The organism is Roseibium sp. TrichSKD4 (genome assembly GCF_000148725.1).
GTDB lineage: Bacteria > Pseudomonadota > Alphaproteobacteria > Rhizobiales > Stappiaceae > Roseibium.
The window spans coordinates 57,672-158,118 of record NZ_GL476310.1; the positions used below are offsets into that span (position 1 = coordinate 57,672).

Genomic DNA, 100,447 nt, shown 5'->3' on the forward strand with positions numbered 1-100,447 from the left:
GGAACTGGAAATTCTGGAAAGCGTTCGCGAACTGGTGCCTGCAGAGGTTTTCAGCGAACCTTATCAGAACCCCGTTGGCGGTGATCCGCAAAAAATGCGCGCCAATCTGCGTGAAGCCTTGAAGCTCTTCAAGGAAGCGGGGTTTCGCCTAGAGAATCGAAAACTGGTCGATGCCAATGACACGCCTTTTACGATTGAGTTCATCGCGCAAAGCCCGACCGCTGAACGATACGTGCTTCCTTATGCCAACAATCTACGCTTGATTGGCATTGACCTTGAGCTGCGCATTCTGGACACCCCTCAATACATCAATCGGATACGCAGCCGAGATTTTGATATGGCCACCTTGGTCTGGGCTCAGTCCTTATCACCGGGCAATGAGCAGCGAAACTACTGGGGCTCAGAGGCCGCAGACCAGCAACAGTCCCAGAACTATGCAGGCATCAAGGACGCCGGTGTTGATGCGTTGATTGAGAAGGTGATCTTTGCAAAGAACCGGGAAGAGCTTGTTGCTGCGACCCGGGCTCTGGATCGGGTGCTGCTGGCCCATAATTTTGTGATCCCGCAATGGTTTTTGGATTACGAGCGCACTGCCCGCTGGAACCGCTTTGCCCACCCGCAAAACATGCCCGAGTTTTCTATCGGGTTCCCAACAATCTGGTGGTACGACGCTGAACTTGCCGCTCAAACAGATGCAAAGAAGTGAGGTGAAGAATGACAACGACGCGCCGCACTTTTCTAAAATTGGCCGGGGCCGCTGCAACACTTCCTTTGCTGCCGACATCTGGACAGGCCGCGGGCAGTGGCCCGTTGCACGGCCTGTCTGTTTTTGGCGAATTGAAATACGGACCGGATTTCAGTCACTTCGGCTATGTTGATCCGGATGCACCGAAAGGCGGAAAGTTCTCCTTTCGCGTGCCTTACTGGTACTACAATCAAAATGTTCAGACCTACAATTCCTTCAACAGCTTCATATTGAAGGGTGACGCTCCACCGCGAATGGAGCTGTGTTTTGACAGTCTCATGGTGCGGGCTTGGGATGAGCCGGACGCAATCTACGGCTTGGTTGCCGAAACTGTCGAAATTTCTGCAGACGGCAACACCTATATTTTCAACCTACGACCAGAAGCCCGATTCCACGACGGATCAAAACTAACCGCAGCTGATGTAGCCTTTTCCCTGAACTTGCTGAAAGCCGACGGTCATCCTTTGATCAGTCAGACCATTCAGGAAATGAAGGAAGCCGAGGCGCTGGAAGAGTATCGTGTTGCGGTTCATTTCACCGGCCAGCACACAAAACAATTGCCTTTGGAAGTCGCTCAGCTGCCCATCTTCTCAAAGCGCTACTACACCACCTACGACTTCAAACAGACTACACTGACGCCGCCTTTGTCCTCCGGCCCGTTCAAGGTTGGTAAGCACGCTGTCGGGCGGTTCATCCAGTACAATCGGTTCAAGGACTATTGGGGCAAGAACCTGCCGGTCACGGCTGGGCACTACAATTTCGATATCATCCGGGTCGATCTTTTCCGCGACAATCAGGTGGCCTTTGAAGCGTTCAAGAAGGGGAACGTTACCTATCAGGAGGAGTTTAGCTCCAAGATCTGGTCGACGGAGTATAATTTCCCGGCCATCGAAGATGGCCGCGTTGTCCGCACCACCTTTCCCGATGGTCGCCCGTCAGGCGCGCAAGGCTGGTTCTTCAACACACGGCGCAAGAAATTCGCCGATCCACGTGTGCGTGAGGCAATTGGTTACGCCTTCGATTTTGAATGGTCCAATGAAGCCTTGTTTTATGGCCTTTACAAACGCACACAATCCTTCTTTGAAAATTCGGATATGAAGGCAACTGGCTTGCCTGACAAGGACGAGTTGGCCCTTCTTGAACCCTTCCGTAATCAAGTTGCAGAAGAGGTTTTCGGCGTGCCTTATAGCCCGCCCGTTTCCAACGGATCCGGGTTTGATCGCTCTATGCTGGCCGCGGCCAACAAGCTTTTGCGCGAGGCAGGGTATACCCGCAAGGACGGCAAGCTGGTGGACCCGGACGGTGAGCCGCTGTCGATCGAGTTCCTCAACAATTCCCCGGCCTTTGAGCGAATCACTCTGCCATTTGTGAAAAATCTCGAACGCCTCGGCGTTGAGGCAACCTTCCGGGTGGTTGATCCAGCGCAGTATCAATCCAGGTTGAACGATTTTGATTTTGATGTGTGCACCCGCAGGTATTCCCTCACATCTACCCTGACAGATTCCGTTCGATCCTATTGGACATCTGCCTCAGCGGATGTGCCGGGAAGTCAAAATCTGGCGGGAATTGCAGACCCGGTTGTGGATGTGCTGATTGAAAAAGCGCTGACCGCGGACAATAGGCCGGACATGGTCACGGCAGCTCGCGCCCTTGACCGGGTACTGCGCGCTGGGCGCTATTGGGTGCCTCAGTGGTACAGCGGGACGCACCGGATCGCCAAGTGGGACATGTTCGGGGCACCAAAGGAAAAACCGGATTACTTCTTCCCGGTCGAATCCACGTGGTGGTTTGATCAGGAAAAAGCAGAAAAGATCGGCAAGGCCGGATAACGGACCGACAACAGGACGGAAACGACACCTAGATGGGCGCCTATATTCTCCGCCGCTTGCTTTTGATGATCCCGACACTCGTTGGCATCATGGCAATCAATTTCGTGATCATCCAGTTTGCACCGGGCGGACCCGTAGAGCGGGTGATCGCCCAGTTGTCTGGAAATGATGTGTCTGCAACTGCTCGCGTCTCCGGCGGAGGTGGAGATCTTGGCGGCGACACTGGCGATGTGAGCGGCGGCGGACTTGGGGCGGATGCTGGATCGTCGAAATATCGCGGCGCGCAAGGTCTGGACCCGGAGTTCATCAAGGAGCTGGAAGCGCAGTTCGGTTTTGACAAGCCGCCGCTTGAGCGCTTTTTGACCATGTTGTGGGATTACGCCCGGTTTGATTTCGGGGAAAGCTATTTCCGAGATATCCGAATACTGGATTTGATTGCCGAAAAACTGCCTGTATCCATATCACTCGGGCTTTGGATGACGCTGATTTCCTACGCGGTTTCGATCCCGCTTGGAATACGAAAGGCGGTGAGTGACGGATCGCGGTTTGATGTCTGGACGTCCGGGGTCATCGTCGTGGCCTATGCCATTCCCGGCTTTCTCTTTGCTGTCCTTCTGATTGTCCTTTTCGCAGGCGGATCATTCTGGGATATTTTCCCCTTACGCGGGCTGGTGTCTGAAAACTGGGAAACATTGTCCTGGCCTGAGCGCATTCTTGACTACTTCTGGCATTTGGCCCTGCCGCTGACCGCCATGGTCTTGTCCGCTTTTGCCACAACGACGCTTTTGACCAAGAACTCCTTTCTTGATGAAATCCGTAAGCAATATGTCATCACGGCCCGGTCGAAGGGACTGACGGAGTCTCAGGTGCTTTACGGGCATGTGTTCCGAAACGCGATGTTGATTGTGGTGGCAGGCTTTCCCGGCGCGTTCATCTCGTCGTTCTTTGCCGGGTCGCTCTTGATTGAAACGATTTTCTCTCTCGACGGTCTCGGACTGCTGGGCTTTGAATCGGTCATCAACCGCGACTATGCCGTCGTTTTCGCAACGCTTTACATCTTTTCCCTGATGGGTCTGCTGGTGAACCTGATTTCCGATTTGACCTACACCTGGATCGATCCACGGATCGATTTCGAGACACGGGAGGTTTGAGCTGATGAGCGTATCTGCAACCGACCTGCCAGCGTCCTCCGCCTCTTCCACAAAAAGGCCATGGCTCACACCGATTAACCAGCGCCGCCTGCAAAACTTCAAGGCGAACCGGCGGGGCTTTTGGTCCCTCTGGGTTTTCCTGGTCCTGTTTGTGCTGGCTATGGGGGCTGAGTTCATCACCAACGACAAGCCGATCCTCGTCAACTATAATGGCGAGTGGCTTACCCCTGTGTTTGTCGATTATCCGGAAGAAAAGTTCGGCGGTTTTCTGGCGGTCACGGATTACCGAGACCCCTTTATCCAGGAAGAGATCAACGCAAACGGATGGATGTTGTGGCCGCCTGTTCGTTATTCCTACCGTACTGTGAATAGCGAAATTCCGGTTCCGGCCCCTGCGCCGCCATCTTGGACATTGGACGAAGAACAGCGTTGCTCCAGATATCCGCTCGGCGCTGAAGACCCGAATTGCGTTTTGGGCAATTGGAACTGGCTTGGAACGGACGATCAGGGCCGGGATGTGCTCGCGCGGCTGATCTACGGTTTCCGCATCTCGGTTCTGTTTGGCTTGGCCTTGACGCTGGCGTCGTCAGTCATCGGCATCGCAGCCGGGGCAGTTCAAGGCTATTATGGCGGATGGGTTGACCTCATTTTCCAGCGCTTTATCGAAATCTGGACGGCGATCCCGACGCTTTATCTCATTTTGATCGTGTCGTCGGTTCTGGCGCCCGGCTTCTGGACCTTGTTCACGATCCTGCTCGCCTTTTCATGGGTGGCGCTTGTCGGCGTGGTGCGGGCTGAATTTCTGCGCGGCAGGAACTTTGAATATATTTCTGCGGCACGGGCGTTGGGCGTTTCCAACGGTGTCATCATGTGGCGGCATCTTTTGCCCAACGCGATGGTGGCCACACTGACCTTCATGCCCTTTATCTTGAACGGATCGATCTCCACTTTGACGGCACTGGACTTCCTCGGCTTTGGCCTGCCGCCGGGATCGGCTTCGCTCGGAGAATTGCTGGCCCAGGGCAAGAACAACCTTCAGGCCCCGTGGTTGGGCATCACGGGATTCATCGTCATCTCCCTGATGTTGAGCTTGCTGATCTTTATCGGCGAAGCTGTGCGTGATGCGTTTGATCCGCGCAAGAGTCTGGCGTGAGGATGCTCCAATGACACAAGACCCACTCCTCACCGTCAAGGACCTGTCCGTTGCCTTCACGCAAGGGGGCAACACGAACACTGCGGTCAACAAGGTGTCTTTTGACATCAACAAGGGCGAGACCGTCGCTCTTGTTGGCGAAAGCGGTTCCGGTAAATCAGTTTCCGCGCTGTCTGTGCTGAAGCTGCTCCCCTATCCGGCAGCGTCTCATCCATCCGGCGAAATTCTGTTTCGGGGGCAGGATATCCTGCATGCCACCGACAAGGAGATGCGCAAGGTGCGCGGCAATGAGATCTCCATGATCTTTCAGGAGCCGATGACCTCGCTGAACCCGCTGCACACTGTCGAACGGCAGATTTCGGAAATTCTGAAAATTCACCGGGGCATGAGTGACACGGCAGCACGCGCCCGCGTACTGGAACTTATGACGCAAGTGGGCATTCGGGAGCCTGAAACGCGGTTAAACTCCTACCCGCACCAGCTATCCGGTGGTCAGCGTCAGCGCGTCATGATTGCCATGACATTGGCTAACGAGCCGGAGCTTTTGATCGCCGATGAGCCGACAACTGCGCTGGATGTGACCGTTCAGGCGCAGATTTTGAAGCTCCTGAAAGACCTTCAGTCCGAGCGCGGCATGGCGATGCTGTTCATCACCCATGACTTGGGCATTGTTGAAAAGTTTGCCGATAGAGTCTGTGTGATGACAAACGGCGAAATCGTGGAGCAGGGGCCGGTTCGCGAGATTTTTGACAATCCGCAACACGCTTATACCAAGCACCTTCTCGCCGCAGAGCCAAAGGGCAGCCCTCCGCAGCAAGACGACAGCAAGCCGGTTGTCATTGAAGCAGATGACTTGAAGGTCTGGTTTCCGATCAAGCGCGGCTTCATGCGCAAGACGGTGGGACATGTGAAGGCGGTGGATGGAATTGATGTGCGCGTTCGCGAAGGTCAGACGCTTGGTATCGTTGGAGAAAGTGGGTCAGGCAAAACCACGTTGGGATTGGCGCTGTTGCGCATGATCTCCTCAACCGGGCGTATTTCCTTCAAAGGGCAGGATATTCAGGAAAACTCCTGGAAGGAAATGCGCCCCCTGCGCCGGGATATCCAGATCGTCTTCCAAGACCCGTTTGGGGCATTTAGCCCTCGCATGTCCGTTGCCGATATCGTTGGAGAAGGGTTGCAGGTTCATTTCCCGAATCTCACAGCCGAAGAGCGGGACACTAAGGTCGCCAAAGCTTTGGAGGAAGTGGGCCTTAACGCAGAAACCCGCCATCGATATCCGCACGAGTTTTCCGGCGGTCAGCGGCAGCGGATCTCAATTGCTCGGGCGATGGTGCTGGAGCCGAAATTCGTCATGCTAGATGAGCCGACATCTGCTCTCGACATGAGCGTTCAGGCACAGGTGGTTGACCTGTTACGGGATTTGCAAAAGGCTCACGGCCTTGCTTACCTCTTCATTTCGCACGATCTGAAAGTCGTGCGCGCTCTTGCCAATGAAGTGGTCGTCATGCGGCAGGGCAAGGTTGTCGAAAGCGGAGACGCCGAAGAGATCTTTGACCGCCCGAAGACCGACTACACCAAAGCCCTCATGGCCGCCGCCTTCCGGCTGGAAACAGCTGAAGAGGGTGTGGTGAGCGACTAGCCGATCAACCAATCGTCTCATACGCTTGGCTGACTGGCGGTTGATTTCAACAAGAGAACCGCCAGGAAAACCAACCCGATCGCGATGCAAAGCGGGCTGAAGTAAAGCCGATCCAAGGTCCGAAAAGGTTCTTCAGCGTGAAGCCGCCCGAAGTAGGGCGTGAAGCCGACTACACCGCGCAGAAGAAAGACACCTGTCAGGCCCATCATGCCGGTTAAGACCAACAGTTGTGGAATGGGTAAAGGGAAAATTCCAACCCAAACCAACGGCGCGACCGCAGCTGCAAAAATCAAAGCGGCCACCACCAAGGTCATCCATGTTGGCGGCATCTGTGTGATGCCCTTTGCACCAATCACTGTTTTGGGTAGGTCTTCAAGACTGACCGCAGGCCAAAAGCCACCGAAGGCCCAGTAGACATGCAATCCAGCCGTAATAGAAAGAACCAGAAAAAGCAGGAATGCGAGAGTTGTTTGGATCATGTTGTCCTCCATACGGAACCGTATGTAATCACATTGCTTTCCGTCGTCAATACGGGGGCGTATGGTTGAAATATGGGCGACAAAGATCGGTTATCAAAATTAGACTGGATCAAGGCGGGTTATCGGGGCCTCGCCAAAGGCGGTGCTGGTGCACTTCGTGCCGAGGCCTTGGCGCGGGATCTGAAGGTGAGTAAAGGATCGTTCTATTGGCATTTCAAGGACGTTCCGGCTTTCAAAACCGGGGTGTTGTCGCATTGGGAGGTCGCTGCTACCGACGAAATTATAGAAGCACTCGAAGCGCAGGCCATGCCGGCGTTTGATACGTTGTGCTTATTGATAGAGCACGCCGTGGAGATGCCTGATGGCGAATACGGTGGCCCGCAGGTGCTTGCGGCAATCCGCGAGTGGGCGCGGTATGACAATCAAGCAGCAGAAGTCGTCAAATCAGCCGAGAAACGACGCATTGCCTATGTTACCGACCTCTTCAAGAGAGCTGGCCAGACCGCTGAAATGGCGGAAGTGAACGCCCGCCTACTCTATGCAGGTTTGTTAGGTCTGGAGCACTTGGCCTTGATGGGCCATGCTGACCTCAAGGCCGACATGATGGTGTTGCTGAAACGCCTGATAGCCGTGCCATAAACTTAGCAATCAGACATGGAAGGGTGATCAGCCTTTTGCCGCGCCACAGCTTCGCTGATATCGAAATAGCGTAGCAACGTAACGAACCCATCAAGTTCGACAGTTTTGATAAAAGTTGAGACCCTAACCGGGCCTTTCGAAATCGGCTTAACTTCGCAGCCTCGAACACTGACGGAGAGGCTTCCCTCGGTTGTGTCGCCTTTGGTCTCTTTTAGAGTTTTCACCCGCTGTTGAAACGCGCGCATATATGCGATGTCCGCTTTAGAAAATTGATAGACCTCAAGCCGCTTTCCAGATGTAAGTTTTGAGGCAAGTTCGGCTTTTTCCGCCGAGGTTCCACCTTTTACAAGATAGATGGTTTCTTCCATCAGATTGGTTTGTGTTGCGGCGTCACGAACGGATAATTCAAGTTTGGCGCCATCTTCTGGAATGCGAATGCTGTCGGGATAGAGCACAGCCACACGCAAGGCGGCAGGATCGGTTTCAAATAGATCAAGTTTTGCGAGTTTTGGAATGCTGGCGATCGGAACATGGCCGCAAGCGGCGAGAAACAAAACAACTACAAGGACTGTTGCAGCCGCGATTGCCGAACGATTAGAGGAACAGGTTTGCGCAAAAGACAATTATCTCTCCAAGACAAAAAAATATTGTAAAACATTAATTCCTGGAGGTGTATGGCGAAATTGGGGCAGGTTCTTCTTCCGTGCCAAGATAGCCGTGGTTAGTGCCAGGAACAATTAGCTCTCAGCTTCGTTGTCAACCAATCCAGCAGGTGGCAAAAAAGCCGCCAGCTTCCTGATCCTTGCCAATAGAGCGGCGGGTTTTGTAGCCGATCAGGCCGTCGGCTCCGCCGACGTCATGCCCCTTGGCTTCCAGCTTTTGTTGAAGCGTGCGCACAGCTCCGCGCGTGGTGGCTTTCGTCGGCTTCCATGTCGCGACAAACGGTTTGTTGCTGCCGTATCGGTCGGCAAGATGCCCAACAAAGAGCGCATAAGCATCTGATTCGTTGTATTTTTTGATGACGTAGAAGTTTTCTGTGGCAATGAAAGCGGGTCCATATCGGCCTGCTGGCAGAAGGATATTGCCCGGTTGGTTCACTTCATGCGCGGGAAAAGGCCGTCCGCTAACCCGCGTGACGCCCTCACGCACAAAAGCAGCGATGGGTTGTTGGTTATCCGGGCCTTCACGCGTGCAAGACACTGTGTCGGGAAGGCGAATTTCATAACCCCAGTCACGCCCCTTTACCCAGCTGTGTTTAGCCAGATAGTTGGCGATTGAGGCCATGGTGTCGATGTCTGAACGCCAGATATCCCGCTTGCCATCACCTTCGAAATCAGCAGCGTATTTCAGAAAACTGGAGGGCATGAATTGCGGTTGCCCCATCGCCCCGCCCCAAGAGCTTTTCATGGCTGAACGAGAAATATGGCCTTCCTGCAGAATTTTCAGAGCACTGATAAGCTCCTGTTTGAAGAAGTCACGCCGCTGGCCCATGAACGCCCGCGTTGCCAACACCTGAACGGCATCATGAGGAATTTTTGCCCCGCCATAACCGGATTCCCGCGCCCAGATGGCCAAGACAATACGACCGGGCACGCCAAATCGGCTTTCGATTTTGGCCAGTGTGGTGCGATGCTTCTTCATTAATCGGCGGCCCGGCCCAACAAGCCCGTTAAAGCTGCTTTCCTTGAAATAGTTGGCTGGGGCACGGAACTCCGCCTGAAAATTCACCTTTGGTGGTTTGCCCTTTCCGTAAGGGCCAACAAGGCCGGGAAGTTTGGTGTTCGGCGTCAGGCCTTTTAGCTCGCGGGTCAGGATGCGTGAAGTGACACCTTGGCGCTTGGCCTCCGGTATGACGTCCGCCTCCAGAAATCGACGGAACTCAGCATCATGGGGTCCGGCAAGCGCCAGACCGGGCAGTACGGAGAGGCCAAAGCAAAGGAAAAGGCGGCGGATCATGGGGGCTCCAATGGTCAGCACTGAAAACGGAATGTTCGCAGCCTAACACGGCGTCAAAATGACAACAGAACCATTGAGTGAATACTCACAAGCGGTTCCAATCCGGCGCTCTCGCACTTTGTGTGGTGAGGGCGCTCTTTTCAAAAAGGTAGTAATGCCCGCCACCTTGCTGGTCATGCTTACGAGAAATGGGAACGCCCATCAGGTGACATTTCAAAAGTGTACCGACACCGCATGGCCACTGAAGAGAATAGGATCGCTGTCTGGTGTGGTGAGAACAACCGCTTTCAACGCACGGACTATGCGGGTTTGAGCGTCTTTCGCCCGTTCCCAACCGCGAATGGATTGCTCAGGATTGGCGAAAAACTGATCCGCAGTTGCTTCGAACTCTGGCGGCGGCAAGAACCCGGTCGCGGACCTATCATTTTCATGAAAGGCGGCAACAGTTTCTACAGGTAGGTCAAAAGGTTCAGCGAAGATTTCAGCTGTTTCGACAGCCTTTCTCTCTTCACTGGCTATGATCCGCCGGATTTTAGCCGCCCAATCCAGTTTCCGTGCATTTGCTGCCCGGTCTCTTCCGATTTGAGAAAGCCCCCAATCCGGAACCGGGACAGCCGGGTCAATTTGCACTTCAGGGTGCGTGAGATAAACGCAGAACGTCATTTTTAAATTCTGTTCTCCAGCCATCCCATGATCAGCTCATGAGCGATCGAAATGGACGGTGGGATGATGTGGCCTTCCGGGTGAGTGCCGTCGGCCATCTGACGCACCTCATCCCGGTCACACCACTTGCAGGCCTCCAGCTCGTCATCTTCAATGTGAATGTCGAACGAGAGCGCGTCGCCGACGCAGCCGATCATCAAATTGCTTGGAAACGGCCAAGGCTGATTGGAGATGAGCCGAACGTCACCCACCTTGATACCCGATTCTTCCAGTGTTTCCCGGCGGACGGCTTGCTCCACCGTTTCGCCCGGCTCCATGAAACCGGCTAGTGTGGTATAGACCCCTTCCATCAAACGGGGTGGGCGTCCCAAAAGCGCGCGATCCCCATCGGTTATGAGCATGATGACGCAGGCATCGGTGCGCGGAAAATGCTGTGCCTCGCAAGACGGGCAGTCTCGGCGATATCCGCCCTCCACCATTTGCGAGGGGTGCCCGCAACGCGAGCAGAACCGATGCGTTCGATGCCAATGGATCAACGCGCGGGCCTGAGACAACATGCTGAGTTCGTCTGCGGGAAGCTCTGGCCCAAGCGCCAGCGTGCGCAAATCGGTGACCTTAAAGCCATCCAGAATGGCAACGTCATCCTCTTCCAGTTCCACCGTTGTCGCGAAATAGGAACGTTCTGTCTCCGGGTCTTGCCCCAAAAACACCATTTCTTTCCGTTCTGCGCCAAGGGCAAGGGCTGTTTCCAGCGTATGCCCGACCGTTTCACCTTCTTCTGCAGGCAGCAGCAAATTGGTGGCGGTTGAGAGCACGATCCGTGTGGACGGGGCGTTCAATAGAGTGTCCAGAAACCCGGTGTCTGTCCGTTTGGTCGCGCGCCGGTCCAGTCGGTTGTCGACAAAACTCATGACTGAAGCGTTTGCAGTTTCAAGAGCAGACATCATGGGGTCCTTGAACGGGAAAGCTGGAATTGTTGGAGCTGAAGCAGGCAGAGGGAAAAGAAAAGCACTTATGCGGTCGAGAATGCCTGCCTGAGTTTGGCAATCAAATGCTCCGCAGCTTTGTCCTTATAGGGCTTGGCAGGAACAGCACCCCATATTGGCCCGGGCCAGGCAGCATCTGTTTGAAAACGGGCAATGACATGCACATGAAGCTGGGATACCTGATTTCCGAGCGCCCCGACATTGAGTTTCTCGCAGTTCGTTACAGTCTGCAGAGCTTTGCTGGCTGCGGCAATCTCGTCCATAAGCAGGTGTCGGTCGGCAGGGCTAAGGTCGATCAACTCGATGAGATCATTTTGCCGCGGGACGAGCAGAAGCCAAGGGTAACTGGCGTCTTTCATCAGCCGAACGGTGCACAGCGCGAGGTCTGTAATGAACAGGCTATCGCCTTCCAGGCGAGCGTTGAGTTGAAAAGCGGACATGAAATCTCCCAGAAGCAAGGCACCGGACGTTACACTGCACTTTGACCAATTGGCCAGTTTGTCATGGTCACTTTGGGTATCAGTTTGAAACCGGCAAAGAAACTTGGTTTCCCCTCTTGCCAAAACCCTCCCTTGTTCTGATATAAGGCGCTCGGGAGGTTGGTGGTGGACGAGCCACTCGCCAACCGGGTCAGATCCGGAAGGAAGCAGCCCTAACGAGTCCCGGCACGGGTCATCGTGCCAGCCTCCCACCCTTTCTCTTCACTTTTTTGATTGTCTTGTTGGCTGCCCTGTTCACAGCGGGGACAAGGATGCACTGATCCGATTTGGTGCACAAAATTTTCCATTTCACACGGGACATTGGCTTTCACTTCAAGCTAATGTGCAGCCCATGGATGAGATGGCCTTTCCGCAAGAAACACAATCGCAGAAATCCGAAACGGATGGCGCGTATCGCGTTTTGGCGCGCAAGTACCGCCCTAGCACCTTTGAGGATCTGGTCGGGCAGGAGCCTATGGTTCAAACGCTGGAAAATGCGTTTGAAACCGGACGGATTGCCCAAGCCTGGATGCTGACCGGCGTTCGCGGCGTCGGCAAGACGACCACGGCTCGCATTCTGGCCCGTGGGTTGAACTATGAGGTGCCCGGCGAGGTCGACCGGCCAACGGTCCAACTAACGCAAGAAGGCACCCATTGCCGCGCGATCATGGGAGGGCGGCACGTCGATGTCATCGAAATGGATGCGGCTTCTCACACCGGCATTGGCGATATCCGGGAAATCATCGATGCCTCGCGCTATCGCCCGGCGACGGCGCGCTACAAGGTCTACATTATCGATGAAGTCCACATGCTCTCCAATGCGGCCTTTAACGGGCTGCTGAAGACGCTGGAAGAACCGCCGGAGCATGTGAAGTTCATCTTTGCAACGACCGAAATTCGCAAAGTCCCGATCACGGTTCTATCCCGGTGTCAGCGATTTGATCTGCGGCGGATCGATCAGGCAAAACTGGTCGGATTACTGCGCAGAATATCGGACGCGGAAGAAATCCAGATCTCAGATGAAGCGCTGCTTTTGATTGCACGTGCGGGCGAAGGCTCTGCGCGCGATTCTCTTTCCTTGCTTGATCAGGCAATGGCGCGGGCGTCCGGCCCCATGGAAGCTGATGACCTGCGGCAAATGCTCGGCCTTGCCGACCGCGCAAGGGTGATTGATCTGTTTGAACATGTCATGGCGGGCCGAGTAGCTGAGGCCATGGACGAGCTGCAGGCGCAGTATGAAGTTGGGGCTGATCCCGCAATTGTTCTCACGGACCTTGCCGACTTCACGCACCTGGTCACACGGGTCAAGGTTGCGCCAAAGGCAGCCGATGAGGCGTCTGTCACCGAAGTCGAGCGCACGCGTGGACGTGAGTTTGCCGAAAAACTCTCTATTCGCATTCTTTCCCGTGCCTGGCAGATCCTTCTAAAAGGTGTTCAGGAGGTGCAGGCAGCGCCCAAGCCTCTGGCTGCTGCCGATATGGTGCTTGTGCGTCTTGCCTATGCAGCCGACTTGCCGGACCCCGGTGATGCCTTGGCCATGCTCCGACAAGGTGGCGCTGCACCTGCGGGCGGCGGTGCGCCAGTTCAAGGTGGATCATCATCAGGCAGGCCATCATTAGGCGGGCCTGTAGCAATGGCGGCTGGCGGCGGTGGGCGTCCAGCGCTCAAGGCCATTTCTGGCGGTGTACCTCAAGTCCAGGCAGTCCCGCAGGCGGTGGCGCAATCAGCACCAGACCCAACTCCAGCCCCTGTGCCCAAGGTTGCCCTTCATTCCTTGCAGGATTGTGCAGCCCTTGCGTCTGAAAACCGCGATATCCCGATGAAGGTCGCGATTGAGCGGCAAATGCGGCTGGTGAAATTCGAAGTTGGGCGAATTGAAATCCAGCCCACCGAGGATGCGCCAGCTGATATTTCCGGAGAATTTGGCCGGAAACTGACAGAGTGGACGGGCATCCGCTGGATTGTTTCTGTTGCCAAAACAGGTGGCCGGCCCACCATCCATGAAGAGCGGGAAGCCAATCAGGCACAGCTGGTCTCAGATGCCAAGTCCCATCCGACGGTTGCTGCGCTGTTAAGCCAGTTTCCCGGTGCCAAAGTGGTGGATGTTCGGGTTCAGGCCAGCGAGGAAGATGATGACCCGTTGCTCCATGAAGCTGTCGGCGACGATGACGGGGACGACGATTGATCGTTTCACCCTTTAAAACGCGTGCATCGTCTTGCTGTTTTGAACGGAAACCCGATATGTAAGCGCAAATTTGCACAATTGAGTGCATTCACGCTTTCAGTTTTAGGAGACAGACCCCATGGACTTCATGAAAATGATGAAGCAGGCCAAGCAAATGCAGGAACAAATGGGTTCCCTGCAAGAGCAGATCACGGAAATTGAAGCTGAAGGCACTTCCGGCGGTGGACTGGTCAAGGTGACGCTTAACGGTAAGGGTGAATTGAAAAGCCTGAAAATCGACCCGTCGCTGTTCAAGGAAGATGACGTCGAAATCCTCGAAGACCTGATCATTGCAGCCCATACCGATGGCCGGGTGAAGATCGATGCGGGCATTCAGGAAAAGACACAGGACATGATGGGCGGCCTAGGCCTTCCAGCAGGCATGAAACTGCCGTTCTGAGTTTAGGCAAACTGGTGATCCGAACCCCTCATCCGCTCCTTCGGACCACCTTCTCCCATTGGGAGAAGGAACAATCATTACCAACCCAAAATTTGGGGTGATTGTTCTCAAAAGCACCAGCTCACCTCTCCCATTGGGAGAGGTCGGGCTTTGGCCCGGTTGAGGGGGAGATGCCGGATTAATCGCGAGGAATTATGGCGCAAAAACGGGTAGCAGGACCGGAGATTGAGCGGCTGATCCAGCTTCTGGCAAAGCTGCCGGGGCTTGGCCCACGCTCAGCGCGCCGTGCTGCTCTGCACCTCATCAAGAAGAAGGACCAACTGCTGGTTCCGCTTGCCGAGGCCATGGGCATTGCCGTTGACAAGATCGGCATTTGTTCAAAATGCGGGACCGTGGATACGAGCGATCCCTGCGCCATCTGTTCTGATCCGCGCCGGGATCCCAAACTTCTGGTTGTTGTGGAGGATGTGGCAGATCTCTGGGCATTGGAGCGGGCAGGGGCCATCAACGCTTGTTACCATGTTTTGGGCGGCACCTTGTCACCGCTCGATGGTATCGGACCAGAAGATCTCAATCTTGCGTCCTTGGTGACACGCTGCGAAGACCCAGAGCTTGAAGAGGTGATCCTTGCGATCAACGCCACAGTGGAAGGGCAAACCACCGCGCACTACGTGATGGACCAATTGGCGCACCTGAGTGTGAATGTCACTCGGCTGGCCCACGGTGTTCCCGTTGGCGGCGAGTTGGATTATCTCGACGAAGGCACACTGGCACAGGCCCTGCGCGCCCGGACACAGTTTTGAAGCGACCTTAGTCTCACTTTTTTAAATGATAGGTCAGTGCTGCCTTGATGAGCAGTCTAACCTTGTCAATCGGAATGCTCTCTTCGGCCCTAAAGTGAATGGCCCGGTTTCCTTCAAAGACAAAGTCGTCTGGAAACAGAGCCTGAAAATCGGAAATAAGCGTCGTCTGGCAATGGGTGTAAAGGCCATAACCTCCGGTTTTGGGAAGGCCCAGTCGAATGGTGGAGCCAGACTTCGTGTCTGGTGTCAGATAGGCAGGTTGGCCCCATTTCAGCGCTTCCAGAATGCTCCCAACCTCTTTCGTTTCGGCAGCACAGTCGAAGATGAGATCACGCAAAATCAAAAGCCCGACCTGTTCCTTCGGCGGAAAGGCCTCAAAAGCCCGTTCAACGGATGTGTCTGAAAATGGGTATTTCAATTGCATGCGCCTGTTTTGAAGGTGCACGGAGAGTAGCAACAACATCAATTAAGTGCGAGGGGGCGGTCCATCTCTCCTGACAGGTTGAAATTCCACCAGTCTTTTATTCTTGGAGAATGAACCGGTTGCGAACAGACGGGTTCAAACTTATCTCCCTTGCAGATTGAGTTGAAAAAGGGTGCTCATGCTTTCCTCCGCCTCCCGTACGTTCCGTCAGGTTTTTGAACCCGCTTTTCGGGCTGTCTTCTGGAAGATGCTGGGCTTCACGCTTGCTGTCTTGTTGATGATCTGGATTGCGCTGCAGGGTCTTATCGCTGGCTTTGTGGCGCTGCCATACCCTTGGTTGGAAACGGCGCTCTCCATTCTGACAGGCATTGGCGCTGTGATTGGACTGGGCTTTTTGATCGCCCCAGTATCAGCTTTGTTCGCAGGCCTCTTTCAGGACCAGATTGCTGATATCGTGGAAGCTGAAGATTATCCCGGTGATCGTCCCGGAAAGGCTCTGCCCTTGGCGCAGTCTGTCGGTCAGGCGATCAAGTTTGCAGGCGTGGTTATCCTCGGCAACCTGTTCGCTCTTTTTCTGCTGCTCATTCCTGGGATCAATCTGATCGCCTTCTTCGTGGTCAACGGTTATCTGCTCGGCCGCGAGTTCTTTGAATTTGCAGCCATGCGGTTCATGTCGCCGCAAGAAGCGCGGCGGTTGAGAAAAGCGCGCGCTGGAACCGTGTTTATGGGTGGTTTGGTCATTGCAGGTGTTCTTGCGGTGCCGATCCTCAACTTGATCACACCAATTTTTGCAACGATTTTCATGATGCATGTGTTTAAGCGACTTGAATCAGGTCGCCCGATGTGACGTTCTTGCTGCCCTAAGGAAAGGGTGTCAGCTGGTAGCGCGCCCGAGACGCAATCGGAGTTGGCCAGCGTGCAAGAGATACTTGATGACATCGCCCGGTCCCCGAAGGCCACCTCAGATGTTGGCAAGGTCGCCGACTATATTCCGGAATTGGCGAAGGTCGACCCAAGACAATTTGCGATCAGTGTGGCAACGGCGGATGGCAAGCTGTTTTGCGCTGGCGATTGCGATACGCCCTTTTCGATACAATCGGTTTCAAAGGTCTTCGTTCTCGCATTGGCGCTGGGCAAGGCGGGAGACAGTCTATGGAAACGCGTTGGGCGTGAACCATCCGGGCTGTCGTTTGATTCCATCCTGCTGCTGGAGCGGGAGCACGGTGTGCCTCGAAACCCCTTCATCAACGCAGGTGCATTGGTGACAACCGACAGCTTTCTCGATGGCTCAACCCCGCGGGAAGCGTTGGGGGCCTTGTTGCGGTTTGTGCGCGCAGCATCAGATAGGGAAGACATTCATATTGACGAGAATGTTGCGCAATCCGAACTGGACACTGCCCATCGCAATTTCGCTCTGGCGCATTACCTGAAGTCTCACGGGAATTTGGTGAACACGCCGGAAAAGGTCCTTGGCACTTATTGTCACCAATGCGCAATTGAGATGACCACCAGTCAATTGGCCTTGGCCGGGCGCATCTTGATTGATGCACCTGATATGCCCAACCTTTTGTCGAGGCAAAGAAAGCGGCGGATCAACACCCTGATGATGACCTGCGGCCACTATGACGGCTCAGGTGACTTTGCCTTCCAGGTTGGCTTGCCCGGCAAAAGTGGTGTTGGCGGGGGCATCTTGGTGATTGCACCCGGGCGGGCCTCCATTGCGGTCTGGTCTCCGGGGTTGAACGATTATGGAAATTCAAAACTCGGCACCGAAGCAATGGCACAATTTGCAAACAAGACCGGATGGTCCGCGTTCGGTTAGACTGCGCGTTTGAGTTCAATTTTAGACGTTACGTTAAGTGCTGATTCCGAACTCTGTGGTGAACCCTGCGCATTGCAATAAATCGCAGCGGAAAATGATACTCAAAAGCCTGTTTCAGTCCTTTTCAATCATTGGTCTCGGAGCTGTTGGCCGGACCCTGATGCTCGCTTTTCGGCTCTTCCTTATTGTTTGGGTGATCAGTGCGATCTTTATGGCGTATCGCGACTCAGATGCCCTGACTTGGGAGACATTGCCGAGTTTCATTTTCTTCCTGTTCTTTCAGTTGTGGCTGGGTTTCATGGAAGTGTTCGTCTCCGGATTGATGTCTGGCTACGCACTTCTGCCCCTGTCCATGCTCTTTTCGATCTTTTTCTCCGCCAAAATAGCCGGGGCTTTTGCGCAAAAATACTACCCGAGCATGGCAGGGCACCGGCCATTGAAGCGCAGGCCGGTTCTAGGCATTGCGCTTTGGGCTGGCGTCATGCCTATCTTGCTCGCTCTGGCTGGAACCTTCATCACACTTTTCGGGGGTGTTGTCTTGGGCATCGCCGGGTTCATTTTTCTGAATGGCCGCGTTCTTGGCAAGGAAGCTTTTCGCGCAGTGGCTGATCGGTTTCATGGCCCGAGCGAGACCGACGCGATCTACGCCATTCACTCTAGGAAAATTCATCTTTATGGGGCTCTGGCCGCCAGCTTGATGTTTGTGCCATGGCTGGGACTATTCGCAGGGGTCTATGCCATCAATTTGATGACCCACTTTTATCAGCGGTTGGCCAGTCAGGCGCGACAAGCTAAGGAAGGCGCGATCAGGATCGAGAGCAAGTTGGCGCAAGAGCGCGCAGAAGCGGCGCGTGAGACCGAACTTGTTATGCGGGATTGGGAGCCGGGACCTTGGGATCAAGCGCGGATTTGAACCTTAATTTCCAATCACGCCAATAGGAAACGAGCGAGAGGCATGCCACTCGCTCGTTCTTGATCAGAGATTATTCGTCGCCTGCGTCCAAAAGCGCCCCTTTGCGAAAAAGGACACCCGCAAATGCAGCCCCGATGACAGGTGCAACAATGAACAGCCAAACCTGCGCAAGCGCGCCGGGGTTAGAAGCAGCGCCAACAATAGCCGGTCCGAGAGAGCGGGCAGGGTTTACGGAAACGCCGGTCACATTGATCCCGACGATGTGAATGACAACCAATGTCAAGCCAATTGCCAGTCCGGCCAAATGCGCGGGTGCTCCGTTTTGCGTCACACCTAAAATGCAGACGAGAAACAGGAATGTGGCGACGACTTCAAAAACCAGCGCTGCGGTCATGTCATATTCGCCAAGATAGTCAGTTCCCCATCCGTTCTGTCCAAGGCCACCATCCCAGCCGGACGCCTTGCCGCTCAATATGAGGTAAAGCACGGCAGCTCCAGCCAGTGCACCCAGGACTTGGGCAATGACATAGGTAATCAGGTCGCTTGCCGACATACGGCCCGCCATGAAAACACCGACACTAACGGCTGGATTGATGTGGCATCCGGATATTTTTCCAATACCGTAGGCCATGGCAACGATTGATAAGCCAAAGGCGAAAGAGATCCCGAGGACATCAATGGATGTGGCGCCGGTTCCCATTCCGGCGATAACGGCTGCACCGCACCCGAAAAGGACAAGGGTAAATGTGCCGATAAATTCTGCGGCTGCTTTTTTCATGAGACAAGCTCCGTATGTGTTTCACTTGATCGAAGCTGCCCGCCAGAACTCTCGTCGATCAGCGCAATTACCTAAGGGAAATAAAGGCGGAAATCAGGCGAATTAGCGACGAGCGTAAGTGCGAAAATGCAACCAAATACGAAATATGCCTTGCCTTAATTCGCAATTGGGAAAGGAAACCAACCATTTTCCTATACTAAGTGCTTTGACGAAGGCAGTGGTTAGCGCTAGAACGCATCTAGATAACGCCTTAAGCTTCTTACCATTACGTAAACGGAAGTAGGCGTCGCACGGGAGAGAACATCCATGTCGAACGCGGACTCGCGGGGTAACCGCCCGCTCTCGCCTCACCTGCAAATTTACAAGCCGATCCTGACCATGGTCATGTCGATTTTGCACCGCATTACAGGCGCGGCGTTATATTTTGGCACAGTGCTTTTGGCCTGGTGGTTGATCGCTGCGGCGGCTGGCCCGACCTATTTTGAGTTTGTCAACGAGATCTACAGCTCTTTCATTGGGCGATTGATTCTCTTCGGCTTCACCTGGGCACTGGTTCACCACATGTTGGGCGGTCTTCGTCACTTCATCTGGGATATGGGCGCAGGCTTTGGACGTGAAGCACGCGAGTGGCTTGCTCGGGCCACCATCATCGGATCTGTCGGCTTGACGATCCTCCTGTGGATCATCGGCTACGCCGTACGCTAAGGGAGACGACCATGAAAGACATGCGCACCCCCCTTGCCAAGGTTCGCGGCCTTGGTTCTGCAAAAGACGGAACGGAACATTTTTGGCGTCAGCGTGTCACTGCCGTAGCAAATGTGTTCCTAATTTCATTCTTTGTGATCCTTGTCATTTCGATGCAAGGCAGCAGTTATGAAGATATGATCGCAACCCTGCAAAATCCGCTTGTCGCGATCCTGATGCTTATGGTCATCCTGTCGGGTGTCTATCACATGAAGCTCGGCATGCAGGTGATCATTGAAGATTACATTCATTCAGAGGGCGTGAAGGTCCTTGCCGTTTTGGGCAATACATTCTTCAGCGCGCTCATTGGCTTCGGCACTGTGTTTGCCGTTCTCAAGATTGGCTTTGGAGGCTGACCCGAATGGCCAAGACCTATGAATTTGTCGACCACACCTATGATGTGGTTGTCGTCGGTGCCGGCGGTGCCGGCTTGCGCGCAACGCTCGGCATGGCCGAGCAGGGCTTGCGCACAGCCTGTATCACCAAGGTGTTCCCGACACGCTCCCACACGGTTGCAGCTCAGGGCGGCATCGCAGCGTCCCTGAAAAACATGACGCCCGACAGCTGGGAATGGCACATGTATGACACGGTGAAGGGATCCGACTGGCTCGGTGATTCCGACGCCATGGAATACCTTGCCCGCGAAGCGCCAAAGGCCGTGTATGAGCTGGAACACTACGGCGTTCCGTTCTCCCGGACCGAAGATGGCAGGATTTATCAGCGCCCATTCGGCGGCCACATGCAGAATTATGGTGAAGGTCCACCCGTACAGCGCACCTGTGCGGCGGCAGACCGGACAGGTCATGCGATCCTGCACACACTGTATGGTCAGTCCCTGCGCAACAATGCGGAATTTTACATCGAATATTTCGCGCTCGACTTGATCATGTCGGAAGACGGCGTTTGTCAGGGGGTCATCGCGTGGAACCTTGATGACGGCACGATTCACCGCTTTGCGGCCAAGATGGTCGTTCTGGCGACAGGCGGATATGGCCGAGCCTATTTCTCTGCAACATCTGCGCACACTTGTACCGGTGACGGTGGTGGCATGGTCGCTCGTGCTGGCCTTCCGATGCAGGACATGGAATTCGTCCAGTTCCACCCGACCGGGATTTACGGCTCAGGCTGTTTGATCACCGAAGGTGCGCGCGGCGAAGGCGGATACCTGGTCAACTCCGAAGGTGAGCGTTTCATGGAACGCTATGCGCCTTCAGCGAAGGACTTGGCGTCCCGTGACGTTGTTTCCCGCTGTATGACCATGGAAATTCGCGAAGGGCGCGGCGTTGGAAAGAACAAGGACCACATCTTCCTGCATCTGGATCACCTTGATCCGGCACTGCTGGCAGAGCGTCTGCCGGGGATTTCCGAATCCGCGAAAATCTTTGCCGGTGTCGATGTGACCAAGGAACCGATCCCGGTTCTGCCGACCGTTCACTACAATATGGGCGGTATTCCGACCAACTACTGGGGCGAAGTGCTCGACGCATCCGGCCAGCATCCAAACCGCATTCAACCGGGCCTGATGGCTGTGGGGGAAGCTGGGTGTGCCTCAGTACACGGCGCGAACCGTCTTGGCTCCAATTCGCTAATTGACCTTGTGGTCTTTGGCCGCGCAGCTGCCATTCGTGCGGCTGAAGTGGTTGATCCGAAGGAAGCAACACCGAAGCCGAGCGAAGCGTCTTGCGAAAAGATCATGGACCGCTTTGACCGTCTGCGCCATGCAGATGGTGCAACGCCAACTGCGAACCTTCGCGACAAGATGCAACGCACCATGCAGGAAGATGCAGCGGTGTTCCGGACTCAGGAAAGCCTGGAGCAGGGTTGCAAGCGCATGAGTTCCATCTGGGGTGAGATGAAGGATCTGAAGGTGACTGACCGGTCCTTGATCTGGAACTCTGATCTTGTGGAAACGCTTGAGCTTGAGAACCTGATGGCCAACGCCATCACGACCGTCTATGGCGCGGAAGCCCGTAAGGAAAGCCGCGGCGCGCATGCGCGGGAGGACTATAAGGATGGGGCTCTTGGCGGTCGGAATGATGCCGAATGGCGCAAGCATACGCTCAGCTGGGTGGATGACGAAGGCAATGTGAAACTGGACTACCGTCCGGTCGTTACCGAGCCTCTCACGTCTTTCCAGGATGGCGGTATTGATCCGAAGAAGATCGCGCCAAAAGCGCGTGTCTACTAGGAGCCGGTCGACCTTGAGCGCTAGTAGCACCCTTTTGGACACAAAAAGTCCCTTCGGCACATATCGTGCGGAAGGGCTTGCCCGCGCGGCCTGGCGGCTGGCGGATCGGCATGACTTGTCCAAAGGCTTGCGCAAGCGCATTAGGGCGCTGGTCAGTCGGTTCTTCCGAGGTCCGTATGATGCGGAAGCAGATGGTCTGAAGTTCAGGCTTTATCCGGGCCAGAATTATGATGACCGGAAGATTCTTTCCAAAGGGCGGTTGCCCGAGCGGGTCGAACACAAGCTGCTCAAGCCGTATCTTTCATCCGGCACGGTCTTTGTCGATGTCGGGGCCAATATCGGGTCTTATTCCCTATTTGCTGCTGATGCCGGAGCCCGCGTTTTGGCTGTGGAGGCAAATCTGGAAACTGCGCAAAAATTGGCGTTCAACATCTCAGCCAATGCAAAATCTGACATTGAGGTGGTGAATGTGGCGATCGGCGCGGAGGAAGGCACGTTGGCCCTCTGGCAAGAGCCGAGCAATTGCGGTTTTGCGACCCTGGTGGAAGATTTGACAACCGGCGAATGGGCAGGCGACTGGTCGCCGCGCGATGTTGACGTCAAACCGCTTGATGCTGTCTTGGCTGAGCGCGGTTTGCCGCGAATCGATGTTCTGAAGGTCGATGTTGAAGGCTTTGAAGACCGGGTTCTGGTGCCGTTCTTGCGCAAGGCAGACAAGGCGCTCTGGCCGAAGGTCGTCATGATTGAAACGAATTGCCGGTCCCATTGGGCCGAGGATTGCCTGCCTCTCTTGGCAGACCTTGGCTATGGGCTGGCTGGTGAAACTGAAGACAATATGGTGTTCGAGCTGAAAGGCTGACACTTGTTTGAATTGGCCCGGACGCGAACGAGGGCCCAACGCGGAGCTTTGAAAAATGGTTCAGCTGACGCTTCCCCGGAATTCCCAGGTGACGGAGGGCAAGGTCTGGCCGAAGCCGGAAGGGGCTTCCAACCTGACCGAGTACCGGATCTATCGCTGGAACCCGGAAGATGGTCGTAACCCGCGGGTCGACACCTATTTTGTAGATAAGGATGATTGCGGTCCGATGGTTCTGGACGGTCTCATCTACATCAAGAACAAGATTGACCCGACACTGACGTTCCGCCGGTCCTGCCGGGAAGGCATTTGTGGCTCCTGCGCCATGAACATCGACGGCACGAACACGCTCGCCTGTACCAAGGGTACAGACGAAGTGGCTGGCGATGTGGTCAAGATCTATCCGCTGCCGCATATGCCGGTGGTGAAAGACCTTGTTCCGGATATGACCCGCTTCTACGCACAGCACCGATCCATTGAGCCATGGCTCAAGACAACAACGCCGACGCCGGAAAAGGAATGGCGCCAGTCTCATGAAGACCGCTCAAAGCTTGATGGTCTTTATGAGTGCATTCTCTGTGCCTGCTGTTCTACCTCTTGCCCCTCCTATTGGTGGAATGGCGACCGGTATCTCGGTCCGGCTATCCTGCTTCAGGCCTACCGTTGGCTGATCGACAGCCGAGATGAGGCAACTGGAGAGCGCTTGGACGATCTGGAAGATCCGTTCCGCCTCTACCGCTGCCACACGATCATGAACTGCTCGCAGGCCTGCCCGAAGGGTCTGAACCCGGCCAAGGCCATCGCCGAAATCAAGAAAATGCTGGTCGAACGCCGCGTCTGATTTATTGGTGTTTACTGCTATGATTTTAGAAAGCCGCCCTCCGGGGCGGTTTTTGTTTGCCACATTTTGAAAGGCGAATTTCCCATTTCTGCCGTGATATCACCTTCAAGAATTCAAAAAACATCCTGAAAAACTGCTCATCGCTGTCGTGTTCTTCCCTAGGGTAAACAAGCAGAGGGAAAATCCATGGCGGATACCAGCAGTGAACCAACAATCAACGAGACCGACCGAGTACGTCCATCACGATCCGGACTGGCGACCTTTTTTCGCTCGCCCGCGGTCAAAATGGTGCTCATTGGTTTCATAAGTATGCTTTTGATCATTCCATGCACGTTCGTTTGGGTGCTGGTGGAAGAGCGCGCAGATCGAGCGCGCGAGGTTTCAAATGATATTGCCGGGTCTTGGGGGGAAAGTCAGACGATAAATGGCCCATATCTCGTGGTGCCATTTACCGAAACAAAGCTGATCACACGAAAAGACAAGAAGGATGACACTTACAAGCAGGAGCGGGCGGTGTGGCACCGCAAGGCGATCCTGTTTCCTGAAAGGCTGGATCTGACGGGCGATGTAAAGGTCGAAGAACGGAAAAAGTCGATCTACACGCTTCCCGTCTATCGCTCAGAGCTCTCGTTTTCCGGCCGGTTCGGGAAAGCGCCGGATGGTATGTTCGAGCCCAAAAATGGCGGTCGTATTGAAGTTGCAGCAGACAAGGCTGTGCTGGTAATTGGGATACGTGATGTGCGCGCCTTGAAAAGCGAGGTCGTTCTGGAGAGCGGTGACCGCAAACTCCGGTTTCAACCGGGCCTTGCCGGCATGCGCAATCCGGACCCTTTTCAATACATGTATAAGGATAGCGGGCAGAGCAGTTCCGGCATTCATGTGCGGGTCGAGGAGAACGACTGGCGCAACGGCTTTGCCTTCAAGGGGGATCTTGCGCTCAATGGGTCGCGTTCCCTCCGATTTGCGCCAGCCGGGCAGACATCGGCAATCAAGCTGACGTCGGACTGGCCGCACCCCGGTTTCTCTGGCGCTTTCCTGCCAGACAATCGCACGATAGCTGAAACAGGATTTGATGCTGACTGGAGTGTGCCATTCCTCGCTCGCGGTCTGCCAAATGTGATTGAAGCCGAAAGTTTGCCTTTGGGAAACCAGATGCTGGGCGTTGAGTTTATCGAGCCAGTGAATTTCTATCAGACGATCTCCAGATCTCTGAAATACGCCATTGGCTTCATAGGCCTGACCTTTATGGCGGTCTTCCTTCTGGAAGTGCGCTCCGGTTGGTCCATGCACTGGATTCAGTATGGCTTGGTAGGCATGGCCCTGATTGTGTTTTTTGTCATGCTGCTCGCTTTTGCAGAACATGTTGGCTACACGCTGGCCTACCTGCTTGCGGCATCTGCCGCGACAACGTTGATCGCCAGTTATGTCGGCTCCACGCTGAGAAGCTGGATGTCGGCCATCATCATGATGCTTGTGATTGGTGCAGTTTACGGCACCTTGTTCGCGATCATGCGAGAGCAGGATTATGCGTTGCTCATTGGCTCCGTGATCGCCTTCCTGGCACTGGCCGTGACAATGTTTGGCACAAACCGCATCAATTGGTCAGGTGCTCAAGCCAAACAGGGCGGTTAAACGATCGCATCCAAGGGCGGGAGGCCAGCTAGGTCTCCCTCCAAAACACCTGATGCAATAGCCAAGGCTTCCAGCCGACAATTTTGTGAGCCGGGAGCAAACAGAAGATAGACCGGCTTATGCAATGCATACCCGCAGGCCGCCTCCATTAGAGTGTTTGCGCCGATATATCCATCAACTCCATGCTTTTTGAAATTGGCGATCAAGACGATGTCGGATTCTCGGATTGTCTCAAAATATCCGCTCAGAAACTGTTTCTTTAAAGCAATTGCCTTCGCCGTCGGAAGTTCGTCCCAATCAAGGTTCTCTTCTTCAGGAACTGGAGTGTTCGGTTGATAACCCAACATTGAGAGCTTATGGGCCAAGATCTCCATGTTGGACAGGAAAGTCATGGAACCGCAGATCGCGATTCGATTTGGTTGGGTTTTGCGTCCTGTTTTCACCATCGTCTCACACAAGTGTGTCCTCGCAAGCAGCGAGTGTGAATTGCCTTTCAGGGTCTCTGCTTTACATCTTTTGCAATGGAAAAAGGAGATCAGATGATGAAATCCGTGGCACTTCTTTTGGCGGGCATTGTCAGCGCAACTGGCCTCACCTCTACCGCAATGGCCGAAACCGCCGTTTTTGCAGGTGGCTGTTTCTGGTGTGTTGAGTCAGATTTGGAAAAAGTTCCGGGTGTTCGCGATGTGGTCTCCGGATATGGCGGGGGCAAGACGCAAAACCCGACCTATAAGAATTATGAACGCGGCGGTCACCGTGAATTGGTGAGGGTGGACTTTGATGAAAGCCAGATCAGTTACAAGGACCTAACGGCCATTTTTCTGCGCACGATTGACGTGACAGACGCTGGCGGCCAATTCTGTGATCGTGGATTTGGTTATTCCTCTGCGATCCACCCGTTGAATGAGGCACAGGCGAAAGCGGCAAAGGCAGCGGTGTCAGAAGCCAAGAAAGCCCTTGGCCGAAAAATCGTCACACCGGTTGAAGGCGCCACCGTGTTTTGGCCAGCTGAAGACTATCATCAGGAATACTACAAAAGCGGTGTTCGGACGCTCACCCGGTTTGGCTACGTGACCCGGGCGACTGCCTATAAAGGGTATCGCAAAGCCTGCGGCCGCGACCAGACCGTCAAACGCGTATGGGGCGCAGAAGCCTATAAAGGCGTTCCAAAAGCAGGCTCCTGAAAATAGAATGGCCGCCCAATGGGCGGCCGGTTATTTCTTTATTGTTACTTTTCTAGAAGTGATAGGACAAACCAGCGCGGACGATGTCCAACTCCGCATCGACCTTATAATCAGTGTTATTGGTATTGTAGGACTGCTCGTTCAGCCAATGGTGTTGGTATTCCAAGCGGGCGGAAATGTTTTGGGTAACAAACGCTTCCAAACCACCTCCAACAACCAGTCCGGTGTGAGTATTGCTAGACTTTTTCGTGCCCGATAGAGAAGCATCTGCCATGCTAACGCCAGCTGTCGCATAAGCTAGAAAATGTTCAAACGCATAACCGGCACGAACGCGGCCGGCGATCATCCAGTTACTGCTGGCATCAAGTCCGCCCGCTGTCTGGCCGTTTAAATCTGACAGATTGCCTTCGGCTTCGACACCGAGCAGGAATTGGCCAAACATATGATTGTAACCTGCGTGAAAACCGCCGATTACCGAAGATAGGCTGGTTGTTCCAATGCCATCGTCCAAGTCGTCTTGCCCATTCATCCAGTTGTAACCAAAATGGCCGCCGATGTAAAAGCCTTGCCAAGAATTCGTCTCAGGCTCAATTGAACCGCGCAATACCATCTCAGGTTCGTATACGGTTGGAAGGTCCGCGGCCGAAGCTATCGAGGGTGTTACTACGAACAAAGCTAAAGCGATTGGTGAAATATGTTTCATGGCACTCACAACTGATCAGAGTTTTGACTTCGATGTGCTAGTCATGAACGATTAAGGTAAATAAAAACTTGTACTGTGAAACTTGGCAGAACAAAGGTTGCTAAAGGCAATCTGGCCAAACCGTTTTCTGCTCCGCTCTAAATCCCAGCTTCAAACTCTGCAACGAGGGATAAGACTTCATCCCCATAGCGGTCCAGCTTGGATTGGCCGACACCGGAAACGGCCAACAGGTCGTCGCTGCGGGCCGGGCGCTCTTTGGCTATTCCGGCCAGGGTTGCATCTGGAAAGACCACGTAAGGCGGCACGCCGGCGTCCTTGGCCAAACGGGTCCGCAGTCGGCGCAGGCGTTCAAAGAGATAGCGGTCTTCCTCATTTAGCTCATCGGCAATTGAGGCAAGACGTGCGCCGCTGGCTTCCCGCAAGCCTTTGGTGCTTCGGTCACGCCGCAGTTCTAGTGTTTCCTCACCGCGCAGAATTGGTCGGGCGGCTTCGGTCAGAACAAGAGCGCCAAAGTTTTGATGGTCCACATCCAGCCGACCGCACGCCACGAGCTGACGCGCAACTGACTGCCAGGTTTTCGCCGAGACGTCGGCACCGATGCCGTAAACAGACAACTGGTCATGCCCAAACCGCGCGGTCTTTTCAGTGCTCTTGCCCAAAAGCACATCAATGACGTGTCCGGCGCCAAATCGTTGTCCGGTTCGGAAGATCGCCGACATGAGCTTTTGCGCAGCTTCAGTGCCGTTCCACGCCTCCACTGGAGACAGGCATGTGTCGCAGTTGCCGCAAGGCTTTGGATAGGTTTCTCCGAAATGCGCCAGCAATGCCTGACGGCGACAGCCTGCGGTTTCGCAGATCCCGAGAAGAGCGTTCAGCTTGGCCTGCTCGGCCCGCTTGATCTCGTCGGGAGCATCCCCTTCCGCAATCATGCGCCGGCGCTGGACAACATCTGCCATTCCATAGGCCATGAAAGCCTCGGACGGTTCCCCATCCCGTCCTGCTCGTCCTGTTTCCTGATAATAGGCTTCAACCGAGGATGGCAGGTCGAGATGGGCCACAAACCGTACATCCGGTTTATCGATCCCCATGCCAAACGCGACCGTCGCAACAAGACAGAGCCCTTCTTCTAACAGGAACGCGTCCTGATTGGCGGCGCGCATCTCTGCGGGAAGGCCAGCGTGATAGGGAAGGGCCTTGATGCCCTTGGCACAAAGCCACTCGGCAATGTCTTCTACCTTGGCTCGTGACAGGCAATAGACAATGCCGCTCTCGCCCTTGTGGCGATTGAGGAAGTCAAGGAGCTGTTGGCGCTGGTTTGTGCGTTCAACAATCTCATAGCGAATATTGGGACGATCAAAGCTGGTGATGAAAACGTCAGCTTGCTCCAGCCTCAGGCGCTCCTGCAGATCCCGCTGCGTGTGGGGATCCGCCGTCGCGGTCAGGGCAACGCGTGGAACCCCTGGATATCGGTCGGTCAGCAGCGAGAGCGAAAGATATTCAGGCCGGAAGTCATGGCCCCACTGGCTCACACAATGGGCTTCATCGATCGCAAAGAGCGACAATCGCACGGTATCCAGCACGCGTCGAAAGCCTTCGGTGGCCAGCCGCTCAGGCGTCACATAAAGAAGATCGAGTGTCTCTTCGCGGATATCGCGGTAAATCTCATCCCGCTCCTCTGGAGAAAGCGAAGAGTTCAGGGCTGCTGCATTGACACCCGCTGCCTGAAGGGCGCCAACTTGATCTTTCATGAGAGCAATCAGGGGAGAAACAACAATGCCCAGCCCGGACCGGCAAAGCGCGGGGATTTGATAGCAAAGGGACTTTCCCGCGCCCGTTGGAAACAAAACCACGGCATCTCGGCCGCTGACAAGGGCGTTAATGACGTCCTTCTGCTTTCCGCGAAACTCCGCATAGCCAAACACCGTCCGCAAGATTTCTTCCGGCGCACGGACGCTGTGAGCGTTGAGAGATTCAAATTGCGGATCCACTCTCTCGTGAAGAGCAGGCGGCATGGAAGTCATGAAATGCGGGTTCCTTGAGTGCGCATCCACATTCTCTTATTCGCGAATCGAGCGCAATCACTTGAGTCTGAGTTCAGCTGCTGGAAGGGATTTAACCTGCGGAAAACACTGCGTCTGGATTGCTGGCCAGGGTTTCAGCACAATGAAGGCGGAGTCGTTCGGCAATCTCGGTGAGATCGCCTGCTAAAAGCGACGCGTCGACAGGTTTGCCAAAATTGACTGTGAACTCGGCATTCTTCTTGTTCAGGAGTTCATTAAAAACAGTCATGTCCCGCAACTCGGTGGAAAGGCGGGCGAGAAAATAGAACAGGCCCGAATTGCGTCCGCCCATATGCATTGGAATGATCGGAACCTTGTTTTTTCGGGCAAGGGCAATGGCCGAAGTCATCCAGGGGCGTTCTGTCAATCTTCCCTGATGCCAATATGCGAGCCGCCCGGACGGAAACAGGACCACCGCTTTTTCCTTGGCAAAGGCGGACGAGGCAATGCGCAGGGTTTCCTTTGTCTTCTCACGGCTTTTAAAATCCGCACGCCATTCGACCGGAATAATCATCTCAGCCAGTCGTGGGTTGATCCGTATCGCGTCTCGATTGGCGAAGATTGCCAAGTCTTTGCGCCGTTTCTTGATAGCGTCGAACAAGACGATGCCGTCTGCGATCCCGGTTGGGTGATTTGACACCAAAACAACCGGACCACTTTCAGGCACTCGTTCAAGTCCCGAAGTCGTCACATTCAACGTCAATAATTGACCCAAGTGTTCAAAGACAGCTTCGGCATCCATGGCAGCTACTGTATTGGCCATATCGACAGCAGACTGGTACCTCAGGATCTTGAACGCCAGCGGACGGATCAGCGGCCAATAGGCACTGGCCATGACTTTCTTGCCGCGTTCCGCAATAAGCGTGTCTACGATATGCGCAGATTTTGGCCTTGAGGCCATCGCTACCTCGCGATCACTTTGGTCCAGAAGCGTCTCGGTCGTCGTATGATCGGAAATGGGCACAATCTCACCCCTGCCGGATTTATCGGTTGGCGTCGCGTGCCGACGGGAAAAGGAACGCAACACGTGACGCAAACGGTAACTCGGAAAAAAACCGTAAAGCTAGCTCCAAACGGGACTGGTGAATATGCCGACGCATGTCAAAAAGGCGGCCAGCCAAGAAACCGAACGTGGTGTTGATCTGTCAGTCCAGTAGCAAAAGATGTAGATGGCCCGGAGAGCGATAAACAAAACCGCAAGCTGGTCAATCCAGTGAGGGTCGCCGCCCTGTCCCAAACCGACAATGACCGCAATTGCAAACAGCGGGAAGGCTTCAAAGCCGTTTGATTGTGCATTTTGGGCACGCCGAGGAAACCCATCGGCCCAAAAGGCTGGATCTCTCGGGTTTCCGTTGTCGAACTTTTTTGTCAGCTTGGCTGGAAAGGCCGACAGAATTGGAAGGATAGCGGCAGCTAGAATACACCAGATTGCTAGGGGCAAACCAAAACCTCGTCATTGACAATGTGTTCGGCAACCACGCCAGGCCGCCGCTTGAAATTATTTAGCAGCCGAATGTTTAGCGTAGACGACAGTCATTCCAAAATAGAGAGTTACTATTTGTTGCAAGGAAATACAGTTGCTAGATCTCTGTAGAGAGATTCCGCATCATTCAGTATCGGTATGCCAGCTATCGAAAAGCCTCCTAATTCGCCGTCGATTTTCCAAAAAGTGAGTGCATAACTCTAAGCCAGCTGGATGTGAGGGGCGGAGAGCGCCTGGTGGTGTGAGCGCCTGCAAAACTGGTCGGGTCAATCTTCCCAACCAGATCCATGTCGTCCAGTGCCATCTCCATGGTGAATTTGGCCGCCAGCGACTTCATGGCAACATTGCCGGCCAAAAACCTGAAGTAAATATGGCGGATGTCGTGGTTCGTCGCGGTCTCCATAAGCTGGTGCATCAAGTTGGTGCCAACGCCTTGTCGTCGCCAAGCAGCTTACACACTTAAGGTCACTTCTGCAGAACCGCTATCTCCGACTGGTCGGAGTTCAGCCGTTCCACGGACTGTGTGATCTTCCACATAGGCCATGATGGTCGTGCTGAGCGCGCGTGCAGTGGTGACATATTGACGAATGAAGCGATCACCAACGCTCATCCCAAAACGGGCACCACGACACTCTGGAGGCAGCCGAAGCAGGTGGTCTCGAAACAAAGTCAGTTGGTCAGCACCAAGCGGTTGAATCGCAACAGGCGCTGCTTCGCCTGCGTGAGACTCAATACAATTTGCCATCAGAGGCGCATCTGTTCGTGCCACAGCCATTCGGCTCTCCACAACCAGATGCCGACCTCCCAATCGGCATCACATTCTTGCTCTATATATCGAATAAACTGTTTTAGGTTCAATACTGGCAGTCACATCATATTGTCGGTTTTGGCATTAGTCCGGAACTGGGTTAAGACGTGCAGAAAGCGACGTAGCGGAATGAGGATTGATTCGACATGCAACATCACTGGAAGGTGGCCCTTGTGGTCGGTTTGGTTGCCACGGTGGCTGGATGCCAGCGCTTGAGCGGCGGCAGTAACTATGCGGCGCCCCTGCCTGCAACGCCGACCTCTCCTGTTGCGTCCGAACCCTTACAGCCGATTGATGGCGCGCCACCTCCGGGAACTGTTGTGAGCGACCCTACAGCCACGGAGCCGGTAAATCTGGCTAGCAATCCTGTGCCGGAGCCGTCCACAGCAATCGATATTGGTCGCAGTGACATGTTGGGTGGCTGGAAAGTGTCTGCTTCTGGCGACAACTGCATGGCTTTCATGACGCTGACCTCTTGGGAAGGTGGGTATCGTGCCAACACCAGAGGTTGTGCTTCACCGCAATTGAGCAGTGTTTCCGCCTGGAACCTTACAGGTAAGCAGGTTGTGTTGAAGGGCAGCGGCGGCGATGTAGTTGCGCAACTCTACGCAACGTCTGCAACACAATTTGGTGGCCAGATGTCCACTGGTGGGCAGATTTCTTTGTATCGTTAGCAACTTTAGGTAATTTTATCTGGACGTCTCGCTTACAAGCTGTAAAACTATAGCGTGTAAAAAGAGGCTGTGCAGAATGTCAAAATATGATCCTTTGCGAGAGCACCTTGCTCGTCTGGACGATGTCGTCTGGGCGGCAAAGCTCAATGATGTTGAAGAAATACTTGGGTCAAATCTGCCGCGTAGTGCGCGCGAGCACAGAACTTGGTGGGCGAATTCTGGCGGAAGTCTGGTCCACCAAAATGCCTGGCTCGATGCGGGCTGGCGGGTTGAGCGTACCGATTTGCCAAGGAATGTGGTTGTATTCCGTCGCTTGCGTATTGGGGGTACATCCCTCGCGGGGGGCAATGGTCGTGCAAATGGCCGCGATTCCCGGTCAGCTTCGGAAAAGCAATTGTCCCAGACCATGGCAAGCCTTCGACAGCCTGTGACAGTTACCTTGCGAGCTGAATGGAGCGTCATGGGCGAAGTTCAGAAAGTCCCATGTTCAGAAAGTTCGGTGCCGCTGTCTTCGGGTATTCTTCGGATTACAACCCTGAAGGACAATGTCGCGACCACTACGATCATTCCGGCCCAGGCAGTTCAGGCTGTTTATCGCCAGGTGCGCATGGCGCTAAAAGATGGCGACTGTGGCGACGGTGAGGTGATGGACGCCGAATTCAAGCAAGCGCTTGAGTTGTCAGAAAACGTTCCTGCGGAATGTGATGTTGTTAAGCCGGGGAATGCCTGGATATTAACAGACGGTCGAGGGCGTAAGGCGAATTTCGATGACCCTGAGGAGCGCGATCTTGTCGCTCAGTTGCTCTATATTCAGGAAATCCAAAGCGGCCGGAAAACACGCCTGCTTCGCGTTTCCTGAAATGAAGTCTATTGGTTTGCCGCTTGCGGAGAGCTGCAAGCGGTGAACTCAACACAATCGAAGAAAGACGCTTCTCCGGCGCTTTTTCATCTTTGTGGCGACCGTTCTTAGCGGATGTCTGTACTTTTCGCATCTCATTCAAGGCGACAAGAGCGCTAGAGTTGAGGGACGAGCTAACTGTTGCCTTGCTCGCCTGCCAGCTTAGCGGTCCTGTCTCTAAAATTTTTGACGGTAAAGTTGCAGTCCTCATGGAGCAGAGCTAAGTCGGTTAAATTGATTTAGCTCCACACGTCTTCCAGTTTTATAGCCATTGAATGCCATTCTGACCTTGCATCTGCGGCGTTTTGACCGTATTTCGCGGGGAAAGGTGTCGGTGAAAACCTTGATTGGCAGGTTCCATCCCGTGCGCCGGATGTGGGAGCATACCTCTTGAAGATGGACCTTCCGGTTAATCGCGCGCTGTCTGCGCGTTACGCGGCCCTGGTGGCCGCTGGAGAGATTTCCGAAGATCCTGCCCAGCTAGATGCCGTCCATCATCTTGATCTCCTGAACACCAAACTTGGCGAAGTTCGGCTTGCCTCGAAATCCAGTTCTCTCGGCTGGTTGTTTCGTCGCAACAAGGATCTATGGAAAACCGTTGAAGGCCTCTACATGTGGGGCGGAGTTGGGCGTGGAAAGACAATGCTCATGGATCTGTTCTTCGAGGTCACCGTGATCCGCCGGAAGCGGCGGGCGCATTTTCATGAGTTCATGGCCGATGTTCACGACCGCATCCACGAGTATCGCCAAAAGCTAAAGCACGGTGAGGTGAAAGGTGATGATCCGATCCCGCCGGTCGCAGCGCAAATTGCGGATGAGACGCGGCTTTTGTGTTTCGATGAGTTTGCGGTTACCGATATTGCAGATGCCATGATCTTGGGACGGCTTTTCACCCAGCTGTTTGACCGGGGTGTGATCGTGGTTGCAACGTCAAATCGCGACCCGATAGACCTCTATAAGGATGGTCTCAATCGCCAGTTGTTCCTTCCCTTCATCGAGCTGCTCAAGTCTAAGACCAAAGTCATCAAACTTGATTCGGAAACCGACTACCGACTGGAAAAGCTCGCTGGTGCACCGGTCTACGTCGTTGGCGACGGTGCTGAGGCTCAGGAAAAGCTGGAGGATCTCTGGACGCGTCTGACCCATGGGGTGAAGCCTCATTCAGAAGAGCTAGAGAACAAGGGGCGAAAAATACCGGTTGGTAAGGTTGCTGCCGGTGCTGCCTGGTTCACATTTTCAGAGTTGTGCGAGCAGCCGCTGGGGGCAAGCGATTACCTTCGGATCGCGCAAGCCTACGGAACAGTGTTTCTGCGGGATATTCCGATTATGAATAAGGCGCGTCGCAATGAGGCCAAGCGCTTTATCAATTTGATCGATACGCTCTACGACACGGGTACTAAACTCATTGTATCCGCTGCAGCTGAGCCAACAGCACTTTATCAATCCTCTGAGGGGACTGAAGGCTTTGAATTTGATCGTACGGCATCGCGTTTGATCGAAATGCGATCGGAGGCATATCTAGCGGGCGAAAGGACGTGAACACACTTTTTAAGAAGCATTCCGTATAGGGAAATTACTTAAAGAGGATATTTCGAAAAAAGCAGCATCGATCTCGCGCAATATCCTTTTAACGAGGTTGCGCGGGAGAAACAAAGGGAGTAGTGCCATCAGTAGTCATCTGAAGATGGCACAAAGTTCCATCTTACGTAAAGGGAAACTTTCGGACATGGCGCGGAACAAAATTGCGTTGATCGGTTCAGGTCAAATCGGCGGCACGCTTGCTCACCTGGCGGGCTTGAAGGAACTCGGAGACATTGTTCTTTTCGATATTGCGGAAGGCATGCCTCAGGGCAAGGCACTTGATCTGGCGGAAAGCTCCCCGGTTGACGGTTTTGATGCCAAGCTCGGTGGTGCAAACGACTATGCCGCGATCGAAGGTTCCGACGTCGTCATCGTAACCGCGGGCGTTCCTCGTAAGCCGGGCATGAGCCGCGACGATCTCCTTGAAATCAACCTGAAGGTTATGGAGCAGGTCGGCGCTGGCATTTCCAAATACGCCCCGAACGCCTTCGTTATCTGCATTACCAACCCTCTTGATGCGATGGTTTGGGCACTGCAGAAATTCTCCGGCCTGCCGAAGAATAAGGTTGTGGGCATGGCAGGCGTTCTTGACAGCGCCCGTTTCCGTTACTTCCTCGCCGACGAGTTCAACGTTTCCGTTGAAGATGTCACTGCTTTCGTTCTCGGCGGCCACGGCGACACCATGGTACCGTTGACACGCTATTCCACAGTCGCAGGCATCCCGCTGCCGGATCTGGTGAAGATGGGCTGGTGCACATCTGAGCGGCTGGAAGAAATCGTTCAGCGCACACGCGACGGTGGTGCGGAGATCGTCGGTCTCTTGAAAACCGGTTCCGCATTCTACGCTCCGGCTTCCTCCGCCATTGCGATGGCCGAAAGCTACCTGAAAGACAAAAAACGCGTCATGCCATGTGCGGCCGCCCTTGATGGTCAATATGGCCTGAAAGACACCTATGTCGGTGTTCCGGTCGTGATCGGCGCTGACGGAGTTGAGCGTGTCATCGAAATCGACATGACCGGCGATGAGAAATCAATGTTCGAAAAGTCGGTTGCATCCGTCGACGGTCTGGTTGAGGCTTGCAAGAAGATTCAGCCGGCGCTTGCGTAAGCGCCACTGCCACATTTTAGTCGGCCGCCCTGTCCTGGGGCGGTCCTCCGAACCAAAACGGGGGAACACATGAATATCCATGAATATCAGGCCAAGGCGGTTCTGAAAGAATATGGTGCGCCGGTCGCAGAGGGTGTCGCCATCTTCTCCGCCGACGAGGCCGAGGCAGCGGCAAAGCAGCTTCCAGGTCCGCTCTGGGTCGTAAAGTCCCAAATCCACGCAGGTGGTCGCGGCAAGGGCAAGTTCAAGGAACTGGCTGCTGATGCAAAGGGCGGTGTCCGCCTTGCGTTTTCGCTGGAGGAAGTAACCTCACATGCCAAGGAAATGCTTGGCAACGCGCTTGTCACCAAGCAGACCGGCGATAGCGGCAAGGTCGTTAACCGTCTCTACATCGAAGATGGCGCTGATATCGAGCGCGAGCTTTACCTCTCCATCCTCGTTGACCGCACCGTCGGCCGTCCGGCCTTCGTCGTGTCCACCGAGGGCGGTATGGACATTGAAGCCGTTGCCGAAGAAACACCGGAAAAGATCCATAATCTGCCGATCGATCCGGACACGGGTGTGACAGAAGCAAATGCCAAGCAGCTGTGCGACTGGTTGAAGCTGGACGGTCAAGCGCGCGAAGACGGAATGACCCTCTTCCCGATCCTGCACAAAGCGTTTGTCGAAAAAGACATGGCTCTTTTGGAAGTGAACCCGCTGATCGTCATGAAGGACGGTCGTCTGCGTGTTCTCGACGCCAAGGTTTCCTTCGATGGCAACGCCCTGTTCCGTCACGATGACATTATGGCGCTGCGCGATGAGACAGAGGAAGATGCCAAGGAAATCGAGGCGTCCAAATATGATCTCGCTTACGTTGCCCTTGATGGCGACATTGGATGCATGGTCAATGGCGCTGGCCTTGCCATGGCAACCATGGACATCATCAAGCTCTACGGGTCCGAGCCAGCCAACTTCCTAGATGTTGGCGGCGGTGCATCCAAGGAGAAGGTGACGGCTGCGTTCAAGATCATCACCTCTGATCCGAACGTGAAGGGCATCCTAGTCAACATCTTTGGTGGCATCATGCGCTGCGACGTAATCGCAGAAGGCGTTGTGGCTGCGGTCAAGGAAGTTGGTCTGCAAGTTCCACTCGTTGTGCGCCTGGAAGGCACCAACGTGGAGCTTGGCAAGAAGATCATCAACGAAAGCGGCTTGAACGTGATTGCTGCTGATGACCTCGACGACGCCGCCCAGAAAATCGTGAAAGCCGTGAAGGGGGGCGCATAATGTCCATCCTCGTCAATAAAGACACGAAAATCATCGTTCAGGGCCTGACCGGCAAAACCGGTTCTTTCCACACGGAACAGGCTCTTCAATACTATGGCACCCAGATGGTGGCCGGTGTTCACCCGAAAAAGGGTGGCGAAAGCTGGACCTCCAACCTTGATGCAGATGCCAAGCTGCCGATCTACGCTTCCGTTGGCGAAGCCAAGGAAGCAACGGGCGCTGATGCATCCGTGATCTACGTTCCGCCAGCAGGTGCCGGTGCGGCGATCATCGAAGCCATCGATGCGGAAATCCCGTTCATCTCCTGCATCACCGAAGGTATTCCGGTTGCCGACATGGTCAAGGTGAAGCGTCGGTTGGAAAAATCCAACTCTCGCCTGCTCGGCCCGAACTGCCCGGGCATCCTGACCCCTGAAGAGTGCAAGATCGGCATCATGCCGGGCTCCATCTTCAAGAAGGGCTCTGTTGGTGTGGTTTCCCGCTCCGGCACTCTGACCTATGAAGCTGTGTTCCAGACATCCAATGCTGGTCTTGGCCAGACAACGGCTGTGGGCATTGGCGGCGACCCGGTCAAGGGCACAGAGTTCATCGACGTTCTGGAAATGTTCCTGGCTGACGATGAAACTCAATCCATCATCATGATCGGTGAGATTGGTGGTTCGGCGGAAGAAGAAGCCGCCCAGTTCATCAAGGACGAAGCCAAAAAGGGCCGCAACAAGCCGATGGCTGGTTTCATTGCAGGTCGTACAGCGCCTCCAGGCCGCACCATGGGTCACGCAGGTGCCGTGATTTCCGGTGGCAAGGGCGGTGCTGAAGACAAGATTGCTGCGATGGAAGATGCCGGTATCAAGGTTTCTCCATCTCCGGCAAAGCTCGGCGAGACCCTTCTGGAAGTCCTGAAAGGCTAACAGTGGAAGAATTGCGTGGGTTGGTCGTAAACTATTTACGATTGACCCGCCTAGATGACAGGATACGAATGTGGCGCACTGATCCGCGCCACGTTCGGAATTGAGGGGGCCAGCGTCCCTCGGATGTCTGGTCTGAAAAGGAACCGGGTGTGGGCAAACCTCCTTTGCCCGCCGAAACATAAGGGCGGGGCAAACCTCCGCTAAAAAGACATGGCACGGCAGGAAGCGAACCAACAATTCGCACTGACGTCGTTGCTTTACGGCGCCAACGCAGCCTATATCGAAGAGCTTTATGCGAAGTACAAATCCGATCCGAACTCGGTCGATGCCGAGTGGCAGGATTTCTTTGCCGCTTTTCAAGATGAAAAGGACGCTGTGCTCAAGGAAGCACGTGGCGCTCCGTGGAAGCGCAAGGACTGGCCGATAGAGGCAAGCGGCGACCTCGTCAACGCGTTTGATGGCAATTGGGGCCCAATCGAACAGAAACTTGGCGACAAGCTGAAAAAGAAGGCCGCTGACAAGGGTGAGCCGGTCTCTGAAGCCGAAGTTCATCAGGCAACACGGGATTCCGTTCGCGCTCTCATGATGATCCGTGCGTACCGAATGCGCGGTCACTTGCATGCAGACCTTGATCCGCTCGGTCTTGCTGGCAAGGGTGATCATGAAGAGCTGCACCCGTCTTCTTATGGCTTTACGGAAGCTGATTGGGATCGCCGGATTTTCATCGATCACGTTCTCGGGCTGGAATACGCCACGATCCGGGAAATGCTTGATATCCTGAAGCGGACCTATTGCTCGACCCTTGGCGTCGAGTTCATGCATATTTCAGACCCGGCTGCGAAATCCTGGATCCAGCAGCGCATTGAGGGGCCGGACAAGCAGGTCGCCTTCACTGCACAGGGCAAAAAAGCCATCCTGAACAAGCTGATCGAGGCTGAAGGTTTCGAAAAGTTTTTGGATGTCAAATACACCGGCACCAAACGTTTTGGTCTTGATGGCGGCGAGGCGCTGATTCCTGCTCTGGAGCAGATCATCAAGCGCGGCGGTCAGATGGGGCTGAAGGACATTGTCCTTGGCATGGCACACCGTGGTCGCCTGAACGTTTTGACCCAAGTGATGGGCAAACCACACCGGGCTGTGTTCCACGAGTTCAAGGGCGGCTCCTATGCGCCGGACGACGTGGAAGGCTCTGGCGATGTGAAGTACCACCTCGGCGCGTCGTCTGACCGGATTTTTGACGACAACAAGGTTCACCTGTCTCTGACAGCCAACCCGTCTCACCTTGAAATCGTCAACCCGGTTGTGCTGGGTAAGTCCCGTGCAAAGCAGGATCAACTCTCTGCAAGAGACGGTCGTTTCATCGAAACAACGGAAGTGGATCGCTCAAACGTTCTGCCGTTGTTGCTCCATGGTGATGCGGCATTCGCTGGGCAGGGTGTTGTCGCCGAGTGTTTTGGGCTGTCCGCTCTACGCGGTCACCGCACCGGTGGCTCGATCCATGTGATCATCAACAACCAGATCGGCTTTACGACGAACCCGCGTTTCTCGCGCTCGTCTCCGTATCCGTCCGACATGGCGAAGGTGATCGAATCTCCGATCCTGCACGTCAATGCGGATGATCCGGAAGCTGTTGTCTTCGCGGCCAAAGTTGCGATTGAGTACCGCCAGACCTTTGGTCGTCCGGTGGTTATCGACATGATCTGTTATCGCCGCTTTGGTCACAACGAAGGTGATGAGCCAGCGTTCACCCAGCCGATCATGTATCGCAAGATCCGCAAGCATCAGACAACCCTCCAGCTCTACTCTGATCGCCTGCTCAAGGAAGGCGTCGTGTCGGCTGAAGAAGTCGATCAGATGAAAGCTGCGTGGCGGACGCATCTGGACGGCGAATTTGATTCCGGAGATGCGTTCAAGCCGAATAAGGCAGACTGGCTGGACGGTAAATGGTCTGGAATGAAGCGTGCCAAGGATGAAGATGATCCGCGTCGCGGTCAGACCGGTATTCCTATGGCTGAACTCAAGGAGCTGGGCCGCGCGCTGACGCATGTGCCGGAAGGCTTCAACATTCACCGCACAATCGCGCGTTTCATGAAGAACCGTGAACGCATGATTGAAACAGGTGAGGGCCTCGATTGGGCAACGGCAGAAGCGCTCGCTTTTGGCAGCCTGATGAAAGAGGGCCACCCGGTTCGCCTGTCCGGTCAGGACTGTGAACGTGGCACGTTCTCGCAGCGCCATTCCGTTCTGTACGATCAGGAAGATGAAAGCCGCTACATTCCTCTCAATCATGTGGGTGAGGGCGCAGAGCGCTACGAGGTGATTAACTCGATGCTCTCGGAAGAGGCGGTTCTGGGCTTTGAGTATGGGTATTCGCTGGCCGAACCAAACGCTCTGACCATGTGGGAAGCCCAGTTCGGTGACTTTGCCAACGGCGCTCAGGTTCTGTTTGACCAGTTCATCTCGTCCGGTGAACGCAAATGGCTGCGCATGTCAGGTCTCGTTTGTCTTCTGCCCCATGGCTATGAAGGCCAAGGGCCTGAACACTCTTCGGCACGTTTGGAGCGTTTCCTCCAGCTGTGCGCGGAAGACAACATGCAGGTCGCAAACTGTACGACGCCATCGAACTACTTCCACATTCTACGCCGTCAGCTGAAGCGGGATATCCGTAAGCCGCTGATCCTGATGACGCCGAAGTCACTGCTACGTCACAAGCGGGCTGTGTCCAAGCTATCCGAACTTGGTGAGGATTCCACTTTCCACCGTCTCCTGTGGGATGACGCGGAAATGGGAACATCTGAAACCAAATTGGTGGCCGACGACAAGATCCGCCGTGTAGTCCTATGTTCGGGCAAGGTCTACTTTGACCTACTGGAAGAGCGTGAAAAGCGCGGCATCGATGATGTCTATCTGATGCGTGTCGAGCAACTCTACCCGTTTCCTAAAAAAGCTCTGACTCATGAGCTGAACCGATTCCAGAACGCGACTGACATTGTTTGGTGTCAGGAAGAGCCGAAGAACATGGGCAGTTGGTTCTTTGCGGAGCCGTATATCGAGTGGGTGCTCGACCAGATCGCTCACAAGGTCAAACGTCCGCGTTACACCGGCCGTAATGCGATGGCCTCGACCGCGACCGGCTTGATGTCTGCGCACCAGGCGCAGCTCAAGGCGTTCCTGGACGACACATTTTCCGACTGATGATTGAATTGGGGGCAGAACCTGCCCCCAACCGTTTTTGGCCAAGGCTAAGTTTAAGAGAAGGCAACCATGGCAACCGAAATCCGCGTGCCCACTTTGGGTGAATCCGTATCCGAAGCCACCATTGCGCAATGGTTCAAGAAGCCGGGCGACGCGATTACCGCGGACGAACCGATTGTTGAGCTTGAAACCGACAAGGTCACCGTTGAAGTTCCAGCGCCTGCGTCTGGAACGCTTGAAAGCATTGTCGTGAACGAAGGCGACACCGTCGAAGTTGGCGCTCTGCTCGGCCAGATCGCAGATGGCGCTGGTGCAGCTACCGCTCCTGCTGCCGCGGCAGCTGCAGAAGCCCCGGCTGCTCCAGCAGCTGCCGCTGGCGGTAATGTTGTTGACGTTGTGACCCCGAGCGCTGGTGAATCTGTTACTGAGGCCGAAGTTGGCGAATGGAGCGTGAAGGTTGGTGACGTTGTCAAAGCCGATGACACGCTCGTTGAACTGGAAACCGACAAGGCTGCTCAGGAAGTTCCGGCCCCTGTTGCAGGCACGGTCGTGAAGATTGCCGCTGAAACCGGCGCAACTGTTGAGCCAGGCACTCTTCTTTGCCAAATCGATACGTCCGGTGCAGGCGCCTCAGCTGCTGCGGCTGCTGTCAGCGCTCCAGCTGCGGCCCCGGCTCCTGCTGCGTCCGGCACGTCCATGCCGCCAGCACCAAGCGCTGCCAAGATGATTGCCGAGAAGAACATCGCCGCTGATCAGGTTGTCGGGTCCGGCAAGCGCGGTCAGGTTCTCAAGGGCGACGTGATTGCAGCTGCTTCGGCTGGTATTAACGCACCAGCACCTGCCGCAACGGCTGTCCCGCGTGGTCCGGTTGCAGCGGACGATGAAGTGCGTGAAGAGCGCGTTCGCATGACCAAGCTGCGCCAAACCATCGCGCGCCGTCTGAAAGATGCTCAGAATTCCGCTGCCATGCTCACCACTTACAATGAAGTGGACATGGGCCCGGTCATGGAGCTGCGCAAGCAGTACAAGGACCTGTTTGAGAAGAAACACGGCGTCAAGCTCGGCTTCATGGGCTTCTTCACCAAGGCTGTCTGCCATGCGTTGAAGGAAATCCCGGCTGTGAACGCCGAGATCGACGGCACAGACATGATCTACAAGAACTTCTGCCACATTGGTGTTGCGGTTGGCACAGACAAGGGTCTTGTGGTTCCGGTCGTTCGCGATGCGGATCAGATGTCGATTGCAGAAGTTGAGCAGGAAATCGGGAACCTTGGCCGCAAGGCGCGGGACGGCAAGCTCGGTATGGCTGACATGACCGGCGGTACTTTCACCATCTCAAACGGTGGTGTCTACGGCTCGCTGATGTCCTCACCGATCCTGAACGCCCCGCAGTCCGGTATTCTGGGCATGCACAAGATTCAGGAACGCCCGATGGCTGTGAACGGTCAAGTTGTTATCCGCCCGATGATGTATCTGGCGCTTTCCTATGACCACCGGATTGTTGATGGCAAAGAAGCTGTGACCTTCCTTGTTCGCGTCAAGGAAAGCCTCGAAGATCCACAACGTCTGGTCCTCGACCTTTAAGGTCAGAATCACGCCAGTAGCGATATGGGAATCCAGATTGGATACCCTTTCGCTTTGGCGAAGGTCAGGTTTTGGATATCTCATGCTGTCATGAGATATCTGACTGATCGAAGAAGGAAAATGGCATGAGCATCGAGTTTCTGATCGCGGCCTTTATCGTCGTGCTGATACCTGGCACTGGCGTGGTCTATACGGTTGCGGTCGGGCTCGGTAAGGGGCGGCAGGCTTCTCTCGCCGCCGCTCTCGGCTGCACCTTCGGCATCGTGCCTGCCATTCTGGCGTCGCTGGTTGGCCTTTCGGCTCTTATGCATACCAGCGCGCTGGTGTTTCAGGCGGTGAAATATGCCGGGGTGGCCTATCTTCTTTATCTGGCTTGGCAAACCTTGCGTGACAGCGGCCCGATGGACCTGAAAGCCGACCGCGCCAGCGGGAAAAGCTTTTGGGGCATTGCCACATCCGGTGCCCTGATCAACGTTCTCAATCCAAAGCTGACCGTGTTCTTTCTGGCGTTTCTTCCTCAGTTCATCGTTCCGGGAAGCGGATCGGAAACCGCCCAGATGCTGGCGATGAGCGGAACATTTATGGCAATGACATTCGGTGTGTTTATCATCTACGGCCAGTTCGCGGCAGCTGTCGGAGACAAGGTGCTGCGCAGTGAGCGCGTCCTCAAATGGATGCGACGGTCCATTGCGGCAACCTTTGCAGGCTTTGGTGTTCGACTGGCCTTCAGCGAACGCTGATCAGGCCTCGATTTGAATTTGATATTCGCGGCCACCTGGCTGCAGGAAACGAGATAAAAAGGCAAAAGGGATCGAAAATGGCCCAATATGATCTTGTCGTCATTGGCACCGGCCCGGGCGGCTATGTATGTGCGATTAAGGCAGCGCAACTCGGCCTGAAGACGGCTGTAGTTGAAAAACGCGCCACACTCGGCGGCACCTGCCTGAACATTGGCTGTATCCCGTCCAAGGCCCTGCTGCATGCTTCTGAAATGTTCCATGAAGCCGGTCACGGCTTTGAAAAGCTGGGCATCAAGGTTTCCAAGCCGAAGCTCGATTTTGGCGCGATGATGCAGCACAAGACCGATGTAGTCGATGCCAATGTCAGCGGCGTCTCCTTCTTGATGAAAAAGAACAAGATCGACGTTCACACCGGCACCGGTAAAGTTCTGGGTCAGGGCAAAGTCGAAGTGACCGCTGAAGACGGGTCCACATCGACACTCGGCACCAAAAACATCGTGATTGCCACCGGCTCCGATGTGATGCCGCTGCCGGGCGTCGAAATAGACGAAAAACAAATCGTGTCCTCCACCGGCGCATTGGAACTGGAAAAGGTTCCGGGCAAAATGGTTGTCGTTGGCGGCGGTGTGATTGGCCTTGAGCTTGGCTCTGTTTACAGCCGTCTTGGATCAGAAGTCACCGTCGTGGAGTTCATGGATAAGATCCTTGGGCCGATGGATGGCGATGTTTCCAAGAACTTCAACCGCATCCTGAAAAAGCAGGGCATGAAGTTCAAACTCTCCTCCAAGGTCACCGGCGTTGAGAAAAAGGGCAAGGGCCTTGCCGTTTCTGTCGAACCTGCCAAGGGCGGGGACGCAGAAGTGATGGATGCAGATGTGGTGCTGGTCGCGATTGGTCGCCGTCCTTACACAGAAGGCCTCGGTCTTGAGGGTGCAGGGGTTGCGCTGGATGACCGTGGACGTGTTGCCATCGACGCGCATTTCAAGACTAATGTCGATGGCATCTACGCCATTGGCGATGTGGTCGTAGGCCCGATGCTGGCCCACAAGGCGGAAGACGAAGGCGTTGCCGTAGCCGAGCTTCTGGCCGGTCAAAAGCCGCATGTAAACTATGATGTCATCCCAGGCGTGGTCTACACCCAGCCGGAAGTTGCCTCTGTGGGCAAGACAGAAGAAGAGCTGAAGGCAGCTGGCGTCAATTACAAGGCGGGCAAATTCGCCTACACCGCAAATGGTCGCGCTCGTGCCATGAATGCGACCGACGGCTTTGCCAAGGTTCTGGCTGACGCTGAAACAGACCGTGTGCTCGGTGTTCACATCATCGGCTTTGGCGCTGGTGAAATGATCCACGAAGCCGCTGTCCTGATGGAATTCGGCGGCTCGTCCGAAGATCTCGGCCGCACTTGCCACGCGCACCCGACCATGTCGGAAGCTGTTAAAGAAGCCGCCATGGCCGTCTTTGCCAAGCCGATCCATTCCTGAGTTTTTCAGGACGTTTATGAAGTTTCTAAACCCGGGGCTCCGCTCCGGGTTTTTTGGTTGTTTTTGAGGGCTCCCCACAGCGTCGTCCCGGTAGGGCTCGGAAATTTCCCCTTGTTCAGGCGTCATCCCCGACTTGATCGGGGATCCATTGAATTCCAGAGCACAAGGAAGGGAGCAACGAGCTCTCTGCCTCATAGCAAACCCGGCGCCATGGTGCCAAACTGAGTGGCATATTGGGTCCCCGATCAAGTCGGGGATAACGCTGGGTGCGAGAGAGGGTTTCTCTGAAGTACATGACGCCAACCAGCACCTTTTCGGGTCCCTCAACCGACGAGTTCAACCCGTCTGCGGTCATCACCGGACTTGATCCGGTGATCCATTCCGTGATTCAGCCAACTCCTTGTCTAGTCGATAGAATTCGCTATGGATCCCACGGTCAAGCCGTGGGATGACCCATGGAGGATCGGTCAACGCTTCAGTGTGATTAGGCTCCCTTAATGCTCCCCCTTGCACAGCCGGTGATCGCCGAACGCCTTCAAGACATTGCAGTCGGCGATGGCGTGGGTGCCGGTGCAACTTTGGGTGATGCGCAGGAGTTCGGCCTCAAGACGTTGTAGCTGGGCGATGCGCGTGCGGATGTTTTGAAGCTGCTCGCTGGCAATACGGTCCGCGTCAGCGCAAGGGGCGTCTGGGTGGCTGCTCAGGTCTAAAAGTTCACGGATAGCCATCATCGGCAGACCAAGGTCGCGGCCATGGCGGATGAAGGTCAGGCGCTCCAGATCCCGTTCCGTGTAGCGGCGCTGGTTGCCTTCGGTGCGGATCGGCTCCTCGATCAAGCCTTCTTTCTCGTAATAGCGGATGGTCGGCACTTTCACGCCGGTGCGCCGGGAAAGGTCTCCGATTGAAAAATCCATTTTTCTCACTTTAGCTCTTGAACCTATAGTCGCTATAGCAACTACAAGATGGGACAGTCGAAATTGAACCACAAGACTGGAGCCCGAAATGGGAGCAAGTTGCGGACACAATCACAACGCCAGCTTTGACGGCGTGTCTGCCGATTACCGCCGCCGCCTTTGGCTGGTGATCTTTCTTAATGCCGCGATGTTCGTTGTCGAAATGATCGCAGGCAAGGCCGCTGGATCACAGGCGCTGCAGGCCGATGCGCTGGATTTTTTTGGCGATGCGGTCACTTACGGCATTTCCCTGGCGGTGATCGGGGCAAGCTTGAAGGTGCGGGCAACAGCGGCGCTCGCCAAAGGGGTCAGTTTGTTGCTGATGGGGCTTTGGGTCGCCAGTTCAACAATCTATCAGGTGCTGGTGCTGGGTGTTCCGCAGGCGGGCGTAATGGGCGTGATCGGCTTTCTTGCGCTGGCCGTCAATGTCGCCAGCGTGCTCATTCTGGTGCGCTACAAGGAGGGCGACGCGAATGTGCGGTCTGTCTGGCTGTGTTCACGCAATGACGCCATCGGCAATGTCGCTGTCATGCTGGCAGCGCTTGGCGTCTGGGGCACGACGACAGCCTGGCCGGATTTGATAGTGGCCGGTCTGATGTCAGCTTTGTTCTTGCAATCCGCCAGCCAGATCCTTGTGCATGGCTATCGCGAATTTCGAAGCGGCGGGGAAGGCGAAGAGAGTCACGACCATGCCGATCACCAAGGTCATTCGCGATTGTGAGTAGTCGGATCACGCAACCAGTTCTGACCCGAGTTCAACCAAGGTTATTTCCGGCGGAACACCGAAGCGGACCGGGACGATAGAGCAGCCGAGACCTCCTGAGACAATAAGATGTCTTGGCTCGCTTTCGATGCCAAGATGGCGAGCGATGCGGGTCCCTTCGCGGTCGATGATGTGGCCATAGCATCGGTGCTTGCCAAGCGGCGTTGGTTTCACCGGGCGATAGCCGAAAAAATTGACCTGACCACCATGGGTGTGGCCGCTTACTGTCAGGCTAACCCGCTCGGGCACTTCACGAAAAATGCGCGGCTCATGCGCCATTAACAGGATGGGGCCGTCATCCGTCACTTGCGCCAAAGTGCCCGGAAGATCATCCAGCCCGCGCCAGCTTTTGCGTTTCGCGCGCCTGCTCGGATAAAGGGCTAATTGATCATCCAATCCGGCAAGCCAGAAGGAATGGCCGTCCTTGCTGAGGCGGGTTGCTCTATTCTGGTAGAGCGGGATACCGGCATTGATCAAAGCTTGGCCGTATTTGGTGGGGCCATACCCTGTTAGTTGGGCATCCTTGTCGTCCCACCAGTCGTGATTGCCGAGCACGGCATGAACGCCGAGCGGGGCGCGGAGGTCGCCAAAGATGTCCGCCCAAGCCTGCGGCTCTATCGGTTCATACTGCCATTTGTGACTGGCAACATAATCCCCGAGCATCAGGATGATGTCTGGTCCCAATGCATTGGTTTGAGAGACAATCGAGCGAACCCTGTCGAGGCCCATCCATGGGTCGCAAATGTGAGGATCGGTGATCAAGGCAGCGCGGACAGTTAGCCCTTTGGGCCATCGCGGTGGGGTGAGGGCGTGGCGTTTTATATTGAGCCGGAAGGGCTCAATGCCGACGGCATAGGCCGGGGCGCTCAAAGCGCCAAGCGCAGCAAGACCCATTCCTTTTAAAATTGTGCGTCGTGTAAACATCGGTTTTGCCCCTTCTCAATCCAGAAGATGCTAAGGAGGCAATTCGGCGGGCGCATGATGCGGTTGGGGTAAGATGACGGCAATTCTCGGAAAGTCATGCCACATTTGAAGAGGTATACAGGTGAAAGAAAACCCGCCACACGGCGGGTCTTGAAGTCGGGGTCGATTGCCTACCGATTTTATTTGCTATCTTCCGGTTTTTCCGCTGGCAGCACTTTCAACTTCTTCAGCGCTTCATCGCTCAGATCGTTGGTTGCGATGGATACATCTCCATCGGGTTCCATTGGAACATCAGCAACAGTCATCTTTTCTGATTTTGCTGAATTCCAAGGGCATGCCATTGCCGGTGCTGTCGCAAACGCGATTACAGCAATCGCGGCAAGAGACTTCGAGACCACGCGCATTTCCGCCTCCTCTATCAAGGGCACCTTAAGGGCAACAGTGCAAATCCTACGGGAAATCGGCAGGCTGGCAAGGGAATTCGGACCCGGTGCTTATAGTTTGGCCCGGGTCAGAGTGTAAGATTCTTCAGACTGCGGCAGGTTTGGGTCATGCGGTACTTCAATAAGCCGAACGTCTAGATACCCCTGAAAGTTTCGCACAAACAGCACTTTGGCTGTGAGAAATCCCATAAGATCAGAGCGCAAACCGCCATAGTCGCGCAGCTCTGCTTTGTTCCACCCCCATTTGCAATCACGAGGGATGCATTTTGTGAAAGCGCGCATGCGGGCTTGCACAGTGTCGTCCACGCACTTGGTCTCTATTTCGATCCGGGAAATTTGCTTGGCTTTGGCATTCTCGTTGATCCAGATACCGTCTTCCGGCAACGGGCAGTAAATACGGCCCTCCGCCTTGGCCGGGGCCATCAGGAAAAACAAAAGAACTGCAAAAAGAAATACACGCATTTTGGATCGCCTCTGGGGCATTGCCCTTGTCACCATGGAGGCGGACAGTTTACGCAAGCTTAATTAGCCCGCCAATTCCAATTGCAGCCCAGAGTATATCATGCCGGAACAATCTGTTGAGATCCCCCGCCTTGAAGGCGCGCGCCTGACCTTAAGAGCACCAACAGCCTCTGATTTCCTAGCCTACCAATCCTTTTTCGCAGATGGCGAGGCCTCTCATTTTTATGGCGGTCCGATGGGGGATGGACAGGCTTGGCGCGTGCTGGCGGCGCAGATCGGTCACTGGCACTTACGCGGGTATGGGGTATGGGCCATTGAAGACAAGGAAACGCAAACGTGCGTTGGGGCCTGCGGTTTTGCATGGCCCGAAGGCTGGCCACGACGCGAGCTGACATGGTGGTTGTTGCCGGAGGCCCGAGGCAAGGGACTGGCAGTCGAGGCGTCCCGGTTGGCGATCCGTCATGCTTATGACGTTTATCGCTGGGACCTCGTGGAAACACACATGAATGATAAAAATAAAGCTGCGCGGGCACTGGTTCTACGCCTTGGGGGAGAACGCATGGCCCGCGAAAGATTTCCGGATGGTCTCACCCGGAACGTATATCGTCTTCCAAATGGGGAGGCGCGATATTAGCGCTTCTTGCCTGCAATTAGGCCTTCGCGTTGGGCGAGCTTGCGTGCAGCCTTGCGGGCGCGACGGACAGCTTCAGCCTTTTCACGGGCACGTTTTTCGGACGGCTTTTCGTAATTCCGACGCGACTTCATTTCGCGCAGGACGCCTTCCCGCTGCAATTTCTTCTTCAGTACACGAATAGCTTGTTCGACGTTGTTGTCGCGGACGAGGACTTGCAAGTTATCTCCTGACATTTGCCGGTGCGAACAACTGACTGGCAGGCACCGTTGATTGCGGCCGAGAATCCCGACCGTGAATTGGGGTCGCAAGATAGCAGCTTTTCTCAAAAATGCACCCCATTTTTCGCGGTAAATCGCTGCGAAGTACACTTTTTTGGCGGCCAGAAAGGCTCATGAGCCGGATCTGGGGTGTGAGCGGTCGTATGCGGCCAAAAGGGAGGCGCTGTCGATCTGGGTATAAATCTGCGTGCTGGACAGGCTGGCATGGCCCATCAGCTCCTGAATTGTGCGGAGGTCGCCGCCGCCTGCCAGAAGATGGGTGGCAAACGAATGTCGCAGAGCATGGGGCGTGGCGCTGGCCGGTAGGCCTAATGCAGAGCGCATTTTTTCCATTGCCTTTTGAATAAGGCGTGGGTTGAGGGCTCCGCCCCGCGCACCCAGAAACAGCGGCCCGTTTGCTGTAATCGGGTAAGGGCACTGGGCGATATACGTCTCAATTGCCTGAGTCACGACCGGCAACATTGGAACGAGCCGCTCTTTTCCGCCTTTTCCTGTGATGCGCATGGTGCGGGCATCGCCTTTGGGAGCGGTCCGGCCCGTCAATGACAAGGCTTCGGAAATGCGAAGACCACAGCCATATAAAAGCGTGAGCACCGCCATGTTTCGAGTTTCGATCCAGGTTTCGCTTTCAAGGCCAAGGTCACCGGAAACAATTTCCTCAGCATCCGGAACGGTTAGCGGCTTTGGAAGAGATTGCGCGATTCGCGGCGGCCTGACTGCGCCGATGGCAGCGGCATTGAGCTCTCCGCGTTTTTCAAGAAACCGAAGAAAAGACCGAACCCCGGAGAGGCCTCTTGCCAAGGATCGACTGCCTGCCTTGTCGGCCTGACGGCGTTTTGCCAAGAAACTGCGATAGTCGGCCGGGCGAAGCTCACCCAAATCCTTGACGCAGGGCGCACCGCCCAGGTGCCCAGTTAGAAAACGGAGAAACTGCCTGACATCTCGTTCATAGGACACAAGCGTTTTGTCGGCCAAGCGACGTTCATCTGCAAGATGATCCAGCCAAGCCCCCAGCGCGGTGTTGAGGTCCGGCTGGGCGTGTATGCGAAATGAATCAGTGTCCGTTGAAGTCATCAGGCGATTCTACACCGCGAAGACCACCGGGACGTTAACAATGGCAGCAATGCTGAGGTGGAAAGAAAAAAGCGCCGACAAATTGCCGGCGCTGCAAGTGGTGTTCGGCGAAACGTCTATCAGAGAATGCTCTGACCCGTCTTGGCCCAATCTGCAAGGAAAGCCTCAAGGCCTTTGTCCGTGAGCGGGTGTTTCACCAACGCTTTCAAGGTTGCTGGCGGCACGGTCGCAACATCAGCACCGATGAGCGCACAGTCTTTGACATGATTCGCGGTCCGGATGGACGCAGCGAGGATCTGCGTTTCGAAGCCGTAATTGTCATAGATATCACGGATTTCCTGAATCAGCTCCAGACCATCAAGGTTGATGTCGTCGAGGCGGCCAATAAATGGTGAGATGTAGGTTGCACCTGCCTTGGCGGCGAGAAGCGCCTGATTGGCGGAAAAACAAAGAGTAACGTTTGTCTTGGTGCCTTCGTCCGTCAGCTGCTTACACGCCTTCAGGCCATCAAATGTCAGCGGGAGCTTGATCACGACATTGTCGGCAATCTTTTTCAGCTCATGGGCTTCCTTGATCATCGTTTCAAAGTCGGTCGCGGCCACTTCTGCGGACACATCGCCATCGGTGATCTCACAGATTTCAGCGATGACCTCCTTGAATTGACGGCCAGACTTGGCGATCAGTGACGGATTGGTTGTCACGCCGTCCAGAAGACCGGTAGAAGCCAATTCCTTGATTTCGGCGGTGTCGGCTGTATCGACAAAAAATTTCATGAGGTGCACTCCCTTGAGCCAAGGCTCGTCGCTGGTGCCGGAGTGAACGATCCGGCATTAATTCATGCTTCGGCGCCTCTTTACCTTAGGATGGGCGCAAGCTGAACCCCGATTCGATAATTTGACCGGACCACGCCCTGCGATTGGGCAAGCCAGCCAGGTGAAACGTGCTGTTTGACGATTTGGAAGATGACACAGAGACAATTGCCAGTGTGCTGGTGCCAGTCGCAGTACCAACAGCTTATACCTACCGCGTGCCGAAAGGGGCACATGTGTGTCCGGGCACAATCGTCAAGGTTCCGCTTGGCCCCAGAGAGGTGATCGGAGCGGTTTGGGATGTGACGCCGGATGCCGGGATCAATCCGAAAAAGCTGAAGGAAATTAGCCGTATTTTTGAGGAGACCAGACCTCTGGATGCGGAGCTTCGCCAGTTCATCGATTGGGTCGCCAATTGGACATTGGCACCACCGGGAATGGTTTTGCGTATGGTGCTTCGATCCGAAGAGGCATTGGAACCGGAAACGCCGATTGCCGGTGTGCGGCGTTTGGCGGGAATGGAGCCAGACCGAAAAACGCCCGCCCGTGCCCGCGTTCTGGAAACGATGGAAGACGGTTTTGCCTGGACAAAGAGCGGTCTTTCGCACGCAGCAGGCGTGAGCGTTTCCGTCATTGATGGGTTGCTGAAGCAGGGCGTTTTGGAAGTTGTTGAAATGCCAGCCGCACCGCCACTGCCCAAACCGGACATTGACTATGCACGCGTTGATCTAACCGAAACTCAGAAAAAAGCAGCTGACGGGATTCGGGCAGCTTTCGAAAAGGGTGCGAGCGTTAGCCTCATCGATGGGGTCACGGGCTCTGGAAAAACAGAAGTCTATTTCGAGGCGATTGCCGAGGCCCTGAAGCGCGGCAAGCAAGCTTTGATTCTGGTGCCGGAAATCGCGCTGACCGAACAGTTTCTAAGGAGATTCGAGCAACGATTCGGTGTTTATCCCGCCGAATGGCATTCGGAAATCACCCCAAAAAAGCGAGCGCGGGTGTGGCGCGGCGTGGCAAGTGGCGATGTCCGGGTCGTTATTGGAGCCCGCTCTGCGCTCTTCCTGCCATTTCTTGAGCTTGGGTTGATCGTGGTTGATGAAGAGCATGATACGGCCTTCAAGCAGGATGATCGGGTGCCATACAGCGCGCGAGACATGGCGGTCGTGCGCGGTCATATATCCAAGTTCCCTGTGGTTCTGGCATCTGCAACACCCTCGGTTGAAAGTCGGGTGAATGCCGAGCAGGGGCGCTACAATCGGTTCATTCTGCCTGATCGTGCATCAGGCGCGGCCCTCCCGGACCTTCAGGCGGTTGATATGCGCGCCGAAGGGCCTGAACGCGGACGGTGGATCGCGCCGCCACTGCTCAATGCTATTCGCTCCGCCTTTGCAGACGGCGCACAATCACTTTTGTTCTTGAATCGGCGTGGATATGCGCCGCTGACCCTGTGCCGAAAATGCGGCCACCGATTCCAGTGCCCACATTGCAGTGCGTGGCTGGTGGAGCATCGCTTCCAGAAGCGGCTTAACTGTCATCACTGCGGCCATTCCGAATCTGTTCCAGAGGCCTGTCCGTCGTGCTCATCCACCGATTCGCTGGTCGCTTGTGGACCGGGTGTGGAAAGAATTGCTGAAGAAGTCTCAGGCCTGTTTCCCGAAGCGCGCACTTTGGTGCTCTCCTCCGATATTCAAGGTGGACCAGATCGCCTTCGCCGTGAAATGAAGGTTGTTGAGGAAGGTGGGGCGGACATTGTTATTGGCACGCAGCTGGTGGCAAAGGGGCACAATTTCCCCAAAATGCGACTTGTTGGTGTGATTGATGCGGATCTCGGCCTTGCTCACGGAGATCCCCGAGCAGCTGAAAAAACCTTTCAACTGCTGGCGCAGGTGACGGGCCGGGCCGGGCGGGTTACCGGTGATGGCGCAGGTTTCTTGCAAACCTACGCGCCAGATCATCCGGTTATTAAGGCGCTTTTGTCGTCTGATCGTGATGCCTTTTATAATGCAGAGATTGAGGCCCGGCAGGCAACAGGCTTACCGCCATTTGGCAGGTTGGCAGCGTTGGTGATTTCTGGACCGGACAAGGCTTTCACGGAAGGCTATTCACGCGCCATATTAAGAACGGCTCCAATGCACGAGGCAATTACCATACTTGGGCCAGCAGAGGCAGCGTTGGCTATGGTGCGCGGTCGTCACCGCTACAGACTGCTGGCGCTTGCGCCTCGCCAGATTGACTTACAAGGCTACATCCGCGCGTGGCTTTCCGAAGCGCCGAAACCTGTAAAAGGCTTGCGCGTCCAGATCGACATCGATCCGCAACATTTCATGTAGTAGTCTTGGCTCATTTGGTTGAGGTTTGTTGGGCAAATGCCTAATGACACGGCTGGAGCAGTCTATGACTTACATTCAAGGATTCTTGGCACCGGTAAAGACGGCAAAAAAAGCGGGCTATAAAGATATTGCCGAAAAGTCTTGGGCGCTTTTCAAGGAGTATGGTGCGGTAAGTTCCTGCGAGGGATGGGGTGACACTGTGCCCGATGGCGAAGTGACGTCTTTCCCAATGGCTGTCAAAAAGGAACCGGACGAAACGGTCGTGTTTTCTTGGATTGTCTGGCCAGACAAACAAACCGCAGATGCTGCGATGGCAAAAATGCAGGATGACCCACGCTGGGGCGAAATCATGCCCAATGCTGACGAGATATTTAGCCTAAAGCGGATGATGTTCGGCGGCTTTGAGCCCATTCTCGATCAAACCGCATAAGGTGCCATCCGAAAGGAAGCAGAATAAATATCAGGGTTAGACGAAAGAGTCCCAAGCGCTGATAAAATTGCCGATTTTGGGGCATTTTATGCAGCTGAAGCCCAAAAAACGCCAAAAATCGGGGTCTGCGGCCATTTGGTGAAGTTGCACACTTGAAAACCCTGTGCTAATGGAAGCGCGGCTTTGGGGGAACGGTTTATCCGTCATACCTTCTGACCCTGAAATCATTCATTTTTTCAATGCCTTGCGGACACTTGCTGTTTTGCGGGCCTGAAAAACGTCAGAGAGCTCGGACCTGGTGACTGACAACGTATCTCTCGTATCCGGCGTGGCACAACGATATGCATCCGCCCTCCTCGAACTAGCCGAGGAAAAAGGTGTGACTGCCGACGTGGAGCGGGATCTTCGCAAAGTTGAGGGCTTCCTCAATGAAAGCACAGATCTCGACCGTCTCGTTAAAAGCCCTGCCTTTAGTGTGGAAGAGCAGCTTGCTGCGCTTGTTGCACTTCTCGACAAGGCAGGCATTTCTGGCCTCGCCGCTAATTTTGTGAAGCTGACCGCCAAAAACCGGCGTCTCTTCGTTCTTCCCGGCATGATCAAGGCCTTCAAGGCTCAGCTGGCGGAAAAGCGCGGTGAAGAAACCGCTGAGGTCGTCTCGGCCGCTCCGCTATCTGATGAGCATGTCGCAGCCCTCAAGGAGGCTCTGGCTGCCTCCCGTGGGAAATCAGTAAATGTTGCAGCGTCGGTCGATCCTGCTCTGATCGGTGGCCTCGTGGTCAAGGTCGGTTCCCGCATGATCGACACGTCGTTGCGTACAAAACTCAATTCACTCAAGTTCGCGATGAAAGAGGTCGGCTGATGGATATTCGGGCCGCGGAAATTTCCGCCATCCTCAAGGACCAGATCAAGAACTTCGGCCAGGAAGCCGAAGTTTCTGAGGTCGGTCAGGTGCTTTCGGTCGGTGACGGTATCGCCCGTGTTTATGGTCTGGACAATGTTCAGGCTGGTGAAATGGTCGAATTCCCGGGCAGTATCCGGGGTATGGCCTTGAACCTTGAAGAAGACAACGTCGGGGTTGTTATCTTCGGTTCTGACCGTGACATTAAAGAAGGCGACACAGTCAAGCGGACTGGCGCCATCGTGGAAGTCCCGGTTGGTAAGGGGCTTTTGGGCCGCGTTGTCGATCCGCTCGGCAATCCGCTTGATGGCAAGGGTCCGATCAAGGACGCTGAGATGCGCCGCGTGGACGTTAAGGCGCCTGGCATTTTGCCGCGTAAGTCCGTGCATGAGCCGATGTCCACTGGTCTCAAGGCAATTGACGCCCTGATCCCGGTTGGTCGTGGTCAGCGTGAGCTTGTCATTGGTGACCGTCAGACCGGTAAAACCGCGATCATTCTTGACACATTCCTGAACCAGAAGCCGCTGCATGCGAGCAACGACGAAGGCAACAAGCTGTACTGCATCTATGTTGCTGTCGGTCAGAAGCGCTCCACAGTTGCTCAGTTCGTGAAGGTTCTGGAAGACAACGGCGCTCTGGATTACTCCATCGTGATCGCTGCGACCGCTTCTGATGCGGCACCGCTTCAGTATCTTGCACCGTTCTCCGGTTGCGCGATGGGTGAGTTCTTCCGTGACAACGGCATGCATGCCGTGATCGGTTACGATGACCTGTCAAAGCAAGCTGTTGCTTATCGCCAGATGTCTCTGCTTCTGCGCCGTCCGCCAGGACGTGAAGCTTTCCCGGGTGACGTTTTCTACCTGCACTCCCGTCTGCTCGAGCGTTCTGCGAAGCTGAATGAAGATCATGGTGCCGGTTCTCTGACTGCACTTCCGGTCATTGAAACTCAGGGTAACGACGTGTCGGCCTTTATTCCGACCAACGTGATCTCCATCACCGATGGGCAGATCTTCCTTGAGACCGACCTGTTCTATCAGGGTATCCGTCCGGCTGTTAACGTCGGTCTGTCGGTGTCCCGCGTGGGTTCTTCCGCTCAGATTAAAGCGATGAAGCAGGTTGCTGGTCCGGTTAAGGGTGAATTGGCGCAGTACCGCGAAATGGCGGCTTTTGCTCAGTTCGGTTCTGATCTTGATGCCACAACTCAGAAGCTTCTGAACCGGGGTGCGCGCCTGACTGAACTGCTCAAGCAGCCTCAGTTCTCGCCACTGAAAACCCAGGAACAGGTTTGCGTCATCTATGCTGGCGTGAACGGCTATCTGGATAACCTGCCGGTTGAGCGCGTTGGTGAGTTCGAAGAAGGCCTGCTGCTTTTCCTTCGTGGAGAACATGCAGAACTTCTGGACGCCATCTGGGACAAGAAAGCCCTTGATGACGACCTGACCGGCAAGCTGAAAGCTGCGCTGGACCAGTTCTCAAAGAACTTCGCCTAAGACCTGAGTCGGGATAAGGAGCAGGGGCGGCCATGCCGAGCCTGAAGGACCTAAGAAACCGTATCGCTTCTGTAAAAGCGACGCAGAAAATCACCAAGGCCATGCAAATGGTGGCCGCGGCTAAACTGCGTCGTGCACAGGAAGCTGCGGAGGCCGCCCGACCCTATGCGGAACGCATGGGAGAGGTGCTGGCCAATCTAGCTGTGGCCTTTGAGGGCCGCGACGATGCGCCGAAGCTGATGGCTGGTAGTGGCAAGGACGATGTGCATCTGCTCGTCGTTGCCACAGCCGAACGTGGCCTGTGCGGCGGCTTCAACTCAAACATTGCCAAGCTCGCTCGCGAAAAGGCCCGTAGCCTGATCGCTGAAGGCAAGACGGTGAAAATTCTGTGTGTCGGCAAAAAGGGGTTTGACTCCCTGAAGCGCGATCTCGGAAGCCACGTCATCAAGACCATCGAAATGCGCGACGTGAAAAACGTCGGCTTCGGTAACGCTGATGAAATCGGCCGGGAAGTGCTTTCCATGTTCGATGCCGGTGAGTTCGACGTCTGTACGTTGTTCTACTCCGAATTCAGATCTGTGATCAGCCAAGTGCCAACCGCTCAGCAGCTCATTCCGGCAAGCTTCGAAGCTTCCGAGGGTGATGCAGAGACCGGTGCAGCCGCGATTTACGAGTACGAGCCGGATGAAGCAGAAATTCTGGCGGACTTGTTGCCTCGCAACATTTCCATTCAGATCTTCCGGGCGCTTCTTGAAAATGCAGCTTCTGAGCAAGGCGCACGTATGTCCGCAATGGACAATGCGACCCGCAATGCTGGCGAGATGATCGACAAACTGACGATCAGCTATAACCGCCAGCGTCAGGCTCAGATCACGACAGAATTGATTGAAATTATCGCAGGCGCGGAAGCGCTCTGACGTATCGAGACAAGGATAGGGATATGGCTGACAAGAATGTCGGAAGGGTGACCCAGGTCATCGGCGCCGTTGTCGACGTCAAGTTCGATGACCACCTGCCGCTGATCCTGAACGCTCTTGAAGTGGACAATCAGGGCACGCGCCTGGTTCTCGAGGTTGCGCAGCACCTCGGTGAGAACACCGTTCGTACCATCGCAATGGACGCAACCGAAGGCTTGGTGCGCGGACAGGAAGTTGTCGACACGGGCGCTCCAATTTCCGTGCCTGTTGGCGTAGGCACGCTGGGCCGCATCATGAACGTGATTGGTGAGCCGGTTGATGAAGCTGGCGAAATCAAGCACGACGACAAGCGCGGAATTCACCAGGACGCTCCCGAGTTCATCGAACAGTCCACGGAAGCTGAAATCCTTGTAACGGGCATCAAGGTCGTCGACCTTCTCGCACCGTACGCAAAGGGTGGTAAAATCGGCCTGTTCGGCGGCGCAGGCGTTGGCAAGACAGTTTTGATCATGGAACTGATCAACAACATTGCTAAGGCGCACGGTGGTTACTCCGTATTCGCTGGTGTGGGCGAGCGGACCCGTGAAGGAAACGACCTTTACTGGGAGATGATCGAATCCGGCGTGAACAAGGAAGGCGGCGGAGAAGGTTCCAAAGCTGCACTCGTTTACGGTCAGATGAACGAACCTCCCGGAGCCCGCGCTCGTGTGGCACTGACTGGTCTGACAATCGCGGAAGACTTCCGTGACCAGGGTCAGGACGTTCTGTTCTTCGTGGACAACATCTTCCGCTTTACGCAGGCTGGTTCCGAAGTGTCCGCACTTCTCGGCCGTATTCCTTCTGCTGTGGGCTATCAGCCGACACTGGCAACCGACATGGGCGCCATGCAGGAGCGTATTACGACGACACACAAGGGTTCCATCACGTCTGTTCAGGCCGTTTACGTGCCTGCCGATGACTTGACCGACCCGGCGCCTGCTTCCACCTTCGCTCACTTGGACGCGACCACGGTTCTGAACCGCTCGATCGCTGAAAAAGGCATCTACCCGGCGGTGGATCCGCTGGACTCCACGTCCCGTATGCTCAGCGCCAACATCATTGGTGAAGAACACTACGAAACCGCACGTGCGGTTCAGGTGACACTGCAGCGCTACAAGGCTCTTCAAGACATCATCGCCATTCTCGGGATGGACGAGCTGTCTGAAGAAGACAAGCTGACAGTTGCGCGTGCTCGTAAGATCGAGCGCTTCTTGTCCCAGCCGTTCTTCGTTGCTGAAGTCTTCACCGGTTCTCCGGGCAAGCTCGTTGCTCTGGAAGACACCATCAAGGGCTTCAAGGGTCTCGTCAACGGCGAATACGACCACCTTCCGGAAGCGGCGTTCTACATGGTTGGTTCCATGGACGAAGCCATCGAGAAGGCACAGAAGCTGGCTGCAGAAGCCGCTTAATCCATCAGGACCTCCGGCGCGGAAAACGCGCCGGATCTCCAGTTAGAAGGGTCCTATCAATGGGTTCTTCGTGTATTCGACTGATAGGAAAGACGCCAAATGGCCGATACATTTCAGTTTGAACTGGTCTCACCGGAGCATCTCTTGCTGTCCGAAGAGGTTCTTGAGGTAGTTGTACCGGGAACCGATGGCGAATTTGGCGTTCTGAAGCACCACAGCCCGTTCATGTCCACGATCAAGCCGGGCATCCTGAAAGTCCGTAAGGACGGGAACGCTTGGGTTGAATACTTCGTGCGTGGTGGGTTCGCGGATGCAGGCCCAAATGGGCTGACTGTTTTGGCAGAACGCGCAACACCGGTTTCAGAGATCAGTGCGGACGATCTGAACCAACAGATTAAGAATGCTGAAGAAGATGTTGCGGACGCTAAGGACGACGAAACCCGTCAAAAAGCTTCCATGCACCTGTCTCAGTTAAAGGATGTGGCAGAGGCTTTTAAAGCCGCCTGATTCAAAGATCTAAACTTTTCTGTATTTGAAGAACGCGGCTCCTACCAGGCCGCGTTTTTTGCATTCTAAGCCTGGGTATTTGGTTCGTTCGGCAAAAGCGTGGACTACGGCTGCGATGCCACAAGAAACAATAAACCCGGCCAAAAGGGCCGGGTTAGAAGTTTGCATGTTGTACCATGCAGGTATGCTTTTATTTTCAAGCAGCTTATGACTCTTGTGCCGGGGCCCTTAGGCAGCGCGGCGGAAAGTCATCGGCGCGCCACCGGAACGGCTGCGGCGACGCTCCTCTGGCGGGATGTACACGATCGAGCTGTGCTCTTCGCAATAAGACACGCCAGCCTCTACACGGTTAGAGCATGGGAATGTGTAATTGCCAGCATCACCTTCTGCCCACTTGCAGCAGCCAGGACGCGGAAGGCTCAAGCTATCCATTGTCGATTTCCTCTTCCTCAAGACGCAAACAGAAAACGCTCGAGCATCCTTTTGGGAGGAAAGGATCCGAACAGCTTTCGGTCAAATATGGATGTTGCGATTTGTCGTCACGGTGATGCCACTGTCGTGACTGCCCTTCAGCAAACGCTGGAGGTTAGATAAAGGCGTTGTCATAAAAATGCAATAGTCCGAAACGAATAAGTGCCCTGCGTTGGCCGCATATCGAATGGTATTATTAAGTATATGTTTACTGCTTGCCGAATACACAATGTGAATCTTGAACGAGCTCGCCGGATTACTCTGGCAGAATTCCACCTGCGGCTAAAAGTGCTTCTGGTGTATCAAGATCAATCCGCGCAGACGAACCAATTTCAACTTCGTGAACAGTATCAATGTGTTCTGCAATCAAATGCCGCGCGCCGATATCACCGGTTAGCTTTTTCAGGTCATCGAAAAAGCGCTTGTGCCAAAGTACGGGGTTACCGCGTTTTCCATTAGCTGTCGCTACAACAATCTGTTGGCCACTTTTCTGAAAGGCACTGCGCATCTCGTTAAGGTGATCTTCGGAGATGTTCGGCATATCCCCGAGAAGGATAATGATACCATCCAAATCATCTGAAAGCGCAGTGACACCGGTTTTGATCGAAGAGGCCATCCCGTCGGAAAAATGCGGGTTGTGCGCCAGCTGAACCGGCGTATTTCCAACCAGATCGGCAACATCCTCACGCATATGGCCGGTCACGACTACGATCTCGTCGAATTTGGCAGCCTGTGCGGCATCGAGCACATGCGTCAAGACTGGTTTTCCATCTAGATGAACTAGGAGCTTGTTGGCCGCTCCCATACGGCTCGACTTACCCGCAGCTAAGACCACTGCGCCGATGCGTGGGGCGACCAACGGGAGGGCGGGTTCGCGTGGCTGGGGCCGACTTTCAATCTCCATCAACAGGCCGCCGACACCCATTTGGGTGATGTCATCGGAAGCAACAGGTATCTTCGCAAGGACGCGGTCCAGTATCCAGTCGAACCCGTTTTCCTTAGGGCTGCGTGCACAGCCCGGCGCACCAATGACAGAAACATCATCAAGGTCGGCAAGGAGAAGCAGGTTGCCGGGATCCACTGGCATACCAAAATGAAGGATGCGACCACCGGCGTGCTCGATCGCTGTTGGGAGGACATCCTGCCGATCAACAACTGCCGAAGCACCAAACAAAATAAGAAGTTCTGCCCCTTCATTCAAAAGCTCTTGCATGGTAGATGCGACAGTTTCCGTTGAATGCGGAACGCGTTTTTCTGCGATCACACAGCTGCCACTCGCTTCAAGACGCTCCTCAAGAACGCGGCGTGTCTTGTCCATTGTTGATGGTTTCAGGTGGTCCAATGTTGTTGCAACGAGCCCGACCTTATGCGGATGGAAAGGTTTGACGGCCAGGGCCGCCTGTATCTTTTCTTCTGCTTCACGAACAGATCGGTTTGAGGCGGCAAAGGGAATGATCTTTGCGGTTGCCACCATCCGGCCAGCACCGACCTTCGTGTAGTTTGGTAAAGTCGCGAGAGTAATCGCGGGATCAATACGGTTCAGTGAATTGACCGCAGCTTCATCGGCCACAAGCAGGCCTGCACAATCAGCATGCAGGTTTACACGCCCCGTAAACGGTGTATCCAGAATCAACCCGCCACCATTGGCAGCCCGCGCCAGCCTATCAGCAGCCTGATCTTCATTTACATCGTCCGGGGCAAGGCGGGCGACCGATACTTTGTTGATGCCGGATTTCAAAAGAGCAGCAACATCATTCTCGCTCAGAACACGGCCTTTTTTGAACGTTTTAGAGGTGCCGTCGCTGCTATTCACCTTGGTGGAGTGGGCGAGGACGCATCCTTTCGCCTCAGTCGTTGGAACCACTCCGAATTCCATTAAACGGTCCCCGGCTTACGAAGAGCCTTGATGACCGATCCAAGTATGGCGACTGCTATTTCTGCAGGCGAGGCGGCGCCAATATCCTGACCAATGGGGGCTTCGATCCGTGCAAGGTCGGTCTCAGTCACGCCATTGTCACGTAGTCTGTCGAGCCGTTTGCCATGGGTCTTGCGGCTGCCAAGTGCACCGACATAAAAGCACCCCGCCTTTAACGCCGCTTGCAGCGGGAAATCATCTATTTTGGGGTCATGGGTGACGGCCGCTAACGCGGTATAAGCGTCAAGAGGCTCGTTTTTCAGAACCTCTTCGGGCCAATCGGCCTTCAGCGTGGCACTGGGAAAACGATCCTCCGTTGCAAACGCTGTCCGCGGATCGATGACGGTGACGTCGAACCCGGCAAGTTCGGCCATAGGAACAAGGGCCTGCGTAATGTGCACGGCTCCAATCAAGACAAGACGGGGAGAAGGAACGGAAACTGTGAGAAAATGGTTCCCGGTTTTGGTCTCAATGGTTCCTGATTTTCCAGAGTGAAACCGCTTTGTAAGTTCAGTTTCCAGCGGGTCACCGGTACAATCTTGACCGCTTTGAATGAGGCGCTGGTGACCAGTTTCCAAATCCGTGATGAGAATGGCAGCTCCGCGCGCTGCACGAATTTCGTTGAGGCGGGAGAGGAGCGAAAGGTCCATTGCAGCGCTGGTCCGACTTAAGAATGTTTGGAAGAAATGAGCGGTTCGACATAGACCCGTATGCGTCCTCCGCAGGAGAGACCAACTTGCCAGGCTGTTTCGTCTGCTACACCAAACTCGAGCAAGGCCGGATCACCGGTCTCGATCACGTCCACCGCTTCCGAAACAACAGCGCCTTCGACGCAGCCTCCGGACACGGACCCTTCGAAATTGCCATCTTCATCGATGACCAAATGGGAACCAACAGGACGCGGCGCGGAACCCCATGTTTCAATCACCGTCGCCACGGCAACGTTTCGCCCTGATTTTACCCAGAGTTCTGCCGTTGACAGGATGTCTTGTGATGGGGACGTGGTATCTTGCGCCATAGGTGCCTGCTCCTTCATGAACTGACAATATAGCCCTCCAGAGGGAAGAAAAAAGCGGGCCAAAAGAACAAAGGGCGGCAGGTGTGCCCTGCCGCCTCGTTCAATCGGATTTTGGAATACTTATTCCGCAGCGACCTGAACCACTGGAGCCGCATCACGCACATCGCCGTCAACGTGGCTTTCAAATGTGCCGAAATTGTCGATGAACATCTGAACAAGCATTGCAGCTTGAGCGTCATAAGCCTTTTGATCGGACCATGTTTCGCGCGGGTTCAAGATAGCTGCATCTACGCCGGTAACCTCAACCGGTACGGTAAATCCAAAATTGGCATCCGTCCGGAATTCAGCACCGTTCAGGGACCCGTCCAATGCAGCGTGAAGGAGTGTGCGCGTGTCCTTGATCGGCATGCGGTGTCCGACACCATAGGCACCACTTGTCCAACCGGTATTCACCAGCCAACAGTTTACGTCATGCTTTGCAATCAGGTCGCGCAACAGGTTTCCGTATTCAGACGGATGGCGCGGAATAAAAGGAGCCCCGAAGCACGTAGAGAAGGTCGCCTGCGGTTCAGTTACACCCTTCTCTGTTCCGGCCACCTTTGCGGTGTAGCCGGATAGAAAGTGATACATCGCCTGAGCTGGTGTCAGCTTTGCGATGGGAGGCAGAACCCCAAACGCATCGGCCGTCAGCATGATGATTGTTTTTGGAACGGGAGCCTGACCCGTCTTGCTGGCATTTGAAATGAAGTGGATCGGGTAAGCGGCACGGGTGTTTTCCGTCTTTGAACCGTCGTCAAAGTCCGGTACGCGCTGATCGTCTAGGGTTACATTCTCTAAAACCGTGCCAAATCGCTGAGTGGTGGCAAAGATCTCAGGCTCGGCTTCAGCGGACAGTTTGATAGTCTTGGCATAGCAACCGCCTTCAAAATTGAAGACGCCATCCTCGCTCCAGCCATGCTCGTCATCGCCAATCAGTGTGCGGCTTGGGTCAGCAGACAAGGTTGTCTTGCCGGTGCCCGATAGGCCGAAGAAGACAGCTGTGTCGCCTGCGTCGCCAACATTGGCTGAGCAATGCATGGACATAAGGCCCTTGGCCGGCAGCAAATAGTTTAGGAACGTGAAAACCGACTTCTTCATTTCTCCGGCATAGGAAGTGCCGCCGATCAGAACGATCTTTCGGGTAAAGTCGCAGGCAATCACGGTTTCGCTTCGGCAGCCGTGACGGGCAGGATCTGCCTTGAAGCTTGGCAGGTCGATGATTGTCATTTCCGGGACAAAGCTGGCCAGCTCAGAAACGTCGGGGCGTAGAAGCAGGTTCCGGATGAAAAGGGAGTGCCAAGCGTACTCGGTGTAGACACGCACATTCAAACGGTGTTTGGGGTCGGCGCCGCCGAAAAGGTCTTGGGCAAATAGATCCAAGTTTTCTGCATGGGCGCGGAAGTCAGCAAGAAGTGTTTCAAACTGCTCCGGTTGAATTGATTGGTTGTTGTCCCACCAGACGGTCTCGCGGGTCACATCGTCTTCCAGAACGAATTTGTCTTTCGGAGACCGACCCGTATGCACGCCGGTTTCAGCGACAAGTGCGCCGCCAGCGGCCAGTTTTGTTTCACCGCGCGAGAGTGAATACTCATAAAGCGCAGGCTCGCTCTGGTTCCAATAAATACCGTTCAGATTCTTCAATCCGAAGGTTTCAATACCATGCGACGGATTCCTGACGCCTAGTTCGAGCATGATCCCGCAGTCCTTGTGAGTTGGGTCGCTTCATTTGTCTCATCGGGATAGGGGCAAACTGATGAGCCCGCGCTTTTTGCCGATAAGGCTGACGACCGTAAAGGATGCAGAAAACTGCAACAAGATGGGCGGGGCCCTTACGTCCGGCTTTAATCGATTAAATAATTTTTTGATCGATTTAATAATTAATTTAGGGGCCGAAATAATAGCGAGCTACAGGCTTGCCAATGTGTTGGAAGACGCAAAATTGCTTTTGCGCGTTTACCGCAAAGACGAAATCACGGCCCAAACTTGACGCTTGAAGGGCCAAAATCGTGAAATACGGCGGCAAAGGCTTCTGATCGGCGGCGAAAGAGTGTAGTCACAAGTGATTGCCTTATTTTATGCGCAATTGGAGCGCCAAGAGAACACTGCGTCTTCCAGAAGACCGTACGCCCGTAGAGTTCGTGAACGGAACAGATACAACATGCCGACAATTGCCCTGGTCGATGACGACAGAAACATTTTGACGTCCGTATCAATCGCGCTGGAATCTGAAGGATACCGAGTGCAGACCTATACAGACGGGTCTTCTGCATTTGATGGACTTCAATCCGACAAGCCTGATCTCGCCATCTTCGATATCAAGATGCCGCGCATGGATGGCATGGAGCTGTTGCGTCGCCTGCGCCAGAGTTCAGACTTGCCGGTCATCTTCCTGACGTCCAAGGATGATGAGATCGATGAGCTGTTCGGCCTGAAGATGGGGGCTGATGACTTCATCCGCAAACCGTTCTCCCAGCGTCTCTTGGTCGAGCGCGTCCGAGCCGTTATGCGCCGTGCGCAACCAAAAGATGCCAGCGCGCCGCGTCCGGATGCCGAAAAACTTCTGGAGCGCGGTCTTTTGGTTATGGATCAAGAGCGCCATACCTGCACATGGAACAACAAACCGGTGACGTTGACGGTCACGGAATTCCTGATCCTGTCGTCGCTTGCGCAACGTCCAGGCGTTGTCAAAAGCCGGAATGCACTGATGGATGCGGCCTATGACGATCAGGTTTATGTTGACGATCGGACAATCGACAGCCACATCAAGCGTCTTCGCAAGAAATTCAAGATGGTAGACGACGACTTCGATATGATCGAAACACTTTATGGCGTCGGTTACCGGTTCAGGGAGGTCTGAAGACCGTTTCCATGGCGGTTGAAAGTGAGAATGAAGATCAGGCCACTCGGTCCGCGGCAAGCGGCACCGACAGATCCCAGCTGCGCAGGTTTGGAAATCGCCGCCTGCGCCGCCGCATGCTCTCGCAATTTGGCCGGGTCTTCGGCACCTATGTCCTTTCTTCACTGACACGCCGAATCATCGCCATCAATCTGGTCGGTTTGATCGCGTTGGTGATCGGTATTCTTTATCTCAATCAGTTTCGAGCCGGTTTGATTGATGCTCGTGTGCAGAGCCTGCTCACACAAGGTGAAATCATTGCAGGGGCAATTGCAGCCTCTGCGACCGTTGATACCGGTGCGATCACGGTTGATCCGGAACGCCTGCTGCAGCTGCAAGCAGGTGAGAGCATCGCGCCTGGCGGGGATGATCTCGATACGCTTGATTTTCCGGTCAACCCGGAGCGCGTCGGACCGGTTCTGCGCAGTCTGATTTCGCCAACAAAAACTCGGGCGCGGATCTATGACCCGGAAGGCATTCTCATCATTGATTCCCGGCATCTGTATTCAAGCGCGCAGATCCTTCGGTTTGATCTTCCTCCGCCCGTGACTGAAGAACCGAGGGTCATCGAGAAAAGCTGGGAAGCCTTGAAACTCTGGTTCCGTCAAGGCGAACTTCCGCTCTATGAAGAAGTTGGTCCCGGTGATGGGCGCGCCTACCCGGAAGTGGAAGCTGCGCTGACCGGCACACCTGCGAGCGTTGTTCGGGTGTCGCAACGCGGTGAGCTGATTGTTTCCGTTGCTGTGCCCATTCAGCGGTTTCGCGCTGTTTTAGGCTCGCTTCTTCTATCGACGCAAGGCGGCGACATTGATGCTATCGTACGCGCTGAGCGGATTGCCATCATGCGGGTCTTTCTGGTCGCAGCAACCGTTACGATCTTGCTGTCGATCCTGCTGGCCGGAACGATTGCTGGACCAGTGCGCCGTTTGGCTGCAGCAGCTGATCGGGTTCGAAAAGGGTCAAACACCCGACAGGAAATCCCGCATTTTGCTGATCGTCAGGACGAGATTGGCCATTTGGCGCGGTCCTTCCGTGACATGACCAACGCGCTCTACAACAAGATTGACGCGATTGAACAATTTGCAGCCGATGTGGCCCATGAGTTGAAAAACCCGCTGACGTCTCTCCGCAGCGCGGTTGAAACCTTGCCGCTGGCAAAGTCTGAAAACTCGAGGGAACGGTTGCTTGAGGTCATTCAGCATGATGTACGCAGGCTGGACCGGTTGATCAGTGACATTTCAGATGCGTCGCGTCTGGATGCCGAGCTTGCACGCGCGCAGGCGGAGCCAATTGATTTGGCCGCATTGCTTCGGGCGATTGCCGATTCTGTTAATCAACGCACGGGCGACGAGCGGGCTGGTGTTAGTCTGACAATCGCGGATGCTGCCGGTACAAATCCTTATGAGGTGCAAGGGCACGACATCCGGTTAGGGCAAGTGATCAGCAATTTGATCGACAATGCTCAATCGTTCTCCGAAGTCGGCGGCGGTGTTCGGATTGGATTGCGCCGCGAAGGCAGATGGGCAGAGATAACTGTCGATGATGACGGTCCGGGCATTCGCGCCGAGAATACAGCCCGGATTTTTGAGCGCTTCTATACTGACAGGCCGGAAGGTGAAGGCTTTGGCAACAATTCCGGACTCGGGCTGTCGATCTCGCGCCAGATCATTGAGGCGCATGGCGGCATTATAACGGCCGAGAACCGCCGAGATGAAACACAAGATAAGCAGATCGCCGGCGCCCGTTTTCTCATCCGCTTACCGGTAGAGACCTAATAATGACAAGGTCGACGATCCATGCCAGTGCGGTGGTTTTGGGCACCATTGGCATTTTGGTCCGCGGGGCGTCTGCAGCCGGAAAGTCGAGTTTCTGCGACCGCCTTGTGGAAGCGAGCTGCAACAAGGGGCATTACGCTGCGTGGGTGGCCGATGATCGTGTCCTGCTGTCGTCTGCGCAGGGCAGGGTGATCGCTGTTCCGCCTCCGCCACTTGCCGGAAAGCTGGAAGTGCGCGGTCTTGGCATTATCGAAACGGCCTATGCGCGAGAGGCGGTGATGGATCTTGTGGTTGACCTACAGCCACTTTCTGGAATTGAGCGTCTGCCTGATACTGAATTGACCTCAGAGTATCTTGAAAACATCTCACTGCCCGTGTGTCGTCTGGCGGAAAATAGGTTCGATGAAGGAATTCGCCGTCTTCGCTGGGTGATACGGCGTCTTTTCCCCAAGTGCCCCGACTACTTTTAGGGCGGGTCGTTCGATTTTACTTGCAACCAGAGAACCGGTTGTCGACAGTACGCCGACCGCGTTGAACCCATGTTTATTAAAGAGACCGGATCGCTGAACCCATGATCGGACTTGTACTCGTGACCCACGGCCGCCTCGCAGAGGAGTTCAAGGCCGCGCTGGAGCATGTTGTTGGCCCGCAAGAGCAAGTGGAAACCATTTCCATCGGTCCCGATGACGATATGGAAAAGCGTCGGCAGGATATTCTGTCTGCCGTGGAAGCGGCCAACACCGGTCAGGGCGTTGTTCTGCTCACTGATATGTTCGGTGGCACGCCTTCCAACCTTGCAATTTCCGTCATGGACGGTGCGTCGGTTGAAGTTGTGGCTGGGGTAAACCTTCCAATGCTCATCAAATTAGCGAGTGTCCGCGTGGACCGGCCGTTATCTGAAGCCGTTGATGAAGCGCGTTTGGCGGGACAAAAATACATTTCTGTGGCAAGTCAGGTATTGTCTGGTCAGAACTGAACCTATTCATGAACCCCGCCGTGCTCGAAAAAGACCTAGAAATCGTCAATCAACGTGGCCTTCATGCCCGCGCGTCCGCAAAACTCGTCAAGCTGGTAGAGGCCTTCCAAAGTGAGGTCTTCGTTTCCAAGGATGGGCAGACCGTTGAGGGAACGTCCATCATGGGATTGATGATGCTGGCTGCCAGCCGCGGGTGTTCGATTCACGTTAAGGTCGAAGGTGAAGATGCGGAAACCGCACTCGCTGCAATCTCTGATCTTGTCTGCGACGGGTTCGGCGAAGTCGACTGACCTGCTCTATTTCCTTTGAAGACTAGAAGCTGCATGAGCACATTTCATTCTATTTGGTTGGCAAACTGAAATGAATGAGAGGCTTTACAGCAACGGATTGGCAACCCCGTTTTGTAGAAATTGCAATTGATATAAAGATTTCTTTATGTCTTTATTGAAGTAAAGAGTGGCGCGCGGTATAACCCCGCTCAGTCGATAGGGAAGGCTGCGCCTTTCTGCGTTGAAAAGATTGGGTTTGGAGGTATTTCTCCGGCCTGAATCACCTGCTCGGCAAAGGCCGACAACCACTCAGGACATCTACATGACTGATTATATCGTCAAAGACATTAGCCTCGCAGATTGGGGCCGGACCGAGATTGAAATCGCCGAGCACGAAATGCCGGGCCTGATGGCTTGTCGTGAAGAGTTTGGTGAAGCGAAGCCACTGAAAGGTGCGCGGATCGCCGGCTCCCTTCATATGACGATCCAGACAGCAGTTCTCATCGAGACCCTCGTTGCACTGGGCGCTGAAGTTCGCTGGGCATCCTGTAACATTTATTCTACGCAGGATCAGGCTGCAGCAGCTATCGCAGCTGCTGGCATTCCGGTTTTCGCCATCAAGGGTGAAACTCTCGAAGAATACTGGGCCTATGCGGACAAGATCTTCGACTTCCCGGAAGGGGCGAACATGATCCTCGACGATGGCGGGGATGCAACACTTTACCTCTTGATCGGTGCGCGTGTTGAAGCAGGCGAAACCGCCTTGATCGAAAACCCGTCGTCGGAAGAAGAAGAAGCTCTGTTTGCGCAGATCAAAAAGCGTCTTGCTGCAAACCCGGGCTGGTTCACGAAGCAGCGTGATCTCATCCAGGGCGTTTCTGAAGAAACTACCACGGGTGTTCTGCGTCTTTATGAAATGCAGAAAAAAGGCCTGCTGCCGTTTCCGGCCATCAACGTGAACGACAGTGTTACCAAGTCCAAGTTCGACAACCGCTATGGTTGCCGTGAATCTCTGGTAGATGGTATCCGCCGTGGCACGGACGTTATGATGTCCGGCAAGGTCGCCGTTGTTTGTGGTTATGGTGACGTTGGTAAGGGCTCTGCCCAATCTCTGGCCGGTGCCGGGGCACGCGTTATCGTGACTGAAATCGACCCGATCTGTGCGCTTCAAGCCTCAATGGACGGTTTTGAAGTCAAGACCATGGAACAGGCTCTGCCTGAAGGTGATATCTATGTCACTGCAACGGGCAACAAGGACATCATCACCTTCGACCACATGCGTGGTATGAAGGATATGGCGATTGTCTGTAACATTGGCCACTTTGATAATGAGATCCAGGTTGCAGCCCTGAAGAACACCAAGCTGCGCCCGGTGAAGGACCAAGTGGACATGTACGAGTTCCCGGATGGGAAACGTATGATCCTTCTGTCCCAAGGACGTCTCGTCAATCTCGGTAACGCAACGGGTCACCCAAGCTTCGTAATGTCCGCCAGCTTCACCAATCAGGTTCTGGCGCAGATCGAGCTCTACACAAAGGGTGACCAATATCAGAACGAAGTTTACGTGCTGCCGAAGCATCTCGATGAAAAAGTCGCACGTCTGCACCTTGAAAAGCTCGGTGTAACATTGACAGAACTGTCAGAGGAGCAGGCTGATTATCTGGGGATCAGTCAATCCGGTCCTTTCAAGCCTGAGCACTACAAATACTGATTTTGAATCCGGCAGACTCTATATTTAGTGGTCTTCCGGAATCGGCCAAATTTTAAAAGGTTAACGTGATTCATTGTTTCAGTGGGTCTCGTTAACTTTTTGGCAAGAGACTCTTCTTCGCGAATCCCAAAAAGGTTATGGTTTTAACGAATCAGGGGCCAAGAGGCACAAGCTTCTGATTTGTATCCAGCGTCAAGTGGGTGAAGCCCCGCGCTGGACATAATGGCGGCGTAAGGGGATTTGGAATGCCGATAGGCGGCTTGAACGCAGCGCGTAAACGCGTGGCGTGGCTTGGAAGGATTCTAGGAACTGGAAAGGTTTTGGGCTCAACTGCCTGTGCGACCTTGCTGCTTCCTCGTGTGGCTTTCGCCGCTGATGAAATGTCTTCTTCGTTTCCCTCAATTGATGCCAATACCATGATGCTTTTGGGTGCGTTTGGCGGCATGTGCGCCTTCGCAATCACAGCGTCTGTTGCTTATCTGCGCCAGCGCCGGGCAGCCGGGGCTCTATGTGAGCACCTTCATCGTGAGAAAAGCGAACTCAAGCTGCGGGTTGACCGTCTTGAATCCATGCTCAACTCCGATGAGCAGAGAATTGTTGTCTGGACTGGATCCGGCAATGCGCCTCAAGTGTGGGGCGTGCTTCCCGAACAGTCCGGAGTGCCAAGGGCAACCAACCAGCTTTTGGCCTTCGGGTCTTGGTTGTCTGCAAAATGCGCTTCTGATCTGGAGCGCCGACTGGATGCGCTGTTCAGCACAGGCGAAACGTTCACAACGACCCTGACGACGCGCGTTGGCACCTTCGTGGAAGCCATTGGGCGGACGACGGGAGGTGCCGTCGTGCTGCGGTTGCGCGACATGACCGGCGAACGGCAAATCCAAGCGGAGATCTCCGCTCGAAATGCGAAAATTTCCGGTGAGTTGCACATGCTGCACTCTCTCCTTGATGCTCTACCTTCACCGGCATGGCAGAGAGATGCGGAAGGCAAGCTGATTTGGGTCAATCAGGCCTATGCCACTGCGATTGATGCGCCAGACCAGAAAGCGGCGATCAAGGAAGGCGACGACTTCCTTGATTCTGCGGCCCGCGATGCAGCCGGGAAAAACCGGAATGAAGACGGATGCTTTACAGCGCGTATTCCGATGGTGGCCGCGGGAGAGCGTCGGGTCTTTGAAGTGACGGATGTGGCTGCCAATGTTGGCGGCGCGGGTGTTGCCATTGATATCAGCGAATTGGATCAGGTTCGCCGGGAACTGTCACGCGCAGAAGAATTCCATGGCCGGACACTGGATCAGCTGGTAACCGCGGTTGCGATTTACGGCGGCGACCGGAAGCTTCAGTTTCATAATGAAGCTTTCCGTCAGCTCTGGGAGCTCGAGCCCGTCTTTTTGGAAAGCTCCCCGGAAGATGGTGCTGTGCTCGATGCGTTGCGCGCCGCTCGCAAGCTGCCGGAGCAGGCAGACTATCGCGTCTGGCGCAACACAATGCTGGAAAGCTACCAGTCTGTTGAGACGAAAGAGCATTGGTGGCACTTGCCGGACGGACGCACGCTACGCGTCGTTGCCAGTCCTCACCCGCAAGGCGGCGTGATTTACATCTATGAGAATGTTACAGAGCGTCTCGATCTTGAAAGCCGTTATAATGCATTGATCCGCGTGCAGGGTGAAACGCTTGAGAACCTCTCTGAAGCTGTGGCTGTGTTTGGGTCCGATGGTCGTTTGCGCCTCTGGAACCCGGCCTTTAGCCGTATCTGGAATTTCGAAGAAGACCGCCTTTCCCAACTGCCGCACGTCAATCAACTTGAAAGCACCTGCGCTCTCTCTCCTGCTGAGCAGGAGGCATGGGATCGCCTTTCCGCAAATGTTACCAGCCTGTTGGAAAACCGCACGCCGGTTGCCAATCGCATGGAACGACATGACGGGGCCGTCCTCGACTATGCAACTGTTCCGTTGCCCGATGGTGGAACCCTCGTCACCTTTGTGGACGTCACCGATAGTGTGAATGTTGAACGGGCGCTGGTCGAAAAGAACGAAGCTCTGGAGCAGGCAGACGAGCTCAAGAACGCATTCATTCAGCACGTTTCCTACGAGCTGCGCTCACCGCTCACAAATATCATCGGCTTTGCGCAACTGCTGACGGATCCAAAGTTTGGAGATTTGTCGGAAAAACAGGGCGAATATGCAGATTATATTCGCTCATCCTCCTCCGCGCTTCTGGCTATTATCAATGACATTCTGGACCTTGCGACCCTTGATGCCGGCATCATGGAGCTGGAGCTGAGTGAAGTCGATGTGGCAGCGACTGTAGAAGCCGCTGTTGAAGGTTTGAAGGATCGCTTGGCGGAATCTCGGATCAACCTGCGAACAGATGTGCCGGACAACATTGGCAGCATGGTGGCCGATGAAAAGCGACTTCGTCAGGTTCTGTACAATCTAATTTCAAACGCCGTTCGCTATTCGGAGGAAGAAGGCGTTGTGGATGTGGTCTGTAATCGAAAAGACGAAGCCGTCGAATTCGTGGTCAAGGATCATGGCTGCGGAATTCCTGCAGACATCTTGACTCAGGTCTTTAATCGCTTCGTCGGACATAATGCGGGTGCACGGCGGCAGGGCGCAGGGCTCGGCCTGTCCATCGTGAAGAGTTTCGTTGAATTGCATGGCGGCAAGGTCGACATCAACAGCGTAGAAGGCAAGGGTACAACGGTGACCTGTTCCTTTCCTGCCAAGCCGGAGCTTTCCGGCAGCATCGCCGCGGAATAATTGGCCGGTCGCTCATGTCCGGTCAGGCTCCCGCTACCCTCAGTTCGCCCTTCACCACCCTAAAACTGGAAACAGAAGACGCAACGCGCCAGCTGGCGGAGGACTTGGCGGTAATCCTGCGGCCTGGTGATGCGATCTTGCTATCGGGTGATTTGGGTGCCGGGAAATCAACCTTGTCTCGCGCGCTCCTGCGAAGCCTTGCAAGTGATCCGGAACTGGAAGTTCCAAGCCCGACCTTCACGCTTGTTCAAACCTACCGGCTCGACCGGCTGGAGGTCGCACATTTCGATCTCTACCGGCTCGAAGAACCGGAAGAAGTTGAGGAACTGGGCCTTGCAGAGGTTCTCGAAACCGGGGCGGCACTCATCGAGTGGCCGGAAATGGCAGCCGACCTTTTGCCGGAAAACGCTCTTTGGCTGCAGTTGACGGAAACCGGAGAAGTCGGGCCGGATGGTGAGGCCGTCCGTACTGCGGCCTTTCAGTCCGACAATCCGGACTGGCAAAAGCGCGTTCAGCGAACTTTGGGTCTCCGGCGATTTCTGATCGAAAATGACTATTCAAATGCAGGACGCTCCCACATTGCCGGTGATGCCTCGGCCCGAAATTTTGAGCGAATAGTTCTATCGAAGAAATCTGCCATCTTGATGGATTGGCCAGAACCAGAAGGGGCTGCGGCAACACCAGAAGCGCTTTCCTACAATGCTCTTGTTCACCGCGCGCCTGATTGTCGGGCCTTCGTAGCTGTGGCGGGAGAGCTAAAGCGTCGCGGCTTCGGCGCTGCCGGGGTTCTGGCGTCTAGTGTTACCAACGGTATGCTGCTTCTTGAGGACTTGGGGTCAGAAGGCATTGTAGATGATGAGGGAGCACCATTCCCGGACCGCTATCATGCCGCAATGCGGATTTTGGCGCGTTTGCACTCAGAGCCTCTGCCCCAGAATGTCCCTCTGCCAGATGGTGGTTCTTATGACGTTCCGGATTACTCACTAAATGCGCTTTTGACCGAAGCAGATCTTTATGTGGACTGGTTCGCACCGGATAGATTGGGGCGGTCCGTTTCAGATGAACATCGACGGGCGTTTCGTGCGCTTTGGACTGCTGCGATCAATGACGCGCAGCAAGCTGAATGCAGCTGGGTGCTCCGGGATGTCCACTCACCGAATATCCTCTGGCAACAAGACAAAGACGGTGATGACCGGATTGGATTGATTGACTTGCAGGACACGGTTTGGGGTCCTGTTGCTTATGATGTGGCCTCTTTGGCTTTGGATGCACGTGTTGACGTGTCCGGAGAGCTGGAAAAGCAGTTGTTGATGACCTATTTCGATGCAAGGCAGCAGGCTAATCCGGGGTTTGATCGCGTGCGCTTTGAAGCTGCCTATGCCATCATGGCGGCACAGCGTTTGACGAAAATTCTGGGCATCTTTGTCCGTTTGGCGAAGCGGGACGGTAAGCCGGGATATCTCGTTCATGCGCCTCGCCTGATCGGGTATATGGACCGCGTATTGCAGCATCCGTCATTGACAGGTTTGAAGGACTGGTTTGGAAAGTCCGGCCTGTTTTTGAAGCGGACTGGGGAGTAAAGATTAAATGGGACAGGGGCAGTTTCGGCCTTCGCATGCGATGATTTTGGCCGCCGGGCTGGGAAAGCGGATGCGCCCTTTAACTGCGACAACACCCAAACCGCTTATTGAGGTCAATGGCAAGGCGCTGATTGATCATGGCATGGACCGATTGGCCGAGATTGGCGTCAAGGTCTGTGCTGTTAATGTGCATTATCTGGCCGATCTTGTTGAGGTGCATGTTAAACGCCGCAAAGACATGGAAATCCGGATTTCCGATGAGCGCGATGGTTTGTTGGACACCGGCGGCGGCATCAAGAAGGCCCTGCCGGACTTGGGCGACCAGCCGTTTTTCCAACTGAACTCAGACACCGCCTACTGGATCGAAGGGGTCAAACCCAATCTCCAGCACATGATAGAGGCTTGGGATGACGACCGGATGGATGCGCTGTTGCTGCTTGCCGAGACGGTCAATGCCGTTGGCTTTTCCGGGCGTGGCGATTTCGATATGGCGAGGAACGGCCAATTGATCCGTCGCAAAGAGCGCAGCATCACCCCCTTTGCTTATGCAGGCGCCGCAATTTTGCACCCACGCCTGTTTGAAGGCAGTCCGGATGGAGCCTTTTCAATGAACCTTCTCTTTGACAAGGCGATTGAGGCCGGGCGCCTTTACGGAGTTCAGATGGAAGGTATCTGGCTGCATGTCGGAACGCCTGAAGCCATTGTTGAAGCAGAACATGCCGTGCGCGAAAGCGCGGCGTAATTCATGCAAGCATCCGCACCCGCCTCTGTCTATTCGATTCCATCCTCTGTTCCGTTCCTGAAGACGCTGGCAACGGCGCTCGTTGACGGCACCTTAGTGCCAGGATTTCGACCGCTGGATGATCCGCTCTTGTTGCCAACGGCAACGCTCTATTTGCCGACAAGACGTGCAGCACGGCTGCTGCCGGAGATATTTCAGGACTTGTTCGGCGGCAAGCCGGTCCTCCTGCCCGTGATCCGGCCCGTTGGAGATACAGAAGAAGACCTGCAGCTCTTGAGTGCGGAGGCAGATGGCGAAGCTTTGCCGCCATCGATGCCTGTGCTGGAACGTCACTTGGCGATGACGCGCTTGGTGATGGCGTGGAAAGGAGCACTTCGCCGAGAAGTGTTGAACCTCGGGCTCAACGAACCGCTGGGTGTTCCGGCTTCCGCTGCGGATGCGGCATGGCTGGCCGCAGACCTCTTGTCTTTGATGGACGAGATCGAAACGGAGGAAGCCGATTGGTCCGACATTGCCAAGCTGGTGCCGGATGACCATGCAAGATATTGGCAAATCACACTCGACTTTCTGAAAATCGTTCAAGAGGCTTGGCCAGCTCATCTCGCCGAGCGAGGCTTAATGGACCCAAAGGCGCGCCGTTCTGCGCTTATTCGCAAGGAAGCTGAACGGCTTTTGACAAACCCGCCCAAGGGACCGGTGATTGTGGCTGGTGTCACAGGGTCAGTGCCTGCAACCGCAGCTCTTTTGAAAGCCGTCTCTCGCCTCGACCGCAGTGCCATTGTCCTGCCGGGGCTCGATCTGACAATGGACACATCATCCTGGGAGGCGCTGGAAGGCCCATCGCCAAAAGCTGGCACCATAATCAAACCGGGCGGCAAATCTATGCCCGGCCTGTCAGCGCACCCGCAATATTCCCTGAAAAAAATCTTGAGCGAATTGCAGGTCGACCGGTCAGCCGTTTCTTGTCTCGGCGAAAAACCAGAACCAGCCTTGCAGGCCAGAGAGCGCCTGTTGTCAGAGGCCATGCGTCCGGCGGAAACATCTGACGGCTGGATGGCTTACCTTGGTAGGGTAAGGGAAAAGGAAAGAGCTGCTGCTCTTGAGAATGTCAGCCTCATTGCTGCACGAAACGAAGCCGATGAAGCGTTGAGCATCGCCATTGCTCTTCGCGAAGCGTTGGAAGTGGGCGAGACGGCTGCGCTGATTTCTCCGGATCGCTTCTTGACCCGGCGTGTGGCGAGCGAATTGGCGCGCTGGAAAATTCAGGTCGACGACAGCGCTGGACGTCCGCTTGACCAAACACCGCCTGCGATTTTGGCGATATTGACGGCCAAACTGGCGCTTTATGGGTGTGATCCGCTGGACCTGTTGGCGCTTTTAAAACATCCGCTTTGCAGATTGGGCCTCCCGGCAAAGGATAACCGTTCAGCTGCACGCGCACTGGAGCGTGGTGTGCTTCGTGGCCCACGCGCAGCACCCGGAACGGCCGGATTAAAGGACGCAGTGGACGCCGCGCGGCTTGAAGCCGAGAAACGCATGGCGGAAGAGGGAACCAGCCGGGAACTACCACGCTGGAAGAAGATCCATGAGGCAGACTGGACGGTTTTAAGCGATCTGGTCACCCAATTGGGTAACGCGCTGGCCCCCCTTGAGGCGATTGCTGATTTAACAGCTCCGATGCCGATACTAGACTTGGCCGAAGCACATGCACGGGCAGTTGCCGCCATCGCCGAAGATGAGACGGGCAGTCCCGATGAGCTATACGCTGAAGAGGCGGGCGATGTCTTTGCTGCGTTCATGGTCGAACTGCTTTCGGCCAAGGACACAGGTTTGGAATTGAAACCGGCAGATTGGCCAGCGGTGCTGACCGCCTTGATGTCAGGCCACGCCGTCCGTCGCAGGCTTCCCGGTGATCCCCGAGTGCAGATCCTTGGGCCGTTGGAAGCCCGCCTGCAGCAATTTGATCGTGTGATCCTCGGCAGCCTGAATGAAGGAACGTGGCCCCAGAAGACGCGAAACGATCCGTGGTTGAACCGACCAATGAAGCGCGACCTCGGCTTGGAACCTCCTGAGCGCAGGATCGGGGCGTCTGCCCATGATTTTTGCATGGGGTTTGGGGCGAAAACGGTCATTCTAGCGCGTGCGGCTCGGGCGGACGGCGCTCCTACCGTGGCCTCGCGTTGGCTGCAACGCCTCACGACATTGGCCGGGCCGGATATTACAAAAGATATGTCAGGCCGTGGTGCTGTCTATTCCGACTTGGCCGAAGCGATTGATCGCGCCGATGGGCTTGTTACACCTGCTCCGCGCCCCAATCCGGCGCCACCCGTTGCCATTCGCCCAAAGCAATTGTCTGTTACGGAAATAGAACGTTTGATCCGTGACCCATATGCGATTTTTGCACGTCACGTTCTGGATCTGCAGCCCGTAGACCCGATTGGGGGCGAACCGAATGCGGCGGACAAGGGCAACATCATCCACGATGCCCTAGCCAAGTTCTTGAGTGATTGGGACGGCCCATTTAACGAAACGGCGGTTGCCCATCTGGTCTCCATAGGTGAGAAACTGTTTGCCCCGCTCGACGCCTTCCCGTCTGTGCGGGCGCTTTGGTGGCCACGGTTCTTGCGCATTGCTGACGGATTTGTGGCTTTCGAAGCTCGGCGTGCGCCCAAGGTCGAGCACCGCTATCTGGAAGTTGGTGGCGGTGTGGACCTGAAATTGCCCAGTCTTGATTTCCTCCTGAAAGGTCGAGCGGACCGGATCGACGTCATGGAAAACGGGTCCATCGCCATTCTGGATTACAAGACCGGTCAGGTGCCAAGTCTCAAACAAGTGGAAGCGCTGCTCGCACCGCAATTGCCGCTGGAAGCGGCGATGATCACGCGGGCCGGGTTCAATGATATCCCGGCAGATAGAAGTTTTTCCGAGTTTCTTTATCTGCAACTAAAGGGCGGTACAGACCCTGTCATCGAAGCGCCGCGCAATCCGAAAGACTGCGACTTGAAAGAGTTGGGTGAAGATGCTTTTGCGCGCCTGGAAACCCTTGTCGTTCACTATTCCAAACCGGAAACGGGGTATCTCTCGCGGGCGCGGGTGATGAAGGAACGCGATATTGCCGGGCCTTTTGATCATCTGGCACGGGTGGCTGAATGGTCGTCCGCCGGAGAGGACGAGGCATGAGCGGTTTTCAGATCCCTGAACTGACAAGGGAACGTCAGGACCGGGCATCCCAACCTCGGGCATCGGCTTGGGTGAGCGCGAATGCCGGGTCTGGAAAGACCTTTGTTCTCTCTCGCCGCGTGGTCCGTTTGCTTTTGGACGGAACCGATCCCTCGCGAATTCTAGCACTGACCTTTACCAAGGCTGCTGCCGCTGAAATGGCGACCCGGGTTTTCAAGATCCTTGGGGAGTGGGTCACCAAAGACGACAAAGACCTTGCTGATGAGCTGGAGGAAATTGAGGGCCGAACACCGGATGCAAAGCGGGTGGCATTTGCCCGGCGCTTGTTTGCAGAAGCGCTGGAAACACCGGGGGGTTTGAAGATCCAGACCATCCACGGTTTTTGCGAGGCTTTGCTGCATCAGTTCCCACTGGAAGCAAATGTCGCCGGTCATTTTCAGGTTCTGGATGATCGGATCGGTGCAGAATTGATGGCCGAAGCGCGGGGGGGCGTTCTGCATTTGGCAGAAACCAACCCGAACAGCGAACTCGGCAATGCTCTCAATACCGTTATCGGCCTCATGGCGGATGGCACGGCAGAAAAAGCGCTGGATGAACTCATTCAGAACCGGGATGACCTGCGCCGCTGGGTGGAAGATAAGGGTGGTCTGACGAATGCCATCTCTGAGTTGGCGGCTGAACTTGGTATATCGGAAACCTCTGACCTTGCCGCGCTGGAAGCACGGTTTTTGTCTGAATGTCCGTTCGATCCAAATACCTGTCTGAGCTACGCGGAAGCCTTTCGTGCCGGGTCCGGGAACGACCTTAAAATGGCAGATGCGCTGGCAGGCGCGGCTGTGATCACCGATCCGGAAAAGTTCAAGAAACACTGGCTGCCTCTGTTCCTCACCCAGAAAATGGAGCCGAGAAAAAAGCTGGCGAACAAGGGCGTTGCCGAAGCCTATCCGGCTGTTATCGACGCTCTGGTGGCGGAGCAACAAAGGCTCCTCGACCTTCTTGAGGAACGGAATCTCATTGTCACCTTTGTGGGGACGCGGGCTTTGCTGGAATTGGCTCACGCGGTTATTGAGCGCTACGAGAACGCCAAAATGGCCAAGGGCTATCTCGATTTTGAGGATCTGGTGGTCAAAACCGCACGGCTGTTAGCGCGCTCCGATGCAGCGCTCTGGGTTCAGTACAAACTTGATCAGGGTCTTGATCATATCTTGGTGGATGAGGCGCAGGACACCAGTCCCCGTCAGTGGCAGGTGGTCAGTTCGCTGGCTGCAGAGTTCTTTTCCGGCGAAAGTGCGAGCGACCGGGTTCGCACGCTGTTCGCTGTGGGGGACGAAAAACAGTCGATCTATTCATTCCAAGGGGCAGTTCCGGCTTACTTTGACGCCATGCGGCGGCAATTCTCAAAACATGCGGAAGCCGCTCAACACACGTTCCACTCCGTCGATCTGCAACTCTCCTTCCGCTCCACGCCTGATGTGCTGGGAGCGGTGGACAAGGTGTTCAAGGAAAGCGACGCTTATCAAGGGCTATCACAGGAACTGAAAGCACCGGTTCACGAAGCGATCCGCCGAGATCCAGGACTGGTAGAGATCTGGCCTCTGGAGCAGGAAGCGGATGTTGTAGAACCTGAAGACTGGCGAGAGCCGATCGACCATGTTGGTATCAGTTCACCACCAGCTCGGGTCGCGCAGCGCATCAGCACGGCGATCCGAGACTGGATGGAAAAGGGGGAAGTCGCGCCCGGTGACATCATGGTGCTTGTGCGCAAGCGTGGCGCGTTTGTTGAGATTCTAAACCGGGAACTGAAACAACGCGGTATTCCCGTGGCAGGGAGCGACCGGTTGGTGCTCACAGACCACATCGCGGTTCAGGATCTGGCGGCGTTGGGGCGGTTTCTTCTGCTATCAGAAGATGACTTGTCGCTGGCAGCAGTTCTCAAAAGCCCACTCTTTCAGTTGACCGATGAGGACCTGCTGGAAATCGCGCGTGATCCGGATGGACGGCGCAGAGCCGGGACTTTGTGGCAGGGGCTGGTATCCCGTGGCATGGACATGCCGAAGTGGGAGAAAGTGCGCTCTCGTCTCGACATCTGGCGGGCGCGTGCCGACTTCATGCCGCCCTTTGAATTCTATTCGCGCCTCTTGTCCGCGGATGGTGGACGACGGCAGTTCCGCAAACGTCTCGGCGTCGAAGTGGACGATGTTCTGGACGAATTCCTGAACCTTACGCTGGCCTATGAACAAACCGGCACTCCTGGCCTTGAGGGGTTTTTGGCCTGGATGGCGGCGGCTCCAACTGAAATCAAACGGGAGCTGACCAGCACGAAAGGGCTCGTTAGGGTCATGACCGTGCATGGCTCAAAGGGCCTTGAGGCAAAGGTTGTGATCCTTGTTGATCCGGGTTCAAAGCCAGTGAACGCGACCCATGACCCTGCCTTTTTGCCGCGTGAAAGCGGTGTCGCTGGTGCCCCGCCTGCACTTGTCTGGTTGCCGACCAAGGCTGATCGCACCCAATGGCACAATTCCGCTATTGAGGCGCGTCACGAGACACAAGCCGAAGAGTATCGACGCCTTCTCTATGTGGCTTTGACGCGCGCCGAAGACCGATTGGTGGTCTGCGGTTGGGAACCCAAAAGTGGGGCGCCGGAAAACGGTTGGTACAATCTCGTCTCTCGAGCTTTGACAGCTGATGCACGGGAAATCAAGAACACCGTTGGCGAGACAACAGCGTGGCAATGGCAACGAGCTGCAAATGACCCTGAAGTAATGGATCTGCAGGAAACCCATCACTCTGACGCCCAGACAGAGACAGCGCCGATGCTGGACTTACCTCCACCCCCGCCACAGTGGCTGGCCAAACCGGTCAAGCCTCTCCCGCGCAAACGTCGATTGCAGCCTTCTAAAGTTTTTGAGGTGATGGAGGAGAAGGAACGAATCGATCCTGTCCCTACCAGCGCACGGCTCAAGAGCCGACTGGCAGACCCGTCGTGGCCGCTGGAGCGAGGGCGCATTGTGCACAGGCTTCTTGAGGTCTTGCCGGAGATGCCGGCTGAAGACCGAGACGGGGCCATTGACCGGTTTCTCGATGCATCGCTGCCTGATGCATTCAAAGCCCGAAAGTCGGAACTATCTGACGAAATACAGAAGATCCTTCTGTCCGAAGAATTCGCGTCGCTTTTTGCAGAGACGGCACGGGCAGAGGTGCCCGTTGCCGGAACGATCCTGACTACCGGCGGAGCGGAAATTGCCGTGTCGGGACAAATTGATCGGTTGGTTGAATGTCCAGATCACGTTCTGATCGTCGATTATAAAACCAACGTGAGCGTGCCACGGCATCCTGAGGAAGTTTCAGCAGAATACCGGGCCCAGCTTTCGGTTTATCGCGAGCTCCTGAAGGGCGTGTTTTCGGGCAAGGCCATAATGGCTGCGCTGCTTTGGACGTCACAACCTGCACTGATGTTGATGCCGGATGACCTGCTGGAGGAAACTTTCAAGGGACTAAAGCCTGACGGGACTGCTTCTTGACGAAGGCCGCTCGGCTCCCTACGTTCCCACCGACTGAGGTGCCGATTGAGGTTGGCCTCAAAACACATCGCAAAAGAGATCGAACCATGGCAACAAACACGATTACAGATGCGTCTTTTGAAGAGGACGTCCTGAAGTCATCCGAACCGGTAGTGGTGGACTTTTGGGCCGAGTGGTGTGGCCCGTGCAAAATGATCGCACCGGCATTGGAAGAGATCTCCGAAGAGCTGGCCGGTCAGGTTAAGATCGCCAAGTTGAACATCGACGAGAACCAGGACGCCGCCATGAAATACGGCGTGCGGTCCATTCCGATGCTGATCATGTTCAAGGATGGTGAGCCAATGGCTCAACAGGTCGGTGCAGCTCCGAAGAACAAGCTGGCTGACTGGATCAAAAGCTCCATTTGAGCCTAAAAGCCTGAAAAATGAATTGCTGAACGGCTCTGAGCGGATATGCGGTTGGCGTATCCGCTCTGTTGCGTGTAAAGAGGCCGCGCAGCATAAATTTCAAGAGATTTGAACGGACACTCCATGAGCGACGACAACATCAAAACGGAAGAGCAAATGGAAGCCAACGAGGCAGCACATGCGCCAAACGAGGCCGAAGCAGAAGCGGGTGGCAATCCGGTAGAGGCCCTGATGGCTGAAAACGCAGAACTGAAAGACAAGGTTCTGCGCACAATGGCGGAAATGGAAAACCTTCGTCGCCGCACCGAAAAGCAGGTCAGCGACGCCAAGCAATATGCTGTTTCCACCTTTGCCCGCGACATGCTGACAGTGGGCGACAATCTGCGCCGTGCGCTGGATTCCCTGCCGGAAGAAGAACGCGCTGGTGCAGCTGCAGGGCTCGTTGGCTTGATTGAAGGCGTTGAAATGACAGAACGCGAGCTGTTGAACCAGCTCTGCAAGAACGGCGTGAAAAAGCTGGAACCTGAGGGCCAGAAGTTTGATCCGAACTTCCATCAGGCCATGTTTGAAGTTCCAAATCCGGACGTGCCGAACAACACTGTCGTTCAGGTGGTGCAGGCTGGCTATGTCATTGGTGAACGCGTCTTGCGTCCGGCCATGGTCGGCGTTGCCAAGGGTGGTCCGAAAGATGTGCCTGCAGCTGACAAGGCCGATGGCGCAGCGCCCGGTCAAACTGTCGATAAAAGCGCTTGATTAGCTGCAAATGCGCTGATTGGACAGTTGCACAGATCAGTGCGGACTAGGGTCCCGACCCAAACATGGAACCGCGATGCTATTTCAGTTTCTGGACTATCTGGGTGTCGCGGTTTTTGCAGTTTCGGGGGCAATCCTTGCCTCCCGCAAAGGCCTCGACTTCATTGCCTTTCTGTTTTTCGCAAGCTTGACCGGTATCGGCGGAGGAACCCTTCGCGACCTGTTGTTGGGTGTTCCTGTCTTCTGGACAAAATCCGATGGCTATCTGCTGGTGTGTCTCGGGGTGAGCGTTGTGATGTGGTTTGGGGCCGCTCAAGTTGAGCGTTTCGGAAAGCCGCTGCGATGGGCCGATGCTGTTGGTCTGGCCGCTTATTCTGTGATAGGAGCGGCTAAAGCGCTTGCTGTTGGTGACACAGTGTTGGTTGCCATTTTGATGGGTGTCTCCACGGCAACATTCGGTGGCATTCTGCGGGATACCATTGCAGGGGAACCGTCTGCCATTGCAAAGCCAGAGATCTATGTGGGCGCTGCGTTTTTTGGTGCAGGGCTTTTTGTCGGGCTGGAGTACCTTGGCATTGGAATTTGGCCCGCAGCATTAATCGGGTTCGCCGGTGCACTGATCCTGAGAGGTGGGGCTATTGAGCGGAGCTGGACGCTGCCCTGCTATGGTGCAGGCAGCGCCAGATAACGTGACTTACGCCAAACCGCACGCCGCTGCATAAACAGCAATTGAAAGTGCAACGGTCGGCAAGCTTGCCCAATAGGCAAGTGTGGTCATCATGGGAGTGCTCCATCAAGTTCTGACAACTCCCCCCTCAACCTGCTAGATAAGATGCCCAAAGCCGTTTTAAAGAGGCGATCACATAAAAGAGAACCGGCTGCCATTCTTCGCAAGTAGGCAGCCGGTTTTTAAAACTCGGATTACGTCAGCTAGGAGACTTTACGCGGGCAGCCGTGGTTGGTTTGGGTCGCCACCTTCGGTGAGTTCGCGCAGTTGATCGGCTTCCTTGTGCCACTTGTCAGCCTCACGGCGTTTCATGCGCGCTTCCTTGCGCCACTTGCCCTGCTTTGCCCATGCGCCAATGCCGCCAAGAACTATGCCAACTCCAAGGCAGGCGAAAATCACCCAGAACAAGGGCACGTCCGGGATTGTCAGCCTTGGATCCGTTGGATCAAACGGGTTGAGCGCAATGGATACCGTATGGCGATTGGCCACGGACAGCGGCACCAGAATGATTGCTACAGCAAACAATATGATGTTTTTGACCATACGGGTCACGGGTGTCTCCTGGGTTCTATCTGTGTGTCGGACAGGCTAACGTAGATATACGTCATCTTTCCGGCACAACAAAATCAGTCGTCGCCGTGATCCACGCCATCGTTCAACCGAAGGCGCATTTCCTTGCCGGTTTTAAAGAACGGGACATGCTTTTCTTCGACTTCAACTTTTTGGCCGGTTCGTGGGTTCCGACCAATGCGTGCGGGACGATTTTTGACCGAAAATGCACCAAAGCCACGCAGTTCAACCCTGTCACCCCGCATAAGGGCCTCGGTAATCTCGTCAAGGATTGCGTTTACGATATTTTCGACATCTCGTTGATAAAGATGCGGGTTTTGTTCTGCGATATGCTGCACAAGCTCTGATTTTATCATTGAGTGCCCCCTGGAACCGCTGCTTTGTTAGCCGCCGAGTCCGGAGCCTGCCAAACCGACACAAGGCCGTCAAGCGTAAGACCCCGAGGAATCAGCCCCTTAGCGCTTTTTGCCTCCCCAACAAGGCCTTCAGCGACGCCAATACCGAAACTGCGCGAAATCGCGCCGACAAATGGCAGGCCATTTTCGGTTTGCTCTGGGCGCCATGTGATAACCGGAAGGTCTTTGGAAAGGTCCTTTTCGCTTTCCAGCCACTGGATCGCAACCTCTTCACCACCGATGGCATCAATCAGCCCGAGTTTGTGAGCCGTGTAGCCGGAGTAGATGCTGCCGTCAGCCAGTTTCAGAGCCGCGTTCCGGTCCATGTTTCTTCGTTCAGCAACCAGATCAACAAACCAGTCATAAGAATCCTTCACCACCTTTGCCAACATGGCTTTCGCTTCTGGTGAGGCCTCTGAATAGAAATCAGGCTCGGCTTTCAGGTCCGAGCTCTTTACGGCGTCCATATTAACGCCGATCGTGTCCAGCAGGCCCTTGAAGTTGCCGTACTGGAAGAGAACGCCGATAGAACCCGTGATCGAATTGTACCGGGCGATCGTGTGATCTCCAGCCATCGCGATCATGTAGCCTGCGGAAGCGCCTTCGGTGCGGATCTCTGACACAACCGGCTTGTCTTCTGCAAGCTTGCGCAGGGCGCTATAGATGGCTTCGCCGCCCGTAGTGCTGCCACCGGGAGAGTTGATCGCGACAATCACGCCTTTGACAGGGTCATGCTCGCGAATACGCTCAATCCGCTGGAGCAGCTCGTAGTCATCCGTGATCACACCATCGATCTCGATGCGGGCGATATGACTGCCTTTCTTGGAAGCGTCAGCAGCGCCGGAGACATAAGCGATGAGTGAGATGAGCGCGATGGCCAGAATAAGGAAGGCAGCGATGCGCCAGAATGTAACCTTGCGCCGGAGCTGGCGGCGGTCCAGAAGCGAGTCGACATCGACAGACATAAAGTCAACTTCTCCGTTATGCTGGAGGTGATGTTGCCCCTAGATAGGGGCAATTTCCTCTGAAATGCAAATGCTTAGATAAAAAATATCCTGCACCAAAAGTCGAACAGAACCGACGATATACGGGATCTTTCGCTGCGTCAGCCAAAAAGCGGGTTCGGCTGCAATTGGGCAGTATCAGACCAATTCAACAAGTTCGATCTCAAAGGTTAGATCCTTGCCGGCCAGCGGATGGTTCGCGTCGAGAATGACTTCGGTCTCGTCTGCCGAGACGACGGTGACTGCAATAATCTGGTTGCCTTCGGCCTGCGCCTGAAGTTGGGTGCCCGGCGTCAGCGGGATATCAGCAGGGATCGCCTCCCGCGGAACTGATTGGCGCGCAGATGGATCGTGTTGTCCATAGGCTTCGTCGCACGGCACCTTTACGGTTTTTGTTTCACCGACCTGCATGCCGGGAATTTCCTTGTCGAGACCTGGAATGACCTGCCCCGAGCCCACAACGAATTCCAGAGGAGCTTGTCCATTGGAACTGTCGAAGACAGAGCCGTCATCCAGCTTACCGGTGTAATGCAGGCGGACCTTGTCGCCGCTTTTTGCTATGCTCATGTAATACGTCGTCCTCAAATGGTTTGGCGTTTCATGTGTCGAAATCCGAACGTACGAAAGTCCTTGGGTGTGGCACGGCATGCTCCAGAACGCAACCGATTGGCTTTAAACAAAGAAAAGGCCCGGTAAAAACCGGGCCTTCCTGATTTATTTTTGCCTTTAAAAGCAAGACGAAACTTAGTCGTCGCGTGCCTTGAGGGCGGCACCCAGAATGTCGCCAAGGGATGCGCCAGAGTCGGAAGAGCCATACTGTGCGACTGCTTCTTTTTCTTCAGCGATTTCCAGAGCCTTGATCGACACGGCAACCTTGCGGGTTTTCTTGTCGAACTGGGTGATGCGGGCGTCGAACTTGTCGCCAACGGAGAACTTGTCCGGGCGCTGCTCGTCGCGGTCACGGCTCAGGTCAGCACGGCGTGCAAAGGCTGTCAGATCGCTGTCTGCAATCTTGACTTCCAGACCACCGTCCTTGATCTCGATGACTTCACAAGTGACGACAGAGCCTTTGCGCAGCTCACCAGCTGCACCGGATTCCATCGGGTCACCGCCAAGCTGCTTGATGCCGAGCGAGATACGCTCTTTTTCAACGTCAACATCAAGAACAACAGCGCGAACCATGTCGCCCTTCTTGTACTCGTCGATGACTTGCTCGCCAGGGCGGTTCCAGTCGAGGTCGGACAGGTGAACCATGCCGTCCACATCGCCGTCGAGACCGATGAACAGGCCGAATTCGGTCTTGTTCTTCACTTCGCCTTCGACTTCGGTGTTGACCGGGAACTGCTCTGCGAATGCATCCCATGGGTTTTGCAGGGTCTGCTTGAGGCCCAGGGAGATGCGGCGCTTGACCGGGTCGACTTCCAGGATCATCACTTCGACTTCCTGAGAAGTGGAAACGATCTTGCCCGGATGGACGTTTTTCTTGGTCCAGGACATTTCGGAAACGTGGATCAGGCCTTCGATGCCCGGCTCCAGTTCCACGAATGCACCGTAGTCGGTGATGTTGGTCACGCGGCCAGAGAACTTGGCTTCCAGCGGGTACTTGGCTTCGATGCCGTCCCACGGATCAGTCTCAAGCTGCTTCATGCCAAGGCTGATGCGGTGCGTATCTTGGTTGACGCGGATGATCTGAACCTTGACGGTCTGACCAATCGTGAGAACTTCCGACGGATGGTTGATGCGGCGCCACGCGATATCGGTGACGTGCAGCAGGCCATCGATGCCGCCGAGATCGACGAATGCACCGTAATCGGTGATGTTTTTGACGACACCCTCGACAGTTTGACCTTCTTCCAAGCTCTGAACGAGTTCCGAACGCTGTTCTGCGCGGGTCTCTTCCAGAACAACACGGCGTGACACAACAATGTTGCCGCGGCGCTTGTCCATTTTCAGGATCTGGAACGGTTGCGGTGTGTGCATCAGCGGGGTCACGTCGCGAACCGGACGGATATCAACCTGAGAGCGCGGCAGGAAGGCAACAGCGCCGTCGAGATCAACAGTGAAGCCACCCTTGACCTGATTGAAGATCTGGCCAGTGACTTTTTCGTTTGCTTCGAAAGCAACTTCCAGACGGACCCAGCTTTCTTCGCGGCGAGCTTTTTCGCGCGACAGAACAGCTTCGCCCAGAGCGTTCTCAACACGCTCAAGATAAACTTCGACTTCGTCGCCGACAGCCATTTCGCCGTCACGACCCTTTGCGCCGAATTCCTTCAGCGGCACACGGCCTTCAACCTTCAGGCCAACGTCGATAACGGCCAGGTCTTTTTCGATAGCAACGACAGTACCCTTGACAACAGCACCTTCGTAAAGGTCGGTCTGGGTAAAGGACTCTTCCAAAAGAGCCGCGAAATCATCAGTGGAGGGGTTCAGTTCAGACATTCATACTCCTGGTGCCAAATCTGGCAGACCGCCGGCGGGTTTGTGTTGCACATTGAATCCACCCCATTCCGGGAACCGCTAAAGTCACAGTTCCTTCCGAAAGCAAGGCAAGTGCCCCGCTTGTCGGCCGGCGGTCGGAATGCAGAGGATCCGATTTCTAAAAGCCACGGCGCATTGCGCCGGAATTCCAAATGTTCAAGGCAAATGAAGTGCCGCTGCAGCGCAATTTCCTAACACAAAACTGGGCACGTCGATCGGACGAACCCCAAAAGGTCAGGAAAGACGGGCGCGGGAAACGATATCCACAGCCGTTTTGAACGCGCTTTCTATATCCATTTCCGTCGTATCAAGCAAGTGGGCATCTTCAGCTTGACGCATCGGAGCCACAGTTCGTTCGCTATCACGGGCATCGCGGCGCTTCAAGTCATCCAGAACGGAGGAGAATTCAGCCTCCTGTCCCTTGGACAACATCTCATCGGTTCGACGACGCGCACGGGCCTCAACGGAGGCAGTGACAAAGAGTTTCACATCAGCATCGGGACAAACAACCGTTCCAATGTCGCGGCCATCCAAAACAGCGCCAGGAGGCGTGTTCGCAAAAGATTTCTGCAGGGCCACCAGCTCTTCGCGCAATCCGCCAAGAACGGCAATGCGGGACGCTGCTTCGCCGATTTCGTGAGAGGAGAGGATGGACTTGTCCATATGGGCCAGATCAAGGTTTCTCGCGATTTCCAGAGCAACATCTTCATCACCAAGGGGGAGCCCCTTGGCGAGAAGCGCGGCCGCAACGGCGCGGTAGGTAAGGCCTGTATCCAGATGACGGAGCTCAAAGTGCTCTGCCAGCCGACGAGCCAGCGTCCCTTTTCCTGAAGCTGCAGGGCCGTCAATCGCAATAATCATGCGGCTATACTTTCGTTTTCTTCTATATTTGCCCCCAGACCGCGAAACAGCGATGTGAAGGTCGGGAAGCTGGTTGCGATCACCGCGCCGTCATCAACGGTTACCGGCGAATGGCTGGCCATGCCCAGAACCAAAAAGGCCATGGCAATCCGGTGGTCCAGATGCGTGACCACGGTTCCGCCGCCAATGTTGGCAGCACCACCAGTGACCGTCAGGCAGTCCTCACCCTCAACGCAAGGTACGTTATTCGCCTCAAGGCCTCGTGCCACAGCTGCAAGGCGATCGGACTCCTTGACACGCAACTCATCAAGTCCAGGCATATGCGTGTCGCCTTCGGCAAAGGAAGCAGCAATGGCAAGCACAGGGTATTCATCGATCATGGATGGTGCCCGTTTGGCCGGAACTGTAATTCCCTTCAGCTGGCTTGCCTTCACGCGCACATCGCCGATCTCTTCGCCGCCGGTCTCGCGGCGGTTTACGATTTCGATATCGCCGCCCATTTCGATGAGTGTTGTGATCAGGCCAATGCGGTGCTCGTTCAAGAGCACTTTTTCAATCGTCACATCGGAGCCGGGCACGATTAGAGCAGCCACAATGGCAAAGGCAGCCGAAGACGGGTCGGCTGGAACTTCAATCGCTTGTGGTTTCAGCTCCGGTTGACCTTGAAGGGTGATCACGCGTTCGCCGTCATCGTTCAGTTTGACGGAAATATCTGCGCCAAATCCCTTGAGCATTTTTTCCGTGTGATCGCGCGTTGCAATCGGTTCAATCACGGTTGTTGTGCCCGGCGCGTTGAGGCCTGCAAGAAGAACCGCGGATTTAACCTGAGCCGAGGCAACCGGGACACGGTAAGTCAAGGGAAGCGGGTTCTTGGCGCCGCGAATGCTTGCGGGCAACCGGTCTCCTGAGCGGGCGACAACGTTTGTGCCCATATCACGCAGGGGATCAAGAACGCGGCCCATCGGGCGTTTGGACAGTGACGCATCTCCCACGAAGGTGGCGGCAATGTCATGCGTTCCAAAAATGCCCATGGTCAGGCGGACGCCGGTTCCGGCATTGCCAAAATCGATCACGCTTTCCGGTTCCAGGAGGCTACCCAGCCCGATGCCGTCAATTGTGTAGGTGCCATTGTCTGTTTTTTCGATAACAGCACCGACAACCCGCATGGCGTCGGCAGTGGCCAGGACGTCTTCGGACTCCAGCAGTCCGGTTGCAGTGGTCCGGCCGACAGCGAGCGCACCGAACATAAGCGCGCGGTGAGAGATCGACTTGTCACCGGGTACGGTGACGGTGCCGCGCAATGGGCCAGCGGCGTTGGCGGTTAGAGGAGTAGGGGCTGAGGCATGCGACATGCAAGGCTTCCAAAGCTTATCGTAGAAATTGGGGAGCCTTTCCTATCATGTGGATCACGGCCCGTCATCCGTTTGACGGCTTGAAATTTTGGCGAACCCGTGCAGAACAGAACATGGAATGTATAAAACGAGTGATTTGGCTTTGACAGCGACCTGCCCTTGGGGCTAAGGGGCGCGGCGAACACGATAACAACGAAGGGTGAGCACAGTGGCAAAACCGGAACTTGGCACCAAGCGGCTGTGCCCGAGCTGCGGCGCAAAATACTACGACCTGAACAGGGATCCGATAACCTGCCCGAAATGCGGCACGATATTCGAGATCGTTATGACCTCGCGCGCAGCCAAGGCAGCCAAGGCTGAAGAAAAGCCTGAGGAAGAAGAGGACGAGGAAGACGCAGCAGCGCCGGAAATCGTTACTCTCGAAGAAGCGGATGCCGAGGCAGAAGGCGGCGATGATGTGCCGGATCTCGATGATGACGGCGTTGAGATTGAAGACGACGACGATGATGAGACGGCAGACGTCTTCCTTGAAGAAGATGAAGAAGATGACGACGCGGTTCCAGGTATCCGCGTAGAAATCGAAGACGACTCTGAAACCTAATAGCCGGAAAAGTCAGGTATTTTTTCGCATTTGCCATTTTCCACAGCGCTGCGCAAAAAAGACTGTATTTTCTGCTTGATCAATGGAGGCGGCATGGATATGTTCCGCCTCCATCAGCGCCGGACACCCAAGCCGGTTTCAACAATGGTACGGGGCCATAGCTCAGCTGGGAGAGCGCTTCGCTGGCAGCGAAGAGGTCAGGGGTTCGATTCCCCTTGGCTCCACCATTTTTCTTTTCCTCCACGATCTCAATTTATTCCGCTTGTTTTGTGCAAGTCTTCGGCCATGGCTGCTTCTTTCAAGGGCAGGTTCGGAGGTCAGGTTAGATGACAACAGAATTTGTCTCTCTGTTCATCGTAGCATTTCTGGCAGCCACCTTGCTTCCGGCTCAGTCAGAACTGGGGCTCGCATACTTGATTAGCGAGCACCCGGGCGAAGTCTTTTCGCTGGTTGCTGTTGCAAGTTTAGGGAACACGCTCGGTTCGGTGGTCAACTGGGCTCTTGGTCGTGGCGTGCGCGGGTTGGAGCTGCTTCAAAGATCTCGAGCATCAGGCGAAAAGCTTGCCCGCGCTGAAACGTGGTATCAAAGATTTGGGTACTGGAGCCTACTTTTGAGCTGGGCCCCCATCATAGGTGACCCCATCACGCTTGTTGCGGGCCTTCTCAAAGAGCCGTTCTGGCGGTTTCTCCTATTGGTCTCCATCGCGAAAACCGCGCGCTATTCAATTGTCGCATTGCTTATCTTTGGCGTTCTGTAGCGCCACCACAAGATACGTCGAGATTTGTGCCCCAATGTGACAATGCGACGGCCGATTTTAGTTGCTGGCCGGAATGTCGAGCTAGCCGATGTGGATTTGCTTGGCTCTATTTCCGGTCGAGGAATTCGCTACGTCAGATGAGGCGAGACGAGGTCTCGCAATCTTGTGATGTCAATAAAGTCAGATATTTAGACGGATTTTGAGGTGGGCTTTGTTTGGCGAAATATAATTAGCCGACGAAAATATTTTATGGACATGACCGTGGTGCCGGGGCACATTGTCGTCAAATGTTCATATGAGCGACATTTTCCATTCATATGAACATTCTAGGGGAGGTGGGCATTTATTACGGATGCCCATAAAATCAAGGGCAATTCCGACAGGTCTAAACTCGGGATGAGCCCGAAACATGGGAGACTGATATGACTTCAGCAAAAAAGGTCGCTGGCTTGGTTGCTGCGGCAGCAATGCTTGGCACATCCACCTTTTCTTACGCCGCAACCGAGATTTCCTGGTGGCACGCAATGGGCGGTCGCTTGGGCGAAGTCGTCGTTGATATTTCCAACGGCTTCAACGGCTCTCAGGATGCTTGCTCCATCACACCTGTTTACAAGGGAACGTACGAAGAGACCCTGACTGCTGGTATTGCGGCTTTCCGCGCAGGCGAGCAGCCGAACATCCTTCAGGTTTTTGATGCCGGCGCTGCGACCATCATTGGCGCACCCGGTGCAGTTGTACCCGCTCAGGATATCCTTGAAGGTGCAGGCGTTGGCTTCAACAAGGACGACTACATTGAAGGCGTCCGAAATTTCTATGCCGACAGCGCTGGCAAAATGATCGGCATGCCGTTCAACTCCTCGACACCGATCCTGTACTACAACGAAGATGCGCTGAACAAAGCTGGCGTAGAAGCTCCGAAAACTTGGGAAGAGTTCCAGGAAATCGCGCCGAAGCTGAAAAAAGCTGGTTACGTTCCGTTGGCACAGTCTCACTTGCCGTGGATTTTCACAGAGAACTTCAAGTCTCGCCACAATCTTCAGTTCGCAACCAATAACAACGGTTATGATGGCGCTGAAGGCACGCAGCTGGTTTTCGGTGACCCGATCAAGAACCACTTCAAGGCCGTCAAAGGTTGGCTCGACGAAGGTCTGTTCGGCTACTATGGCACTGGCTGGGGTGATAACCAGACACCGTTCAACGAAGGCAAGGTAGCCATGTGGCTCGGGTCTTCTGGTTCTTTCGGTGGTATTTCCAAGACGGTTGAGTTCCCGTTCTCGGCTACTTACCTGCCTTATTGGGATGCTGTTGAAGGTGCTGGCACCGGCACGTTCATCGGTGGTGCTGCGCTCTTCTCCATGTCCGGGAAGCCGGATGGTGAAAACAAGTGCGTCGCCTCCTTCTTTGAGTACCTGACGTCTCCGGAAGTTCAGTACATGTGGCATAAAGAAACCGGCTATGTGCCGATCACAAATGCTGCCTATGAGCTGGCGAAAAAAGACGGCCACTACGACCGTGCACCGGCTGCTGAAATCGGCATCAAGCAGCTGACCTTGCCAGGTGGTGATTGGACCAAGGGCTATCGGATGGGCTTCTATGTTCAGATCCGCGATGTCATGAACCGCGAATACGGCAAGGTTCTCTCGGGTGAAGCGACCGTTGAAGATGCGTTTGCCACCATCGAAGCGGATGGCAACAAACTGCTCGAGCGTTTCGCGAAGACAACAGCAAACTAATCGTCGTTGAATGACCTTGCACGGGCTGCAGTCTGTGCAAGGTCCTGGTTTTGGCGAGCCTCATTGTTTTACTTTGAGGCTCGCCTTGCCTGTTTGAAAAAGTCTCATTCGGTGGTGTGATGAAGAAAGTCCGCTTTCAGTCGGGGCTGACGCCTTATCTCTTGCTGCTGCCACAACTGGCCATTGTTGTGGTTTTCTTTTTGTGGCCAGCGGCAGAAGCAGTACGCGCGTCGTTCTATCTTGAAGATCCGTTCGGGTTCGGGTCCACATTTGTGGGCATGGACAATTTTGTCGATACGGTTACGTCGACGGATTACAGTCGGGTTGCGAAGTTTACAGCCGTCTTCACGACGCTGGTGACTTTCTTGTCTCTTGGAATTGCGCTGTTGCTGGCCGTCAAAGCCGACAAGGTGCTGCGCGGGGCCTCAACCTATAAAACACTGCTCATGTGGGTATACGCGGTCGCTCCACCGGTAGCAGGCCTGATCGGTGTGCTTTTATTTGATCAGCACGTCGGCCCCCTGACAGACTTCTTTGGTCTGCTCGGATGGGAGATGCAGATCGGTGTGAGCTACTTCGATACGGCCTTTGCAATGACAGCAACCGCAGTGTGGAAGCAGATCCCTGTGAACTTCATTTTCTTTTTATCCGGTCTGCAGGGCATTCCGAAGTCTGTGCAGGAAGCAGCCAGCATTGACTGTCGCTCGGGCTTCCGCCGGTTCTGGACAGTCACCTTTCCGCTTCTGGCTCCAACCGGTTTCTTCCTGCTGATCATCAACATCACCTACGCCTTCTTCGACACATTCGGCATCGTCGATGTGATCGTGAAGCAAGAGCCGGGCAACAATCCGGTGACCCTTGTCTACAAGGTGTTCCTTGACGGCTTCCGCGGGAACGATCTTGGCGGCTCGTCAGCCCAATCGGTGATCCTGATGGCCTTGGTGTTTATTCTAACTGTTGTGCAGTTCCGCCTGATTGAGCGGCGCGTGCACTACACATGAGGAGAGTGACATGAATAGACTACAGCTCTCCGATCATCTGATCTTGATTGCAGGCGTGATCTTCATGGTGGTGCCGGTGTTGTTCGCCTTTGCGACCAGTACCCATGATGCCATCACGATATATAAATCCGGCCTGCAATACCTGCCGGGCGATAAGTTCGCCGAGAACTACGAGACTGTTCTGTTCAAGGCAGGCGGGTTCACCAAGGAAGTCAACGGCTTCGTCATGTTGAAGAACTCGTTGATCCTCGGGTTGGGCTTTGCGATTGGCAAGATCATCATCTCGATGCTGGCCGCCTATGCGATCGTCTATTTCCGGTTTCCGATGGCGACGTTGTGCTTCTGGGTGATCTTCTGCACTCTGTTGCTGCCCTTGGAAGTTCGCATCCTCCCATCTTATGAAATCGTGCAGTCGCTTGGCATGGTCAACACTTACTCGGGGCTGATTGTCCCGTTGATTGCCTCGGCAACGGGGACCTTCTTCTTCCGTCAGTTTTTTATGTCAGTGCCGGATGAATTGCTGGAAGCGGCCCGGATTGACGGGGCAGGTCCCTGGAAGTTCTTCATCGACATTCTGGTGCCGCTGTCCAAGACGATGATCGCGGCGATCTTCATCATCATGTTTGTTTATGGCTGGAACCAGTATCTCTGGCCGACCCTGATCACCACGGAAGAATCTCTCTTCACTTTGGTGCGGGGCATCAAGCAGATCACACAGGTCTGGGTTGGGGCGCAGATCCCGGCACTGAACGAGGCCATGGCCTTGGCCATCCTCGCCATGTTGCCACCGGTGATCGTTGTTGTGATCTTCCAAAGCTGGTTCATCAAAGGGCTCGTCGAGAGCGACAAGTAAGGATTACGGTTTCAAAATGGCTACGATTACTCTCGATCAGGTCCGCAAGGTCTATGCCGGTAATGTTGAGGCGGTGAAGGGCGTTTCCATCGACATCAAGGATGGTGAATTCATCGTCCTTGTCGGCCCATCCGGCTGCGGAAAGTCGACTCTTCTGCGCATGATCGCCGGTCTGGAAGACATTACAACGGGCGAGATCAAAATTGGCGAGCGTGTGGTCAATAAGGTTGACCCTGCAGACCGTGACATCGCCATGGTTTTCCAAAATTACGCGCTCTATCCGCATATGTCGGTCTATAACAACCTGGCCTACGGCCTTAAGAATCGCGGTATGGCCAAGGACGAGATTGATCGTCGCGTAAAAGAAGCAGCCAAAATCCTTGAAATTGGCGAATATCTGGAGCGCAAGCCGCGCGCCCTGTCTGGTGGTCAGCGTCAGCGTGTAGCCATGGGCCGGGCAATCGTGCGCGAGCCTGCAGCCTTCCTGTTCGACGAGCCGCTTTCAAATCTGGATGCCAAACTGCGGGTTCAAATGCGGGTGGAAATCAAACGCCTGCAGCGCTCCCTTGGTACGACCAGTGTTTACGTGACCCATGACCAGCTAGAAGCCATGACACTGGCTGACCGGCTGATTGTCTTGAATGGCGGCAACATTGAACAAATTGGCTCGCCGATTGATGTCTATGACAATCCAGCCTCCACTTTTGTGGCGAGCTTTATCGGCTCTCCGGCCATGAACTTGATTCCGGTGACGGCGGACGGGGAGAAGCTTGGACTTCAACACGGCACGGGGCTGAGCGTTGCCAATCCCTTTGGGAAGCAAAGCTATCAGTTGGGTATCCGGCCGGAACACCTCGAGGTCGCTGAGGAAAACGCCTCTGGCCCCGCTTTTGAAGTAAAGGTCAATGTGATCGAGTCCGTAGGAGCTGAGACCTACATCTATGCATCATTTGCAAATGGTGGGCCTGAAATCGTCCTGCGGGTGTCGAGCCATTCGCAACATGAACCGGGCGAAGTCCTGCATTTGCGTGCGAAAGAAGAAGACCTGCATTTCTTTGATGCAGAGACAGGAAAACGTATCGAGTCCTGATCTCAAAAAATCAGTTTGGAGACCGGCCTGTCGAGGGTGCCGGTCTTCTGAAAAGTCGTTCCGACCGTAGACCGGAACGGCTTTTCTCTTGTCCACGGTTACATACCCTCCTGACAAAAGGTGTCAGTTGGACATCGTGCAGCAGGTTGTCTTGGGTGGTTAAAAAGTCCGCCCTGAACAACGTCTAAGCCATTGATGTTGCGCGTGGCCGAAGCAATACGCAAATATTCGATTTGACCGGTTTGGGGATGGGGTTTGTGATCCAGAGCAGCAAAATGATCAGTGCATTGAGGATCAGACGCAGGTTATGACCGGCTGCGGCCAGCAGGGCGTTGATGGCATCGCCATTTTTGCCATTGAGGAAGTTCCGGTCAAGTCGTCCATCTGTTTTCATGTGGCCGATGGTGGCCTCGATCGCTGATCGTCGTTTCAGCTCACGCTTCATCTGTGCCGTCAGCCCGCGCTTCTGGCCGGAGATCATGACCTTGGCGTCGCCCTCATAATCATGCCCCCGATAGCCACGGTCCACATAGACACGCTCAGCTTTGGTGCCGCAGACTTTCTCAGCCTGACTGATGGTGTCATTCAAGGTGTGCCCATCATAGGGATTGCCCTCAAAAGCCCTCGCCGCAAGAACCAATCCTTCCCGATTGGTCGTGGCAATGCCAACCTTGGCCCCGAACTCGTAAGGTGTTCGCGCCTTGCCCTTGGCAATACAGGCCACTTCCGGCGCATGCATGGAATAAATCTTGTTTTTGTCCTTGGGGGTCTGGGCCAGAAGCCGCTCCACCAGTCCCAGCAGACGGGAGAACCGGTGCTCAAGACCTTCGTTGCCTGCGATCTTGCGGGAGATGTCGCGATAGACCCGGCCCAGATAGGTCTTCAGCTTTTTGAGTTCCCGGCGCATCCGCTTGAACTGTTTGGCATGGGCATAACGGCCCGCCATCAAGGCCGCCTTTTTGGCAACTCTGGTATGGCTGCGACGCAAGATGATGCCGGCCCTCTTGGCCTGGCGCACCAGAAGCTGCAAGGCCTTGTGATAAAGACGGCTATCGGTGGGATGGGCAATGGCTTTGGGTTGAACGGTCGTATCAACCAAGACCCGCTCAAGGCTGCTCTTCTTGATCGTCCCGCTCTCAATCGCAACACCTACCGTAGCAGAAAGAAGCTTTTCCATTCCCTCAGGACCAATCCGTTTGCGCCAGCGGGTCATGGTTGAGGGATCAATGGGGAATTGGTGCTGGAAAAACTCAAAACCGCAGAAAGACTGCCAGTAGGGGTTTTCAACCCAACGCTCAACCGTCTCTTCATCGGAAAGATCGTACATGTGCTTGAGAAAGTGCAGCCCGGCCATCAGACGCGTTGGTTTGGCCGGTCGTCCCAAGGGGCGATAATGCCTGCCGAACTCCGCATCAAATTCATCCCAAGGCATCAGACCAGACAGCCGCACCAACGAATGGTTCATATCGATGATTGCGGCCAGGCGTTCCTTGAACAGATCGCCACACCGTTTGTTGCGTTTTGAAGGTCTCATGAGAATATGCCAGAAAATGCGTGCTTCGGATCAACTAACCGGCATATTCACACATCCAAAACCCAATGGGTATCCATACTCTTCAATCAGTTAAGGGGTTTTTCAGCGCGAACTAAAAAGCGTCATGGTCAGCTCAACCGACACGGAGCGATTTTTCATGGAACCTTTTAAAAACAAATTGTCCGCAGACCTTGTGCGCATTATCGCTCGTCTCTTGAAGCGCGAGTTGAATGCCTTTGACCAATCCGCTTTTGAAGAGGCAGTTCTGTCAAAATTGGAGGCTCTTGAACTGAAGCAACGGGCCCAGCTGATGGCAGATGAAATGGACCGCGTTCTGCCGGATGATCTGGGTGAAAAGTTCTGGGTCATCAAGAAACTGCTTCACCCGTCCAGCAATGGTTCAATTGACAGAAGCAGTGACTATGAAGGCATTGCCGGATGGGGCATGATGCCGCTTGGCATGATTGTCTCAAAGCATGGTCTTGCCGACTTTGACCTTTCCTTTGCCTTGATGAAGGAGATGACAAAACGCGCCACAGCCGAGTTCGACGTGCGCCCGTTTCTCGACGCTGATCAAGGCCGCGCACTGGATATCCTGTCCCTTTGGGTGGCTGACCCTAATGTTCATGTTCGGCGTCTGGTGTCTGAAGGAACGCGACCACGTCTGCCATGGGGTATGCGTTTGCCAAAGCTTGTGCAGGATCCGTCTCCGACCTTGCCATTGCTGGAGGCTCTGAAAGATGATCCGGAAGAGTATGTCCGCCGGTCTGTCGCCAATCACTTGAATGACATAGCCAAGGACCATCCAGACTTGGTGGCAGATATTGCAGAGGCTTGGCTGCAGGATGCCGGGCCGGAGCGTCGGAAACTCGTGCGTCATGCTTGCCGAACCTTAGTCAAAAGCGGGCATGCACGAACCTTGGCGGCGTTTGGTTTGCAGGCACCTGAGGTTCGGTTGAACGACTTGAAGATCAAAACGCCAACGGTTCAGTTCGGTACAGCGCTTGAGTTCGAAATGGATCTCACATCGAACGCCAAGCGGTCACAAGACCTAATCATCGACTATGTTGTGCATTTCAAGAAGGCGAACGGAGCGCTTGCACCGAAGGTCTTCAAATGGACCAAAATGTCCATGGGCGCCGGGCAACAGGTGCGATTGGCGCGAAAACATCCCATAAGGCCGATCACCACAAGAACCTACTATCCGGGCGTGCAGGCCATCTCACTTCGGATAAATGGTCAGGATATCGGCTATCAGGAGTTTAACTTGGAGATGGAGCCTGCTCCGTCAACCGCTTTAGCTGCAGCATAGCAACGATCCCGTAAGCCGGGCCGATTGCCATAATGGCAAAGACCAGTGGCCAGCCGAATGTGTTGGCCATAAGCGGCGTGACCTGCACCGTGAAAAAGGTCAGCGCAAACCCGAGGGCGGTCTGAAAGGTCATCAGGCTGCCTGCCTTCTCCGGTCGGGCATGATCTGCGACAAGGGCCGAAAACTGAGCGGAATCCGGCAAAATTGCCGCTCCCCAGATAATGGCGCAAAACGCTGTTAGCCATACCGGACCGCCGAATGTGAGCGCTGTTGCCAATGCGCCGATGCCGCTCACGACCATCGCTGCAATCGCAATGTTTTCTTTTCCCACCCGGTCGGCGATCAGACCGCCAAAAATGCAGGCGACGCCGCCCGCAGCAATTGCGCAAAAAGCGATGACGCGCGCATATGACACCGCCTCTCCGTCGCTCAAGGAAAGGGAAAAGGAGGCAGTGAGAGCAACGCCGATCCAGGCCCACATGGCATAAAGCTCCCACATGTGGCCTAGATATCCTGCATAGGCTAGACGCACCTTCTTGTTGGTCCAGCTTTCACGGATGGTTCTTGGATCAAAAGCCCCGGCTTTCGCGTGAAACGGGCCAAGACGAACCAGCAGGCAAAGAAGCCCGCCAGCAGCAGCTGCTGCAGAGGCGACGAGGACAGTCAAGCGCCAGTCTGCTCCACCTAGGGTCAGGACCCATTAATTTGATTGGAATGGCGTAACAAAAAGCCATGAGCTGCAAGGAAAAGCGCGACGAGCGGACTTCTTGTCCGGTTGAGCGG

Annotated in this window: 94 protein-coding genes, 1 tRNA gene, 1 other RNA gene and 2 pseudogenes (1 of these 98 running past the window's edge); 62 read left to right on the top strand and 36 right to left on the bottom strand. The window is 54.9% G+C overall.

The window, feature by feature from the left end:
• The 5 genes in view from TRICHSKD4_RS05995 to TRICHSKD4_RS06015 are tightly spaced (at most 32 nt apart) and all read left to right on the top strand, a layout consistent with a single transcriptional unit that may run on beyond the window.
• Positions 1 to 706, top strand: partial view of an extracellular solute-binding protein gene (locus TRICHSKD4_RS05995; protein ID WP_050763370.1) — the 3' end only. Its footprint begins 1,163 nt before the window's first position; only the last 706 of its 1,869 coding nucleotides appear in the window; the start codon falls outside the window, past its left edge; the stop codon is at positions 704 to 706.
• 8 nt (positions 707 to 714) lie between these two features.
• Entirely contained in the window at positions 715 to 2,574 is a 1,860-nt protein-coding gene (locus TRICHSKD4_RS06000; RefSeq protein ID WP_009466574.1) for an extracellular solute-binding protein, read from the top strand.
• A 32-nt stretch (positions 2,575 to 2,606) separates the two neighbouring features.
• Positions 2,607 to 3,725, top strand: coding sequence for a microcin C ABC transporter permease YejB (locus TRICHSKD4_RS06005; protein ID WP_009466575.1), 1,119 nt, complete (start codon positions 2,607 to 2,609; stop codon positions 3,723 to 3,725).
• Positions 3,726 to 3,729: 4 nt separating this feature from the next.
• On the top strand, positions 3,730 to 4,878 hold the full coding sequence (locus TRICHSKD4_RS06010; protein ID WP_009466576.1) for an ABC transporter permease: 1,149 nt from the start codon (positions 3,730 to 3,732) through the stop codon (positions 4,876 to 4,878).
• A gap of 10 nt (positions 4,879 to 4,888) precedes the next feature.
• Entirely contained in the window at positions 4,889 to 6,520 is a 1,632-nt protein-coding gene (locus TRICHSKD4_RS06015) for an ABC transporter ATP-binding protein (RefSeq protein WP_009466577.1), read from the top strand.
• A gap of 17 nt (positions 6,521 to 6,537) precedes the next feature.
• Here the strand turns inward: TRICHSKD4_RS06015 and TRICHSKD4_RS06020 are convergent, their stop codons facing one another.
• On the bottom strand, positions 6,538 to 6,999 hold the full coding sequence (locus tag TRICHSKD4_RS06020) for a DUF3995 domain-containing protein (RefSeq protein WP_009466578.1): 462 nt from the start codon (positions 6,997 to 6,999) through the stop codon (positions 6,538 to 6,540).
• A 72-nt stretch (positions 7,000 to 7,071) separates the two neighbouring features.
• Between TRICHSKD4_RS06020 and TRICHSKD4_RS06025 the strand changes: the two genes are divergently transcribed.
• Positions 7,072 to 7,638, top strand: a complete 567-nt coding sequence (locus tag TRICHSKD4_RS06025; RefSeq protein WP_009466579.1) for a TetR/AcrR family transcriptional regulator — start codon at positions 7,072 to 7,074, stop codon at positions 7,636 to 7,638.
• Between the two features lie 2 nt (positions 7,639 to 7,640).
• Here TRICHSKD4_RS06025 and TRICHSKD4_RS06030 read toward each other — a convergent pair whose 3' ends face one another.
• The 5 genes and pseudogenes from TRICHSKD4_RS06030 to TRICHSKD4_RS06050 all read right to left on the bottom strand — a co-directional run bounded on the left by TRICHSKD4_RS06030 (position 7,641) and on the right by TRICHSKD4_RS06050 (position 11,683).
• The gene (locus TRICHSKD4_RS06030; protein ID WP_009466580.1) at positions 7,641 to 8,261 is read right to left on the bottom strand and encodes a hypothetical protein; all 621 of its coding nucleotides are present in this window, start codon (positions 8,259 to 8,261) and stop codon (positions 7,641 to 7,643) included.
• Between the two features lie 133 nt (positions 8,262 to 8,394).
• Positions 8,395 to 9,594, bottom strand: a complete 1,200-nt coding sequence (locus TRICHSKD4_RS06035; RefSeq protein WP_009466581.1) for a lytic murein transglycosylase — start codon at positions 9,592 to 9,594, stop codon at positions 8,395 to 8,397.
• 85 nt (positions 9,595 to 9,679) lie between these two features.
• A pseudogene (locus TRICHSKD4_RS06040) lies at positions 9,680 to 10,257 on the bottom strand (histidine phosphatase family protein).
• 2 nt (positions 10,258 to 10,259) lie between these two features.
• Entirely contained in the window at positions 10,260 to 11,204 is a 945-nt protein-coding gene (nudC, locus tag TRICHSKD4_RS06045) for an NAD(+) diphosphatase (RefSeq protein WP_009466584.1), read from the bottom strand.
• Positions 11,205 to 11,269: 65 nt separating this feature from the next.
• Positions 11,270 to 11,683: an HIT domain-containing protein gene (locus tag TRICHSKD4_RS06050; RefSeq protein ID WP_009466585.1), complete on the bottom strand. Its 414-nt coding sequence runs from the start codon at positions 11,681 to 11,683 to the stop codon at positions 11,270 to 11,272.
• Positions 11,684 to 11,837: 154 nt separating this feature from the next.
• Between TRICHSKD4_RS06050 and ffs the strand changes: the two genes are divergently transcribed.
• From ffs to recR, 4 genes are all read left to right on the top strand, one after another.
• An RNA gene (gene ffs / locus TRICHSKD4_RS29090) (signal recognition particle sRNA small type) lies at positions 11,838 to 11,935 on the top strand.
• Between the two features lie 139 nt (positions 11,936 to 12,074).
• Positions 12,075 to 13,907, top strand: coding sequence for a DNA polymerase III subunit gamma/tau (locus TRICHSKD4_RS06055; protein WP_009466586.1), 1,833 nt, complete (start codon positions 12,075 to 12,077; stop codon positions 13,905 to 13,907).
• A gap of 118 nt (positions 13,908 to 14,025) precedes the next feature.
• On the top strand, positions 14,026 to 14,346 hold the full coding sequence (locus tag TRICHSKD4_RS06060) for a YbaB/EbfC family nucleoid-associated protein (protein WP_009466587.1): 321 nt from the start codon (positions 14,026 to 14,028) through the stop codon (positions 14,344 to 14,346).
• A gap of 194 nt (positions 14,347 to 14,540) precedes the next feature.
• Positions 14,541 to 15,149, top strand: coding sequence for a recombination mediator RecR (gene recR, locus TRICHSKD4_RS06065; RefSeq protein ID WP_009466588.1), 609 nt, complete (start codon positions 14,541 to 14,543; stop codon positions 15,147 to 15,149).
• 13 nt (positions 15,150 to 15,162) lie between these two features.
• Here recR and TRICHSKD4_RS06070 read toward each other — a convergent pair whose 3' ends face one another.
• On the bottom strand, positions 15,163 to 15,573 hold the full coding sequence (locus TRICHSKD4_RS06070; RefSeq protein ID WP_009466589.1) for a DUF1801 domain-containing protein: 411 nt from the start codon (positions 15,571 to 15,573) through the stop codon (positions 15,163 to 15,165).
• A gap of 178 nt (positions 15,574 to 15,751) precedes the next feature.
• Here TRICHSKD4_RS06070 and TRICHSKD4_RS06075 point away from each other — a divergent pair, with 178 nt between their 5' ends.
• The 3 genes from TRICHSKD4_RS06075 (at position 15,752) to TRICHSKD4_RS06085 (ending at position 18,308) form a co-directional block, all read left to right on the top strand.
• Complete coding sequence (locus TRICHSKD4_RS06075; protein ID WP_009466590.1) at positions 15,752 to 16,420, top strand: sulfate transporter family protein; 669 nt, start codon at positions 15,752 to 15,754, stop codon at positions 16,418 to 16,420.
• Between the two features lie 60 nt (positions 16,421 to 16,480).
• Entirely contained in the window at positions 16,481 to 17,395 is a 915-nt protein-coding gene (locus TRICHSKD4_RS06080) for a glutaminase (protein WP_208993036.1), read from the top strand.
• Positions 17,396 to 17,489: 94 nt separating this feature from the next.
• Positions 17,490 to 18,308, top strand: a complete 819-nt coding sequence (locus tag TRICHSKD4_RS06085; RefSeq protein WP_009466592.1) for a hypothetical protein — start codon at positions 17,490 to 17,492, stop codon at positions 18,306 to 18,308.
• A gap of 70 nt (positions 18,309 to 18,378) precedes the next feature.
• Here TRICHSKD4_RS06085 and TRICHSKD4_RS06090 read toward each other — a convergent pair whose 3' ends face one another.
• Positions 18,379 to 19,086 (bottom strand): MIP family channel protein, encoded by a 708-nt coding sequence (locus tag TRICHSKD4_RS06090; protein WP_009466593.1) that lies wholly within the window; start codon positions 19,084 to 19,086, stop codon positions 18,379 to 18,381.
• A 306-nt stretch (positions 19,087 to 19,392) separates the two neighbouring features.
• Between TRICHSKD4_RS06090 and sdhC the strand changes: the two genes are divergently transcribed.
• The 6 genes from sdhC to creD all read left to right on the top strand — a co-directional run bounded on the left by sdhC (position 19,393) and on the right by creD (position 25,347).
• Positions 19,393 to 19,791, top strand: a complete 399-nt coding sequence (sdhC, locus tag TRICHSKD4_RS06095; RefSeq protein WP_009466594.1) for a succinate dehydrogenase, cytochrome b556 subunit — start codon at positions 19,393 to 19,395, stop codon at positions 19,789 to 19,791.
• Between the two features lie 11 nt (positions 19,792 to 19,802).
• On the top strand, positions 19,803 to 20,186 hold the full coding sequence (gene sdhD / locus TRICHSKD4_RS06100) for a succinate dehydrogenase, hydrophobic membrane anchor protein (RefSeq protein ID WP_009466595.1): 384 nt from the start codon (positions 19,803 to 19,805) through the stop codon (positions 20,184 to 20,186).
• A gap of 5 nt (positions 20,187 to 20,191) precedes the next feature.
• On the top strand, positions 20,192 to 22,018 hold the full coding sequence (gene sdhA / locus TRICHSKD4_RS06105; RefSeq protein WP_009466596.1) for a succinate dehydrogenase flavoprotein subunit: 1,827 nt from the start codon (positions 20,192 to 20,194) through the stop codon (positions 22,016 to 22,018).
• A gap of 13 nt (positions 22,019 to 22,031) precedes the next feature.
• Positions 22,032 to 22,877 (top strand): FkbM family methyltransferase, encoded by an 846-nt coding sequence (locus tag TRICHSKD4_RS06110; protein WP_208993013.1) that lies wholly within the window; start codon positions 22,032 to 22,034, stop codon positions 22,875 to 22,877.
• A 55-nt stretch (positions 22,878 to 22,932) separates the two neighbouring features.
• Positions 22,933 to 23,715 (top strand): succinate dehydrogenase iron-sulfur subunit, encoded by a 783-nt coding sequence (locus tag TRICHSKD4_RS06115; protein WP_009466598.1) that lies wholly within the window; start codon positions 22,933 to 22,935, stop codon positions 23,713 to 23,715.
• 186 nt (positions 23,716 to 23,901) lie between these two features.
• Positions 23,902 to 25,347, top strand: coding sequence for a cell envelope integrity protein CreD (creD, locus tag TRICHSKD4_RS06120; RefSeq protein ID WP_009466599.1), 1,446 nt, complete (start codon positions 23,902 to 23,904; stop codon positions 25,345 to 25,347).
• Here creD and TRICHSKD4_RS06125 read toward each other — a convergent pair.
• Positions 25,344 to 25,739 carry a hypothetical protein gene (locus tag TRICHSKD4_RS06125; protein WP_208993014.1) on the bottom strand — a complete coding sequence of 132 codons (396 nt, stop codon included), beginning with the start codon at positions 25,737 to 25,739 and terminating at the stop codon, positions 25,344 to 25,346. The two genes, creD and TRICHSKD4_RS06125, sit on opposite strands and share 4 nt — an antisense overlap.
• 150 nt (positions 25,740 to 25,889) lie before the next feature.
• Here TRICHSKD4_RS06125 and msrA point away from each other — a divergent pair, with 150 nt between their 5' ends.
• Positions 25,890 to 26,531 (top strand): peptide-methionine (S)-S-oxide reductase MsrA, encoded by a 642-nt coding sequence (gene msrA / locus TRICHSKD4_RS06130; RefSeq protein ID WP_009466601.1) that lies wholly within the window; start codon positions 25,890 to 25,892, stop codon positions 26,529 to 26,531.
• Positions 26,532 to 26,583: 52 nt separating this feature from the next.
• On the opposite strand, the gene TRICHSKD4_RS06135 is transcribed toward msrA, so the two are convergent.
• The 6 genes and pseudogenes from TRICHSKD4_RS06135 to TRICHSKD4_RS06155 form a co-directional block, all read right to left on the bottom strand.
• A complete protein-coding gene (locus tag TRICHSKD4_RS06135; RefSeq protein WP_139051990.1) occupies positions 26,584 to 27,234 on the bottom strand; it encodes an outer membrane protein in 651 nt (216 codons plus the stop codon).
• Positions 27,235 to 27,371: 137 nt separating this feature from the next.
• A complete protein-coding gene (gene recQ / locus TRICHSKD4_RS06140) occupies positions 27,372 to 29,255 on the bottom strand; it encodes a DNA helicase RecQ (protein ID WP_009466603.1) in 1,884 nt (627 codons plus the stop codon).
• A 91-nt stretch (positions 29,256 to 29,346) separates the two neighbouring features.
• Complete coding sequence (locus TRICHSKD4_RS06145) at positions 29,347 to 30,195, bottom strand: 1-acyl-sn-glycerol-3-phosphate acyltransferase (RefSeq protein WP_050763372.1); 849 nt, start codon at positions 30,193 to 30,195, stop codon at positions 29,347 to 29,349.
• 162 nt (positions 30,196 to 30,357) lie between these two features.
• On the bottom strand, positions 30,358 to 30,735 hold the full coding sequence (locus TRICHSKD4_RS06150; RefSeq protein ID WP_009466605.1) for an MAPEG family protein: 378 nt from the start codon (positions 30,733 to 30,735) through the stop codon (positions 30,358 to 30,360).
• Positions 30,736 to 30,937: 202 nt separating this feature from the next.
• Positions 30,938 to 31,213, bottom strand: a pseudogene (locus TRICHSKD4_RS27985) (hypothetical protein); the annotation flags it as partial.
• A 15-nt stretch (positions 31,214 to 31,228) separates the two neighbouring features.
• The gene (locus TRICHSKD4_RS06155) at positions 31,229 to 31,552 is read right to left on the bottom strand and encodes a hypothetical protein (protein WP_009466607.1); all 324 of its coding nucleotides are present in this window, start codon (positions 31,550 to 31,552) and stop codon (positions 31,229 to 31,231) included.
• Between the two features lie 179 nt (positions 31,553 to 31,731).
• Here TRICHSKD4_RS06155 and TRICHSKD4_RS06160 point away from each other — a divergent pair, with 179 nt between their 5' ends.
• The 10 genes from TRICHSKD4_RS06160 (at position 31,732) to lpdA (ending at position 45,023) form a co-directional block, all read left to right on the top strand.
• Positions 31,732 to 32,259 (top strand): AprI/Inh family metalloprotease inhibitor, encoded by a 528-nt coding sequence (locus TRICHSKD4_RS06160; RefSeq protein WP_009466608.1) that lies wholly within the window; start codon positions 31,732 to 31,734, stop codon positions 32,257 to 32,259.
• A 76-nt stretch (positions 32,260 to 32,335) separates the two neighbouring features.
• Positions 32,336 to 33,118 carry a hypothetical protein gene (locus TRICHSKD4_RS06165; protein ID WP_009466609.1) on the top strand — a complete coding sequence of 261 codons (783 nt, stop codon included), beginning with the start codon at positions 32,336 to 32,338 and terminating at the stop codon, positions 33,116 to 33,118.
• Between the two features lie 435 nt (positions 33,119 to 33,553).
• On the top strand, positions 33,554 to 34,696 hold the full coding sequence (gene zapE / locus TRICHSKD4_RS06170) for a cell division protein ZapE (protein WP_009466611.1): 1,143 nt from the start codon (positions 33,554 to 33,556) through the stop codon (positions 34,694 to 34,696).
• A 187-nt stretch (positions 34,697 to 34,883) separates the two neighbouring features.
• Positions 34,884 to 35,846, top strand: coding sequence for a malate dehydrogenase (mdh, locus tag TRICHSKD4_RS06175; protein ID WP_009466612.1), 963 nt, complete (start codon positions 34,884 to 34,886; stop codon positions 35,844 to 35,846).
• A gap of 69 nt (positions 35,847 to 35,915) precedes the next feature.
• Complete coding sequence (sucC, locus tag TRICHSKD4_RS06180) at positions 35,916 to 37,115, top strand: ADP-forming succinate--CoA ligase subunit beta (protein ID WP_009466613.1); 1,200 nt, start codon at positions 35,916 to 35,918, stop codon at positions 37,113 to 37,115.
• Positions 37,115 to 38,023: a succinate--CoA ligase subunit alpha gene (gene sucD / locus TRICHSKD4_RS06185; RefSeq protein WP_009466614.1), complete on the top strand. Its 909-nt coding sequence runs from the start codon at positions 37,115 to 37,117 to the stop codon at positions 38,021 to 38,023. The genes sucC and sucD overlap by 1 nt, the downstream gene beginning before the upstream one ends.
• Positions 38,024 to 38,233: 210 nt before the next feature.
• Positions 38,234 to 41,218, top strand: coding sequence for a 2-oxoglutarate dehydrogenase E1 component (locus TRICHSKD4_RS06190; RefSeq protein WP_009466615.1), 2,985 nt, complete (start codon positions 38,234 to 38,236; stop codon positions 41,216 to 41,218).
• 69 nt (positions 41,219 to 41,287) lie between these two features.
• Positions 41,288 to 42,802, top strand: a complete 1,515-nt coding sequence (gene odhB / locus TRICHSKD4_RS06195) for a 2-oxoglutarate dehydrogenase complex dihydrolipoyllysine-residue succinyltransferase (protein WP_009466616.1) — start codon at positions 41,288 to 41,290, stop codon at positions 42,800 to 42,802.
• A gap of 125 nt (positions 42,803 to 42,927) precedes the next feature.
• Positions 42,928 to 43,542, top strand: a complete 615-nt coding sequence (locus TRICHSKD4_RS06200) for a LysE family translocator (RefSeq protein WP_009466617.1) — start codon at positions 42,928 to 42,930, stop codon at positions 43,540 to 43,542.
• 77 nt (positions 43,543 to 43,619) lie between these two features.
• Positions 43,620 to 45,023 (top strand): dihydrolipoyl dehydrogenase, encoded by a 1,404-nt coding sequence (gene lpdA / locus TRICHSKD4_RS06205; protein ID WP_009466618.1) that lies wholly within the window; start codon positions 43,620 to 43,622, stop codon positions 45,021 to 45,023.
• Between the two features lie 494 nt (positions 45,024 to 45,517).
• On the opposite strand, the gene TRICHSKD4_RS06210 is transcribed toward lpdA, so the two are convergent.
• A complete protein-coding gene (locus TRICHSKD4_RS06210; protein WP_009466620.1) occupies positions 45,518 to 45,937 on the bottom strand; it encodes a helix-turn-helix domain-containing protein in 420 nt (139 codons plus the stop codon).
• An 88-nt stretch (positions 45,938 to 46,025) separates the two neighbouring features.
• Between TRICHSKD4_RS06210 and TRICHSKD4_RS06215 the strand changes: the two genes are divergently transcribed.
• Positions 46,026 to 46,697: a cation transporter gene (locus tag TRICHSKD4_RS06215; RefSeq protein WP_009466621.1), complete on the top strand. Its 672-nt coding sequence runs from the start codon at positions 46,026 to 46,028 to the stop codon at positions 46,695 to 46,697.
• Positions 46,698 to 46,706: 9 nt separating this feature from the next.
• Here the strand turns inward: TRICHSKD4_RS06215 and TRICHSKD4_RS06220 are convergent, their stop codons facing one another.
• From TRICHSKD4_RS06220 to TRICHSKD4_RS06230, 3 genes are all read right to left on the bottom strand, one after another.
• Positions 46,707 to 47,663 (bottom strand): metallophosphoesterase, encoded by a 957-nt coding sequence (locus TRICHSKD4_RS06220; RefSeq protein WP_009466622.1) that lies wholly within the window; start codon positions 47,661 to 47,663, stop codon positions 46,707 to 46,709.
• A 179-nt stretch (positions 47,664 to 47,842) separates the two neighbouring features.
• Positions 47,843 to 48,067, bottom strand: coding sequence for a hypothetical protein (locus TRICHSKD4_RS06225; RefSeq protein WP_139051992.1), 225 nt, complete (start codon positions 48,065 to 48,067; stop codon positions 47,843 to 47,845).
• Between the two features lie 90 nt (positions 48,068 to 48,157).
• A complete protein-coding gene (locus tag TRICHSKD4_RS06230) occupies positions 48,158 to 48,568 on the bottom strand; it encodes a hypothetical protein (RefSeq protein WP_009466625.1) in 411 nt (136 codons plus the stop codon).
• A 100-nt stretch (positions 48,569 to 48,668) separates the two neighbouring features.
• On the opposite strand from TRICHSKD4_RS06230, the gene TRICHSKD4_RS06235 reads away from it, so the two are divergent.
• Positions 48,669 to 49,202, top strand: coding sequence for a GNAT family N-acetyltransferase (locus TRICHSKD4_RS06235; RefSeq protein ID WP_009466626.1), 534 nt, complete (start codon positions 48,669 to 48,671; stop codon positions 49,200 to 49,202).
• Here the strand turns inward: TRICHSKD4_RS06235 and rpsU are convergent.
• The 3 genes from rpsU to fsa form a co-directional block, all read right to left on the bottom strand.
• Entirely contained in the window at positions 49,199 to 49,420 is a 222-nt protein-coding gene (gene rpsU / locus TRICHSKD4_RS06240) for a 30S ribosomal protein S21 (RefSeq protein ID WP_009466627.1), read from the bottom strand. The two genes, TRICHSKD4_RS06235 and rpsU, sit on opposite strands and share 4 nt — an antisense overlap.
• A 171-nt stretch (positions 49,421 to 49,591) precedes the next feature.
• Positions 49,592 to 50,554 carry a tyrosine recombinase XerC gene (locus TRICHSKD4_RS06245; RefSeq protein WP_009466628.1) on the bottom strand — a complete coding sequence of 321 codons (963 nt, stop codon included), beginning with the start codon at positions 50,552 to 50,554 and terminating at the stop codon, positions 49,592 to 49,594.
• 119 nt (positions 50,555 to 50,673) lie between these two features.
• Positions 50,674 to 51,327: a fructose-6-phosphate aldolase gene (fsa, locus tag TRICHSKD4_RS06250; protein WP_009466629.1), complete on the bottom strand. Its 654-nt coding sequence runs from the start codon at positions 51,325 to 51,327 to the stop codon at positions 50,674 to 50,676.
• Positions 51,328 to 51,494: 167 nt separating this feature from the next.
• Between fsa and TRICHSKD4_RS06255 the strand changes: the two genes are divergently transcribed.
• The 7 genes from TRICHSKD4_RS06255 to TRICHSKD4_RS06285 all read left to right on the top strand — a co-directional run bounded on the left by TRICHSKD4_RS06255 (position 51,495) and on the right by TRICHSKD4_RS06285 (position 59,383).
• A complete protein-coding gene (locus tag TRICHSKD4_RS06255) occupies positions 51,495 to 53,693 on the top strand; it encodes a primosomal protein N' (protein ID WP_009466630.1) in 2,199 nt (732 codons plus the stop codon).
• 64 nt (positions 53,694 to 53,757) lie between these two features.
• Positions 53,758 to 54,123, top strand: a complete 366-nt coding sequence (locus tag TRICHSKD4_RS06260) for a DUF1428 domain-containing protein (protein ID WP_009466631.1) — start codon at positions 53,758 to 53,760, stop codon at positions 54,121 to 54,123.
• Between the two features lie 298 nt (positions 54,124 to 54,421).
• On the top strand, positions 54,422 to 54,982 hold the full coding sequence (locus TRICHSKD4_RS06265) for a F0F1 ATP synthase subunit delta (RefSeq protein ID WP_009466632.1): 561 nt from the start codon (positions 54,422 to 54,424) through the stop codon (positions 54,980 to 54,982).
• The gene (gene atpA / locus TRICHSKD4_RS06270) at positions 54,982 to 56,511 is read left to right on the top strand and encodes a F0F1 ATP synthase subunit alpha (protein ID WP_009466633.1); all 1,530 of its coding nucleotides are present in this window, start codon (positions 54,982 to 54,984) and stop codon (positions 56,509 to 56,511) included. Before TRICHSKD4_RS06265 ends, atpA begins: the two co-directional genes overlap by 1 nt.
• Before the next feature lie 32 nt (positions 56,512 to 56,543).
• Positions 56,544 to 57,428, top strand: a complete 885-nt coding sequence (locus TRICHSKD4_RS06275; protein WP_009466634.1) for a F0F1 ATP synthase subunit gamma — start codon at positions 56,544 to 56,546, stop codon at positions 57,426 to 57,428.
• 23 nt (positions 57,429 to 57,451) lie between these two features.
• Positions 57,452 to 58,876: a F0F1 ATP synthase subunit beta gene (atpD, locus tag TRICHSKD4_RS06280; RefSeq protein WP_009466635.1), complete on the top strand. Its 1,425-nt coding sequence runs from the start codon at positions 57,452 to 57,454 to the stop codon at positions 58,874 to 58,876.
• A 99-nt stretch (positions 58,877 to 58,975) separates the two neighbouring features.
• Positions 58,976 to 59,383 (top strand): F0F1 ATP synthase subunit epsilon, encoded by a 408-nt coding sequence (locus TRICHSKD4_RS06285; protein ID WP_009466636.1) that lies wholly within the window; start codon positions 58,976 to 58,978, stop codon positions 59,381 to 59,383.
• A gap of 228 nt (positions 59,384 to 59,611) precedes the next feature.
• Here the strand turns inward: TRICHSKD4_RS06285 and TRICHSKD4_RS29095 are convergent, their stop codons facing one another.
• The 5 genes from TRICHSKD4_RS29095 to TRICHSKD4_RS06310 form a co-directional block, all read right to left on the bottom strand.
• On the bottom strand, positions 59,612 to 59,815 hold the full coding sequence (locus TRICHSKD4_RS29095) for a hypothetical protein (RefSeq protein WP_083782744.1): 204 nt from the start codon (positions 59,813 to 59,815) through the stop codon (positions 59,612 to 59,614).
• Between the two features lie 295 nt (positions 59,816 to 60,110).
• Positions 60,111 to 61,730 carry an NTP transferase domain-containing protein gene (locus tag TRICHSKD4_RS06295; RefSeq protein WP_009466638.1) on the bottom strand — a complete coding sequence of 540 codons (1,620 nt, stop codon included), beginning with the start codon at positions 61,728 to 61,730 and terminating at the stop codon, positions 60,111 to 60,113.
• A complete protein-coding gene (locus tag TRICHSKD4_RS06300; RefSeq protein ID WP_009466639.1) occupies positions 61,730 to 62,419 on the bottom strand; it encodes an XdhC family protein in 690 nt (229 codons plus the stop codon). Before TRICHSKD4_RS06300 ends, TRICHSKD4_RS06295 begins: the two co-directional genes overlap by 1 nt.
• A gap of 17 nt (positions 62,420 to 62,436) precedes the next feature.
• Positions 62,437 to 62,787: an XdhC family protein gene (locus TRICHSKD4_RS06305; RefSeq protein WP_009466640.1), complete on the bottom strand. Its 351-nt coding sequence runs from the start codon at positions 62,785 to 62,787 to the stop codon at positions 62,437 to 62,439.
• Positions 62,788 to 62,907: 120 nt separating this feature from the next.
• Positions 62,908 to 64,518 (bottom strand): phosphoenolpyruvate carboxykinase, encoded by a 1,611-nt coding sequence (locus TRICHSKD4_RS06310; protein ID WP_040616442.1) that lies wholly within the window; start codon positions 64,516 to 64,518, stop codon positions 62,908 to 62,910.
• A gap of 61 nt (positions 64,519 to 64,579) precedes the next feature.
• Here TRICHSKD4_RS06310 and TRICHSKD4_RS06315 point away from each other — a divergent pair, with 61 nt between their 5' ends.
• The 15 genes from TRICHSKD4_RS06315 (at position 64,580) to TRICHSKD4_RS06385 (ending at position 84,083) form a co-directional block, all read left to right on the top strand.
• Complete coding sequence (locus tag TRICHSKD4_RS06315) at positions 64,580 to 64,813, top strand: hypothetical protein (RefSeq protein ID WP_009466642.1); 234 nt, start codon at positions 64,580 to 64,582, stop codon at positions 64,811 to 64,813.
• 171 nt (positions 64,814 to 64,984) lie between these two features.
• Positions 64,985 to 65,683 carry a response regulator transcription factor gene (locus TRICHSKD4_RS06320; protein WP_009466643.1) on the top strand — a complete coding sequence of 233 codons (699 nt, stop codon included), beginning with the start codon at positions 64,985 to 64,987 and terminating at the stop codon, positions 65,681 to 65,683.
• Positions 65,684 to 65,694: 11 nt separating this feature from the next.
• Positions 65,695 to 67,497: a sensor histidine kinase gene (locus TRICHSKD4_RS06325; protein ID WP_009466644.1), complete on the top strand. Its 1,803-nt coding sequence runs from the start codon at positions 65,695 to 65,697 to the stop codon at positions 67,495 to 67,497.
• Between the two features lie 2 nt (positions 67,498 to 67,499).
• On the top strand, positions 67,500 to 67,967 hold the full coding sequence (locus TRICHSKD4_RS06330) for an HPr kinase/phosphorylase (RefSeq protein ID WP_009466645.1): 468 nt from the start codon (positions 67,500 to 67,502) through the stop codon (positions 67,965 to 67,967).
• Between the two features lie 101 nt (positions 67,968 to 68,068).
• Positions 68,069 to 68,473, top strand: a complete 405-nt coding sequence (locus TRICHSKD4_RS06335; RefSeq protein WP_009466646.1) for a PTS sugar transporter subunit IIA — start codon at positions 68,069 to 68,071, stop codon at positions 68,471 to 68,473.
• Positions 68,474 to 68,481: 8 nt separating this feature from the next.
• On the top strand, positions 68,482 to 68,763 hold the full coding sequence (locus TRICHSKD4_RS06340) for an HPr family phosphocarrier protein (RefSeq protein WP_009466647.1): 282 nt from the start codon (positions 68,482 to 68,484) through the stop codon (positions 68,761 to 68,763).
• A 301-nt stretch (positions 68,764 to 69,064) separates the two neighbouring features.
• On the top strand, positions 69,065 to 70,453 hold the full coding sequence (gene ahcY, locus TRICHSKD4_RS06345; RefSeq protein WP_009466648.1) for an adenosylhomocysteinase: 1,389 nt from the start codon (positions 69,065 to 69,067) through the stop codon (positions 70,451 to 70,453).
• 245 nt (positions 70,454 to 70,698) lie between these two features.
• The gene (locus TRICHSKD4_RS06350) at positions 70,699 to 73,212 is read left to right on the top strand and encodes a PAS domain-containing sensor histidine kinase (RefSeq protein ID WP_083782745.1); all 2,514 of its coding nucleotides are present in this window, start codon (positions 70,699 to 70,701) and stop codon (positions 73,210 to 73,212) included.
• 14 nt (positions 73,213 to 73,226) lie between these two features.
• Entirely contained in the window at positions 73,227 to 74,792 is a 1,566-nt protein-coding gene (locus TRICHSKD4_RS06355; protein ID WP_009466650.1) for a bifunctional tRNA (adenosine(37)-N6)-threonylcarbamoyltransferase complex ATPase subunit type 1 TsaE/phosphotransferase, read from the top strand.
• A 7-nt stretch (positions 74,793 to 74,799) separates the two neighbouring features.
• A complete protein-coding gene (locus TRICHSKD4_RS06360) occupies positions 74,800 to 75,534 on the top strand; it encodes a nucleotidyltransferase family protein (RefSeq protein ID WP_009466651.1) in 735 nt (244 codons plus the stop codon).
• Positions 75,535 to 75,537: 3 nt separating this feature from the next.
• Positions 75,538 to 78,714: a double-strand break repair protein AddB gene (gene addB, locus TRICHSKD4_RS06365; protein ID WP_009466652.1), complete on the top strand. Its 3,177-nt coding sequence runs from the start codon at positions 75,538 to 75,540 to the stop codon at positions 78,712 to 78,714.
• Positions 78,711 to 82,235, top strand: a complete 3,525-nt coding sequence (gene addA / locus TRICHSKD4_RS06370; RefSeq protein ID WP_009466653.1) for a double-strand break repair helicase AddA — start codon at positions 78,711 to 78,713, stop codon at positions 82,233 to 82,235. The genes addB and addA overlap by 4 nt, the downstream gene beginning before the upstream one ends.
• Before the next feature lie 86 nt (positions 82,236 to 82,321).
• Entirely contained in the window at positions 82,322 to 82,642 is a 321-nt protein-coding gene (gene trxA, locus TRICHSKD4_RS06375; protein ID WP_009466654.1) for a thioredoxin, read from the top strand.
• 123 nt (positions 82,643 to 82,765) lie between these two features.
• Positions 82,766 to 83,395, top strand: coding sequence for a nucleotide exchange factor GrpE (gene grpE / locus TRICHSKD4_RS06380; RefSeq protein WP_009466655.1), 630 nt, complete (start codon positions 82,766 to 82,768; stop codon positions 83,393 to 83,395).
• A 76-nt stretch (positions 83,396 to 83,471) separates the two neighbouring features.
• On the top strand, positions 83,472 to 84,083 hold the full coding sequence (locus TRICHSKD4_RS06385; protein WP_009466656.1) for a trimeric intracellular cation channel family protein: 612 nt from the start codon (positions 83,472 to 83,474) through the stop codon (positions 84,081 to 84,083).
• Between the two features lie 252 nt (positions 84,084 to 84,335).
• Here TRICHSKD4_RS06385 and TRICHSKD4_RS06390 read toward each other — a convergent pair whose 3' ends face one another.
• The 7 genes from TRICHSKD4_RS06390 to aroA form a co-directional block, all read right to left on the bottom strand.
• Positions 84,336 to 84,665, bottom strand: a complete 330-nt coding sequence (locus TRICHSKD4_RS06390; protein ID WP_040616444.1) for a lipopolysaccharide assembly protein LapA domain-containing protein — start codon at positions 84,663 to 84,665, stop codon at positions 84,336 to 84,338.
• An 83-nt stretch (positions 84,666 to 84,748) separates the two neighbouring features.
• Positions 84,749 to 85,048 (bottom strand): integration host factor subunit beta, encoded by a 300-nt coding sequence (locus tag TRICHSKD4_RS06395; RefSeq protein WP_009466658.1) that lies wholly within the window; start codon positions 85,046 to 85,048, stop codon positions 84,749 to 84,751.
• Positions 85,045 to 86,052 carry a signal peptide peptidase SppA gene (gene sppA, locus TRICHSKD4_RS06400; RefSeq protein ID WP_009466659.1) on the bottom strand — a complete coding sequence of 336 codons (1,008 nt, stop codon included), beginning with the start codon at positions 86,050 to 86,052 and terminating at the stop codon, positions 85,045 to 85,047. The genes TRICHSKD4_RS06395 and sppA overlap by 4 nt, the downstream gene beginning before the upstream one ends.
• Before the next feature lie 177 nt (positions 86,053 to 86,229).
• Positions 86,230 to 86,658 carry a peptidylprolyl isomerase gene (locus tag TRICHSKD4_RS06405; RefSeq protein ID WP_009466660.1) on the bottom strand — a complete coding sequence of 143 codons (429 nt, stop codon included), beginning with the start codon at positions 86,656 to 86,658 and terminating at the stop codon, positions 86,230 to 86,232.
• Between the two features lie 177 nt (positions 86,659 to 86,835).
• Positions 86,836 to 88,530 (bottom strand): 30S ribosomal protein S1, encoded by a 1,695-nt coding sequence (gene rpsA / locus TRICHSKD4_RS06410; RefSeq protein ID WP_009466661.1) that lies wholly within the window; start codon positions 88,528 to 88,530, stop codon positions 86,836 to 86,838.
• A 273-nt stretch (positions 88,531 to 88,803) separates the two neighbouring features.
• The gene (cmk, locus tag TRICHSKD4_RS06415; RefSeq protein WP_009466662.1) at positions 88,804 to 89,430 is read right to left on the bottom strand and encodes a (d)CMP kinase; all 627 of its coding nucleotides are present in this window, start codon (positions 89,428 to 89,430) and stop codon (positions 88,804 to 88,806) included.
• Positions 89,427 to 90,782 (bottom strand): 3-phosphoshikimate 1-carboxyvinyltransferase, encoded by a 1,356-nt coding sequence (aroA, locus tag TRICHSKD4_RS06420; RefSeq protein ID WP_009466663.1) that lies wholly within the window; start codon positions 90,780 to 90,782, stop codon positions 89,427 to 89,429. Before aroA ends, cmk begins: the two co-directional genes overlap by 4 nt.
• Before the next feature lie 208 nt (positions 90,783 to 90,990).
• Here aroA and TRICHSKD4_RS06425 point away from each other — a divergent pair, with 208 nt between their 5' ends.
• The 7 genes from TRICHSKD4_RS06425 to TRICHSKD4_RS06455 all read left to right on the top strand — a co-directional run bounded on the left by TRICHSKD4_RS06425 (position 90,991) and on the right by TRICHSKD4_RS06455 (position 96,818).
• On the top strand, positions 90,991 to 91,383 hold the full coding sequence (locus TRICHSKD4_RS06425; protein WP_009466664.1) for a TIGR02300 family protein: 393 nt from the start codon (positions 90,991 to 90,993) through the stop codon (positions 91,381 to 91,383).
• A 151-nt stretch (positions 91,384 to 91,534) separates the two neighbouring features.
• Positions 91,535 to 91,610, top strand: a tRNA-Ala gene (locus tag TRICHSKD4_RS06430).
• Positions 91,611 to 91,709: 99 nt separating this feature from the next.
• Positions 91,710 to 92,141 carry a YqaA family protein gene (locus TRICHSKD4_RS06435; protein WP_009466666.1) on the top strand — a complete coding sequence of 144 codons (432 nt, stop codon included), beginning with the start codon at positions 91,710 to 91,712 and terminating at the stop codon, positions 92,139 to 92,141.
• Between the two features lie 422 nt (positions 92,142 to 92,563).
• Entirely contained in the window at positions 92,564 to 93,874 is a 1,311-nt protein-coding gene (locus TRICHSKD4_RS06440) for an extracellular solute-binding protein (protein ID WP_009466667.1), read from the top strand.
• A gap of 119 nt (positions 93,875 to 93,993) precedes the next feature.
• Positions 93,994 to 94,875: an ABC transporter permease subunit gene (locus tag TRICHSKD4_RS06445; RefSeq protein ID WP_009466668.1), complete on the top strand. Its 882-nt coding sequence runs from the start codon at positions 93,994 to 93,996 to the stop codon at positions 94,873 to 94,875.
• A gap of 10 nt (positions 94,876 to 94,885) precedes the next feature.
• Positions 94,886 to 95,728, top strand: a complete 843-nt coding sequence (gene ugpE, locus TRICHSKD4_RS06450; protein ID WP_009466669.1) for a sn-glycerol-3-phosphate ABC transporter permease UgpE — start codon at positions 94,886 to 94,888, stop codon at positions 95,726 to 95,728.
• Between the two features lie 16 nt (positions 95,729 to 95,744).
• Positions 95,745 to 96,818, top strand: a complete 1,074-nt coding sequence (locus tag TRICHSKD4_RS06455; RefSeq protein WP_009466670.1) for a sn-glycerol-3-phosphate import ATP-binding protein UgpC — start codon at positions 95,745 to 95,747, stop codon at positions 96,816 to 96,818.
• A 184-nt stretch (positions 96,819 to 97,002) separates the two neighbouring features.
• Here TRICHSKD4_RS06455 and TRICHSKD4_RS06460 read toward each other — a convergent pair whose 3' ends face one another.
• Positions 97,003 to 98,352, bottom strand: coding sequence for an IS5 family transposase (locus TRICHSKD4_RS06460; protein WP_009465529.1), 1,350 nt, complete (start codon positions 98,350 to 98,352; stop codon positions 97,003 to 97,005).
• 157 nt (positions 98,353 to 98,509) lie between these two features.
• On the opposite strand from TRICHSKD4_RS06460, the gene TRICHSKD4_RS06465 reads away from it, so the two are divergent.
• Positions 98,510 to 99,664 carry a DNA alkylation repair protein gene (locus TRICHSKD4_RS06465; RefSeq protein ID WP_009466672.1) on the top strand — a complete coding sequence of 385 codons (1,155 nt, stop codon included), beginning with the start codon at positions 98,510 to 98,512 and terminating at the stop codon, positions 99,662 to 99,664.
• On the opposite strand, the gene TRICHSKD4_RS06470 is transcribed toward TRICHSKD4_RS06465, so the two are convergent.
• Entirely contained in the window at positions 99,615 to 100,358 is a 744-nt protein-coding gene (locus tag TRICHSKD4_RS06470) for an MFS transporter (RefSeq protein ID WP_139051993.1), read from the bottom strand. The two genes, TRICHSKD4_RS06465 and TRICHSKD4_RS06470, sit on opposite strands and share 50 nt — an antisense overlap.
• Positions 100,359 to 100,447: the final 89 nt, after the last annotated feature.

Excerpts from the sequence above, each read along its gene's own strand:
- TRICHSKD4_RS06025 (WP_009466579.1), top strand. The coding sequence starts at position 7,072 with ATGGGCGACAAAGATCGGTTATCAAAATTAGACTGGATCAAGGCGGGT.
- TRICHSKD4_RS06210 (WP_009466620.1), bottom strand. The coding sequence starts at position 45,937 with ATGGATTTTTCAATCGGAGACCTTTCCCGGCGCACCGGCGTGAAAGTG.
- odhB (WP_009466616.1), top strand. The coding sequence starts at position 41,288 with ATGGCAACCGAAATCCGCGTGCCCACTTTGGGTGAATCCGTATCCGAA.
- TRICHSKD4_RS06465 (WP_009466672.1), top strand. The coding sequence starts at position 98,510 with ATGGAACCTTTTAAAAACAAATTGTCCGCAGACCTTGTGCGCATTATC.
- sdhD (WP_009466595.1), top strand. The coding sequence starts at position 19,803 with ATGAAAGACATGCGCACCCCCCTTGCCAAGGTTCGCGGCCTTGGTTCT.
- TRICHSKD4_RS06435 (WP_009466666.1), top strand. The coding sequence starts at position 91,710 with ATGACAACAGAATTTGTCTCTCTGTTCATCGTAGCATTTCTGGCAGCC.
- TRICHSKD4_RS06230 (WP_009466625.1), bottom strand. The coding sequence starts at position 48,568 with ATGCGTGTATTTCTTTTTGCAGTTCTTTTGTTTTTCCTGATGGCCCCG.
- atpD (WP_009466635.1), top strand. The coding sequence starts at position 57,452 with ATGGCTGACAAGAATGTCGGAAGGGTGACCCAGGTCATCGGCGCCGTT.
- TRICHSKD4_RS06340 (WP_009466647.1), top strand. The coding sequence starts at position 68,482 with ATGAACCCCGCCGTGCTCGAAAAAGACCTAGAAATCGTCAATCAACGT.
- TRICHSKD4_RS06285 (WP_009466636.1), top strand. The coding sequence starts at position 58,976 with ATGGCCGATACATTTCAGTTTGAACTGGTCTCACCGGAGCATCTCTTG.
- TRICHSKD4_RS06190 (WP_009466615.1), top strand. The coding sequence starts at position 38,234 with ATGGCACGGCAGGAAGCGAACCAACAATTCGCACTGACGTCGTTGCTT.
- TRICHSKD4_RS06135 (WP_139051990.1), bottom strand. The coding sequence starts at position 27,234 with ATGAAACATATTTCACCAATCGCTTTAGCTTTGTTCGTAGTAACACCC.
- TRICHSKD4_RS06245 (WP_009466628.1), bottom strand. The coding sequence starts at position 50,554 with ATGACTTCAACGGACACTGATTCATTTCGCATACACGCCCAGCCGGAC.
- TRICHSKD4_RS06305 (WP_009466640.1), bottom strand. The coding sequence starts at position 62,787 with ATGGCGCAAGATACCACGTCCCCATCACAAGACATCCTGTCAACGGCA.
- TRICHSKD4_RS06335 (WP_009466646.1), top strand. The coding sequence starts at position 68,069 with ATGATCGGACTTGTACTCGTGACCCACGGCCGCCTCGCAGAGGAGTTC.
- TRICHSKD4_RS06355 (WP_009466650.1), top strand. The coding sequence starts at position 73,227 with ATGTCCGGTCAGGCTCCCGCTACCCTCAGTTCGCCCTTCACCACCCTA.
- TRICHSKD4_RS06325 (WP_009466644.1), top strand. The coding sequence starts at position 65,695 with ATGGCGGTTGAAAGTGAGAATGAAGATCAGGCCACTCGGTCCGCGGCA.
- TRICHSKD4_RS06050 (WP_009466585.1), bottom strand. The coding sequence starts at position 11,683 with ATGTCCGCTTTTCAACTCAACGCTCGCCTGGAAGGCGATAGCCTGTTC.
- TRICHSKD4_RS06320 (WP_009466643.1), top strand. The coding sequence starts at position 64,985 with ATGCCGACAATTGCCCTGGTCGATGACGACAGAAACATTTTGACGTCC.
- TRICHSKD4_RS06220 (WP_009466622.1), bottom strand. The coding sequence starts at position 47,663 with ATGTTTACACGACGCACAATTTTAAAAGGAATGGGTCTTGCTGCGCTT.
- TRICHSKD4_RS06315 (WP_009466642.1), top strand. The coding sequence starts at position 64,580 with ATGAGCCCGCGCTTTTTGCCGATAAGGCTGACGACCGTAAAGGATGCA.
- TRICHSKD4_RS29095 (WP_083782744.1), bottom strand. The coding sequence starts at position 59,815 with ATGGATAGCTTGAGCCTTCCGCGTCCTGGCTGCTGCAAGTGGGCAGAA.
- TRICHSKD4_RS06310 (WP_040616442.1), bottom strand. The coding sequence starts at position 64,518 with ATGCTCGAACTAGGCGTCAGGAATCCGTCGCATGGTATTGAAACCTTC.
- TRICHSKD4_RS06235 (WP_009466626.1), top strand. The coding sequence starts at position 48,669 with ATGCCGGAACAATCTGTTGAGATCCCCCGCCTTGAAGGCGCGCGCCTG.
- TRICHSKD4_RS06225 (WP_139051992.1), bottom strand. The coding sequence starts at position 48,067 with ATGCGCGTGGTCTCGAAGTCTCTTGCCGCGATTGCTGTAATCGCGTTT.
- TRICHSKD4_RS06360 (WP_009466651.1), top strand. The coding sequence starts at position 74,800 with ATGGGACAGGGGCAGTTTCGGCCTTCGCATGCGATGATTTTGGCCGCC.
- TRICHSKD4_RS06075 (WP_009466590.1), top strand. The coding sequence starts at position 15,752 with ATGCTTTCCTCCGCCTCCCGTACGTTCCGTCAGGTTTTTGAACCCGCT.
- TRICHSKD4_RS06165 (WP_009466609.1), top strand. The coding sequence starts at position 32,336 with ATGTCAAAATATGATCCTTTGCGAGAGCACCTTGCTCGTCTGGACGAT.
- TRICHSKD4_RS06440 (WP_009466667.1), top strand. The coding sequence starts at position 92,564 with ATGACTTCAGCAAAAAAGGTCGCTGGCTTGGTTGCTGCGGCAGCAATG.
- TRICHSKD4_RS06020 (WP_009466578.1), bottom strand. The coding sequence starts at position 6,999 with ATGATCCAAACAACTCTCGCATTCCTGCTTTTTCTGGTTCTTTCTATT.
- atpA (WP_009466633.1), top strand. The coding sequence starts at position 54,982 with ATGGATATTCGGGCCGCGGAAATTTCCGCCATCCTCAAGGACCAGATC.
- fsa (WP_009466629.1), bottom strand. The coding sequence starts at position 51,327 with ATGAAATTTTTTGTCGATACAGCCGACACCGCCGAAATCAAGGAATTG.
- aroA (WP_009466663.1), bottom strand. The coding sequence starts at position 90,782 with ATGTCGCATGCCTCAGCCCCTACTCCTCTAACCGCCAACGCCGCTGGC.
- TRICHSKD4_RS06395 (WP_009466658.1), bottom strand. The coding sequence starts at position 85,048 with ATGATAAAATCAGAGCTTGTGCAGCATATCGCAGAACAAAACCCGCAT.
- TRICHSKD4_RS06035 (WP_009466581.1), bottom strand. The coding sequence starts at position 9,594 with ATGATCCGCCGCCTTTTCCTTTGCTTTGGCCTCTCCGTACTGCCCGGT.
- lpdA (WP_009466618.1), top strand. The coding sequence starts at position 43,620 with ATGGCCCAATATGATCTTGTCGTCATTGGCACCGGCCCGGGCGGCTAT.
- TRICHSKD4_RS06145 (WP_050763372.1), bottom strand. The coding sequence starts at position 30,195 with ATGGCCTCAAGGCCAAAATCTGCGCATATCGTAGACACGCTTATTGCG.
- TRICHSKD4_RS06010 (WP_009466576.1), top strand. The coding sequence starts at position 3,730 with ATGAGCGTATCTGCAACCGACCTGCCAGCGTCCTCCGCCTCTTCCACA.
- sucD (WP_009466614.1), top strand. The coding sequence starts at position 37,115 with ATGTCCATCCTCGTCAATAAAGACACGAAAATCATCGTTCAGGGCCTG.
- TRICHSKD4_RS06275 (WP_009466634.1), top strand. The coding sequence starts at position 56,544 with ATGCCGAGCCTGAAGGACCTAAGAAACCGTATCGCTTCTGTAAAAGCG.
- TRICHSKD4_RS06390 (WP_040616444.1), bottom strand. The coding sequence starts at position 84,665 with ATGGTCAAAAACATCATATTGTTTGCTGTAGCAATCATTCTGGTGCCG.
- trxA (WP_009466654.1), top strand. The coding sequence starts at position 82,322 with ATGGCAACAAACACGATTACAGATGCGTCTTTTGAAGAGGACGTCCTG.
- zapE (WP_009466611.1), top strand. The coding sequence starts at position 33,554 with ATGGACCTTCCGGTTAATCGCGCGCTGTCTGCGCGTTACGCGGCCCTG.
- TRICHSKD4_RS06200 (WP_009466617.1), top strand. The coding sequence starts at position 42,928 with ATGAGCATCGAGTTTCTGATCGCGGCCTTTATCGTCGTGCTGATACCT.
- TRICHSKD4_RS06000 (WP_009466574.1), top strand. The coding sequence starts at position 715 with ATGACAACGACGCGCCGCACTTTTCTAAAATTGGCCGGGGCCGCTGCA.
- TRICHSKD4_RS06125 (WP_208993014.1), bottom strand. The coding sequence starts at position 25,739 with ATGACTTTCCTGTCCAACATGGAGATCTTGGCCCATAAGCTCTCAATG.
- mdh (WP_009466612.1), top strand. The coding sequence starts at position 34,884 with ATGGCGCGGAACAAAATTGCGTTGATCGGTTCAGGTCAAATCGGCGGC.
- TRICHSKD4_RS06295 (WP_009466638.1), bottom strand. The coding sequence starts at position 61,730 with ATGGAATTCGGAGTGGTTCCAACGACTGAGGCGAAAGGATGCGTCCTC.
- cmk (WP_009466662.1), bottom strand. The coding sequence starts at position 89,430 with ATGATTATTGCGATTGACGGCCCTGCAGCTTCAGGAAAAGGGACGCTG.
- TRICHSKD4_RS06090 (WP_009466593.1), bottom strand. The coding sequence starts at position 19,086 with ATGAAAAAAGCAGCCGCAGAATTTATCGGCACATTTACCCTTGTCCTT.
- TRICHSKD4_RS06055 (WP_009466586.1), top strand. The coding sequence starts at position 12,075 with ATGGATGAGATGGCCTTTCCGCAAGAAACACAATCGCAGAAATCCGAA.
- TRICHSKD4_RS06115 (WP_009466598.1), top strand. The coding sequence starts at position 22,933 with ATGGTTCAGCTGACGCTTCCCCGGAATTCCCAGGTGACGGAGGGCAAG.
- TRICHSKD4_RS06070 (WP_009466589.1), bottom strand. The coding sequence starts at position 15,573 with ATGCAATTGAAATACCCATTTTCAGACACATCCGTTGAACGGGCTTTT.
- TRICHSKD4_RS06330 (WP_009466645.1), top strand. The coding sequence starts at position 67,500 with ATGACAAGGTCGACGATCCATGCCAGTGCGGTGGTTTTGGGCACCATT.
- TRICHSKD4_RS06405 (WP_009466660.1), bottom strand. The coding sequence starts at position 86,658 with ATGAGCATAGCAAAAAGCGGCGACAAGGTCCGCCTGCATTACACCGGT.
- sppA (WP_009466659.1), bottom strand. The coding sequence starts at position 86,052 with ATGTCTGTCGATGTCGACTCGCTTCTGGACCGCCGCCAGCTCCGGCGC.
- TRICHSKD4_RS06260 (WP_009466631.1), top strand. The coding sequence starts at position 53,758 with ATGACTTACATTCAAGGATTCTTGGCACCGGTAAAGACGGCAAAAAAA.
- creD (WP_009466599.1), top strand. The coding sequence starts at position 23,902 with ATGGCGGATACCAGCAGTGAACCAACAATCAACGAGACCGACCGAGTA.
- TRICHSKD4_RS06385 (WP_009466656.1), top strand. The coding sequence starts at position 83,472 with ATGCTATTTCAGTTTCTGGACTATCTGGGTGTCGCGGTTTTTGCAGTT.
- TRICHSKD4_RS06085 (WP_009466592.1), top strand. The coding sequence starts at position 17,490 with ATGATACTCAAAAGCCTGTTTCAGTCCTTTTCAATCATTGGTCTCGGA.
- TRICHSKD4_RS06455 (WP_009466670.1), top strand. The coding sequence starts at position 95,745 with ATGGCTACGATTACTCTCGATCAGGTCCGCAAGGTCTATGCCGGTAAT.
- TRICHSKD4_RS06460 (WP_009465529.1), bottom strand. The coding sequence starts at position 98,352 with ATGAGACCTTCAAAACGCAACAAACGGTGTGGCGATCTGTTCAAGGAA.
- rpsA (WP_009466661.1), bottom strand. The coding sequence starts at position 88,530 with ATGTCTGAACTGAACCCCTCCACTGATGATTTCGCGGCTCTTTTGGAA.
- TRICHSKD4_RS06350 (WP_083782745.1), top strand. The coding sequence starts at position 70,699 with ATGCCGATAGGCGGCTTGAACGCAGCGCGTAAACGCGTGGCGTGGCTT.
- ahcY (WP_009466648.1), top strand. The coding sequence starts at position 69,065 with ATGACTGATTATATCGTCAAAGACATTAGCCTCGCAGATTGGGGCCGG.
- TRICHSKD4_RS06160 (WP_009466608.1), top strand. The coding sequence starts at position 31,732 with ATGCAACATCACTGGAAGGTGGCCCTTGTGGTCGGTTTGGTTGCCACG.
- TRICHSKD4_RS06155 (WP_009466607.1), bottom strand. The coding sequence starts at position 31,552 with ATGGCTGTGGCACGAACAGATGCGCCTCTGATGGCAAATTGTATTGAG.
- grpE (WP_009466655.1), top strand. The coding sequence starts at position 82,766 with ATGAGCGACGACAACATCAAAACGGAAGAGCAAATGGAAGCCAACGAG.
- sdhA (WP_009466596.1), top strand. The coding sequence starts at position 20,192 with ATGGCCAAGACCTATGAATTTGTCGACCACACCTATGATGTGGTTGTC.
- sdhC (WP_009466594.1), top strand. The coding sequence starts at position 19,393 with ATGTCGAACGCGGACTCGCGGGGTAACCGCCCGCTCTCGCCTCACCTG.
- ugpE (WP_009466669.1), top strand. The coding sequence starts at position 94,886 with ATGAATAGACTACAGCTCTCCGATCATCTGATCTTGATTGCAGGCGTG.
- TRICHSKD4_RS06005 (WP_009466575.1), top strand. The coding sequence starts at position 2,607 with ATGGGCGCCTATATTCTCCGCCGCTTGCTTTTGATGATCCCGACACTC.
- sucC (WP_009466613.1), top strand. The coding sequence starts at position 35,916 with ATGAATATCCATGAATATCAGGCCAAGGCGGTTCTGAAAGAATATGGT.
- TRICHSKD4_RS06215 (WP_009466621.1), top strand. The coding sequence starts at position 46,026 with ATGGGAGCAAGTTGCGGACACAATCACAACGCCAGCTTTGACGGCGTG.
- TRICHSKD4_RS06060 (WP_009466587.1), top strand. The coding sequence starts at position 14,026 with ATGGACTTCATGAAAATGATGAAGCAGGCCAAGCAAATGCAGGAACAA.
- recQ (WP_009466603.1), bottom strand. The coding sequence starts at position 29,255 with ATGACTTCCATGCCGCCTGCTCTTCACGAGAGAGTGGATCCGCAATTT.
- msrA (WP_009466601.1), top strand. The coding sequence starts at position 25,890 with ATGAAATCCGTGGCACTTCTTTTGGCGGGCATTGTCAGCGCAACTGGC.
- TRICHSKD4_RS06300 (WP_009466639.1), bottom strand. The coding sequence starts at position 62,419 with ATGGACCTTTCGCTCCTCTCCCGCCTCAACGAAATTCGTGCAGCGCGC.
- nudC (WP_009466584.1), bottom strand. The coding sequence starts at position 11,204 with ATGATGTCTGCTCTTGAAACTGCAAACGCTTCAGTCATGAGTTTTGTC.
- TRICHSKD4_RS06445 (WP_009466668.1), top strand. The coding sequence starts at position 93,994 with ATGAAGAAAGTCCGCTTTCAGTCGGGGCTGACGCCTTATCTCTTGCTG.
- TRICHSKD4_RS06015 (WP_009466577.1), top strand. The coding sequence starts at position 4,889 with ATGACACAAGACCCACTCCTCACCGTCAAGGACCTGTCCGTTGCCTTC.
- addA (WP_009466653.1), top strand. The coding sequence starts at position 78,711 with ATGAGCGGTTTTCAGATCCCTGAACTGACAAGGGAACGTCAGGACCGG.
- addB (WP_009466652.1), top strand. The coding sequence starts at position 75,538 with ATGCAAGCATCCGCACCCGCCTCTGTCTATTCGATTCCATCCTCTGTT.
- recR (WP_009466588.1), top strand. The coding sequence starts at position 14,541 with ATGGCGCAAAAACGGGTAGCAGGACCGGAGATTGAGCGGCTGATCCAG.